At 42.2% G+C, this 115,343-nt stretch carries 100 protein-coding genes (1 of these 100 running past the window's edge); 50 read left to right on the top strand and 50 right to left on the bottom strand.

Annotation, left to right across the window (positions count from 1 at the left end):
* Positions 1-665, bottom strand: partial view of an efflux RND transporter permease subunit gene (locus JWG44_RS11670; protein ID WP_205275124.1) — the 5' end (the start) only. The gene continues 2,551 nt to the left of window position 1, outside the view; the window shows 665 of its 3,216 coding nt (coding positions 1-665); it begins with the start codon at positions 663-665; its stop codon lies beyond the left edge, outside the window.
* A gap of 594 nt (positions 666-1,259) precedes the next feature.
* On the opposite strand from JWG44_RS11670, the gene JWG44_RS11665 reads away from it, so the two are divergent.
* Positions 1,260-3,503 carry an ATP-binding protein gene (locus JWG44_RS11665; protein ID WP_205275123.1) on the top strand — a complete coding sequence of 748 codons (2,244 nt, stop codon included), beginning with the start codon at positions 1,260-1,262 and terminating at the stop codon, positions 3,501-3,503.
* Positions 3,504-3,557: 54 nt separating this feature from the next.
* On the opposite strand, the gene JWG44_RS11660 is transcribed toward JWG44_RS11665, so the two are convergent.
* From JWG44_RS11660 to JWG44_RS11650, 3 genes are all read right to left on the bottom strand, one after another.
* Positions 3,558-3,767, bottom strand: a complete 210-nt coding sequence (locus JWG44_RS11660) for a cysteine-rich CWC family protein (protein ID WP_205275286.1) — start codon at positions 3,765-3,767, stop codon at positions 3,558-3,560.
* Positions 3,768-3,832: 65 nt separating this feature from the next.
* Positions 3,833-4,282 carry a GNAT family N-acetyltransferase gene (locus JWG44_RS11655; RefSeq protein ID WP_205275122.1) on the bottom strand — a complete coding sequence of 150 codons (450 nt, stop codon included), beginning with the start codon at positions 4,280-4,282 and terminating at the stop codon, positions 3,833-3,835.
* Positions 4,283-4,560: 278 nt separating this feature from the next.
* Positions 4,561-5,211, bottom strand: coding sequence for a TetR/AcrR family transcriptional regulator (locus tag JWG44_RS11650; protein ID WP_205275121.1), 651 nt, complete (start codon positions 5,209-5,211; stop codon positions 4,561-4,563).
* A 102-nt stretch (positions 5,212-5,313) separates the two neighbouring features.
* Between JWG44_RS11650 and JWG44_RS11645 the strand changes: the two genes are divergently transcribed.
* A complete protein-coding gene (locus tag JWG44_RS11645; RefSeq protein WP_205275120.1) occupies positions 5,314-6,261 on the top strand; it encodes a hypothetical protein in 948 nt (315 codons plus the stop codon).
* A gap of 1 nt (position 6,262) precedes the next feature.
* A complete protein-coding gene (locus JWG44_RS11640) occupies positions 6,263-6,703 on the top strand; it encodes an ABA4-like family protein (protein WP_205275119.1) in 441 nt (146 codons plus the stop codon).
* Positions 6,704-7,079: 376 nt separating this feature from the next.
* Here JWG44_RS11640 and JWG44_RS11635 read toward each other — a convergent pair whose 3' ends face one another.
* Complete coding sequence (locus JWG44_RS11635; protein ID WP_205275118.1) at positions 7,080-7,559, bottom strand: GyrI-like domain-containing protein; 480 nt, start codon at positions 7,557-7,559, stop codon at positions 7,080-7,082.
* 230 nt (positions 7,560-7,789) lie between these two features.
* Positions 7,790-9,049, bottom strand: a complete 1,260-nt coding sequence (locus JWG44_RS11630) for an esterase/lipase family protein (protein ID WP_205275285.1) — start codon at positions 9,047-9,049, stop codon at positions 7,790-7,792.
* Positions 9,050-9,174: 125 nt separating this feature from the next.
* Here JWG44_RS11630 and JWG44_RS11625 point away from each other — a divergent pair, with 125 nt between their 5' ends.
* From JWG44_RS11625 to JWG44_RS11615, 3 genes are all read left to right on the top strand, one after another.
* Positions 9,175-10,878 (top strand): B12-binding domain-containing radical SAM protein, encoded by a 1,704-nt coding sequence (locus JWG44_RS11625; protein WP_205275117.1) that lies wholly within the window; start codon positions 9,175-9,177, stop codon positions 10,876-10,878.
* Positions 10,879-11,056: 178 nt separating this feature from the next.
* Entirely contained in the window at positions 11,057-12,148 is a 1,092-nt protein-coding gene (locus JWG44_RS11620) for a fatty acid desaturase (RefSeq protein WP_205275116.1), read from the top strand.
* A 21-nt stretch (positions 12,149-12,169) separates the two neighbouring features.
* Positions 12,170-13,501: a phthiocerol/phthiodiolone dimycocerosyl transferase family protein gene (locus JWG44_RS11615; protein ID WP_205275115.1), complete on the top strand. Its 1,332-nt coding sequence runs from the start codon at positions 12,170-12,172 to the stop codon at positions 13,499-13,501.
* A gap of 20 nt (positions 13,502-13,521) precedes the next feature.
* Here JWG44_RS11615 and JWG44_RS11610 read toward each other — a convergent pair whose 3' ends face one another.
* The 4 genes from JWG44_RS11610 to rsgA all read right to left on the bottom strand — a co-directional run bounded on the left by JWG44_RS11610 (position 13,522) and on the right by rsgA (position 18,563).
* Complete coding sequence (locus tag JWG44_RS11610) at positions 13,522-15,987, bottom strand: hybrid sensor histidine kinase/response regulator (protein WP_205275114.1); 2,466 nt, start codon at positions 15,985-15,987, stop codon at positions 13,522-13,524.
* 233 nt (positions 15,988-16,220) lie between these two features.
* A complete protein-coding gene (locus tag JWG44_RS11605; protein WP_205275113.1) occupies positions 16,221-16,787 on the bottom strand; it encodes a ClpP family protease in 567 nt (188 codons plus the stop codon).
* A 9-nt stretch (positions 16,788-16,796) separates the two neighbouring features.
* On the bottom strand, positions 16,797-17,375 hold the full coding sequence (locus tag JWG44_RS11600; protein WP_205275112.1) for an RNA polymerase sigma factor: 579 nt from the start codon (positions 17,373-17,375) through the stop codon (positions 16,797-16,799).
* A gap of 114 nt (positions 17,376-17,489) precedes the next feature.
* Positions 17,490-18,563, bottom strand: a complete 1,074-nt coding sequence (rsgA, locus tag JWG44_RS11595) for a ribosome small subunit-dependent GTPase A (protein WP_205275111.1) — start codon at positions 18,561-18,563, stop codon at positions 17,490-17,492.
* A 407-nt stretch (positions 18,564-18,970) separates the two neighbouring features.
* Between rsgA and JWG44_RS11590 the strand changes: the two genes are divergently transcribed.
* The 3 genes from JWG44_RS11590 (at position 18,971) to JWG44_RS11580 (ending at position 25,025) form a co-directional block, all read left to right on the top strand.
* On the top strand, positions 18,971-22,387 hold the full coding sequence (locus JWG44_RS11590; protein WP_205275110.1) for an alpha/beta fold hydrolase: 3,417 nt from the start codon (positions 18,971-18,973) through the stop codon (positions 22,385-22,387).
* A gap of 49 nt (positions 22,388-22,436) precedes the next feature.
* Positions 22,437-24,008, top strand: a complete 1,572-nt coding sequence (locus tag JWG44_RS11585; protein ID WP_205275109.1) for a GMC oxidoreductase — start codon at positions 22,437-22,439, stop codon at positions 24,006-24,008.
* Between the two features lie 306 nt (positions 24,009-24,314).
* The gene (locus JWG44_RS11580; protein ID WP_205275108.1) at positions 24,315-25,025 is read left to right on the top strand and encodes a class I SAM-dependent methyltransferase; all 711 of its coding nucleotides are present in this window, start codon (positions 24,315-24,317) and stop codon (positions 25,023-25,025) included.
* Between the two features lie 140 nt (positions 25,026-25,165).
* Here JWG44_RS11580 and JWG44_RS11575 read toward each other — a convergent pair whose 3' ends face one another.
* The 4 genes from JWG44_RS11575 to JWG44_RS11560 form a co-directional block, all read right to left on the bottom strand.
* A complete protein-coding gene (locus JWG44_RS11575) occupies positions 25,166-29,359 on the bottom strand; it encodes an adenylate/guanylate cyclase domain-containing protein (RefSeq protein ID WP_205275107.1) in 4,194 nt (1,397 codons plus the stop codon).
* A 116-nt stretch (positions 29,360-29,475) separates the two neighbouring features.
* Positions 29,476-31,200: a GMC oxidoreductase gene (locus JWG44_RS11570; RefSeq protein WP_205275106.1), complete on the bottom strand. Its 1,725-nt coding sequence runs from the start codon at positions 31,198-31,200 to the stop codon at positions 29,476-29,478.
* Positions 31,201-31,227: 27 nt separating this feature from the next.
* Complete coding sequence (locus JWG44_RS11565) at positions 31,228-31,662, bottom strand: hypothetical protein (RefSeq protein WP_205275105.1); 435 nt, start codon at positions 31,660-31,662, stop codon at positions 31,228-31,230.
* Complete coding sequence (locus JWG44_RS11560) at positions 31,656-32,660, bottom strand: hypothetical protein (protein WP_205275104.1); 1,005 nt, start codon at positions 32,658-32,660, stop codon at positions 31,656-31,658. Before JWG44_RS11560 ends, JWG44_RS11565 begins: the two co-directional genes overlap by 7 nt.
* A gap of 357 nt (positions 32,661-33,017) precedes the next feature.
* Between JWG44_RS11560 and JWG44_RS11555 the strand changes: the two genes are divergently transcribed.
* Positions 33,018-35,549 carry a SpoIIE family protein phosphatase gene (locus JWG44_RS11555; RefSeq protein WP_205275103.1) on the top strand — a complete coding sequence of 844 codons (2,532 nt, stop codon included), beginning with the start codon at positions 33,018-33,020 and terminating at the stop codon, positions 35,547-35,549.
* Between the two features lie 243 nt (positions 35,550-35,792).
* Positions 35,793-36,725, top strand: a complete 933-nt coding sequence (locus JWG44_RS11550; RefSeq protein WP_205275102.1) for a cation diffusion facilitator family transporter — start codon at positions 35,793-35,795, stop codon at positions 36,723-36,725.
* Positions 36,726-36,926: 201 nt separating this feature from the next.
* Here JWG44_RS11550 and JWG44_RS11545 read toward each other — a convergent pair whose 3' ends face one another.
* On the bottom strand, positions 36,927-37,430 hold the full coding sequence (locus JWG44_RS11545; protein ID WP_205275101.1) for a PaaI family thioesterase: 504 nt from the start codon (positions 37,428-37,430) through the stop codon (positions 36,927-36,929).
* A complete protein-coding gene (locus JWG44_RS11540; RefSeq protein WP_205275100.1) occupies positions 37,417-38,010 on the bottom strand; it encodes a TetR/AcrR family transcriptional regulator in 594 nt (197 codons plus the stop codon). The genes JWG44_RS11545 and JWG44_RS11540 overlap by 14 nt, the downstream gene beginning before the upstream one ends.
* Before the next feature lie 416 nt (positions 38,011-38,426).
* On the opposite strand from JWG44_RS11540, the gene JWG44_RS11535 reads away from it, so the two are divergent.
* From JWG44_RS11535 to amt, 3 genes are all read left to right on the top strand, one after another.
* Positions 38,427-40,040, top strand: coding sequence for a 7TM diverse intracellular signaling domain-containing protein (locus JWG44_RS11535; RefSeq protein WP_205275099.1), 1,614 nt, complete (start codon positions 38,427-38,429; stop codon positions 40,038-40,040).
* 2 nt (positions 40,041-40,042) lie between these two features.
* On the top strand, positions 40,043-41,137 hold the full coding sequence (locus JWG44_RS11530) for an MltA domain-containing protein (RefSeq protein ID WP_205275098.1): 1,095 nt from the start codon (positions 40,043-40,045) through the stop codon (positions 41,135-41,137).
* 381 nt (positions 41,138-41,518) lie between these two features.
* Entirely contained in the window at positions 41,519-43,624 is a 2,106-nt protein-coding gene (gene amt / locus JWG44_RS11525; RefSeq protein WP_205275097.1) for an ammonium transporter, read from the top strand.
* Here the strand turns inward: amt and JWG44_RS11520 are convergent.
* Entirely contained in the window at positions 43,621-44,652 is a 1,032-nt protein-coding gene (locus JWG44_RS11520) for a cyclic nucleotide-binding domain-containing protein (protein WP_205275096.1), read from the bottom strand. The two genes, amt and JWG44_RS11520, sit on opposite strands and share 4 nt — an antisense overlap.
* 219 nt (positions 44,653-44,871) lie before the next feature.
* Here JWG44_RS11520 and map point away from each other — a divergent pair, with 219 nt between their 5' ends.
* A complete protein-coding gene (map, locus tag JWG44_RS11515; protein WP_205275095.1) occupies positions 44,872-45,630 on the top strand; it encodes a type I methionyl aminopeptidase in 759 nt (252 codons plus the stop codon).
* Positions 45,631-45,647: 17 nt separating this feature from the next.
* Here the strand turns inward: map and JWG44_RS11510 are convergent, their stop codons facing one another.
* Positions 45,648-46,442, bottom strand: a complete 795-nt coding sequence (locus JWG44_RS11510; protein ID WP_205275094.1) for an SDR family NAD(P)-dependent oxidoreductase — start codon at positions 46,440-46,442, stop codon at positions 45,648-45,650.
* A gap of 208 nt (positions 46,443-46,650) precedes the next feature.
* Here JWG44_RS11510 and JWG44_RS11505 point away from each other — a divergent pair, with 208 nt between their 5' ends.
* Positions 46,651-47,109: a hypothetical protein gene (locus tag JWG44_RS11505; protein ID WP_205275294.1), complete on the top strand. Its 459-nt coding sequence runs from the start codon at positions 46,651-46,653 to the stop codon at positions 47,107-47,109.
* A 29-nt stretch (positions 47,110-47,138) separates the two neighbouring features.
* Here JWG44_RS11505 and JWG44_RS11500 read toward each other — a convergent pair whose 3' ends face one another.
* From JWG44_RS11500 to JWG44_RS11485, 4 genes are all read right to left on the bottom strand, one after another.
* Positions 47,139-47,795 carry a CatB-related O-acetyltransferase gene (locus JWG44_RS11500; RefSeq protein ID WP_205275093.1) on the bottom strand — a complete coding sequence of 219 codons (657 nt, stop codon included), beginning with the start codon at positions 47,793-47,795 and terminating at the stop codon, positions 47,139-47,141.
* A 263-nt stretch (positions 47,796-48,058) separates the two neighbouring features.
* Positions 48,059-49,771, bottom strand: a complete 1,713-nt coding sequence (locus JWG44_RS11495) for an acyl-CoA dehydrogenase family protein (protein ID WP_205275092.1) — start codon at positions 49,769-49,771, stop codon at positions 48,059-48,061.
* Positions 49,772-50,224: 453 nt separating this feature from the next.
* Positions 50,225-50,671 (bottom strand): SRPBCC family protein, encoded by a 447-nt coding sequence (locus tag JWG44_RS11490; RefSeq protein WP_205275091.1) that lies wholly within the window; start codon positions 50,669-50,671, stop codon positions 50,225-50,227.
* 99 nt (positions 50,672-50,770) lie between these two features.
* Entirely contained in the window at positions 50,771-54,151 is a 3,381-nt protein-coding gene (locus tag JWG44_RS11485) for a hypothetical protein (RefSeq protein ID WP_205275090.1), read from the bottom strand.
* Positions 54,152-54,351: 200 nt separating this feature from the next.
* Here JWG44_RS11485 and JWG44_RS11480 point away from each other — a divergent pair, with 200 nt between their 5' ends.
* Together JWG44_RS11480 and JWG44_RS11475 are read left to right on the top strand one after the other, a co-directional pair.
* Positions 54,352-54,759: a MerR family transcriptional regulator gene (locus JWG44_RS11480; RefSeq protein ID WP_205275089.1), complete on the top strand. Its 408-nt coding sequence runs from the start codon at positions 54,352-54,354 to the stop codon at positions 54,757-54,759.
* 1 nt (position 54,760) lies between these two features.
* The gene (locus tag JWG44_RS11475) at positions 54,761-55,690 is read left to right on the top strand and encodes a DMT family transporter (protein ID WP_205275088.1); all 930 of its coding nucleotides are present in this window, start codon (positions 54,761-54,763) and stop codon (positions 55,688-55,690) included.
* 17 nt (positions 55,691-55,707) lie between these two features.
* On the opposite strand, the gene JWG44_RS11470 is transcribed toward JWG44_RS11475, so the two are convergent.
* Positions 55,708-55,905 (bottom strand): hypothetical protein, encoded by a 198-nt coding sequence (locus JWG44_RS11470; RefSeq protein WP_205275087.1) that lies wholly within the window; start codon positions 55,903-55,905, stop codon positions 55,708-55,710.
* 201 nt (positions 55,906-56,106) lie between these two features.
* Here JWG44_RS11470 and JWG44_RS11465 point away from each other — a divergent pair, with 201 nt between their 5' ends.
* The 4 genes from JWG44_RS11465 to JWG44_RS11450 all read left to right on the top strand — a co-directional run bounded on the left by JWG44_RS11465 (position 56,107) and on the right by JWG44_RS11450 (position 60,292).
* Positions 56,107-57,438: a porin gene (locus JWG44_RS11465; protein ID WP_205275086.1), complete on the top strand. Its 1,332-nt coding sequence runs from the start codon at positions 56,107-56,109 to the stop codon at positions 57,436-57,438.
* Between the two features lie 100 nt (positions 57,439-57,538).
* Positions 57,539-58,060, top strand: a complete 522-nt coding sequence (msrA, locus tag JWG44_RS11460; protein ID WP_205275085.1) for a peptide-methionine (S)-S-oxide reductase MsrA — start codon at positions 57,539-57,541, stop codon at positions 58,058-58,060.
* A gap of 172 nt (positions 58,061-58,232) precedes the next feature.
* On the top strand, positions 58,233-59,306 hold the full coding sequence (locus JWG44_RS11455; RefSeq protein ID WP_205275084.1) for an alpha/beta hydrolase: 1,074 nt from the start codon (positions 58,233-58,235) through the stop codon (positions 59,304-59,306).
* A gap of 20 nt (positions 59,307-59,326) precedes the next feature.
* Positions 59,327-60,292 carry an alpha/beta hydrolase gene (locus tag JWG44_RS11450; protein ID WP_408611957.1) on the top strand — a complete coding sequence of 322 codons (966 nt, stop codon included), beginning with the start codon at positions 59,327-59,329 and terminating at the stop codon, positions 60,290-60,292.
* Here the strand turns inward: JWG44_RS11450 and JWG44_RS11445 are convergent.
* Positions 60,258-60,869 (bottom strand): uracil-DNA glycosylase, encoded by a 612-nt coding sequence (locus tag JWG44_RS11445; RefSeq protein WP_069608760.1) that lies wholly within the window; start codon positions 60,867-60,869, stop codon positions 60,258-60,260. The two genes, JWG44_RS11450 and JWG44_RS11445, sit on opposite strands and share 35 nt — an antisense overlap.
* A gap of 45 nt (positions 60,870-60,914) precedes the next feature.
* Between JWG44_RS11445 and JWG44_RS11440 the strand changes: the two genes are divergently transcribed.
* Positions 60,915-61,919, top strand: a complete 1,005-nt coding sequence (locus JWG44_RS11440; RefSeq protein WP_205275083.1) for a ligase-associated DNA damage response exonuclease — start codon at positions 60,915-60,917, stop codon at positions 61,917-61,919.
* 181 nt (positions 61,920-62,100) lie between these two features.
* The gene (locus tag JWG44_RS11435; protein WP_205275082.1) at positions 62,101-63,399 is read left to right on the top strand and encodes an ankyrin repeat domain-containing protein; all 1,299 of its coding nucleotides are present in this window, start codon (positions 62,101-62,103) and stop codon (positions 63,397-63,399) included.
* Between the two features lie 13 nt (positions 63,400-63,412).
* Here JWG44_RS11435 and JWG44_RS11430 read toward each other — a convergent pair whose 3' ends face one another.
* A complete protein-coding gene (locus JWG44_RS11430) occupies positions 63,413-65,935 on the bottom strand; it encodes a penicillin acylase family protein (RefSeq protein WP_205275081.1) in 2,523 nt (840 codons plus the stop codon).
* Between the two features lie 328 nt (positions 65,936-66,263).
* Between JWG44_RS11430 and JWG44_RS22675 the strand changes: the two genes are divergently transcribed.
* The 12 genes from JWG44_RS22675 (at position 66,264) to JWG44_RS11370 (ending at position 75,911) form a co-directional block, all read left to right on the top strand.
* Positions 66,264-66,476 (top strand): glutathione S-transferase N-terminal domain-containing protein, encoded by a 213-nt coding sequence (locus JWG44_RS22675; protein WP_205275080.1) that lies wholly within the window; start codon positions 66,264-66,266, stop codon positions 66,474-66,476.
* 76 nt (positions 66,477-66,552) lie between these two features.
* Positions 66,553-68,070 (top strand): DNA ligase-like domain-containing protein, encoded by a 1,518-nt coding sequence (locus JWG44_RS11420; protein WP_205275079.1) that lies wholly within the window; start codon positions 66,553-66,555, stop codon positions 68,068-68,070.
* A gap of 328 nt (positions 68,071-68,398) precedes the next feature.
* Positions 68,399-68,545 carry a hypothetical protein gene (locus JWG44_RS11415; protein WP_046690929.1) on the top strand — a complete coding sequence of 49 codons (147 nt, stop codon included), beginning with the start codon at positions 68,399-68,401 and terminating at the stop codon, positions 68,543-68,545.
* A gap of 85 nt (positions 68,546-68,630) precedes the next feature.
* Complete coding sequence (gene queD / locus JWG44_RS11410) at positions 68,631-69,011, top strand: 6-carboxytetrahydropterin synthase QueD (protein WP_205275078.1); 381 nt, start codon at positions 68,631-68,633, stop codon at positions 69,009-69,011.
* A 12-nt stretch (positions 69,012-69,023) separates the two neighbouring features.
* Entirely contained in the window at positions 69,024-69,743 is a 720-nt protein-coding gene (gene queC, locus JWG44_RS11405; protein ID WP_205275077.1) for a 7-cyano-7-deazaguanine synthase QueC, read from the top strand.
* 65 nt (positions 69,744-69,808) lie between these two features.
* Positions 69,809-70,093: an NAD(P) transhydrogenase subunit alpha gene (locus tag JWG44_RS11400; protein WP_069608768.1), complete on the top strand. Its 285-nt coding sequence runs from the start codon at positions 69,809-69,811 to the stop codon at positions 70,091-70,093.
* A gap of 4 nt (positions 70,094-70,097) precedes the next feature.
* Complete coding sequence (locus tag JWG44_RS11395; protein ID WP_205275076.1) at positions 70,098-71,498, top strand: NAD(P)(+) transhydrogenase (Re/Si-specific) subunit beta; 1,401 nt, start codon at positions 70,098-70,100, stop codon at positions 71,496-71,498.
* A 452-nt stretch (positions 71,499-71,950) separates the two neighbouring features.
* Positions 71,951-72,439, top strand: coding sequence for a hypothetical protein (locus tag JWG44_RS11390; protein WP_205275075.1), 489 nt, complete (start codon positions 71,951-71,953; stop codon positions 72,437-72,439).
* Between the two features lie 281 nt (positions 72,440-72,720).
* Positions 72,721-73,686, top strand: a complete 966-nt coding sequence (locus JWG44_RS11385) for a dienelactone hydrolase family protein (RefSeq protein WP_205275074.1) — start codon at positions 72,721-72,723, stop codon at positions 73,684-73,686.
* Positions 73,687-73,786: 100 nt separating this feature from the next.
* On the top strand, positions 73,787-74,752 hold the full coding sequence (locus JWG44_RS11380; protein ID WP_232371609.1) for a WGR domain-containing protein: 966 nt from the start codon (positions 73,787-73,789) through the stop codon (positions 74,750-74,752).
* A gap of 14 nt (positions 74,753-74,766) precedes the next feature.
* Positions 74,767-75,375 (top strand): hypothetical protein, encoded by a 609-nt coding sequence (locus JWG44_RS11375; RefSeq protein WP_205275073.1) that lies wholly within the window; start codon positions 74,767-74,769, stop codon positions 75,373-75,375.
* A 119-nt stretch (positions 75,376-75,494) separates the two neighbouring features.
* Positions 75,495-75,911, top strand: a complete 417-nt coding sequence (locus tag JWG44_RS11370) for a YbaN family protein (protein ID WP_205275072.1) — start codon at positions 75,495-75,497, stop codon at positions 75,909-75,911.
* Between the two features lie 613 nt (positions 75,912-76,524).
* Here JWG44_RS11370 and JWG44_RS11365 read toward each other — a convergent pair.
* From JWG44_RS11365 to JWG44_RS11355, 3 genes are all read right to left on the bottom strand, one after another.
* Positions 76,525-77,586 carry a tetratricopeptide repeat protein gene (locus JWG44_RS11365; RefSeq protein ID WP_205275071.1) on the bottom strand — a complete coding sequence of 354 codons (1,062 nt, stop codon included), beginning with the start codon at positions 77,584-77,586 and terminating at the stop codon, positions 76,525-76,527.
* 32 nt (positions 77,587-77,618) lie between these two features.
* Complete coding sequence (locus JWG44_RS11360) at positions 77,619-77,966, bottom strand: LIC10301 family lipoprotein (RefSeq protein WP_232371608.1); 348 nt, start codon at positions 77,964-77,966, stop codon at positions 77,619-77,621.
* 107 nt (positions 77,967-78,073) lie between these two features.
* Complete coding sequence (locus JWG44_RS11355; RefSeq protein ID WP_205275069.1) at positions 78,074-78,364, bottom strand: STAS domain-containing protein; 291 nt, start codon at positions 78,362-78,364, stop codon at positions 78,074-78,076.
* A 125-nt stretch (positions 78,365-78,489) separates the two neighbouring features.
* Between JWG44_RS11355 and flgB the strand changes: the two genes are divergently transcribed.
* The 3 genes from flgB to fliE all read left to right on the top strand — a co-directional run bounded on the left by flgB (position 78,490) and on the right by fliE (position 79,831).
* Complete coding sequence (gene flgB / locus JWG44_RS11350; RefSeq protein WP_100787055.1) at positions 78,490-78,921, top strand: flagellar basal body rod protein FlgB; 432 nt, start codon at positions 78,490-78,492, stop codon at positions 78,919-78,921.
* A 62-nt stretch (positions 78,922-78,983) separates the two neighbouring features.
* Entirely contained in the window at positions 78,984-79,445 is a 462-nt protein-coding gene (gene flgC / locus JWG44_RS11345) for a flagellar basal body rod protein FlgC (protein WP_069608778.1), read from the top strand.
* Between the two features lie 2 nt (positions 79,446-79,447).
* Positions 79,448-79,831: a flagellar hook-basal body complex protein FliE gene (fliE, locus tag JWG44_RS11340; protein WP_205275068.1), complete on the top strand. Its 384-nt coding sequence runs from the start codon at positions 79,448-79,450 to the stop codon at positions 79,829-79,831.
* 303 nt (positions 79,832-80,134) lie between these two features.
* Here the strand turns inward: fliE and JWG44_RS11335 are convergent, their stop codons facing one another.
* A complete protein-coding gene (locus JWG44_RS11335; protein ID WP_205275067.1) occupies positions 80,135-81,220 on the bottom strand; it encodes a serine hydrolase domain-containing protein in 1,086 nt (361 codons plus the stop codon).
* Between the two features lie 514 nt (positions 81,221-81,734).
* The gene (locus JWG44_RS11330; protein WP_205275066.1) at positions 81,735-83,408 is read right to left on the bottom strand and encodes a P83/100 family protein; all 1,674 of its coding nucleotides are present in this window, start codon (positions 83,406-83,408) and stop codon (positions 81,735-81,737) included.
* Positions 83,409-83,534: 126 nt separating this feature from the next.
* Here JWG44_RS11330 and serC point away from each other — a divergent pair, with 126 nt between their 5' ends.
* The 4 genes from serC to JWG44_RS11310 all read left to right on the top strand — a co-directional run bounded on the left by serC (position 83,535) and on the right by JWG44_RS11310 (position 87,577).
* Positions 83,535-84,668, top strand: coding sequence for a 3-phosphoserine/phosphohydroxythreonine transaminase (gene serC, locus JWG44_RS11325; protein WP_205275065.1), 1,134 nt, complete (start codon positions 83,535-83,537; stop codon positions 84,666-84,668).
* Positions 84,665-85,252: a hypothetical protein gene (locus JWG44_RS11320; protein ID WP_205275064.1), complete on the top strand. Its 588-nt coding sequence runs from the start codon at positions 84,665-84,667 to the stop codon at positions 85,250-85,252. Before serC ends, JWG44_RS11320 begins: the two co-directional genes overlap by 4 nt.
* Before the next feature lie 87 nt (positions 85,253-85,339).
* On the top strand, positions 85,340-85,777 hold the full coding sequence (gene rpiB / locus JWG44_RS11315) for a ribose 5-phosphate isomerase B (RefSeq protein ID WP_205275063.1): 438 nt from the start codon (positions 85,340-85,342) through the stop codon (positions 85,775-85,777).
* A gap of 12 nt (positions 85,778-85,789) precedes the next feature.
* A complete protein-coding gene (locus tag JWG44_RS11310) occupies positions 85,790-87,577 on the top strand; it encodes a glucanase (RefSeq protein WP_205275062.1) in 1,788 nt (595 codons plus the stop codon).
* On the opposite strand, the gene JWG44_RS11305 is transcribed toward JWG44_RS11310, so the two are convergent.
* Genes JWG44_RS11305 through JWG44_RS11285 form a run of 5 tightly spaced genes read right to left on the bottom strand, consistent with a single transcriptional unit; the run spans position 87,539 to position 91,814 of the window.
* On the bottom strand, positions 87,539-87,955 hold the full coding sequence (locus tag JWG44_RS11305; protein ID WP_205275061.1) for a hypothetical protein: 417 nt from the start codon (positions 87,953-87,955) through the stop codon (positions 87,539-87,541). The two genes, JWG44_RS11310 and JWG44_RS11305, sit on opposite strands and share 39 nt — an antisense overlap.
* Complete coding sequence (locus JWG44_RS11300; protein WP_205275060.1) at positions 87,952-88,146, bottom strand: CopG family transcriptional regulator; 195 nt, start codon at positions 88,144-88,146, stop codon at positions 87,952-87,954. The genes JWG44_RS11305 and JWG44_RS11300 overlap by 4 nt, the downstream gene beginning before the upstream one ends.
* Complete coding sequence (locus tag JWG44_RS11295) at positions 88,146-88,748, bottom strand: hypothetical protein (RefSeq protein WP_205275059.1); 603 nt, start codon at positions 88,746-88,748, stop codon at positions 88,146-88,148. The genes JWG44_RS11300 and JWG44_RS11295 overlap by 1 nt, the downstream gene beginning before the upstream one ends.
* A gap of 16 nt (positions 88,749-88,764) precedes the next feature.
* Complete coding sequence (locus JWG44_RS11290; RefSeq protein ID WP_205275058.1) at positions 88,765-90,885, bottom strand: hypothetical protein; 2,121 nt, start codon at positions 90,883-90,885, stop codon at positions 88,765-88,767.
* Positions 90,885-91,814, bottom strand: a complete 930-nt coding sequence (locus JWG44_RS11285) for a hypothetical protein (RefSeq protein ID WP_205275057.1) — start codon at positions 91,812-91,814, stop codon at positions 90,885-90,887. The genes JWG44_RS11290 and JWG44_RS11285 overlap by 1 nt, the downstream gene beginning before the upstream one ends.
* 58 nt (positions 91,815-91,872) lie before the next feature.
* On the opposite strand from JWG44_RS11285, the gene JWG44_RS11280 reads away from it, so the two are divergent.
* On the top strand, positions 91,873-92,844 hold the full coding sequence (locus tag JWG44_RS11280; protein WP_205275056.1) for a metalloenzyme: 972 nt from the start codon (positions 91,873-91,875) through the stop codon (positions 92,842-92,844).
* On the opposite strand, the gene JWG44_RS11275 is transcribed toward JWG44_RS11280, so the two are convergent.
* A complete protein-coding gene (locus JWG44_RS11275) occupies positions 92,841-93,977 on the bottom strand; it encodes a tetratricopeptide repeat protein (RefSeq protein ID WP_205275055.1) in 1,137 nt (378 codons plus the stop codon). The genes JWG44_RS11280 and JWG44_RS11275 overlap by 4 nt on opposite strands.
* Entirely contained in the window at positions 93,974-95,524 is a 1,551-nt protein-coding gene (locus JWG44_RS11270; RefSeq protein WP_205275054.1) for a fibronectin type III domain-containing protein, read from the bottom strand. Before JWG44_RS11270 ends, JWG44_RS11275 begins: the two co-directional genes overlap by 4 nt.
* A gap of 163 nt (positions 95,525-95,687) precedes the next feature.
* Between JWG44_RS11270 and JWG44_RS11265 the strand changes: the two genes are divergently transcribed.
* Both JWG44_RS11265 and JWG44_RS11260 read left to right on the top strand, forming a co-directional pair.
* Positions 95,688-96,350: a class I SAM-dependent methyltransferase gene (locus JWG44_RS11265; RefSeq protein ID WP_205275053.1), complete on the top strand. Its 663-nt coding sequence runs from the start codon at positions 95,688-95,690 to the stop codon at positions 96,348-96,350.
* A gap of 34 nt (positions 96,351-96,384) precedes the next feature.
* Positions 96,385-96,735, top strand: a complete 351-nt coding sequence (locus tag JWG44_RS11260) for a hypothetical protein (RefSeq protein ID WP_205275052.1) — start codon at positions 96,385-96,387, stop codon at positions 96,733-96,735.
* A gap of 26 nt (positions 96,736-96,761) precedes the next feature.
* Here JWG44_RS11260 and JWG44_RS11255 read toward each other — a convergent pair whose 3' ends face one another.
* Entirely contained in the window at positions 96,762-97,544 is a 783-nt protein-coding gene (locus JWG44_RS11255; protein ID WP_205275051.1) for a prohibitin family protein, read from the bottom strand.
* A gap of 154 nt (positions 97,545-97,698) precedes the next feature.
* Entirely contained in the window at positions 97,699-99,000 is a 1,302-nt protein-coding gene (locus JWG44_RS11250; protein ID WP_205275050.1) for a sugar transferase, read from the bottom strand.
* Positions 99,001-99,114: 114 nt separating this feature from the next.
* Between JWG44_RS11250 and JWG44_RS11245 the strand changes: the two genes are divergently transcribed.
* Both JWG44_RS11245 and JWG44_RS11240 read left to right on the top strand, forming a co-directional pair.
* The gene (locus JWG44_RS11245) at positions 99,115-99,876 is read left to right on the top strand and encodes a response regulator transcription factor (RefSeq protein ID WP_205275049.1); all 762 of its coding nucleotides are present in this window, start codon (positions 99,115-99,117) and stop codon (positions 99,874-99,876) included.
* The gene (locus tag JWG44_RS11240; protein WP_205275048.1) at positions 99,866-101,923 is read left to right on the top strand and encodes a sensor histidine kinase; all 2,058 of its coding nucleotides are present in this window, start codon (positions 99,866-99,868) and stop codon (positions 101,921-101,923) included. The genes JWG44_RS11245 and JWG44_RS11240 overlap by 11 nt, the downstream gene beginning before the upstream one ends.
* 560 nt (positions 101,924-102,483) lie before the next feature.
* Here the strand turns inward: JWG44_RS11240 and mtaB are convergent.
* The 7 genes from mtaB to JWG44_RS11205 form a co-directional block, all read right to left on the bottom strand.
* A complete protein-coding gene (gene mtaB / locus JWG44_RS11235; protein ID WP_205275047.1) occupies positions 102,484-103,797 on the bottom strand; it encodes a tRNA (N(6)-L-threonylcarbamoyladenosine(37)-C(2))-methylthiotransferase MtaB in 1,314 nt (437 codons plus the stop codon).
* A complete protein-coding gene (locus JWG44_RS11230; RefSeq protein ID WP_205275046.1) occupies positions 103,778-104,575 on the bottom strand; it encodes a tetratricopeptide repeat protein in 798 nt (265 codons plus the stop codon). Before JWG44_RS11230 ends, mtaB begins: the two co-directional genes overlap by 20 nt.
* A gap of 20 nt (positions 104,576-104,595) precedes the next feature.
* Positions 104,596-105,021 (bottom strand): hypothetical protein, encoded by a 426-nt coding sequence (locus JWG44_RS11225; protein ID WP_205275045.1) that lies wholly within the window; start codon positions 105,019-105,021, stop codon positions 104,596-104,598.
* A gap of 3 nt (positions 105,022-105,024) precedes the next feature.
* Entirely contained in the window at positions 105,025-107,574 is a 2,550-nt protein-coding gene (locus tag JWG44_RS11220; protein ID WP_205275044.1) for an ATP-dependent Clp protease ATP-binding subunit, read from the bottom strand.
* 139 nt (positions 107,575-107,713) lie between these two features.
* Positions 107,714-108,502, bottom strand: coding sequence for an ATP--guanido phosphotransferase (locus tag JWG44_RS11215; protein WP_205275282.1), 789 nt, complete (start codon positions 108,500-108,502; stop codon positions 107,714-107,716).
* A 242-nt stretch (positions 108,503-108,744) separates the two neighbouring features.
* Positions 108,745-109,422 carry an ABC transporter ATP-binding protein gene (locus JWG44_RS11210; RefSeq protein WP_205275043.1) on the bottom strand — a complete coding sequence of 226 codons (678 nt, stop codon included), beginning with the start codon at positions 109,420-109,422 and terminating at the stop codon, positions 108,745-108,747.
* Between the two features lies 1 nt (position 109,423).
* Positions 109,424-110,797 carry an ABC transporter permease gene (locus tag JWG44_RS11205; RefSeq protein WP_205275042.1) on the bottom strand — a complete coding sequence of 458 codons (1,374 nt, stop codon included), beginning with the start codon at positions 110,795-110,797 and terminating at the stop codon, positions 109,424-109,426.
* A 124-nt stretch (positions 110,798-110,921) separates the two neighbouring features.
* Between JWG44_RS11205 and JWG44_RS11200 the strand changes: the two genes are divergently transcribed.
* Positions 110,922-111,947: a hypothetical protein gene (locus tag JWG44_RS11200; protein WP_205275041.1), complete on the top strand. Its 1,026-nt coding sequence runs from the start codon at positions 110,922-110,924 to the stop codon at positions 111,945-111,947.
* 7 nt (positions 111,948-111,954) lie between these two features.
* The gene (locus tag JWG44_RS11195; protein ID WP_205275040.1) at positions 111,955-112,962 is read left to right on the top strand and encodes an LIC_10230 family protein; all 1,008 of its coding nucleotides are present in this window, start codon (positions 111,955-111,957) and stop codon (positions 112,960-112,962) included.
* A 127-nt stretch (positions 112,963-113,089) separates the two neighbouring features.
* Here JWG44_RS11195 and JWG44_RS11190 read toward each other — a convergent pair whose 3' ends face one another.
* The 4 genes from JWG44_RS11190 to JWG44_RS11175 form a co-directional block, all read right to left on the bottom strand.
* Positions 113,090-113,314 carry a hypothetical protein gene (locus tag JWG44_RS11190; protein ID WP_205275039.1) on the bottom strand — a complete coding sequence of 75 codons (225 nt, stop codon included), beginning with the start codon at positions 113,312-113,314 and terminating at the stop codon, positions 113,090-113,092.
* Positions 113,315-113,318: 4 nt separating this feature from the next.
* A complete protein-coding gene (locus JWG44_RS11185) occupies positions 113,319-114,038 on the bottom strand; it encodes a toxin-antitoxin system YwqK family antitoxin (RefSeq protein WP_408611964.1) in 720 nt (239 codons plus the stop codon).
* Between the two features lie 68 nt (positions 114,039-114,106).
* Positions 114,107-114,859 (bottom strand): hypothetical protein, encoded by a 753-nt coding sequence (locus tag JWG44_RS11180; protein WP_205275037.1) that lies wholly within the window; start codon positions 114,857-114,859, stop codon positions 114,107-114,109.
* On the bottom strand, positions 114,852-115,343 hold a 492-nt coding region (locus JWG44_RS11175; protein WP_205275036.1), incomplete at its 5' end, for a ParA family protein. The genes JWG44_RS11180 and JWG44_RS11175, both read right to left, overlap by 8 nt.

The raw sequence follows: 115,343 nt of genomic DNA, 5'->3' as shown, positions 1-115,343 counted from the left end.
GTTCTATTCTCCAGTTTACCGGATGGAACTTCTAAGTTTTGTTCTTTAAGAGTATTAACGATATCGTCGACTGCGATTTCATTGCGGGTAAGTTTAGCGGGATCCAGATATACGTTGATCGTACGATCGACATAACCTCCCAAAATGATTTCTCCTACCCCGGAGATTTTTTGAAATTTATCTTTCAAAAAATCCTTCACAAAGAGCATCTTCTCCTGTTCGGTTTTATCCACTGCGGTTAGAGAAACCCAGATGATCGGGATATCGTCGGGATTCGATTTTGTGATCACCGCCGGGTCCATATTTTCGGGGAGTTTATTCGAGACCTGAGCGAGTTTTGTCTGAATCTCCTGAACGGCGACGTCCACATTTCTACTGAGTTCGAGTTCGACCGTAATCGCAGCCGAGCCGTCGGACGATACGGAACGGACTTCCGTCACTCCTTCCACGGCCATCAAAACTTCTTCGATCGGATCCACAACGTCGGTTTCCATTACGGATGCATTTGCGCCGACAAGAGTAAGAGAAACGTTGACTACCGGAAAATCGACGTCGGGCATTTGGGACAAACCCATTCTTGAAAATCCGATCGATCCAAAAAGAATGATCGCGGCCATCATCATCCACGAGAAAATCGGGTTGCGTATCGATACTTCGGAAAGCAAGTAGAACCTCTTTTTTTAGTTCGTCTGAAGGAAAGGTCTCAAAACGAGCTTCAATTTAGAACTTTTGTTATACGCCGACTTCAAAGGGAGAATTCGACGTCTTCAGCAATTCGATTGAATCTTCGAATAGAATATTCATTCGACCGGATTTTTCAGACTCGGGTCCTAAATTTTAAACAATTCCAACGTATTTAGGGACTGAGTTCGCTCGTATTCAATCGATTCTTACATATATTCGAAATTAAGAATCCATATTTACTTTAAAATCGTTAAACCGTCACATTTGTAAGTTTCCTTCAAAACTCTTCTCCTGATTTACGAAACGATTTTCAGCGGATGTCGTCTTATAAGTTAAACACCGTTCGCGAAGCCTGAAAAATATTTCGTAAATAAATAGTAAACTTCTTTCAATTCAAAGATTTCGTCTAATAATTTGCAGCCGACGTCTTCGCCTGCCCTCAAAAAGGCGAACCAAGCTCGTCCCTTTTTATGAAAAAGAACGATATTCTTTTTAATGACCCGTTTGAAAACGAAAGAGAGGGAAATCCATCCTCTAGTTTTATTAAGAGGAACCTAATCGATAAAAAGCAAAAATTGGGTATAAGAACTCGAATTTCGATCATTCTTTCAGTCCTCCTTTTTTTCGGCGCGCTTTCTGTTACTACGATCAATTCCATTGTCGCTTATCAAAGATTAAAACAGGAAGCCGAAGCCGGGGCCAGACTGGCTTCCGAAAAATACACTCGCGAAATATCACAATTTCTGAATATAGGTTTGGGAGCGGTTCGAAGTTTTAAGGCGGTTTTGGAAGAAACCAGACCCGACCGTTCCATGTTTGTTTCAGCGCTCGGCAGATTCTTGCATATCCAGCCAGACTACTTCGGAGTCTGGGCCGTATTCGAACCTCAGACTTTCGACGGTTTGGATCAAAGATATAAATACACGAAAGGTCACGACGCCTCCGGAAGATTCGTTCCTTACGTAAATCGCGCTATCGACGAAGAAAAATTAGTCTATGAAAACTGCGTAAATTACGAAGACACCGGCCCAAAAGGACTCTATTATTCCGTCCCAAGGGAAACAAAAAAAGAATTTCTGACCGAGCCGACGAGTTACATCGTTTCGGGAAAACCGACGCTTATGGTTTCCATCGTCGCACCCGTATTCAGAAATTCTAAATTTGCCGGAGTGGTGGGAGTCGACGTAACCATCGAAAGAATGCAGACAAAAATCGGATCGATTCGACCGTTTCGAAATCAAGGATATCTCGCTTTTATCTCTCCCGACGGTTCCTACGCTGCAAACGGAAAAAATCCGGAAACCGTCGGAAAGTTAATTTCGGAGGATATCGAACGGAAAAGGATCACCGAAGAAATCGCTTCCGGAAAACCGTTTTTGGAATCAAAAGACGGATATACTCATTACTATTATCCGGTTTTATTAGGCGATTCCCCAAAACCTTGGGCAGTCAGAGCATCCATTCCGGATTCATTATATTATGGAGACCTAATTTATCTCTGGATAATATCCCTATTTTCAACGTTCGCCATTCTAAGTTTGATTCTTCTTGCCCTCCGTTTTTCATTTGACCGATATGTTCTAAGCGGCCTTTCAAAAGCGATCGCATATTCGGAACAGATCGCAAAAGGAAATCTTTCCGCAAGGGCTTATTATCCAAGGGAAGACGAGATCGGGGCTCTTTTGAGCGCTATGGATAAAATGCGCGAAGACCTTTCCATGTATCTCGAGGAAAAAATCGTAACACAAGCTGCGCTGAGGGAAAGTGATGAAATTAAAAAGAGAAACGAACTCATTGAAGCGCAGAAAACACATTTGGAAGAAGCTCTTGAAAATCTACGAAAGGCCCAAAATCAACTTTTACATTCGGTAAGAATGGCGACCCTAGGACAACTTTCTGCGGGAATCAGCCACGAACTCAATAACCCATTGGGCGCGATCAAAGCGTCCAATCAGACTCTTCTCGCATCCGTGCCAAAGATGAGATCCATGTTGCCGATGGTTCATTCCATTCTTTCTTCGGCCACACCGGAGGAAAGAATGCTCTATATTCAATTTATCGATATTTGTAGAAACGGAGACAACGGAGTCGCGGGTTTAGAAATCCGAAAAAGAAGAAAGAACATCGTTAAAACGTTAAACGAATGGGGAATTCCTAAACCGGAAGCTCTCGCGGACACGATAGCGGACATGGGAATCGAAAACGTAAACGAAACATTCAAACCGCTCTTTCAGATGACGGATCGGGAAACTCTTTTAGAATACGTCTACTTGGAAGAAATCTATTTTCGAAATTCTGATACGATCCAGGTCTCCGTCGACAGAGCTTCCAAAATTCTTTTCGAACTGAGAAATTATTCCGAAACAGGACAGGAAAGTTCTTCTAAAAAAGTTCACATAAAAGAAACGCTGGAAACGGTTTTTACCGTTTATCAACACTACATTCGAAGAGGAGTGGATCTTGTTTCCGAGATAAAAGAGACGCCGGCAGTATTTTGTGTAAGAGAAGAAATCGTGCAGATCTGGACGCATCTGATTTACAACGCTTTGCAGGCGATGGAGTTCAAAGGAAAACTTTCGGTAAGACTTTTTCAAAACGATCAAGAAGTGGTCGTAGAAATCGAAGACGACGGACCGGGAATTCCGGACGAGATCGGAGATAAAATTTTCGAACCGTTCTTTACGACAAAAGGAGCAGGTGAAGGAAGCGGACTCGGACTCGATCTGGTTCGCAAACTTCTTCTCAAAAATAAAGGAAGAATCGAATGGTCGAGCGTGCCCGGTCAAACGATCTTTCGAGTGTTTCTAAAAATAGATTAGAATTTTTGAATTTATTCCGAGTTAAATCGATTTCAGAGCGGGAATCCGTTTGTTTCATTCCGGATTTTGCGAACTCAACTCGAGCAAACAAGAGACACAAAGACAATCCCGATAATTTTCCCGAATGACTTCTTTTGCTTTCGAAGAAAGGACAACGGTAAAACAGGCGCACGCATGATTCGCCGCGCCGCATTCGAATCGACTTCCACAACGCGAACAGGTTTTAAAAACGATTTTCGATTTTTTAGAATCAATTTCAGACACAATTCTATAAAATTGGAGACTGATGTTTTGTCGATTCTCAAAAATTTCGTCCGGAAAAAGAAAGCTCAAACAATAAGAGAATAATGATAGAATTCCTCATCCTTGACAAAACCAAGGGATTCGTAGAGTTTCTGCGCATTCTTATTATCACGGGCAGTGGAAAGGGAAAGATACTTTGCGTCCATACTTCTCGCTAAAGAAGCCGCCTGTTCGATCAGAGCTTTGGCAACACCTTGTTTTCTAGATTCGGGTCTGACAAAAAGATCGTTCAAAATCCAAGTTCGTTTCATAGAAAGCGAAGTAAAAGAAGGGTATAATTGAGTAAACCCATAAAAACGTTTTTCTCCGTCGTCCACGGCGAGATAAATCCTGGATTCTCCCTTGAAAATTCTTTCCTCTAAAAATCGAGTAGCGCCGGAAAGATCCGATTCTTTTCCATAAAACCCGCGGTATTCGTCAAAAAGACGAGCCGCTTGATCCAAATCAGTAATTGCAGCTTCTCTAATATTCCACATTCTTAGTTCCTATATTTTCCGTTCTCAAAGTAAAAATCAGTCCATAAAAGAAAAGGTTTGTTTTCAAAAATCGATCATGACTTTCTTTGTTCGATTCTTGAATTCACAAGATTTCGAATCCTGAACGAAAGATCAATTCACAAACGTTTTTCCTTTCAGTGAGGAGTTCTTTTCGGATGAGATAATTCATCGGCTCGGAGATGATCTTTTCGTTTTGTGCAGGCTTGAATAAGAATAAACATTACTTACAAGTATTTTCTCGCAAAAATAAATCGTATTCAAAGAACAACTCCGTTTAGGATCGAAGAAAGCGAAGATTCTAAGATCGTATCCAGAGAACGTTCCTGAAAAACTTGAGGAGGAATCTGTTTCCCGTTTGTCAAAACCGCAAATCCGTGAACGAGACTCCAGAGCGTAAAAGAAAAACCGAGCGTATCTCCGTTTCTAAAAACGCCCCTATTCTGTCCGTCTTCGATGATTTTAAAAAGTCCCATAAAGGATTCCTTACTGATCGTCTGTAACTCGTCCGGCGCTTCCGGCTCGCAGGCAAGAGTTCCGCCAAACATGAGTTCGGTTCGTCGAGGATGTTTTAAAGCCAGTTTCACATAACGTGTTCCGGAAGAACGAAGTCTTTCGACCGGATCCTCGCTGCTTTCCCAGGCAAGTCGCATCTCTTCCGCTAAGTCGCTAAAACCGCGAATTGCGAGGGTAAAAAGCAGATCGACCTTTCTCGGAAAATGTCTATACGGAGCCGCGTGACTGACTCCGAGATCCGCGGCGATATCGCGAAGACTCAGACCTTCGATCCCGTTTTTTTCCAGAATCTCTTCGGATTTAAGGATAATAGCCTTTTTGAGGTCTCCGTGATGGTAGGAGTCGGGAATCTGTTTTTCCAAAACTTTCTTTTTAGACGGAATCTTTTTTTTCATAAAATGTTGTCAGTGACTACTTTTTGATGTTGACAGAATCAACATCAATGTTTACAGTGATAACATCCAAATTAAAGAGGTCAAGGCTCTTTTAGAGGTTTTATGAGAATCGTAGACAAACTTTTTCAACAATCCAAAACGAATCCTTCCCTGTTTTGGAACGGGCTGATAGTAGCGCTCAGTCTTTTTTTCCTCCTTCCGGCTCTTTTTATCGATCAGCGTCTGGTAACAAACTCGCCGATCTGGCTAAAACCGATCAAGTTTGCGCTCTCTACTTCCGTCTATTCTTTTACGCTTGTATGGATTTTACAATACATACAAGGAAATGAAAAAACGATTCGAAAACTTTCCTGGGTGATAACGACCATGTTGATCATAGAAAACGTCGCGATTTACGGACAGGCGTTCCGAGGGGAACCGAGTCATTTCAATATAACGTCTCCGTTAAACGGAATCATCTTCAGCGTGATGGGAACCGCGATAACTATTTTATGGTTTGCTCATATAGGAATCGCATTCTATCTCATACGTCAGAAATTGGAAAATAAACCCCTGTTGGAATCGTTTCGTTGGGGAATGGGAATCGCCGCACTCGGAATGATTCTCGGATTTTTTATGACTGTTCCGAGACCCGAACAGATCGAAGCGATGAAATTGGGAATTTTAAAGGCAAACGGAGGTCATACTTTCGGCGCCGAAGACGGAGGCCCCGGCCTTCCGATTCTGGGTTGGAGTACGATCGCGGGCGATATGAGAATCCCTCACTTTATCGGAATCCACGCGATGCAGACGATACCGATGCTCGCTTTGATTCTTGGAAGTTTTAACGTCTTCGAAACGAATATCGTAAGATCGATCCGAAGTTTTTCCGTTTTCCTCACCGGGTTGATTCTGATTCTAACCTTGCAGGCGTTAAGCGGAGAAAGCGTAGTGTACCCGACTTTTCAGATTCAAATCGGATTGTATGTATGCGGAATCGGAATGTTAGGAAGTATCATTCTACCGTTTTTATCCAAAAAAAATATCAAAACGTCTATAAAAGGAGCTTAACATGGAACTATCGTTGCTATTTCAAATCGTAAACAACACAGCGGTGGCAGGATGGATTCTTTTGATCGTTCTGCCGGGCTGGAAATACACAAGATTGATAACGACCGGAATTCTCGGGACACTTTTGTTCGGCGGGATATATTCCATTTTATTAATATCCAGTTTCGGAAAAACGGAGGGAAACTTCGGATCCTTGGAAGGAGTTACCCTTCTTTTCCAAAACCCGACCGTGTTGGTGGCGGGTTGGATCCATTATCTCGCATTCGATCTTTTTGTGGGAACCTGGGAAAGCGCCAACTCACAAAAGTTGGGGATTTCACGCTGGCTCGTGATTCCTTGTCAGATCGCTACTTTTATGTTCGGGCCCTTCGGACTTCTCAGTTATCTGTTATTAAGAGCGATTCTGAGAAAACCGGTCTTGTTGGATCAACCTTTCGAATAAAAATTGGCCGCGTCCCCGCGCTCATTTCATAAAAAACACGTTATCCGAAATTGAGCGGGGTCGCGCTCTCCGCTTCAGTCAACAAATTGGCTCGGAGACAAGAAACTGGATTTCACAAATCCAATTTGTTGACTCCGCGTCGATCGCTCGCGGGTTGAGAAAAACGATCACTTGATTCTGAAACTTCGAATTGTTGGGGACTTATCCCAAAACCTCAGAATGTAGGAACTCCAATAAAAATTTATCGGCTATCGATCCTTTAGAAGGCTCTTAAACCGTTTACTGACATAATATGTTGGAACTCCATCGTTTTTCTTCTGCGCTAAAGGGTTTTCCTTACGGTCAATTTTGAGACTTTTTGGGACAGGTTCTAAATCTATTTCACGCCGATAAAAACTTCGATTTGAGCGGCTTCCGGATTCGAAGACCTTTGGTCGTAGAGTTCGTAATCCGCCAGAAAGGCTCTTTTTGATTTTAGTTCGGCGTTCGCCCAAATTTTTTGCCAGACGGCGACAACGACCGCAGTAACGGGACCGGTCTCGCTCGTGAACTTCGAATAACTTCCTTTTGGAATTTTTCTCAAAATCATTCCTTCCGGAATGGAGCTTGCATCCTCGACCTCGGCTCCGATCAAAATTCTGTATTTTCCCGTTTCATCCGATTCGTAATCCGTATAAACCGCAAAGAGGTTTGCCGGATCTTTTTTATGAGGAATTTTATCCAAAATTCCTTCCGCAAAAAAACGATTCCAAAGTCCGCCAATCTTCCCGTTACCGGAAATTTCATCCTGATTTTTTGTTACTTCCGAAATCCCGACGATTTGTATTTCTTCCTGAGAAACGATCTCTAAACTCATTTATTTTCCTGATTCTTTACAACGCGTCCCAAAACTCGATTTTACTTTATCAGAAAAATCAAGCGCCAAGGTTCTGTTCCGGTTTTGAGACGCGGACTGATTATATTTTCATAAAGAACTAAAACTCGGAATGAACACAACTCATTCTTAAAAAAGAAAAAAAGAATTATTAGCAGTGAAAACGTCGAACTAACTTTCCCTTTTTCAAACCGCAAAAAGGAAAAGTAATTTCAACGTTTTTTCAAAACATTCTTCAAGATTTCTTTAGTTTGCGGATGTGTAATCACTTGATAGTGGGAAGTTTCCAAAAGACAAAATACCCTGGATTCCGGATTCGATTTTTTACGATAGACCTTGTCGCTTAACAAAGTAAGACTCGGTTTTTCTACGATTCCGTCTCCGATCCAAGAGGACCATTTGGATTCTTCAACCGTAACAAGACTGTAGATCTGAGTGGCGTCTATCTCGTCCAATTCTCCGAAATAAGAATCGTTTACGTATCTCTGGATCTGTTTGTTTTGAGCCCAGTCCTCGTCGCGAATGATTCCGTGAGAAAGATCTTTGATCGCGTCGCTTCTCTGGTTTCCGATAAACCCGACGATGCTCACCGGAAGAATGGGAAGAGATTCCGCGCCCAAGCCCAGCCAAAAACCGATCTTTTCGATATAAGAACCTCCGTCGGGAGAATTGATTACAAGAGCGTGTCTAATTTTTTTTCCAAAATTGTTATTCTTTTGTTTTGCCTGATAAAGCGCGCTTCTAAAAATCAAACCGCCTTGGCTGTAGGCAACGACGTCTAATGTTCTATCGGAAAGTTCCGGAGAACTCAACAATTGTTCGGTAAGTTCCAACATAACCTTTGCGTTTGTGGAAAGATGAATCCCCGGATTGAATCGAAGATAAATCGGATAGTATCCGGATTCTTTCATCGTTTCTGAAATGGGAATTTCTCCTTTCGCGTTCCAGAGTCCTTCGTCGCAGAATAAACCGGGTATACAAAGGATCAGATGAGGAAGTTTGGATTCTTTCCAATCGTTTATAACGTCTTGATAGCCGACGTCAACCCCGTTAATACGAAAGGAAGCTTTGATATGCGAAGTCGTAACCACTCCCGCAAAAGATTCTCCAACGATACTCGAAACCGGAATGTTTTCAAAAAGGGTTCGTTTAACGACTACGTCGGCCATTTCAAGCGCGTCTAACGCTTGATGCATCGCTTGGGCCGTGGAAGTAAGCGCTTGTGAAAGTCCTTGTTCGGTTTTATCGCCGGCGTTTTTGAGGGATTCTCCCGACTTGGAAAGAAATTCCGCAAAACTCGTGTCCTGTATCAAGGGAATGTCCGAAAGTTGAGAAAGCTGCTTCGAAGACCAATCAAAGGATTCCGTCAGAATCGAACGAACTCCTTCCAAAGTTCCCACCGATGTGTCTTTTGCGAGCTTCACCAAAAGTTTACTCAGATCCATTGCAGGCTTCGTAGGTTTGTAAGGCATTTCAGCTTCTCCTTTCATAGCCCGCGCAGTATAACCCGAAAATCCGCTTCGGTCAATGGATAAAATTCGGGAATCGGGCGGCCGAAGTCGCTTGCTCTTGAAGTTGTTTCACTTTCCATGGTGTCATGCGGCTTTTGCTCATTCAACCGCCGGTGGAAGATTTTTATGATACGGATATCCGGTTACAACCGATCGGACTTTGTTATCTGAAAGGTGCAGTTCAAAAATTCTTACCTGATGTTGAAGTGATCCTTCGTGATTTTCACAGAGGCAACGGAAAAAAACTCGCGGGAAGAAGAACTCTTCCCATTCCGAAGGAACTCAAGTACTTAAAGGAATACTATCCGGTTGCTGACAAAAGTCCCTTCTCCACTTTTTTCGAATACTTTCGTTTTGGAGCATCTTACGAAGACATAACGAAAGAAGTACGATCGATTCAACCGGATCTTATCGGAATCTCTTCTTTGTTTTCTCCTTACTACAGAGAAGCGTTAAAAACCGCGGCGGCAATCAAAGAAACGATGAACGTTCCGATCCTGATGGGCGGTTCTCACGTTTCGGCTTGTCCGGAGTTGATGTTATCCGATCCGAATGTGGACTTTATTATTCGAGGAGAAGGCGAAAAACCGATCTGCGATTTTTTGAAAGAATTTAAAAACGGAAAACGTTATGCTACCGTTGCTTCTCTCGGCTGGAAGGAAAACGGAAAAATGATCCTCAACGAAATCGGGGAAAATTTTTCGATACCGGACCTTCCGCCTCCCGATCTTTCGTCGCTTTCCAAGCAACACTATTTATTCGAAGGAAAGCCGATGCGCTTTATCATCACTTCGAGAAGTTGCCCGCATCGTTGTAGCTTTTGTTCGGTCCACACCACGTTCGGCACCAAGTATAGAAGGAATACCGTCGAAAACGTGTTAAACGAAATCAAAGAATCCTATAAACTCGGTTATAGAGTTTTCGACTTTGAAGACGACAATCTTACCTTTTTCAAACCGGAGATGAAACAACTCTGCGAAGAATTGATTCGGGCCTTCCCCCGGAAAGACGTTCAATTTGTGGCAATGAACGGAATTTCCTATATCAGCCTGGACTCCGAACTTTTGGTTCTTATGAAGGAAGCGGGTTTTACTAACTTAAATCTTGCGTTAGTCAGCTCGGACAAACTCGTAAGGGAAACCACCAAAAGACCGCATACGATCGAAAAATATCTTCAGATTGTGCAGGAAGGTTTTGAACTCGGTTTTCAAATCACTTCCTATCAAATCCTCGGGCTTCCGATGGAAACACTGGATTCCATGATTCAAACGCTTCAATTCAACGCGGAACAACCCGTATTGATGGGCGCTTCTCTTTTTTATCTGACTCCCAAATCTCCGATCGCCGCGGGTTTTCCTGAAAGAAACGAATCGGACGTCTTTTTATCCAGATTGACTTCGATGGCGATTCCTTCCGAACATTTTGAAAGAGAAGATATCTATTCTCTTTTTATCGTAACTCGGATTCTTAACTTTCTCAAAGGTGCGCCGATTCCAAAAGACGAAAGTATTTCCCTTTCGGATACGCTTTCGATTTTAGAAAAATCGGGAGTTCGATCGTTGATCGGAGTAAAACTGTTTCAAAAACTCCTCGAAGAAAAAAAACTCTACGCATCGACAAGTCGAGGAGAAGTTCTTTTAGGAAAATTCCGCTATCCCATTTTCGAAAGAGTGTTTAACGGGATAAAAACCGTCACGGCGCTTTCCGGAGGAACCATTGTTCTTCCGAATCGGAAAAAGACCGAATCTTCGTTTTATGAGGATTCGAGTCGTCGCTCGAGTTCGTTTTAAAAAGAATCGAACCTCCTCCTTCGGATTATCGCGGACAAAATACAAAAAAGGGTTTTTAATTTTAGAATCCAGGTTAGAATTTTCAGAGGACGAGGCGCGGTTTATAAACTAAGACGACGAGATTTAAGAAACGAGTTAGCATGAGACCGAAATCTCAAAACTGGAGACAAAACGTATCATGAATACTCCTCTGAAAGCATTAAGAAAGCCTAACGAGATTCTTTCCGAAAAAGAGAGAACGGTAAAAATCATACGCTGGATCCGTTTTTGGGACGCCAAAATCCGCGATCGTTTTCCATTTTTAACACGATACCAAGACGGGATCGGTTTGGGAATCACACTCGGTTCCGCTTCTATGATGATTCTTTTTGCAGGACTTTACATCGCAGGTCAAATTCCATTTTGGCTTTGTATCGTGTCTAACGCGATTTTTGCTTCCTTCTTGCACGAGATCGAACACGATCTGATCCACAATCTCTACTACAAAGGGAATTCTAAAATTCAAAACTTTATGTTCTGGGTAGTTTGGCTCTTTCGCGCGAATACGGTAAACCCTTGGTTTCGAAAGGAAATTCATCTTTTGCATCATAAGGTTTCCGGAAATAAAGAAGACGTCGAAGAAAGAATGATCGGAAACGGAATGCCCTTCGGTTTGCGGAGATTGTTTACGATGATCGACGGAAATATGGCGCTGATTCTCCAAGGAAGAAGCGTCGGGAAGGACGCCTACTCCCATCTGCGAAAGATTAAGGCTCCGAGAATCATCGGTCCTTACCGGGAGATTTTCTTTTTGCTCTGGTATCTTTTTCTAATTCTTAATACATTCTATTTTTTTAATGTTTTTACGGGACATCCGTTTGGTCGACTTTCGTTTTTAAACCTTATTTTTCCGATTCTCAACACGATCGCGGTGGTATATCTCATTCCGAATTGGATTCGTCAGACTTCGATTCAGATAATCTCTTCGAATATGCATTATTACGGCGACATCCCGAACGTTTACAATCAAACCCAGGTTCTAAATTCCTGGTTCGTATTACCCTTTCATCTTTTTTGTTTTAATTTCGGTGCAACACACGGAATCCATCACTTCGTGGTCAATCAGCCGTTCTATTTAAGACAAATGACTTCGTATTTCGTTCTTCCCGCAATGAAACGTTACGGAATTCGATTTAACGATTTCAGAAGTATGTTCAGAGGGAATTCTAAGAATCAAACCGAAAATCTCTCTGAATTTTCCAAATCGGTGAATTTCAAACCACAAACATAAAACATAAAACATAGACGATCGATGCAAACACAGAACAACTTAAATTCTCAGGAAAAGATACACGAACGGCTTCTCGACAAAGCCGAATCTACTTTTTGGCTCTTAGACCGGATTTCCTCCATGAACTTCGCGGTGATTGCGGAGGGTGACGGCGATCTGAGCCCGGATAGGATTCGAAAAGCGCTCTTTGAAGTTCAAAAAAAACATCCTCTGGCAAACGTCAAAGTGGAAGTCGGAAACGAATTTGATCTTAAGTTCAAAACTGTATTAGAAAAACGGATTTCTCTTAAAATTCTCAACTTGGAAAACGAAGTCTGGAAAAAAGTATTGGCCGAAGAAATCATACTTCCGTTCTCGGAAGAGGAATCTCCTTTGATCCGAGCCTTGCTCTTTTGTTCGAAATCCGGAGATTGGGTATTCAGTATCGTTTTTCATCATTGCATCGCCGACGGCAGATCCGGATCTTCGTTTCTGACGGAAGTATTAAAAGAAGCCGGAAGTGATTTAGATAATTCGAATATTATAAAGTATCAAGGATTACCGAATTCGGTCCTTTCCATGTTGAAAATCGAAAAGGAAAATTCCGATAAACCGATAAATACTTCAGTTTTGGAAGAAACTCCGATTCGAACCGCTTCCTTGCCTTCGTTTTCCAAAAAGGACCGGGAAACAAATCCGGTTTTGACAAACTTTCGACTGACCGAATCCGAATTGCAGAATCTTCTTTCTCTTTGTAAACAAAAAGAAACCACGCTTCACGGGATCATAGGAGCCGCCCAACTGATCGCATCGTATTCTTTGTTCGATACAACGGAACCGATTCTTCTAAACCTGTCCAATCCTGCGGATCTAAAACCGAATCTAATCGAAAAAGTTCCCGGTGAAACATTAGGACTTTATATTACTCTTCTTACGCTTGGAATCGTAGTCCGAAAAGATTCGAATCCGTGGAACATCGCAAAGGAAATTTCAAACCGGCTCAAGGCTCAGATCCGAAACGGAAACGATGATCTGTCCTTTTACGAGCTCATCCCACCCGTCAATCAGATTTTGAGCAGACCGAACGGCATCAAAGCTTTATCCGCCCTTTTACAAAGATTTCCGCAATCGAGCGTTTTGAGTAACGTAGGAATTATACCCGATCTACCGAAGTTTCGAAATTTCAGCGTGTCGAATCTTTCGTTTACGGTGCATCCTTCCTTGTCTCAATCCGTATTTGTTTCGGCGTCCACTTACCGGGGAAAACTTACGATTCTTCTAAACTATGATTCAAATCGATGGGCTCCGGGATTGTTCGAAATTTTTAAGGAGAATTTTATGGGAATTCTTAGAAAAGAAATAAATTTAGAATAAAATTAGAATATTCTACTTTTTTAAAGTCTCCATTGGAATGCTTCGACTCGTTCGGACCAATAATCCAAAGTGGACTTTAGGCCGACCAAATCCAGAGGTTTAACCAAACAATCGTTCAAGCCCAATGCGACGTATTTTTCCTTGCTGCTATCGATTGCGTCCGCGGTCAGCGCAATGATGATCGGCAGTTCGGCATTTTCTTTTCGAGAACGGATCCAACCCGTCGCCTCGATCCCGTCCACCTCCGGCATATGAATGTCCATCAAAACGAGATCAAAAACGTCCAACTGCATTCTTTCGATGACTTCGCGCCCGTTGTGAACGACGACCGGATCGTAACCGAGTTTTTTTAAGGCCCTTTCAATCAGAAGACAATTGGTTTCATTGTCTTCCGCCACGAGAATTCGCATTTTTTGCGGAACTACATTTGCATAAACTTCGTCCAACTCTCTCGTCTTTTCCGGTTCCAAAATCGTATCCACATCGGACTGCGAAGCGTTGTCATATACGATGGAGAACGTAAACTTAGAACCTTTTCCTTCCTTACTTTCCAAAGATAAGGTTCCACCTTGGAGTTCGATCAATTGTTTAGTAATACTCAATCCCAAACCGGAACCGCCGAACTTTCTTGCAGTAGAAGAATCACTCTGGGAAAATGCGTCAAAAACTTGTTTCTGTTTATCTTGAGGAATTCCGATACCGGTGTCGGATACCGAAAATTCGATGGAAACTTTTTCGGCTGAAATTTTCTTTTCAGAGACTTTTAGAACCACACTTCCCTGATTCGTAAATTTGATTCCGTTACCCGCTAAATTCCATAAAATTTGTCTGAGCCTCAACTGGTCTCCGGAAACAAATTCTTGAATATCGTATTTACCTTCCAAATTGAATTCGATCCGTTTTCGTTTCGCCAAAGGACGTAAGAGATCGTGAATTTCATCCAGAACGGATCGAATCGAAAAAACTTCCTTATCGAGGACGATCTTACCCGCTTCGATCTTCGAAAAATCAAGAATGTCGTTGATGATTTGTAAGAGTGATTTCGCGGACCTGGAAAGAATCTTCGTGTATTCTTTTTGTTCCTCGTTCAGCTTTGTGGTTCCCAACAACTGAACCATACCGAGTACGCCGTTCATAGGAGTCCGGATTTCGTGACTCATATTTGCAAGAAAGCTGCTCTTTACCTTGGAAGCCTTCTCCGCCATTTCCTTTGCTTGGATCAATTCCCATTCGGTCTCTCGTCTTTGTTGAATCTCTTTTTTAAGAAGAACTATGTTCTTATGAATTTCGCTCTGAAGACCTTCTTTGAGTCTAAATTCCAAATCCTTAATTCTTTGAACGAGCATAATCGAAAATAGAATCGACTGAGAAATAAAAGCCAATTTCAAAACATGAAGAGATACGAAGTTGATCGTAAGAATTCCGGTCGCGCTTAGATTCATTAGGATTGCGGCCGTGGGAAAGATCAGATGGATAAACAGAAGAATTTTTGCCGATTTAAAACCTTCTCGGGTTCTTAAAAAACAAAAATAAACGATGATTAAATTATTTATAAGAATCCAATAATACGAAAATTGATTCAACTGAATCGGAAAGACGATCGAAGCGGGAATCAAAGTCAAATTGACGATCGAATAGATGATAATGACTAATTTCGCCTTTCTACTCTTTTGTTCCGGATATAAAAACTCCAACGAAAATAAAAACAGAAATAGACTGGCCGTATAAACGAGAATGAGAGTGGCCGTAAGATAATATTTCCCGTATTCGGGTTTAAACAGATTGAGAAACAATCCGTCCCAAGAAGTCAGATATACCGTAAAAAAAGTTATCATCAAAAAATAATACAGATAGGATCTGGTTCTAAAGAAAAAATAAAGAGAAAGATTATACAGACTCATCGCGATTCCGAAACCGAGAGTCAACCCGACTACGACCAACCGAAACTGTTTTGTAAAACCGAACTTTTTTTCGGATTCCAGAAGAAGGGGAATTCTAAGAGGAGTTCCGCTTTTAATACGAACGACGATTTGGATCGATTCTCCCGGTCTCAGATAAAAATCAAGAGATGGGAAATTCCCTTCATAAACACGATTGGCTCCGGTAAAAATTTCACGCGTTATCCGCTCATGTCCGTATTTATAGTGGATATCGACTTCTTCCAGATAGGGATTATAAACTTCGAATTCTCCGTTGAATTCATTTTTGGTGTCGTTCTCCAAGGGGACGTAAAACCAAACCGTATCTTTTGAAAATCCGAGAGAGAAAATCTCGGAAGGAATGTTTTGAAAATCCAATCCGGGAGCTTTAGAAAAAATTTTTTCTCTAAAGTCCTCCGCGTTTGCATCCTTAAGGTAATGCACAAAGGTCCGAAAGTTACCTGTATTTTGGAGTCGAGATACTTTTCCGTTCTCCGGAGCCGCAGACTCTGCGAACAAAGAATAATTGAGCAGCAGAGCCGCGCCGAAGAGTAAGAAAAATCTCATTTTAAAGACAAAAGACCTGTCGGAAACCGGTAGTTTTGATATATATTCTCGTATCCGTTTTAACAGTAAAAAGGTTTTTTCGTTAGAAATTCTTTTTACGCATTCTATAAAAGGAGACGATCGAATTTAGGAAATTACCGCGATTTGAACTCCCTTTCGTTTCCAAAATAAGCGTCCGATAAGAGACAGGGTTTTTAAGAAAAATTTCTTAAATTTAAGAATCGGATTGAATTTTAGAATTCAACTCCGATGATCTTATCGATCATACCGTATTCCAGCGCTTCCTTTGCTGAAAACCACGAATCTCGATCCGTATCCTTTACCATCCGATCCAAAGGTTGTCCGGTTGCCTTCGCCATAATTTCGTTTAACAAATCCTTTTCCCTCTTTACGGATTCCGCAAAAATTCGAATGTCCTCCGCCGGACCTTTGAACTCTCCCATAACGTGCGGTTGATGAATCAAAATTTTACTGTGAGGATACGCCGCTCGGTTTCCCTTATCTCCGGAAAGAAGTAAAACCGCACCGAACGACATCGCCATTCCCAAACAGACGGTGTACACCGGATTTCGAACGTTTTTCATCACATCCAAAATCGCCAAACCGGCGTAAGTCGATCCACCGGGAGAATGAATAAAAAGTGTAACGGGCCTTGTCGGATCCACCGCTTCCAAATACAAAAATCGATCGATCAGATATCTTGCGGAGTTATCGTTTACTTCACCCCAGAGAAAAACCTTTCTTTGTTCCAGATATACGTTTTCGATCTGTCCGTTCGGATAAAATTGAGTAGCTTCCAAATTTTTCTCCTAAGCCGCTAACAGAAGCTGCAAGCGGGCTTCCGGTCTAAACGTCTCTCCGATTCCGTCTCTCAGAATATTCTTCAAATGAAGATGTCTTTTTTTGATAAAAGAAAGCGTCTTTCCTTCGGACTTAGAAATTTCGTCTAACGTGAAATTTTTGTAATAATACAATTCGATCAGTTTTTGATCGGCGGGATCCAATTTTTTAAGATTTTTAAGAATGGTTTCGTAACATTCTTTTTCCAAAAACGTGGAATGTAATTCTTTCGAATTCCGATCCATCCGATTCGGATCCACAAAAACCAAAGCCCGATTTTCTTTTTTTCGCAGAATACGATCCCCGTGTTTGATCAAAACCCTTTTGAGCAGTGACGGAAACGCCGCAGGAGTAGTGATCTTTTCGAGATTTCGAAAGAGATCCCAAAAGGATTCCTGAACCACATCCTGGGAAAGATCCTCGTCTTTGAGAATTTTTACGGCGAATTGGGTTGCAAATCGAGAAAACCGTTTTTGCAAAACGGCCCAGGCCCGTAAATCTCCCGATTTTGCTTTGTCCAAAAGTTCGATATAGGATTTGTCATTCATACGATTTAAAGTCCCTGTTAATGCCGATTCGGTTCCTAAAAAACGATCTTTCTCCGAGGATTTTTTAAAAAAAGGTTTTTTCTTCGGAACAAAACCCTCGGAGAAATCGGAATTCTACATTCTTCCCTTATCTTTGAGCCTATTTCTCAAAGCCTTGGCCATTTCTTTGTCCTTTTGTTTCCGTTTTCTAGCCTCGATCGGATCCGTAAGAACCTTGTGAGCCTGCAATTCTTTCAGAAGTTTTCGATAAGACGCATAACGTTCTTCCTGGATTGCTCCCGCTTCGATCGCGGCTTGGACCGCACAACCGGGCTCCTCCCGATGAGTACAATCTCGGAAACGACAATCCAAGGCGGCGGTTGCGATCTCCGGAAAGATGAGCTCGATCTCGTTCTCATCTCCTCCTGAAAAAAGACCCACTTCTCGAATACCGGGGTTGTCCATCAAAATTCCGCCCTGAGGCAAAAGAAAGAGTTCCCTGTGAGTCGTTGTGTGTCTTCCGGTTCCGTCGCTGGCCTTGAGAGTATTCGTTTTTTGAATCTCCGCGCCTAACAAAGAATTGATGATCGTAGACTTTCCGGCTCCCGACGAACCTAAAAACGCGATCGTTTTTCCGGGTCGAACGAATTCCATCAGACTTTCAGTTTGTAAAGGATCCAAAGCCGAAATCAGAATCACTGGAATTTCCCCCGCGATTTTTTTAATTTCCGCGAATTTTGTCTCCGGATCCTCGCAAAGATCTCGTTTGTTCAAGACGATCGCGACTTCGGCGCCGCTGATCCGGGCCAAGAAGAGATAACGTTCGATTCTTCTCGGGCTGTAGTCGTTGTCGAGACCCATGATCACGAGCAACAAATCGATATTCGAAGCGATCGCTTGTGATTGATTTCGTTTTCCGGGACTCGATCTTTTTAACAGGGTCTTCCTCGGAAGAATTCGTTCTACGATACAAAGATCGTCCCCTTCGATTTCTCGGACAAGAATCCAATCTCCCGTAACAAGTGTGTCTCCGGAGGATAACAATACCCCGGACGGGACTCCGCGACGTTCCCCGGAATCCGTTAGAATTTTAGAATATTCTCCATAAACTGAAATGACCCGTGCAGGGATAAGATCGACCAAGGGTTCCGAAAGAAATAATTCCGGTTCCCAGCCGTATGAGGTGAGCAGTGAATTTGATTGTGACATTTGATTCCTTCTGATTTTGAAATGGATACAAAACTCCCTTCCCTTTTTCAGGATTGTGAGGAGTTAGAATTTCAGAATGGAATCAAACAATCATATTCAGTTTTCTGAATTTCACTATCGGCGATCCGGTCCAAAACGTCAATCAAAGAATGAATTCGTATCAAAGAGACGAATTAGAAAAACTTAAATTTCCAAACCCCTTCCCGAGGAAGTTTTGATTCGATTGTAGTTTTCCCATAAATTCCTTTTTCGTTGTAAAATCAGGGAACGGAGCTAATCGCCATTTTTCGCGAGTATCCTTCCGGTTTGTCAAAATATTATCGATTCTCAGCCTGTTTGTTCACTATTTTTCTTGCAATATTTTCCTTTTTTGGAAATATTTTGCCAATTTAACCCAGGCAAAAACATTGATTAAAAAAATATCCCAATCCATAGAAAAAATCAAAGGTCAATACGATACGATCGTTATCGGTTCCGGTTACGGCGGCGCCATCGCAGCATCCCGCCTTTCCAGAGCGGGAATTGAAGTCTGTCTTTTAGAAAGGGGGAAAGAAATTCGACCTGGAGAATTTCCGAATAAGGAACTCGATGCTTTTGAAGAAGTTCAAGCCAACTACGAAGACAAACATATCGGCCGTCAAAACGGACTTTACGATTTTCATTTTAACAAAGACATCAACGTTCTCGTCGGTTGCGGTCTAGGCGGCACTTCGCTTATCAACGCGAACGTGAGCCTCCGCGCAGTCCCCGAAGTTTTTCAAGATGTTTGCTGGCCGGCAAACATCCGCAAAGAAGCGAAGGATCACGGATTGGATCCTTACTATTCCAGAGCCGAAGAAATGCTTCGTCCGAATGCCATTCCGAAAAAATACTCCAATCTTCCGAAACACGAAGCTCTTAAAAGGTCCGCGGCCTTTATGGGAAAGGATTTTTATCCGACCCCGATCAATGTCACCTTCGAATCCAAAGTCAATCACGTAGGAGTTCAACAAGACGCTTGTACGAACTGCGGAGATTGTGTCACGGGCTGTAACGTCTCCTCCAAAAACACGACCTTGATGAATTATCTTCCCGATGCGGTCAACTTCGGAGCTCAGATCTTTACGGAAGTCAAAGTCAATTATCTTGAAAAGAAGGAAGGTTATTGGCTGGTTCACTTCATTCCTCTCGGAGTGGATCGGGAAAAATTCAGTAAGGACGAACTTTTTATTCGAGCGAATACGATCGTTCTCGCCGCCGGGGCCTTGGGTTCCACGGAAATTCTTCTTCGATCCAAGGAAAAAGGACTCAGCCTCTCCGACGGAGTCGGAGTTCGGTTTAGCGGAAACGGAGATATGTTGGGTTTTTCTTACAATGGAACCGCCAAAATCAACGGGATCGGTTTTGGAAGTAAGAAACAGAATGGAAACGGCCCGGTCGGTCCTTGTATCACCGGCGTGATCGATACTCGAAAAGGAGCTTCAAAACTCGAAGACGGAATGATCATTGAAGAAGGATCGATTCCGGGTGCGATCCGAGGTCAATTGCCTGCGGTTTTCGCGTTGGGTTCCAAACTCACCGGCGTTAAAACAAAAAGAGGTTTTGTAACTTGGATCCTTGAGAAGATTAGAATTTTCTTAAGTTTTATCCTCGGTCCTTTTCACGGAGCCGTTCGAAACACCCAGACTTATCTTGTCATGGCTCACGACGGTAACGACGGAACTATGTTTTTAAAGGACGATCGTCTTCGTATCTCCTGGCCTAACGTCGGCAAAAAGCCGATCTTTGAAAAGATCAGTAATATTTTAAAAGAATCCACGATTCCTCTTAAAGGAACCTATATTAAGAATCCTGTATGGAACAAGTTGACGGATCAGGATTTGATCTCCGTCCATCCTCTCGGCGGATGTCCGATGGGAGAAGACGCGGCGACTTCGGTAGTCAACGAAAACTGTCAGGTTTTTTCCGGAAAAAGCGGAACCGCGACCCACAACGGGCTCTTTGTAATGGACGGGTCGGTGATCCCTCGATCCTTAGGAGTCAATCCGCTTCTTACGATCTGCGCGATTTCGGAAAGGGCCTGCGAAAAACTAGTTTCGGCAAAAGGTCGTAAGATCGACTACAGCCTTCCTTCCCATCCGAAAAACGCGGACGTCGCAGACGAATCCACTCTGGGAATCGAATTCACCGAATGTATGAAAGGATTCTATTCCACACAATCGAAAGAGGATTACGAAAAAGGATTTCAGATCGGCCAAGACGAAAAAAGTTCTTTCGAATTTTTGCTCACGATTCGTAGCAACAACTTGGAAGAGATGATCGCCAACCCGGAACACAAGGCCACGTTATTCGGAACCGTAAGAGCTCCTATGATTTCGAAAGACGTAATCACCGTTACCAACGGAGATTTTCTGCTTTTTGTCAACAGAGAAGATAGGATCGAAACCAGAAATATGGTTTATAAGATGATTCTCCAAACCGAAGAATCGAAACGTTATCTTTTTGTGGGCGCTAAATGGGTCCAGAACGACGGACTTACGAATATCTGGAGAGACACGAGTACACTTTTTGTTACCATCTACGACGGTGAAACGGAAACGTCTCCCGTTTTTGCAAAGGGAATTCTCCACATTCTTCCCGAAGACTTTGCAAAACAGATGACCACGATGAAAGTGATCAACTCCAAATCCATCGCGGATTCGATCAAGGGAATGGCTAAATTCGGCGCCTTCTTCACGGGGGCGCTTTACGACGTCTATGGAGGAGTTGCAAGCGCGATCGTTCCTTGGGACAAGGACGCAAGACCAAGAACCAAAAGACCTCTTCGTGTTTCCACTCCGGAAACTTATTTTTTCAAGGCAGACGACGGCGCCGACCTCCGGCTTTTGAGATACAAGGGCGGAAACAAAGGACCTTTGCTTTTATCTCCGGGTCTTGGAGTTTCCAGTTTGATCTTCAGCATCGATACGATCGAAACCAATCTGCTCGAATATCTTTTCGAAAACAAATACGATATCTGGATGTTCGATTACAGAACTTCGATCGCACTTCCTTCGGCTCCTCTTCCGAACACGGGCGACGTGATCGCTACAAAAGATTATCCTGCTGCGGTGAAAAAAGTCCGTGAACTTACCGGTGCGGACAAGATCCAAGTGGTGGCTCATTGTTTCGGCGCGACTACGTTTACGATGGCTTTGCTAGCGGGATTGGAAGGAGTTCGTTCCGTCGTACTTTCTCAAATTTCGGCCAACGTCGAAGTTCCGACCGCGATGGATATCAAAGTGGGTCTTCACACTGCGGAATTGATGGACTTGGTGGGAATCAAAGATCTGACTGCGTATACGACGGACGACGCGAATTGGCTGGATAAATTTTTCAACTCGGCTCTTGCGCTTCAACCTCAGTCTTTCTTTTCGCACGACGTAAATCCGGTCAGCAGAAGAATCTCGTTTCTCTATGGAAGTTTATATAAATTAGACAATTTGAATGAAGAAACCTACAGATACGGCCTCGGAGAAATGTTCGGAGTTGCGAACATCAAAGCGTTCGAGCATCTTTCCAAGATGATTCGAGCTCATAAGGTAGTCAGCGCGGAAGGAGAAGACGTTTATGTTCCTCACATGGAACGGTTGAATCTTCCGATCACGTTTATTCACGGCGCTGAGAATCAGTGTTATCTTCCGGAAAGTACAGAGAAAACCTATCAAACCCTGATCAATCGTTTCAACCCTTCCCAATACGCGCGTCACGTGATCCCTGGTTACGGACATATCGATTGTATTTTCGGGAAAAACGCCCACAAAGACGTATATCCGCTCATACTTCAGGCCTTGAAAAAATACTGAACAGAGCGGAAATATTAGAATTTCTTAAATCTCTCTTACGGAAGGAAGAATGTCAAACAGCAACGTGCAACAATACGACGCGGTCGTGATCGGATCCGGATTCGGCGGTTCGATCAGCGCCCTACGTCTTTCGGAAAAAGGCCAGAAAGTTTTAGTCCTGGAACGTGGTAAAAAATATACTCCGGGAATGTTTCCCCGGGACGTGCAGAACGTTAACAATCTTCTTTGGCGTTATCCCAAAAAGAAAAAATCCCTAGGGCTTTACGAACTGAATTTTTTCAGCGGACTCGGAACGGTTACCGCTTCTGGTCTCGGCGGCGGATCATTGATCTATGCGAACATTCACATTCGCCCGGACGACGCCGTATTTCAAGATCCAAGATGGCCGGCCCCTTTCAATCGAAAATATTTGGATCCCTACTACGATAAGGTCGCTTCTAAACTCGACGTAAAACCCGTTCCGCCGGAATGGGATCTTCCGAAAAGAAACAAGTTCAAGGCGGCTGCGGATTTAAATCGTTATTCTCACTTTGATCCGGACGAAGCGGTGAGTTGGTTAAAAGCGGCGAGACCAGGACAATCCGCTTGTCAACGTTGTGCGGAATGTGAATTCGGATGCAACCACGGCGCTAAAAATACATTAGATTTTAATTATATTGCCGACGCTCAAAAAAACGGAGCCGTGTTTCAAACGGATTCTTTGGCCTCGCATATCGCACCCGATCCCAAGGGAGGTTATATCGTATATTATGAAAATACGGTAACGGGAGAAAAACATTCAGTTTACGGAAAACGTGTAGTTCTTTCAGCCGGAACCCTCGGAACCAATCGAATTCTTTTTAACAGCCGGGATCATTACAGAACTTTGCCGAATCTAAGCAAACAGCTCGGAAACGGATATTCCGGAAACGGAGATTTTTTGGGAGGAATCGAATCCAGCAAAACGGATCTCAAACCCTGGGACGGACCGGACGTAACAACCGTGATCAATTATTTTCCGAACGGATTTCAATATACGATGGCTGCGCCTACTTTTAACGAACCGGTGATGGCGGTTCTTGCTTCCTTAGGAATCGCAAAACCGAATTGGTTTTTAAGAATGATCGGCCCTCTTTTTTGGAAAAGTTTGAAATGGATTCTTCCTTTGATATTTAAAAAGGGGTGGATTTCCAAACCTTTACCTCCCGGCGCTCCCGGTGCGGGCGATCCAAAATACATGACGAACCTTTTCGCAATCGGAAGAGACAATGCAAACGGAAGAATCGTTCGTTGTGGAAAAGACATCGACGTAAAATGGAAGTATTCAAAGGAGAATCAGACTCTCATTCAAAACATGACCGCTTCCATGCAGCAAGTCGGAGACGCCTACGGCGGACAGTTCGGTCCTCTCGCGACCTTTCTCTTGTTCAATCGAATTCTTTCCGTACATTCGATGGGCGGTTGTCATCTCGGAGCCAATCCCGACAAAGGTGTTGTTTCCGAAACCGGAGAAGTTTTCGGATATAAGAATCTATTCGTTGCCGACGGATCCGTGATTCCTTCCTCCATCGGATTTCACCCCGTCATGACGATTTCCGCGGTGGCCGAACATACGGCGGCTTCGATCTGCGCCAATCTATAAGAATTCCGAAAGGGAAAATAATCATGGAATTTCGCGCGACGGGAACGATAGAATTCGCCAAAAGTCCTTTATAAAAATTGACACGGGAAAGACGCATTCTAAAATTCTAATTTAGAAAAATCGATATCGATTCTTGATAAGACAAAAACCGAAAAGGATAAAAAAACTTTTCGGTTTTTGTTTAAAACGCAGACGAACACAACACAAAAAAAGAAAGTCGGTTTAAAATAAAGAGAAAACGGCTTTTGAGTTTTCAACCTACCATCTTGTTCAACATACAAAAGAAAAAAAGGAACTCGCGTAAAAATGCAACAAAATCAGCTTTATATCGATCTCGGATTGTCTGAAGACAAATACAGCCAAGAAGTGATCGAAGGACAACAGGTCTATACTAACAGTTTTTTAAGAGTCTACGACTTAGTGGTCTTACATATCATCAGCCGGTGGTTCTGGCGTTGCCCTCCTCAAAATATGGTGCAGCTCTACAATAAATATCTCAGCGCCAATCATTTGGACATCGGCGTCGGAACGGGTTATCTTTTACAAAAGGCAAAGTTCCCGGTCGAAAAACCGGCAATTTCAGTGATGGATCTAAACGCAAACAGCCTCATCGAAGCAAGGAGGCGTTTATCCCATCTCGCAGGCACATTCAACGCATATCGAGCCAATATCCTGGAACCGATCAACACCGAGGAAAAATTCGATTCCATCGGTTTGAGTTTTTTGTTTCATTGTGTTCCGGGCGCGATCCGCGAAAAGGCTTCGACGGCTTTTAAAAATCTTCTCAAAATTCGAAATCCTGATGGAGTGATTTTCGGATCTACCGCCTTACACGATCTGGGTCAGACCCATCACCTTTCCCGCAGAGGAATGAAAAATCTGAATCGAAGAGGAGTTTTTCACAATACACAAGACACTTTTTCCGATTTAGAAGCGGCTCTCAAAGAAAACTTTAAGGATTATGAACTGTATGTCATAGGAGCGATCGCATTCTTTGCTGGCAAAAAAGCCAAATAAAAGAAGAATCCGATTTTATTCTTTCGAAAAACGTTCTCCCGGAACTCCCTTGAAATCGGACTTGAAGTCCGATTTCAAGTTTTATCGCGGCAAAATTTGCATATTCTGAAAATAGAATATTCTTATCATTTAAAAAAGTTTCAATAGATCGGATTGGCTTCCAATCTTTGTAGATCCCTTTTCGCATTCAGTTCCAGAAAAATTCCTTTTGCGGTCGATATACGTTCCTGATCCTTTAGGAGTTGGCCGATTTCATACAACGCAGTCGCATATTCCCAACGATTCATCGTATTGGAAAGAAACAGTTCCGCTTCTTTAAAAATCGCCTCAGCCTTTTTAACGTTTCCGGAGTAGAATTTTAATTTTCCTTTCAGGACTAAAGCGGGGCCGTAAAGATACGGTAAGGACTTTCCTAATTTCAATCCGTTCTTTAAACCGTATTGAATGATTTTGTTCAAACTCTTATCGCCGGTTTCCCTTTGGGCAAAAAGCGCGGCTTCCGCAAGATAAACGTTCCCGATTTGAAGTTGCGGGAATTTTACTTCGCATCTCAAAAATCCTTCATAACTTCTTTTCGACCAATACGCGGCTTTTTCCGTCCAACCTTCGTAGATCGTGAGTTTGAGGAGTTTATTGATCGTAGAAAGCTCGTTCATCACGTCGTTCTCGGAGGCGGCCCTTTCGGCTTCCACCATCAGTCTTTTTTCCAAATCCAAAGGATCAACTTCTCCGAGAAGATATCCGAAATAGGGTGACCAAATTCGAGTCCATCGTAGCTGAAGCTGAGCTCCAAGATCGCTCGCCAACTCACCGATATCGTCAAAGTATTTTTTCGCGGTTCTAAAATCGGATTGGAAATAATAGAGAAATCCGCCGGAAGAAAGCGCGGAAAGCAGATCCCACTTCTCGCCGACTTGTCTATAAATCGCAACCGAATCGTGAAGATACGGAAGACCCAAGTCGGGACGATTCTGCATCATATAATAGATTCCGTGGACGAGAAACCCGATCGCTCGGGCGTAAGGATCTCCGGTTTTTTCGGCGAGCTCCATTCCCTTGCTCAGAAAGTGTTTGGAAGGACCGAAAAGATTTAATCCGAAGAATACCTGACCTAACGCGCATTCGGCGAGAGACTGTCTAACGGGATCGTCGAAACGTTGAGTCGCGTTGTATTGGGTAAACACGGACCAGCCGAATTTCTTGATGTCCTTCATGATGTATAACTTTGCAAGAGTTACCAAAATGATACATCTCAAACGCAATCGTTCGGCTTTGTTTGCGGAAGTGTAGGACGGTCCCAAAAGAGAAAATCTAAGAACAAAAGGAATTTGTAATACGATTTTGAATATCGTATCCGGTCGACTTCCGGGCGCGCGGATTCCCGTAAAACGAAGCGCCGTTTCCAACGCTTCCATCGCGCGGGGAATATCATCCTGTTCTTGATAAACCTGACCCAAACCGGTGTAGGAACGAATCAAATTAAAAGCGGCCTTATTTTCCAAACAATCCCTAAAAAGGGCTTCCGCTTTGGAATATTCGCCCAGTTGCCGATGAACGTGCGCTAATTCCTGTGTGATTTCGTAGTAAAGATCACTTTTACTTTTTCCAGCTTGAGCGATCATTTCCAGAACTTGACCGTAGTGATAGATCGCATCCCGGTTTGCGTATCGACTTCTCGCCTTACGAGCGGCCATCAAAGAATATTTGGAAGCCTTTTCGTAATCGGCGCACTGTTGATAGTGAAACGCAAGAATGTCCGCCATCTCCACGATATTGTTTTCGTTTTCCTCTTCGATAAAGGACGCGATTCGTTTGTGTAAATCCTCCCGCGTAGAATGAAGAAGCGTATTGTACACGATGTCTCTGATTACTATATGTTTGAAAATATACGTGAGGGGATCGGTGATCTCCAAAGGGGTCAGATCCAAACCTTCCAAACTCTGTAGAATGTTTTGAATTTCGGAGCGAAATTCCACGGGAAGAAGATGATTGAGTGTTTGAACATTGATCAAACGTCCGATCACGGACGCCGTTTTTAAAACGATCTTTTCGCGTTCCTGCAAACGATCCACACGAGCGAGTAAAACGTCGTTGAGCGTGTTCGGAATTTGAATGTCTCTCGTGGTTTCCGAAGGAGAAAGGGTTCCATTCTCCAATTTTTTCAAAGTTCCTTCTTCGATCAAATTGTGAACGATCGATTCCAAGAAGAACGGGTTTCCGCTGGATCGGTTCAGAATTTGATCCAAAAAATCCTCCTGACTCGTATCCATCTTGAATTTATGAACTAAAAAGTCCCTGGCTTCTTCCGGCTTGAATTCTTTCAGACGAATGAGTTCCTCGTTCGGAGCAACTGATTCTTCCGCAAACTGCCCTTCGGGTCTGGAAACCAAAATCAACATGGCTTTCATAGATGGAAGTCTCGCCGCTAATTTCTCCAAAAGTCGGCTGGAAAGTTCGTCGATCCAGTGAACGTCTTCGAAAATCAATAAAAGAGGTTTTCGTTCCGCGCGTTCTTGAAGTAAGGAAATGATGATTTCAAAAAGTCTTTCGTTCTTTTGTTTTCTGTCAATCTCGCGGGTCAAAGGATCCTCTTCAACGGGGACTCCCATCAGCGCAACGAGCGCCTTTGCCCAGGCGATATCAAACGAATTCAATTTTACTAATGCGTTTTCAGCCTTGGAAACCCTGGTTTCGATAGAGTCGTCTTCGAAAATACCAAGAAACAAACTGAGCAATTCTTTCCAAGGATAGAATGGGGTGAACTTTTCGTAAGGATAACAATATCCGATAAGAATTTCGACTTCTCGATCGTAAGCCTGATCGATAAAAGTATTGGTCAGCCTCGACTTCCCCAACCCGGCGTCGGCGATAACTCTACAAACAACTCCGCCTTTTTCCATAGAAATATCGAGCATCTTGTGAAGACGATTGATCTCGTCCTTTCTGCCGATCATCGGATCTCTGTACTGAATGAGCAGACCCGGAATGTTTTTTTGTTCGCCGGTGAGCTGAAAAACTTTTTTTACGCCGCTCACACCTTTGAGTTCGATGTCTCCGACTTCATGAAACGTAAAATTCTTTCCCAACTTACTTTTAGTTTGGGAGTCGATTAGAATTCCGGTTTGTCCGGCTAACGTGGACAGACGAGCCGCGATATTCATCATCTCTCCGATCGCGGTAAAGTCCTTTCTAAACGGAGCGCCTAAATCCCCGCAATAAGCCATTCCTGTGGAGATTCCGGTCTGTAGATTTTTTGCCGCGGGAAAAGCCGAAGCCCCTTCCGTAAGCCGTAACGCAAAACGAGCGGCCAATGCTTCCTTATTCTCCAGAGCCGCGGGCGCGCCGAAAAGAATCAAAAAAAGCGCCCCCTTGTCGGACAAATCCGTAAGAACAAACGTTCCCGAACATGCCGCCACAATACCTTGGATATAAACAAAAAATTCGTTAAAATTTTTGGAATCCGAACTCGATTCCAACGGAGAATCGATGTGAACAAATGCCGCCGCGACTTCCCGGTAATCTCCGGAGAATGCCCTGTGAACGTTCGTGATTCTCTGATACAACTCCGGAACGATAAAACGTTTACAACGTTTGAAAAAACGCTCCGAAGAAATTCTTTCAGTATTTTCGGAACGGGACGGTGGAACGTAGTTATTGTCGATTCTTTCACAATCGATCAAACGTACGAAGTTGGAATTGATACTTTCTCCGGTTTTTGAATCCGGAAGAAGATCCCAAAGTTTCGCGCTGAGAATGATTTCTCCGCCTAACGCTAATTTTTCGGCGGAAATAGAATCGTCGACCGGAGTTCCCGCGATGACCGCTCTTAAAAAACGATCCGGATCTCCCAAAATAAATTCATGATATTCTCCATAACCCAGACCTACTCTCGCCGGAAGATTGACGTTTTCACCCAGAAGTTGATTGGAGCTGTATTCCGAAATCGAATTAAAAATTCCTAATGCACAATTTGCGACGCGTAAAGCCGCGTCGGTATCGGTTTCGTCTTCTTTTTTTTCGAAACTTACAAGGACCGAATCCCCCGCAAATTGATAAACCGCGCCGCCCCATTGATTCATATGATCCAGAAGTGCCGTGTAATAATTGGAAAGAACGGTTTGAAGGGCGTCGATTCCTCTTGTACCCTTTGCGGCAAGAGCTAAGGTAGTAGGAGTAAAACCGACGACGTCAAAAAAAAGAACCGCTCCCTCAAACGACTGGGAACGCTGGAGTTTCGACTCGTTGGAATCTGCCAATTTTCGGACAACCGCAGACGGTAGATATGGTCTGATCAGTTCGAGTGTGTCTTTGATGGATTCCGTTGCACTATTCATAATAATCCTAAAACCAATGTTATTTTTGTTTCAACAATTCTGCAAGGCAGTTAGACGAAGAAATTTGACCAATTATTCGCGGTATTGTCCTTTAACTTGCAGAATTGTTATTTTTATTAAAGTTTTGGCGTCGGTTTAATGCCCGTAATTCCTTCCGCTACCCGTTCGGAAAGAGCCGCGATCGTCATCGAAGGGTTGGCCCCAATCGCGGTCGGAGAAAGACTTCCGTCAGCCACATACAGTCCCGTGTACGAAAAAACCTGCCCGAAAGTCTTCGGCTCTGCGGAAGTCACCGCGGTCACTTTGGAATTCCCCAGAATACAACCACCTAACGGGTGTACGGAGACGTTATTACGGATCGGCCAAGCCCAGGTGGGCATCGCAAAATGAGCCTTCGCTTTTACGTACGAGGCAAAATTCTTAGTTACGTCCAAAATCGCTTCGTAAAGAGGCATACTGTTCTTCTGAGGCCACTGCAGCTGAATCCCCCGTTTCCGATCCAATACCATTCTTCCATCCGAATGATCCACTCCCATACAAAGAAGAACCAAGGACGTGTAAGAAACGTCCCCTTTCATCACTTCGCTCATAAGATAACCGATTTTTCCGAATATCTTTCCGCTCAAAAAACGTTTGAAAAGTTCTCCGATCATGTGAAAGAAAAATCCGATTCTGAAAATAAACGGGATCGCCGCTTCGGCGAAATACGCCGCAAAAACCGGATAACTTGCGTCCTCTAAAACAAAAGCCTTCTTCGGATCGAAATTTTTGAAAAGATTGTAATCGGTATATTGAGTAATGACCGGTCCGTAGTTCGGATCGGCGGGTTGTGTTCCTTTGGTCGCAAACGATAGAAAATCTCCGTTCCCGGAAAATTGTTTCCCTATATGCTCCGAAATATCGGGAAGAGTTTTGTATTCTTCCTTACACTTGAGAAGAAGTTCGGTGGTGCCTAACGTTCCAGCGGAGACAACTACTCTTTTTGTAAGAACGGAATCAAGTCCCCGATTGGTCGACGATAAATCGAGAAAATAAATTCTATATCCGTGTTCACCGTGCGCGGACGGATCGTCGTTTCCATCCGAAGAAACCGGCACGATCTTTTGGACTAGGTGTTCCGTTCTTACATCGGCCTTGTATTTATTCTCGGCGACGAAAAGATAATTCAGATCCAACGTGTTTTTAGAATGGGAATTACATCCTATATCACATTCGGCACAGTATGTACACGAAGTTTGGACGGCTCCGTAACGGTTCTTTTCCTGAAGTCCGATCTCGGTCGGTTTTTTAAAATCGTTCCCGAAAAATACGTTGATATCGGCGAGTTTCGATTCTCTTCCCTGCGACTTCGCAAACTTCTGATAGAGTTCGGTGCGGACGATTCTTCTTCTCGGATCGTTATTGATTGGAATCGGTCGAGACCCAAGGACTTCCTTTACAATTTTGTAATATGATGTGAGACTTTTCTTTTTTACGGTTTCAGGCCATCTGTCATCGAAGATATGATCCGGCGGTTCCAAAAATACGTTGGCGTAAATCAAAGATCCGCCTCCGAGTCCCGCCGATAAAACTACGTCCATATTCGGGTAGTTTCGAATATCGAAGAGTCCCGTTTGGTTTAACTTTGATAGTTTCCCCGGTCTCAGTTTTGTCTTGTTTTCTTCGGGAACATTCCAGAAGTTTTTGGCCATATCGTGAGGAGAACGCGGGAAAGAACCCTTTGGATACCGTTTTCCCCGTTCCAGGATCAGAACCTGGCCGGGCCATTTTTTACTCAATCTACAACCGTTTACGGCTCCGCCGAAACCGGTGCCTATCACAACCGCTTCGTATTTTTTCATTACAACCCCGATAATTATATTGATATATTAAAATAAACTAAATTCAAATCGATGCAAAAGATAAATTCCGATGATCAGAGCCCCCAAAAAAGAGACAAAGGAGAATACTAAATGGAACTTTTCCCAGCCGTCCAAAGAGCGAAATCCTTTATAACTTCGTTTCCAAGCCCATTTCGGCAGTTCTTCCAATTCGTCCCCGAGCTTATGAAGATCAAAGATCGTAATCACTAAAAGGGCGAGAGTTGAAATCAAAAGAATCGGTTTTATAAACCCGGATACTCTGCAAAAAAGTTCACCGAAAAAGCCGAGGTTCCCCCAGCAAACAAACGTGCGTAACGTGACCCAAACGATCAAAATCGGCAGACCGGCGAAAACGATGAGGATTTCTCCCCAGATCGAATTGCGTTTTACTTTACGTTTTCTTTTTTTTCGAGGGCTCTCCTCGTTTACCGCTTCTACCATAAGTCATCTCCGTTATAGAGTTCGATTTGTTTTCGGGAATCTTCGTTCTGAAAGTAACCGAGAGCTTTCCAGACTTCCAAAGAAACGGTTTTATATGCCTTCCAGGATTTTTCACAGTTTGGAGTAATCGGAATATCTCTCAACTCCACAACCTTCTGAACGTATTCCTGACAGTTGTTAGCTTGATATCTTTCCTTTTGCAAAGGATCATATTTAGGAAAGGAGTTCGATATTTTCAAACGATTCAATAAGATCTTTCTCATATTATCTTCGCACTTCGTTCCGAAAATACAATGCCAAGGATTGTCGTTCCCGGTAAGTTCCCTTACTTTTGGAAAATCGTCTTTTACGATAATTTCTTTTAGTTGAGAACGGAAAAGATTCGGAATTCCTTTTGCATAGTTTTCCCATTCCGTCACCCTGTTGTCGCTGTGAACCGGATGATCCGGAAGAGTCATATCGGAGGCGTGTCCCCTTCCCGTCGGATACATCTTATTAGAATTATATAATTTACGATGTGCGAATGAATCCCCTAAAAGATGAAAGGCAAATCCTAAAGCGCAGAGTTTTTCGGGTTGTTTTTCTTTTTTAGAAGTAAGTTCGTTTCTCAGCCGATCGAGAACTACAAGTGCGACATTTCTGAGGTGTTCGCTGTTCCCGCCGGTTAAGCCGTGCAGAAGTTGCTGGACTTCGGCCATTCGACCGAGCGTATAACGAGAACCCCGATCGGTAAAAACCCAAAGTAGATATTGAAACGGATAATCGATCGCCAACTTTCTATAAACGCCGATCGCGTCCAACTCCGGAACTTCGTCCGGAAGTTGCGCGCAGAAAGCGACGAGAGCCGTCTCATCCCTGGTGAGCGGAGAAGGAGTATGAAAATTATTTAATACGGTTTGAACCGTATAAAAATGACCATCCTCCTGATACGCACCGAGGTTGTGACATAACAATAAAAGAACGATAAAGATCGATTTAGTCAATTTCTTCCCAAACATAAATCGACAATAAATGCATCTTTTGACAACAATTGCAACAATAGTTTACTCCATTGACCTCTTTCCTGACATTTTTTAAAAAAATAGACTACCGCCGGGACTTTGAAAATGAAGAATCAAAGGAATTCAGTAATCGGGCCAAAAAGCGGAAACGCCGTTTATCTCAAAAGTAAGCGGAATGTTTTCCGGTAAAAAATATGCTTGTAAATGCGAAGTTCCATTTCATTCTCCCCAGGGTCTTTATCGGTTTCCATCCAGGATTGAAAACCGAAACAATTCCGATAACAAAACGTTAGAACCGTTGATCCAAAGTTTCGGTTTTAGCGGCTCCAACGGAAGAATCTTCTCGATAAAAAAATGAATCATCAATTTAGAATTTTCGCATATATCCTCGTCCTGATCCTTTCCTTTCAAACAACCCTGTTTTCGCAAAATTCGATTCCTCTCGTAAAGGATTGCGACGCGGAAGAACATTGTGTGGCGAAGGACTGGAAAATAATAGATCGATTTGAAGATCGTTTTTTGAATGAAAACGTAGTTCCGTCCTCCGAATGGAAGAATGTTCAAACGTTTCCGATCTGGGTAAACAAATTCTATTCTCACAATTCCTCTCTTCGTACGTTTACCTTTTATACGGAGTTCGATCTACCGAGTCGATTTTTAGAAAGTCCTTTGGAACCGGGAATTCGATTCGGAGAAATCGGAGAAACCTTCGAAATTTACATCAACGGAAAAATTATAGCAAAGGAAGGCGAAATTTCCGATCGGAAGGTGATCTTCCATAGAACCGTACGAGGCCAGGTTTATGAAATTGACCGGGAAATTCTTAAACAAAAAGGAAACCGTTTACTCGTAAAAATCTCCGGAGATCCGAAATACGATCATACCGGATTTTATCTGACGTCCGGATACGAAATCGGATATTATAAAGAATTAATATACAAGGAACAGGACCGAATCGCACTGATTCTGATCGGAATTTATATCACCACCGGACTCTATCATTTTTTTCTCTTTCTCAAACGGAAAAAAGAAAGGCATAATTTTTCGTTCGGCCTTTTCGCACTTTCACTCGGATTGTATATTTATACGAGGTCGTCCGCGGTCTTTGAAAACCAAATCGATTCTACGCTGATACAAAGGATCGAATTGATCGGCTTGTATATTTGTATCTCGAGTTATTTTACGTTTATGAGTCAGCTTTTTTATGGAAAGACGATTTCTCTCATCCGTTATTATTCGATCTTCAACGCCATTCTCGTAATTCCTACCCTTTTTACTCCGATGTATATCTCCGAATATTTGCTGAGGGTTTGGCAAATGGGCGCAATTTTTTACGCAGTCCCGGTAAACTTTTACGTTCTGATCAAGGGTGTAAGACTTAAACTTCCGGCGGCAAAAAGATTGTTCTTAGGCACCGTAATCATTACGTTTACGGCGATTTTCGACGTTTTGGATTCTTTGTTTTTCAACACTGGTTTTGCTTTTAGTAAATACGGATTCTTCTTTTATGTGATGGGAATCGCTACCGTTCTCGCTGAAAGATTTAGCGAACTTCATGCAAAGACCGAAGAACTCAACACAAATCTGGAACAAAGAGTGGAGGAAAGAACTCGGGAACTCACGGAAACTCTGGATAAAATGAGCAAGCTCAAAGATCAACAGGACGGAGATTACTTTCTCACTTCCTTGCTCATCAATCCTCTCGGACAAAACAACGCGGAAAGCGAAAATGTTAAGATAGAATTTTTTATCAAACAGAAGAAACAGTTTCAATTTAAGAATCTCCGAAACGAAATCGGAGGAGATCTTTGTAAGACCGAAAGTATAGTTCTCAAGGGAAGAAAACTCACCGTATTTTTCAACGCGGACGCGATGGGAAAATCGATGCAAGGCGCCGGCGGGGCTTTAGTCTTGGGCGCCGTATTCAAATCGATTATCGAAAGGACCCGCTTTAGCGCGTTTATGAAAGATCTTTATCCGGAAAGATGGTTAAAAAACGCATTCATAGAATTGCATAGAGTTTTCGAAAGTTTCGAGGGTTCCATGTTGGTTTCTATCGTTTTAGGAGTCATCGAGGACGACACGGGTTTTACATACTACATGAACGCCGAACATCCGTATTCCATTCTCTATCGCGACGGAATCGCTTCTTTTTTGGGTGAGAATATTTTTTACAGAAAACTCGGATCACAACTCGTGGAAGGAACACTTTCGGTTCAAACGTTTCAATTCCTACCGGGGGACGTCCTTTTTAACGGATCCGATGGAAGAGACGATATTCTTTTGGAGAACATCGACGGAAAAAAAAATATGAACTACGATGAGACAAGAATTCTTCGCATCGTAGAAGAATCCAAAGGAGATCTGAAAAGAATCGATTCACAACTCGAAAGAGAAGGTGTTCTTACCGACGATCTCTCCATCATGAGAATCGAATGGAACGGAACCGTTCCCAAACGAGTAAAAATCAAATTCGCCAAAAAAGATAAGAAGTCGTTGGATAAATTTTTTACCGAAATCAGAGAAGGAAGACAGGCTCATCCGGCGGCGCTAAAAGAACTTAGCATCGCTTACTTTCGTATAAGAGAATACGACAAAGCCTCTTACTGTGCTCACGAGTATTTGAAAGCGACACCTTCAGACGATCTAATGTTAGGATATACGTCGCGGATGTTGAGAAAAGCGGGGGAGATCCATCAGTCCGTGGACGTCGGAGAACGTTTGCGAATCCGAGATCCAAAAAACGTTCGAAATCTGAGAAACCTGATTCGCGCTTACAAGGGCCTGAACAACGCGGAAAGAATTTTTAAGCTGGAAGAAATCCTCGGCGCCGCGAGTTTCAAAAGGAAAAGCCGAAAATCCACCCCCTTTGAATCGCCTATTTGAAAACTTAAATCCGAAATAGAATCCAACGATTTCATAAAATACGATTCTTTCGATAATAGGAAATCAATTTCAAACATCCAAAATCTCTTTTAGAAAAGTCTAATAAAAACAACCTTCAAGGAAAAACGTCCTCATAGAATTCCATTAGAGAATCCATTCTCAACAACAGAATATTTTTTCTATTTACATACCGGTGGAACCTCTAATCTGGGAACAGAACTCTAACTCAACTTGGAAATAAACATGGGTCATCATCACTCGCATAATCATTCTCACGATCACTCGCATAATCATGGTGATCATCATCAAAACTCGAGCAGAGCGCTGATGATCGCGATGACCTTCAATCTTTTATACGCCGCGGTCGAAGCAGGAATCGGGTTGTGGTCCGGCTCCCTTGCTTTGTTGTCGGACGCGGGACACAACTTGATGGACGTGAGTTCTCTTTTTCTCGCGTGGATTGCGATCAAACTTCAGCAAAGGGCGCCTTCTCCCGGTTTTACTTATGGTTTGAAAAAGTCTTCGATCTTAGTCAGCCTTCTCAACTCGATTCTTCTTTTTGGAACCTTTGCTTTTATCGTCTACGAATCGATTGAAAAACTTTCCAATCCGAGTCCGGTCTCCGGCGGTATGATCGCAATCGTTGCTCTCGTCGGGGTTGTCGTAAACTTTTCCACTTCGTTTTTATTTCACAAAAGTAAGGACGGCGACTTAAATCTAAAAGGCGCGTATCTTCATTTGCTCGCGGATGGAATGGTTTCCTTGGGGGTGATCGTCTCGGGTTTGTTGATTCAGTGGAAGGGAATTTATTGGATCGATCCAGTTGCCGGTCTCCTCGTCGCTTTGTTTATTTTGTATGGAAACATTCCGCTTTTTAAGGAAAGCCTTCGTTTGAGTTTGGATTCGACGCCGGACACGATTCATTCCGAAACGGTAGAGAAACAACTCAAATCGATCGACGGAGTATTAAATATTCATCATGTTCATATTTGGTCTTTGAGCACTACGGAAAACGCGCTGACCGCACATCTCGTTTTGAAAAACGATCTTTCTTCGGAACGACGAAGAATCATCAAAACCGAAGCAAGAACCATTTTAAAAGGACTTCAAATCGCACACGTAACCTTGGAAACCGAGGAAGAAAGGGATAATTGCGGTCAAATCGATTGCAACTAACGTTTGAACGCGGCTTTTGAAACTTGCATTTTCGAGAAACAAAATCGAAATTCATTTTTTCCTTTGTTTATCAGTCTTCCAGACGGGAAATAAAAAGGATTCGACGGATGGAAATTTAATGAGAAGAATCTTTTATCTCTTCCCCGATTTAACCGCGACGGCAAAAAAAACGGGGAAAAGATTTTTCGATAAGGAAAAATTCTATTCTTCCTGGCCTTGTCTACCGCTCATTCTTTTTAGCATAGAATCCTGTAAAATCAACATACTCGTAGTGGAAGTCGCGATGAGTTTATTTTTCGGATTACGGACTTCGGCGAGCATAGTCAACATCGCTGGCGACTTCGCGACAACTCTCGCTTCAATTTCGATATATTCGTCTTGAGGTGCGAACGACCGGAAGAATTGAGTCGAAAGATCAGTGGTAACGCAGGGTTTTTTCGCGGTGATATACGAAAGCGGCCCGAACGTGTTGTCTAAAGCCGTACAAAGCATTCCGCCCTGAAACATTCCGATTGGATTCGCAAAACGAGCGTCATACGGAAAACGAACTAAAATTCTTTTCGATTCTATTTCTAAAAATTCTCCCTTCATTTCTTTAAAAGATTTCGGCGGAACCTCGAGGCTAATACCGTATTCTTTTGCCATTTTTTCAGACATTCTATTGAGTTCTTCGCTAACTTTTGAAATCGTATCAGTGGCCGGCATTTTTATGCTCCTTAATTTGAATCATCGATTTGAGACTTTTGATTATTTTAGGGAAGTAATCCTTATCTTTTCGAATCCTTGCAATTTGCATCGCACCTTGGATCGCAGACATAAATAGATCGGCGGTTTCCTTAGAATGTAACGGAAGCACAAAGGATCCGTCCTTAACGCCGTCGTTTAAAGTTTGAATTAGAAAATCGCGATGTTGATTGTGTAAGACCAGAGACTTATCCCTGATCGGTTGTGTAAGAACGTGATATTCGCTTCCTACAACGCCGAAAGGACAGATCTTATCATTCTCTCCGGTATAAGCTTCGTAGAGTTTAAACAATCCGAACAAACGGACTCTCGGAGGTCTTTCCTTAAGATTTTCAGTATATTCTTCAAAATCCTTGAAAAAGATTTCAAGAAGTTCCAAACCCAACTCTTCCTTCGAAGAGTAATGATAGTGAATACTAGACTTCTTAATCCCCAAATCATCAGCTATGTTTTGAAAGCTGAAGGACTGAAATCCAACACTCTGAAAATAATCCCTGGCGAGATTGACTATCTTTTCGCTTGTGTCTCCGGCGGGTTTCATCTTAAAACAAACCTACCTACCAGTAGGTAGATAGTCAAGAGTTTTATACTTAAGGACGATAAAATTTTCGTCCGGCGGAAGCGCCGAATTCGTTGTGGAAATCAGTTTTTTTTTCAGTCTAAAAAAGGGCCGAAGGCTCGACAAATTGAACACTTCGCTTAATCGAAATCGGATTAACGAAAATTATGATTCTTTCGTGTTTTGTGTTAGGTCTTTTCCATTTTGAATTTTGATTTTCAGGAAGGTAGAAAAAGTCGGGGAAATTATTTGGAACTCTTGACTGAAATTCAAGCTCTTGATAATATAAGACCGCTTAGGTTCTCGGCTTAGACGAATGTATAGAAAACGCGGACTAACCTCGGTTTTTAAACGTTTCCAATCTTCTTAGAACTTTAAATAAATACAAATTTATTAGAATGTTCTGCCGTTTAACAAAATCAAAAAACATGATGGAAACTCGTTTAGTTTTCCTTTTTATATTTTTAAGTCTCGTTTCGCCTAACCTTCTTTATTCGAATCCTCAAACTGAAATCTGTGAATTCGGGAAAATCGAGTTTGCCACGGATCCGAATCCTTCCAACTCGGTTCCTACAAAACCCAAAACCGATCTCCCGTATTCGGAACTTAAAAAGCCGTTTATAAAATTCGGATTTGTCAAAGAAGCCGTTTGGGTTCGATTCAACATCAAAGAATATCCCAGATCGAGATGTTTTCTAAGAGTTCCCCAAGTTACTTTGGATGCCGCGGCGGTCTTTTCCAAATCCTCGGTTCAAATTTCCGGAGACCGATTCCCTTACTCGGAAAGAGCCGTCGACGATTACTATCCGGTCTTTCACTTAGAACCTTTGGAGGATAAAAATGCGGAGAATATTTATTATCTCTGGATTCAAACTTCCTCGATTATCAATTTTCCATTAATTTTGGAATCCGGATTGGAATACGAAAAAGGAAGTTATTATAGAAATCTTATCATACTTTTTATGTTGGTTCTTAGTCTTTTTATTTCCTTGCTCACGGTATTCGTTTATCGTCAGACTTTGGATTCGATCTATTTGAATACCGTCGGGTTTCTGATTTTTGTATCTCTCGAGGGTTGGGCCTGTTTTGCAAGCGGATATAAATATCTCTGGCCTATGTTCCCGGAGTTTCAAAATATCACTCCGCCTCTTTTCGCGTTACTCGCTCTTGCATGTTCCGTACATTTTATGTATCAATTTCTTTTACCCTCTTCTCTTCCGAGATTCTTCCAAAGAATGTTATTTGTAGGATCTTTTGCCGTTTTGTTTTTAGCGGTTTATACTTCCTTTCTTCCTTATCGTCCGCTTGCGGTTAGGATATTCGCATGGACTTATATCGTTGCGTGCAGTTTAATCATCGTTAGCACCGTTTTGGTTTTTCGTTCCTTTAAGCCGGCGAGAAAAATCACACTCTGTATGATCCCGATCGTAGGAAGTGTGATGGTTACGTTGCTCTACTACCTCGATGTGTTTCAATACAACGAATATACCGTTCACGCGTATGTTCTTGCACTTCCGACGATTTATATCGTGGTAATGATCAGCTTATCGGATCGAGAAAAGTTCGTAAGAAGAAAAACTCTGAGTCGAGCCTATGATATCCAACAGCTGCAGGAAAAATTAAGAAAACCAGATCGTCTAACGAATCCGGAATCGAAAAACAAAACCCCTTCCCTTCAGTTCAGCATCGATCATTTATTCAAAGTAGAAAGAATTTTTAAGAATCCGGAACTGACCAAGGACGACTTGGCGAGCATTTTAAGAATAACACCTCTTGACCTCGAACAGTTTATTCAAGAATCTTCTAAACTGCAGTCTTTTGAAAGTTATACGAACCAATATCGAGTAGAAGAAGCTAAACATCTTTTAAAAACGAGAAAGGATCTAAAACCTTTGGACATCGCCAGAAGATCGGGTTTTATTTCCGCAAGAGAGATGGAAAAATCCTTTAAATTATTTACCGGGATGACGCCGTCGGAGTACAGGCTGATGCTCTTTCCGGAATCTATTTAAAGATGCGAGTACTTCTCTTTTTCTGCATATTCTTTCTAACAAATTTTACGGGATTTTATGCAAAGGAATTGGAAGAATCCGGATTTATACGCGTAAAAAAAACGCCGACTATCCGCGAAGCCGAGGACTTAGAAAACTTAGAACGCGCCTTTCGAGAATCAAAGTCATACTTTGAAAGATTGCCCGTGGAATGGAAAACGAAGCTCTACAAAAATTCTTACGATAGAAAAGAGTTTTTGACCGCTTTGGAAAAACTAAGAAATATTCTAAAACAAAAAGATTCGGAAAAAAGAAGAATCGAATTTCAAAAATCGTTTTTTCTTCTGGAAACTTCCGATCCCAACAAAGGAAAGATTACCGGATATTACGAAGTTATCATAGAAGGAAGAGAACGAGCTGAAGGAGACTTTGTTCATCCGATCTTACAAACGCCTTCCGACTTAGTCGTAAAAAAACAAAACGCGGAAAGGGTCGTTGGAAAAATTATCGACGGAAAATTCAGCCCTTATGAGAGCAGAACCCAAATGGAAGATCCTTCTTTTTGGAAATCCAAAACCAAACCGATCGTATACGTCAAAATCGTCGACCTCCATCTCGCACAACTGGAAGGTTCCGCAGTCGTTCAAATTCCGAATCGAAATCCATTTCGTATAACGTATTCTTCCGATAACGGACATAGATATATCAGCCCCGCCGAATCGCTGAACGGTGTTTGTCAAAGTTTGATCCCATCGGATCTCAGAGAATGTATTGTCGACCATCCGCAAGAAGTCAAGGCGGCGATCTTAAAAAATCCTCGTTATGTATTCTTTCAAAAAGAATCCTCCGCTCCGAGGGGAAGCGGAGGGATCGAACTCATTCCCAAAAGATCGGTCGCGATGGACCCGAACATCCCGTTAGGTATACCCGCGTTGATTTCTTTTGAGTCTTCCGTCGTCAACGAGGAGAATCGACTCGTTTTCGTTCACGACCGTGGATCGAAGATAACGGGACACGGACGACTGGATTACTTTTTAGGAACCGGAAAAAAGGCGGAAGAACAATCCGGAAGAATTCAAACCGCCGGAAGAATCTTCTTAATTCTGCCGAAGAAGTAGACATTTTATTCAAAGAATCTGCAAATTGTATCAATTACGGTCTTCGCATTAAAAAGTGTATTCAATTTTGATCATAGTCGTTCTCCCTCAAACGGGTGACTATGATTCTCGAAAGAATTCTAATAAATCGTTTTACAACGTTATGATGATCCGTTTCTTATTCCAAGGGAAGAATCATTTTGTTCCATATAAGGATTAATCTTAGAAATGGAAACATAACGGACCGATTATAAAAATAAAAAGACTGTCCCCTAAGTTATCTTTTCGATATTTCAAAACGCTCGATCGAATCAGGTTCGTTTTTATATATCTTAGAGACGACGAACTCGGGAAAAATCTGATGTAGTAGAAATTTGGGATTCAATTTTACAGGAAATATGCATGCATTTAATGTTTATGGGCTCGACTGAAAAATCTCTAACCGACGTTTTGTGGATCTTACTCTGTTCCGGACTTGTCCTTTTGATGCAAGGCGGATTCTTAATTTTAGAATCCGGTCTGACAAGAGCAAAAAATTCCATCAACGTCGCGATCAAAAACATAGCGGACTTCGGAATCGCCACCGTTCTTTTTTGGTTTCTCGGCTTCGGTCTGATGTTCGGTCAGTCTTGGAAAGGAATTTTCGGAACTTCCTGGTTCCTTCCCGTATTTCCTCCGGACGATATATGGAGCCCAGCGTTCTTTCTCTTTCAATTGGTATTCTGCGGAACTGCGGCCACCATAGTTTCAGGCGCCATTGCAGAAAGACTCAAGTTCGTTTCTTATATCATTTCAACTATTCTAATATCGGGTTTTATCTATCCTATCGCGGGACATTGGGTTTGGGCCGGACTCTACCAATCCGAAACACACGGTTGGCTTTCGGTTTTAGGATTTAGGGATTTTGCGGGATCATCCGTAGTTCATAGCGTCGGCGGTTGGGTCGCACTCGCATTTTTGCTCGTAGTCGGTCCAAGAACCGGAAGATTCGTGGATGGGGAACCTCCGCGTAAAGTTACGGGAAGCAATCTCCCCTTAGCAATGTTAGGCGGAATCATTCTTTGGGTTGGATGGTTCGGCTTTAACGGAGGAAGTACTCTTGCCTTTGATAAACACGTTCCAACCGTACTTTTAAATACGGTTCTCGCATCCGGCGCCGCGATGTTTTCGGGTTTGTTCGTAGGTTGGTTTCGAAAAGGTTATCCGGATGCGGTTCTTCCTTTAAACGGATCGTTAGGAGGTCTCGTAGCTATCACGGCCTGTGCAAACGTCGTCAACGCGATGGAAGCCGGATTGATCGGAATTCTTGCGGGAATTCTCGTATCCCCAATCGAAGATACATTAGAAAAATTTAAAATTGACGACGCCGTCGGCGCGGTTCCGGTCCATCTTGGAATGGGAATTTTCGGAACGCTCTGTGTGGGAATTTTCGGAAATCTTCAGATTCTAAATTCCGGTTTAACCCGATGGCAGCAGATCCAAATTCAACTTTTGGGAATCGTTACGATCGGCGCCTTTGTTTTCGGAACTTCCTATCTGTTTTTTTATACGATCAATCGCTTTTTCAAATTGAGAGTCGATCCTGAGGAAGAATACCAAGGATTGAATATTTCAGAACACCGCGCTACTACGGAATTGATCGATCTATTTCTTGTCATGGAACATCAGAAAAAAACGGGTGATCTTAGTTATAATGTTCCTGTAGAACCCTTTACCGAAGTAGGACAAATCGCTGATCGATACAATCAAGTCCTTGGCACCGTTAGAATCACTTTGAACGAAAATGAAAAGGCGAGAAAGGAACTCGCAAAGGCTTATGCCAAAGTCCAAAAGGAGCAGGAAAGGGCTGAAAAACTATTATTAAACGTCCTTCCAAAGTCCATCGCCGATAAACTCAAAAAAGACAGTTCCGTCATTGCTCAAAGTTTTAGCGAAGCGAGCATCCTATTCGCCGACATCGTGGGTTTTACCGAAATCGCCGGAAAGTTTCATCCGGAAAAAGTGGTCCGTATCCTGAACAAGGTATTCTCCGCGTTCGATCTTATGGCCGAAAAATACGGCCTTGAAAAGATCAAAACGATAGGTGACGCCTATATGGTAGTAGGCGGTCTTCCACAACCGAGAAAAGATCATACATTAGCAATCGCTCATATGGCTTGGGAAATGATGGATATGCTCAAACGATTTAGAATTAAGGAAGGCAATATAAAACTTGATATGAGGATCGGGATCAATACCGGACCTGTCGTGGCCGGTGTGATCGGAACCAAAAAGTTTATCTATGATATTTGGGGCGATGCGGTGAACATAGCGAGTAGAATGGAGTCTCACGGTTTGAGCGGCCAAATCCAAGTGACTCATTCTACCGCAAATTTGATTTCGGAAGAATTTGCGATGGAAAAAAGAGAGGACGTAGAGATCAAAGGAAAGGGAAAAATCAATACCTTCATTTTAACGGAGCGCAAAACTCTTCCTTCCGAAGAACTCTTTTTCGGATTTAGACCTTAAGAGTTTTCTTTGTTCCGAGCTCCGGCAGTTTCCGGTTGGGAGTTTGATTCAGGGGACGCGGCCGCGTCTTCGCATACTGCGGTTGAAGCTTGTTCTGCAAGGTGATCGAGCCCTTCCCCGTTCTCGCCTCCGACTTCTTCAGTTTCCGGAACGTGGACAACTCCATTGGAAATACTTGTCTCTCCAATTCTACTCATCTTAAAACAATGATTTAGAATTGTAAAATCGTAAACGATCGTCTTAAACACGTTGAAGAATAATTTTGGATTCAAGGTTAGAACTCGATACAATAAATTTCGATCGATCGAAGTTACCACGGCGGTATCATCCACCGCTTTTACCGCAAATACTCTCGGTTTAGAACCGATGAGCGAAGACAAATCCAATAAATCTCCGGGATGATAGTCTCGAACTTCCGATTCAGAACCGTCCTTGGCCACTTTACAAAGTACTAATTTTCCCTGAAGAACAAACCAAAGTTTTTCGGAAGCCGGCTCGCCGGAGCGAAACAGAAACTTACCGGGTGGAAAATAACTGCTCAGATGTCCGTAAATTCTGCTGATCACTCCAAGATTATGAATTCTACAATTCTCATAATCGTCCGCAAACTCTAAATTGGAAGGATCGATTTTAACAAGATATTCCAATTTTGAAAAGTTCAATTCTTCCCTATAATGTCGACTAGCGGCCGTTAGGAGCATTCGAAACATAAACTTCGGATTTTTTTGAATCATGTTTTCGATAATGCTACTGTCCAAGGAAATCAAACGTACACCGTCCACCGCGGAGATCGCCGAAGCGGTTCTTTTTCCGCCGGTTAGCAAAGCCATTTCTCCGAAAAAATTATTTTCGTTAATGCGACAAATGGCGCGCTCTTTGCCGTCAACGGTTTCGGATAAAACGACGGAACCCTTAGAAATAAAAAACATCTGATTTTTGGAAGGATCTCCCTGACGGAAAATAACCTTACCCTTGTCGTATTCGATCGGCTGAATGTGGTTCAATATGTTAGGTGATTCAGGAGGCATTTGCTTCTATTCTTTTATAATTTAGAATTAAGTGACGAAAGGTTTGGAATGATTCTTAAATGTAGGAAAAAAAAAGGACGAATCCGAATCGGACTAACCCGAAAGAATTACAATTTTTCAAATGATAATCTGCAAAGGATCCCTTTTCCTATGACAGGCACATGAGTAATCCATTGACTTCCAAATTCGAGTAAAAAAAATAGAATCGGAGAAAGTTATATGTCCATTGAAACAGAAAATGACCTGATCGGTCTGAAAAGGATCGGAAAAATCGTTGGACTCGTCCTAAAAGAGATGAAAGCTTTCGCGAAATCGGGCATGTCCACCAAAGAGCTGGACGATTTCGGGCTAAATCTTCTGAAAAGTTACGGAGCCAGATCGGCTCCAGCAATCACATACAATTTCCCCGGCGCTACCTGTATCAGCGTGAATCGTGAAATCGCGCACGGAATTCCTTCGTCCAAAAAGATTTTAAAAGACGGAGATTTGATCAACATCGACGTCTCGGCGGAGTTAGGAGGATACTTCGGCGACAACGGAAGTTCTTTTATCTTAGGACAGGCTCATCCGATTCTAAGCTCCTTGGTGGATTGTTCTCGAACCTCCCTTTATAAAGGAGTTTCACAGGCTAAGGCGGGAAATCGAATCAGCGACATCGGAAGAGCGATTCACGAAGAAGCAAAGTCTTACGGATTTACCGTCATCAAAAATTTAATGGGACATGGAACCGGTGGAAGCCTTCACGAGGCGCCGAAATATATTCCTTGTTATGAAGACAAAAGATATTCTCAAAAATTAAAATCCGGAATGGTCCTCGCAATAGAAACTTTTATTTCGACAAAATCGGAAATTGCGATGGAAACCTCGGACGGATGGACGCTCGTCACGAGGGACGGAAGTTACGTCGCTCAACAGGAACATACAATCGTAGTCACAGACCGGGAACCGATCCTTCTCACTGCGAGCAACGGAGTTTAGAAGAATATTCTAAAATTCTAATTTTCTCTTTTTTTTCCTATGGAGAAAACGATCGATCCGATCCAAGCCGCCATTCTCCGAGGTAAAATGGAAGTCAAAATCTGTTGAATCCGATTGACCCAACCGACCACGATGATCGTTTTTCCGCGGTCCATTCCGGCAAGCGCGGTCGTTACAACCTTTGTCGGAGTCAGCCAAAATAAATCCGGCGATTTAAAACCTTTGGGAAATGCTTTCCCAAAAAAAGGAGTTCGAATCGGCCCCGGAGAAACGGCGTGTACGCTCACTCCGGTTCCTTTGAGTTCGTAACTCAATCCGTCCGTAAAATACAAAACGAAAACCTTACTCGCGGCATAGATCGTAAAATAAGGAACCGGTTGAAACGAAGCGGTAGAGGCTAAGTTAAGAATTCTTCCCTTACCGTTTGTTATCATGATCGGAAGAAGTTTTCGAGTCATAGCGCTTAACGCTTCGACGTTGACCCTAATCGTAGTGAGAAAACTGGATTCCGGTTCATTCGCAAAGTCGCCTATATAACCGAGTCCCGCGTTATTGATCAATAGATCCGGTTTTAATTTCTTTTTCATTAAGTAAGAAACGATTTTTTCACGACCTTCCGAAACTGATAGATCCGCAGGAATCGTATGAACTTCGATCCCGTATTTTTTCTCCAATTCATTTTGGAGACTCTTGAGCGAACCCGAAGATAAATCGGTAAGAACTAAATTACTTCCGTTTGCCGCAAGCTGGTTGCAAAATTCCGTCCCCAAGCCGCCGGACGCGCCCGTTATCAAAGCTAAATCGTATTTCATATTCAATTTCCCTTATTTCTTGAATTTGGAAGAACATCTTCCCCCAATTTACGTTCTACCTTGAGGGATATTCTCCGTAAGAGAAGATCTTCAAAATCCAAGTGGGGACAATTTTACAAAAACGTGAATTATTTTTCGATCCGAATAATAAGAATTAAAATTTAATTTTGGTTTTCGATTTTCCATCGTATCGTTTATGATTTCCAATATGAATCTCAAATTTAGAATTTTTAAAATTACCGCGACGACGGCGATCTTTCTTTCCTTCGGATCTTTACTTGCACACAAGGGAAAGGCAACCTTCGTTTTGGAGGAATTTTCTAAACTTACGGATCGGATCGAACTGGAAAAAGACGGCGAAGTTGTTACGGAAGCATTGGAAATTCTTCTCGAAAAAGGCGGTGAAAAAGAAAAAGATTCCGAAATTTTCAAGAAGGCGCTTCCGATCGTGAGAGAACTGGGGAAAACGAGAGATTCTAAAATCAAACGAGAGTTCTATTCGGAACTCGTAATTCTCTTTCAACAAGTCATCGGGTATCACGATCGATCCGGAGCGGTTCTTTATTACTGTTCCAAGACCGGAAAACAATGGATCACAAATTCGGAGATTGTTAAGAATCCCTTTGATAAAAAGAACAAGTCTTGTATTCAGAAAAAGGGAGAATAGAAATTCTCCCTTAAAAAGAACTTTTTTTGTTAAGCGAAGTCCTCCAGCTTTTCAAAATCGAGAGTTGTAAGAAACCCAAGGGAATTCGTAATTTTCTCGGGACTCCAGCCCCACCATTTTAACTTCAGAAGCGTTTCCGTTTGGTCTTTCGAAAATCGTTCTCGAATAACTGCCGCAGGATTTCCGGCGACGATCGAATACGGAGGAACGTCTCGAGCCACGATGGAATACGCGCCCACGATAACCCCGTCTCCGATTTTTACGCCGGGAAGAATCACCGAATTTGTTCCGATCCAAACGTCGTTTCCAACGATCGTATCTCCTTTGTTAGTAAGATCTTCCATCTTTGGCAGCGAGACTTCCCATCCGTTTCCAAAAATCGCAAACGGGTAAGTGGAGAACGCGTTCATCTTATGATTGGCGCCGTTCATGATAAATTTTACGCCGGTTGCAAGCGCGCAGAACTTTCCGATGATCAGTCGATCTCCACGGAAGTCGTAATGGTAGAGAACATTTTCCGTTTCGAAATTTTCAACTCCATTTGGATCGTCATAATACGTGTAGTCGCCCACTTTGATCGACGGGGATCGGATGAAGTTTTTTAGAAAACCGATCCTCGGATATTGAGGAAAGGGATGAAGAGTCGAAGGGTCCGGTCCGAAAGAATTCGGATTTGATTTTGTCATAGAAAAACCTCCGCTAAATGCGGCTATTCGTGTTGTCTTGTTTGAAATGAAATTAGAATATTCGAGAATCGGAATATTCTATGATTTGAGGCGGAATCAAAAGCTCATAATAAATCCAATTTTTCCAAAATTGAACTTTTGTCAATCATTTAGAACGCAAGAAGAATTGAATTGAACATTTTAGAACCCAAGAAAGATTCTTAGATTTAAGACCGCTCTCGGATTCTTTCTTTTGAACCCGGAAAGCGGTTTTTTATTTTTGTTTAGGCTGGGACGCCGCTGACTTCCTTTAACTTCGCGAGATTTCCTTCTAAAATGGAAAGGGTATCCAAATGATAATCCCGTGCGTGTTTAAGACGTATTTGTTTTCTTTCTTCCGGAATTCTACGACAGGAAAGTTCCAGAAGAATTCCGGCAAGAAGACGAGAACAAGTCATTACTACCTCTTCCGCGTAAGTGTCTTTGTCTTCTCTTCCGGGAAGATCCTTGTAGAGAGAAACTAGCTCCTGAAATCCGTGAAACAATTTATGTACCAGAGACGAATCGAGCTGGTTGACGAGTTCGGTTAGATATTCGCCGAACGTATGAGTAAGACCGGAGGTGATTCCACCGATACTCGCGTTGATCTGTATCTGGGAAGTCCCGTCGTAAATCGTAGTGATTCTTGCATCTCGATAGATTCTCGCGATGTCGTAGTCTTCCGTATAACCTGCTCCACCGTGAACCTGAAGCGCGTCGCTCACGACTTTTAGACAAGACTCGGAACAGTAGAACTTGCTGATCGGCGTAAGAACGTTCGCGATCTTTTCCCAATAACGGACCACGGTATCGTTCTTGGCTTCTTTTTCGGAGGCTCCCTTTTTTTCCAATCGAAGCGCGCGCCAGTAATAACGATCCATCACCCTCGATCCTTCCAAAGTCAGACAACGCATCGCTAACGTTTCTCTTTCCAGGCGATCGATTATTTTTTTGACTGCGGGAATTTCAATCAAGGGTTTTCCGAATTGAATTCTTTCCTTGGAGTATTTTAGAGCCTCGTAATATGCCGCGGTGGCAAGTCCTGTGGATTGTTGTGCGATTCCCATTCTCGCTCCGTTCAACATCCCCATCGTATACTTTATGAGACCGTATCCCTCTTCTCCAATGAGAAGTCCGGGAGAATTCTCAAAAACAACTTCACAAGTCGGAGAACAGTGGAGTCCGAGTTTGTTTTCGATTCCTGCGATTTGAACGTCCGTGCTCTGGACGAGAAAAAAAGAAAGTCCTCGTGCGCCGGAACCTACTTCTCCCGATCGAGCCAATGTAAGAAGAATCGCGGGTGTTTCTCCAAATCCGCAACCATGTGTGATAAAACGTTTGGTTCCGTTCAAGACCCAATTGCCGTTCTGATCCTTTGTGGCTTTGGTACGAAGGTTGGGAAGATCGGATCCGTGATCGGGTTCGGTAAGTCCCATCGCGCAGACAAATTCTCCAGCGGCCAAACGTGGAATCCATTCGTCTTTCATTTCCTTCGAGGCGTGACGTTCCAAAATTTCCGCGAGGTTCACACATCCGATCGCAATGGCGAGTGACGCGTCTACCCGATAAAAAATTTCGGAAATAAATGATTTCACAGTCCAGGGAATTCCGAGTCCTCCGTATTTTCTGGAAAATCCGTAGGCTTGAACCCCGGCGTCGACCACTTTCGCGACCAATTCCAACATCTTCGGAGGAAATTCTACCTTTCCGTCTTTGAATCCCAATCCTTCTCGATCCAATTCTGCGACGTGTGGTGAAAGAATGTTTCCGGCAAGATCGCCCACCGTTTGTAAAACCGTTTTATAATATTCTTTCGCTTCCGAAGGGTTGGTCGGACCTCCGTCTGAAATGTCGGAAAATTCATTTTCGTAATCGAGGATGATTTCGGTCCAGGGAAGAATGTGTTCAAAGTGATCCTGGATATCTTGAGTGTCCGAAAAATAGTTGTTCTGAATCATGGAACCTCCGGGGATTCCACCAGTGTAAGAGATTAGAAAGGCCGAGAAAAGGAAAAATGTGTGAGTTCCTACTTTTGAGGGGTTTTTTCAAGAGTTTCGGATCCGACTGTGGATTTTTGGGTCGGAACTCCGGAGTTTTTCGCCTCTTCCGCGAGAATCGCCCCGCTGAACCAGCCTTTGAAAGTAGGAACTCCCTCTTTTCAAAGGTGTTTTCTCGAAAAATCCGGCTTTTTCCAATGTGAGGTCGGAACTCCGAGCCCAAAAACTCTCGGAGTCGCCTAACGACACAGGTTTCTCGACGTTTGCGGTTCTGGAGCGCGCCAAACACGCGGAAGGATTTTAACGAGGCTTGAGTGAGCCTTAGCGAACGTCCCGCAAACCGAGTGACAAAGCAAATGTGCCGAAGGCCGACCTTACGTTGGAAGCAATCGAAACTTGGGCATTATTTGTTATTTACGGATGTTCAACGGCTGACTTGATATCATTGAGATCTTGCATAATCGCCTTCTTGATTGTAGTCTTGAATAAGACCAATGGCAACGCTTTCAGCCGCGCAGCAAATCCTTGCGGTAGAGTCTGATGAATACCTTTCAATGTGATACCAGCGCTGCCCATTGAGATGAGATGTGTAGTAAGGAACACGAAACCACCATCTTCTGCCCGCGTCGTGTAAAACACATTTTCCTTTGCCTCCGTGATCCACTTTTCTATCGTGGCCGGTTTCCCAAAAAGCATACGTGTCTCTCGCCACTTAAAGCCTACGAGTCCGCCTGCGGGTCGTTCAACCACCTCGATCCTCTGGATCCCACTGATGATCCCAGCCGTGTTCTCGATATTAGTCATTGTGGCCCAGACTTTTGTAATAGGGGCGTTGATTGTTACCTGTACTTCTACGATCATCTGTTGTTCTCCAAAGGGTTCGATTAAGGTTATAGTTTGCCCGCCGTAATGCGTGACCCAATGCAGAATGCCACAGCGGTTATGGCGCCTAACTCCGTTTCAGCGCTTTTTCTTAACTTTTTTCTTTGCGACCTTATATCCCAAAATCTGAGCCATCTTCCAAATTCCGGAGAGAGTTTTTTGAGAATCTTTTTTGAGTAAGGAAGAATCCAATTTCGACTCTGCTTTCGAATTTTCCAAAATACTATGGAGGTGAAAATCTTCGATCCCGAATTTAACTTCCTTGGAACCCAAATGAATCCAAAATCTCGGACCGTATTCTCCTCCGTTGATTCTTTGTTCGAGTTCGATTCCTTCCTCGCCCAATTCCGGAAGTTCGCTTAGAACGATCTCGGGATTTTTTTTCGCCGCCGAATCTAAAATGTATCGGGCTTCGGATTCTTTTTTAGACTCTTTCCATAAACTCTCAAGAGCATTGTCACCTTCTCTTCCAAACCAGGGAAGAATCGAGGGCAGTCTCGAAGCAAGCGCTTCTTCCGTGGACGAAGAAGTGTAACTGTGAGGATCCGCGTAACTCAATCTTTTTTTGATCAATTTTAGGATCGTCTCGAAAGAATTCTTTTCTTTCAGAAGAAACAATTTTGCGGCCAGCAGATCGCCCCAAGCCGCCCATTCGGCCGAATTCGAATTTACGATCGTTAGAATGGACTCTTCGTTCATCTCTAAAACTTGAGCCCATTTTTTTGCCTCTTTCTCGATAAACCTCATAAATTGAAGACAGTATAGTTTCCAATCCGATCCAGCATAAGGAAGATCTAATATTCTTGCATAAACCGGAACCGCGGATTCTCCCTGGATAAAAAGCGCCTTCATGGCTTCCCAGCGATCATAGTTTCCGCCGTATCTGTATTCGTCTCCGGAATATCGGAGCGATTCTTCCAACCAAGGTCCGCCGATTTTGACGACGCTCGGATCCACGTATTTCTTTTCTCTAATATTTTGAAACACATGTTGAATACTGTATCGTTCAGGTTTTAAAATCGCGGCGGGTAGTTCTTTCGGATTTTTAGCGAGACGATTTGCGTATTCATCGTCGTCGTCAAATTCCGGAAGCTCTTTGTCTCCGATTTGAATCCAAGAGTGTCTTGCTGCCTGTTCCAAGTAGGTCCAAGTGTAGTCGACCATCGGATTCGGATCCGCGTAAACGTGGTAATAGAGATGGTTTTTTAATTCCTGAATCTTAGCCTTTCCCGCTGCGCGGATCGGACCGTAAGCTCTGTATTCTTCTCCACGATTTCCTAATATTCTATGAGCCACTTGAATCCATTCTTCCCGGTTCGGTTCCAACATCAATAGACCGGAGAGATAACAAGCGATCAGATCGATCGAAATACCAGGACTAGGATTTTTTTCAGCTTTTTCAAAAAGATCTTTTAACCCGGGTTTTGCGCTTTCGGGATCCAAAACCGCCCAAGCGATCGAACCTTCGGAAAGATTTACGATTTGATTAAACTCGAGATAGGCGTCTCTTCCGCTTCCCTTTATCTGGGATCCCATCTCTAAATAGATCCGGATATATTCCAAATTCTCCTTAAATCCCAGTTTTGCGGAAACTGCGAACGCATATCCGAGAGCGATTCCAAAAATACTCAGGTTTTTTCTGTAAGTAAGCACCTTATTGGCCAACTTACCGGATTCTTCGTCTCCGACTAACAGACGTTCGTTCAATGCTTGTTGCAGATAACTGAATACCGTAAAAATATTATTTAGATTCGGGCCTTCGTCCTGCACCTTTTTCTTTTTCTCCAAAGCCCCATCCAGGGTTTCAAAGAATTTCCAGGCGGCCTCCGTCCAGATTGAAAGTGCCTCCTCGTGTTCGCTTTCCAACAAACAACCTACGACTTCCTCCAGACGTTTATCGTCTTGTTTTAATTTTCGAACCGCGTCTCGAAACGCGTTCATCGCGTTCTGATCGTCAAACTTGCCTAACGTTTTTATGATTCCGGCATAGGCTTTTTTGTTTTCAACGTCGTAATTCAATCCTTGTCGAAACGCCGCGGAAACAGGAAGGGAAAGACGCAAATCCAGATCTTCCTTTTTATAAGGCCACTCGTTATAAGTGGAATCCGTTCTTTCCTTAAAATACTGTTCCACCGTTTTCGAAAATTTCGGATCTTTTTTTCCGATTTCTTTTAAAAGAAAATCGTGAGTCTCCACGTCTTCCGGAAATTCTTCCATCAAAGAGAGCGGATCTTCTCCGTTCTGGATTCTTTTTTTCAAATCTCCGGTCGCGATTTTTTTCTTTCCGGATAAACCCGTAACTTCTTCCAAAAGTTTTTTGTTCTCGGGCTCGATTTGTGAAATATCACAGTTTTTGAATGTTTGTTCTCTTAGTTCCTGTAATTTTTTCCCTTTCACACGTCCCAGAGAATCCGATTTGCCGTCTAACAACAATAAGACGGCTTTCGCGATTCCAGGAAGAATTTTACCGGGAAGTTTTTTAGCGATCGTACAGGCTTCTCTACAAGCCTTCTCGTTTTTCATAAAGTAATGAGCGAGAATCCAATAGGCTGCGAGAGAATGGGACTTTTCTAAAAATTTCTTTTCAGCTTCCCAGTCCTTGAACTTCGGCGCAGAAGCCATTTTTTGGGCGAAAGCATAAGCAGGATCTCCGTAGGAATGCCCTAAAAGCCAAGACGATCTTTCAAAAAGATCCAAGGATTTTGTGTAAAAAGGCCGTTTATCATACTTCTTCTGCGCTTCCGTCTCGTATTGTTTGAAAACTTTCTCGTCCAAAACGGATTCGATTCTTTCTTCCGGAGAATCTTCTTCTTCGTCCTCATCATAGTCGTCGTAATCGTCTTCCTCCGAAGACCAATTGGAGGCGATAAAATGACTGATGGAAAAAAAAGGTTCACCTTCCAATTCTCCGACTTCATGATTGTATCGATGTACTTCTGCGGAACCTTCCGTATGTGGAAATAAATTCACCCAACAACTATCTCCACCTCCGTCCGATCCGAAGTCCGCAACACCGGTCAATAAAAACATCAGCCCTTGGTAAGATCCAAGAATAGAATTCACTTGTTCTTCAACGCTCTGTGATTTTTTTAAAAGGAATTTCTGAAAGGAAACGGCGCGATAATCAGGATCGTAGTCTTCTTCTTCGGATTCTTCGTCGATCTGAAGGCCACCTTCGTGATCGATCATATTCCAAATATCGCTCACGTTGTACATAATCTGCTCGTATGCAAACCGCAGATTCTCCCATTCTAAAACTTCCGCCGGCGGCTGGAAACCGTAGAGTTTTTCAAATTGATCCAAAAAGTTTGCAGGAGCTTTTTTCTTTTTTGATTCAAACGTTTTCCAGAAAAGATCTCGATCGGATTGTTTTGACAACATCCGATCGGCCATGATTTCGGCTAACTTCCCGGAGGAAAGATCGGATTTTTTGAAGGAAGGGAGAGATTTCTGTTTCATGGAAAAATAACAAAAAACCGCTCCTCTTTTTGATTCTTTTTTAACTTCATTTTTGCAAACTTCAAACTTAGAGCTAACTCTAAGTGAGTCAAAAACATAGATTCAAAACGTATCCCGTCTTTCTAAAAATTTGCTTTTTTACAACGGTGTCTTGACTTAGAGTTAAGTCTAAGCGGTATGATTTGAATCAGGAGAATCCGATGAGCGAAACCCTTAGTATTTCTCAAATTTCTAAAATGACGAACTTTAGTCCGCATACGCTTCGCTATTACGAAAAAATGGGACTCTTACCTCATCCTGAAAGAAGTCATGGAAAAGATCGTAAGTATTCGGAAAAAGAAATTCGACATTTGAAAGTCATTCGAACGTTAAAGGAACTGAATATGCCTTTGGAGGGAATCAAGGAATTTATCAAAGAAGGTTGTATCTTGGATAAAATTTCCAAGGGTGAGAATCTAAAACCCCCCTTAAATAAAAGAATACGAATTCTTAACTCACATCTTTCCACCTTGGAACAAAAGAAAAAAGATCTGGAAGTTACGATCAAACTCACCAAGGCAAAACTCAAAGAGTATGAAACTCTTCTTGCAAACGAAGAAAGGATTTAGAATGAACTCGATCAAACCGTATCTTTGTCTTGTCCTTTTCGCATTTATCACAGGAACCACGTTCCAGGTTGCAAAACAGGCGCTTCTTTATTTTTCTCCCGCACAAACCGGAGCTCTTCGTTTCGTATTAGCTTCGATTCTTCTTTTTGTTTTCGTTTTTTTAAACGATCGAAAACTTCTGAAAGTAAATCGTGAAAATCTCAAAAGTTTTATCTTTCTCGGAATCGTCGGAGTGTTCGGATTCAATTTCTTTTTTTTCTTAGGAATGAAGAAGGCGTCGCCGATCAACGCCGCTATCATCGTCGCGCTCAGTCCGGCGATCACCATCTTTCTTTCCTATCTTCTTCTGAAGACAAAGATCACCATTCTTCAATACGTAGGAACCGCAGTTTCTTTTTTCGGAGTCATTGTCGTTATCTCGGACGGAAACTTGAGCTCGATAAGATCCGTCTTGGAAGGGGAAGGAATTCTTTTTATATTCTTAGCAGCCGCTTGTTGGGCTTTCTATTCGGTAGGAATGAAAAAATATCTCAAAGGAGTTTCCACGGTTCAAATCACGACGTTTACTTCTTTTTTTGGAACGATCTGTTTGCTTTTTCTAATCGTTCTCAGCGGTGACTATCGTATCGATTGGAGTAAAACTCCGAATTCTGCCTGGTTTGCGATCTTGTATATGTCCGCGTTTACTACATTCTTCGGTTATCTCTTTTGGAATTACGGGATTCAAAAAGTGGGTCCGGACAAAGCCGCGATTTTCGGTAACTTGATTCCGGTGGTTGCCATGCTGACGACCTGGTTTTTAGGAGAATCTTTGAATTTTTTCGATATCATAGGAGCATTACTGGTTATCGCGGGAATTTTTATCGTAAACTCAAAGATCAATCGGGTCGTCGCGGCTCAGGACATAAAAACTTCTGCGGCGGGTTCATAAGAATATTCTGATAAACTTTATGATACGTCTCTTTTAATTTTGATTCTTGTATATTCGGTTTCCTCACGAGACGAACAATCTCCGGTCATTCGATCCGGAATTCCGGAAGACAATCCGAAAAATCTTCCGAAGACGACGGATAAAAAACGGAGTTCGAATATAACCGAACAACCGTACAAGGACGGACTTTTTTCAGAAAGCGTAACAAATTGCAAAACATCGCTTCGTGATCAATCTCGTTTGTTTGAGTAAACTTTCGTATGTTTTTCGAATTCGCGAAAACGGGCCTTCTTTTTGGCTGGATTTTTATCAAGATGCATAAAATCTTAATTCTTTCTTAACTCAAAGAATCGAATCCTAATTCCGAATTGATTCGGCCCTCTTGAATTTTGAAAATGATCTTATAAGATTCGATTATGATATATAAAGAATTTTTTTTTCAGTTAGAATCTCTTAAAAAACGAAAGCGAAGTCCGCAACACAGGATTTCTATAACTCAAGGAATTGTTTCCGGTTTTATTTTTCGGTTCGGCTCCCCCATTCTTACGGGCTGGATTTTATTCTTCTTGTTTTCCTTTTTTTCAGTTTCAATTCATTCTCAAGAGAAAAAAGAGGAAAAAAAAGAAAACGTTCCTATTGAAAGTTTAGATTCTTCTAATAAACCCGAATCGGAAATTCAAACCGAAACAAAAAAAGAATCTCAGAAAAAAGAGGAACCGAAAATCGACCCGAAAGCTCCTAAGTTCGGTTTTTTTGTCGATTCTTATTACTCCCACAACCCGTACGCCTCAGCCTCGAGAGAGAATAAATATCTCACACAACCCGCTCGCTGGGACGAGATCAATATCAATTTAGCTTATATCGACGGAAAGGTTGAAACCGATCGATATCGAGGAAGGGCGGCGTTTCAATACGGAAACTCCGTTAACTCCAATTACAAAAACGAAGTCACTTCCGAAAAAAATTCCAATCAATTCTCAGTTCGAAACATTCAGGAAGCGTATGCGGGAATCAAACTCGCAAAAAACCTCTGGCTCGATGCGGGAATTTTTTTCGGAAACATCGGTTTGGAAAGTTGGATTTCTCATTCCAATTGGAATTATTCCCGAGCCCTTGCACTCGACTATGTTCCTTATTATTCGAGCGGTTTTCGGCTTTCGTATCAGCATTCTCAAAAACTTTCCTTTCAACTTCATCTGATGAACGGGTGGTCCAATATCACGGAGACCAATCGGGACAAAGCGATCGGAACTCAGATCGATTTTCAAATCACCGATAAGTTTAGAATCACACACAACACCTTTATCGGCAACGAAGCTCCCGATAATCAAAGACGTCAGACAAGGTATTATAATAATTTAATACTTCAGTATCACTTTACCAAATTTTTTATCGTAGCCGCTTCCGGAGACGTCGGAATCCAAAGAGTTCCCGATCCGGGTGTGAACGCTTATCGACAGTGGTATGTCGGAACGTTTTGGATCACCTGGAGGCCGATCGAAGAGTTTAGAACGTCCGTTCGAATCGAAAGAATGTACGACCCCGAACAGACGATCATTCAATCGGGAACCAAAAACGGTTTTTTAACTTCCGGCGGAACCTTAACCTTGGACTATATTCCGAACGAACAAGCGATGATAAGACTCGAAGGACGATACTTTCGCTCTTACGATCCGGTTTTCGACTATCACAGATCGAATTCCAAAGAAGAAAAGTTTATAGTCTTTGCCGTGACGCTTAAGATCTAATCTTTGATGGGCATCGGCTATTCAAAACGGATCCTCCTATTTACGTAAAAAGGGGCTTGCCCCAAGTGATTTGTGCAAGCAAACTGTATCGAGGGCAAGTATGGAATTAGCAACACTGGGCGGCGGATGTTTTTGGTGTCTGGAAGCGGTTTATCAAATGGTGGAAGGAGTCGGCTCGATCGTCTCCGGTTATTCGGGCGGACAGACAAAGAATCCGGATTACCGTTCGGTATGTTCGGGAACGACCGGACACGCCGAAGTCGTTCAGATTTCTTTTGATCCGAATGTCATAACCTATCCCGAAATTTTGGAAATTTTCTGGATCTGTCACGATCCGACCACGTTAAACCGACAAGGAAACGATATTGGAACCCAGTATCGTTCGATCATCTTCTGTCACTCACCCGAACAAAAAAGACAAGCGGAAGAAGCGATTCAAAAAGCTGCTTCCCATTTTTCAAGTCCGATCGTTACGCAGGTGGAAGAACTAAAGGAATTTTATCCCGCTGAAATGTATCACCAAAATTACTTCCGATCCAATCCGGAACAAACATATTGTCACTATGTGGTAAAACCGAAGATCGATAAGTTTCTGAAAGTCGGATTCAAAGTCAAAAAATGAATTCGAATGCTCCGAATTTTCCTTTAAAAATTTTGAAACTGATTTTGATCTAACTTAAAAATCAAACATAAGAAAACGATCGTAATTCTTCCTAATACGATATTGAAGACCGAGCTTCGTTTATTAAATTCTACTTGATCCTCTCTGTAACAGTCGATAGACTGATTTATCAATGAACTCGAATATCCAAAGAACGTTTTTGATTCTGATTCTGGGATTTTTCTTTTCCCAATGCAAAGCGAGCATACAACTCCAAGGCGAAATCCATCACCCTAAAACTGAGGACGGTTGGGATCTGACTCTTGAACACTTTCCTCCGCTTTCCGGAAACGCCTCAAAAAAATATCCGGTGATCCTGTGTCATGGATTGATCGCGAACAGAACTTATCTGAAGATCAACGAAAAAAGTTCCATCGTGGGAAGACTTCAAAAAGAAGGTTATGACGTTTGGCTCTTGGATCTAAGAGGAAGAAGAGACGCGGGTTATCCATCTCTCTTTTTCGGAGATAAAACTTTTTCTTACAGCATGGACGACTATATCAAGTACGACGTGGACGCCGCCATCAAACACGTGTTAAATTCTACCGGAAAGGACAAGGTCAATTGGATCGGTCATAGTATGGGTGGAATGGTGATCTACGGAAGAGTCGGAAGTCTCGGCGAAAAAAGAATCGCAAACTTTGTAGCGATCGGTTCTCCCGCAATTATGGATCCTCCGAGTTCTGCGATCCGACGCTGGGGTTCTTTGACCTGGCTCATGAATCTTTGGCCCGTGGTTCCTACCGAGACCTGGGCGGGGATCCAAGGCGGAACGGGAATTCCGTTTCTTCCTCAAAAATCCTTTGAAGAACTTTTTTGGCATAAGGCAAATATCGATTCTTCCATTCTTTCAGGAGTAAAGACGACTTCGATCAATCCGGGCGCTAAAAATGAAATCTTACAGTTCGAAGATCTTTCCGAAAGCGGCGAAATACGAAGTTTAGACAAGAAGATATCGTATTCGGATAATCTGAAGAATATCAAAATTCCCACTCTTTTTGTAGTGGGAAGAAGAGACAAACTCGGAACTTCGTATTCTCTTCGTTATGCGTATGACACGATCGCCTCGGAAGATAAATCGATCTTTATCGCTTCCCGATCCAACGGACATTCGGACGATTACGGTCATACGGACTTGATCGTAGGAAAACACGCAGACAAGGATATATTCGGGCCGATCGTTTCCTGGTTGGACAAAAGAAACTAAAACCTTTTTGGATTTTAAGAATGAAATATATAAAAATTAAACTTTTAACGATCGCAGTCGTTTCCGTCCTATCGATGACCGGGTGTACACGTTATGTGGTCATTACCGATCAGAAATTCGTTTCACAGACGGCGAACATCGCACCGAACGTTTATCTGACCACGTTCTCTTATGAGAATTCCTCCTATCCTCCGATTTTGATCGTGGATCCGGTTTTGATCAACAAGAAGGCCCTTTATCTCGGAGATAAATCCGGACTGATCGGAGTTTTAAACGGAAACGGATTTTCGGTTTGGCTTCTTCATTTCGAAGATCATAAAAACTTAAATCTAAAGGATATCGGAGAAAATCTGGTTCCGGAAGCGATCGGAAGAATCCAAAAAGTCACCGGCAAAAAAGAATACATCCTCGGTGGAGTTTCGTTAGGCGGACAATCGCTTCTTCATTCTTTCAAAGCCAAAAAAATTCCGGACATAGCAAAGGTATTTTTTCTTGGAACCGGAATGGATTATAAATACAACGACAGTTTTATCGAACAGATGAAGGCTGAAAAACGACTAGGCTCCGATATCAGCTCTTCCTGCAAAAACAAGGACAGCTTCTGCAAACGTTTTATCTCTTTCGACGCGGACGATCCTACTACCCTCTTCGTTTATCAAAATCTCTTTAACTACCTTCCAGCTATAGAAGAAAATCCGAAAACTTGGGAATCTTTTGAAAACACGAACTTCCCTTCTCTTTTTATCGGAGGAAGAATCGATAACATATCTCCGACGGAAAGTATTCATCCCGTTTACAAAAGAAAAAAAGGAAAGAAGGAATATTTTGAGGCGGGAAGGGACAACGGAATGTCGATCGACTATGATCACCTCGGTCTTTTCGCTTACGAAGACGCGCCTTCCGATATCTATCAAAGAATCGCAAACTGGTTAAAAGAAACCGAAGCTGAACCTAAGAAGGTTTCTTCCACCCCAACAAATCCATAACTTTTTTTATGTCCTCCCAGACGTCTCGTTTGAGAGGACTGTTCTCTCCTCCGTTTCGAATCACAAAACTAGGATGATACGTCGGCATCACGGGGATTCCGTAAAAGGAACCCCAATTTCCTCTGAGTTTCGTGATTCCTTCCTTTGTGTTTAAGATAAAACGGGTGGAAGGATTTCCTAGCGTAATGATCGCCTTGGGTTGAATGATTTCCAATTGTCTGAGAAGATAAGGAGCGCAGGCCCTTGTTTCTTCGTCTTCAGGCGGACGATCCTTTTCAAATTTCATGTCGAGGGTCGGTCTACACTTTACGATGTTTGCGATAAAGACGGATTCTCTCGGAACCCCCATTCCCTTTTCGATAATTCTTGTTAAGAGTTCGCCGGCGCGGCCCACAAAGGGACGACCGGTCAGGTCCTCTTGTTTGCCCGGACCTTCTCCGATAAAAACGACCTCGGCTTCCGGATTTCCTTCTCCAAAAACCGTTTGGGTTCGAGTTGTGTGAAGTTTACAAAGCTTACAATCGGTGACCTCGGATTGGACGAGACCTAATCTTCTGATTTTTTCTTCTCTGCTCATGAAAATACGTTCGATCCAGACTGAAAAAGAAATTCTCTGGAGTCAATGGAAATGATCGTCTTAACGCCCGCAGGATTGTATATTCCTCAGGCCGATGTTTATGTCGATCCTTGGAAGGGCGTGCCGAGGGCGATTTTGACACACGCGCACTCCGATCATACGAGAAAGGGCTCCGCTCATTATCTCTGCGCTGAATCCGGTTTTTATCTCACGCAAGAGCGACTCGGAAAAAAAGCGCCGATCGAAACCCTTCCTTATGGAAGAGCCGTGTATGCCAACGGGGTAAGAATCAGTCTTCACTCTGCGGGTCATATCCTCGGTTCGTCTCAGGTAAGAATCGAATACAAGGGGAAAGTTACCGTGATCAGCGGTGACTACAAAACGGTTCCGGATCCCACCTGCGAGTCCTTTGAAATTCTTAAATGCGATACGTTTCTTTCGGAAGCTACTTTTGCAAAACCGTATTATATTTGGGAGAATCATATATTCGTATTTCAGAATATTCTTAACTTTATTTTGGAAAATCAAAAACATGATTTTATCTCTTTACTCTACGGATATTCGCTCGGAAAGGCGCAGAGAATCCTAAAAGGATTGTCGATCACGGCGGAGGAACGCGGAATCGACTTGGATTTTTTTGTACACAATTCCATTCTTTCGATGAACCAAAGATATGAAGAATCGGGGATTCGTCTTCCGAATGCGAAATCTTTGGATCTATGGAATCCGAATTCTAAAAATCCATTTGTTTTTCTCGCTCCTCCGGGTTCTCCGATTCCTAATCCGGAATCGAAAAAAATCCGAAGCGCGTTTTGTTCCGGCTGGATGCAACTTTCAAAAAATAGAAAAAACGGAAGTTTCAGCAAAGGGTTTACGCTTTCCGATCACGCGGACTGGAACGAATTGATCCACACGATTTCCTCCACGGAAGCGGACGAAATTCTTCTCACACACGGAGACACGGATGATATCGTTCGTTATCTTCAAGAAAAAGGAAAGAATGCAAAAGCTCTCAAAACAAAATTTCATTCGGAAGAATCGGAATTTTAATTCAGGATATCGAATATTCAAGGCGCCTTGAATATTCAAAACAAAAGAAGAGAAATATTCGAATTATAATCCAAGAAGAATTAAAAAGAAAACCCGACTACAATGAAAATCGAAAGCTTCCGTAAGAATGGAAGTTGAGATTCTATCCTTTGCAACAAAGATCAAGGAAAACAAAGTGTCAATGACCGAAAAAAATCAACCAATGTACAAAAAAGCGAGAACGGAAGATCGATATAGGATGATTCAATGGATTGAAAAAGGAAATATCGAAAGAATCAAAGAAGAAATCGAAAACCGGGGAAAAGAATTCTATGGAGCCACTCCTTTGTTTTTTGCCGCGAGCGAAAACAGCGTGCCCGCATTGGAATACTTTGAGAGCATCGGCTTTTCTTTAGACACGAGAGACTCCGACAATGTATCTCTTCACTTCTATGCCTGCAGGGATCAAGGCAAAAGCGAAGTTGTGAAGTTTCTTCTCGATCGAAATATCAAACCGGACCCGCAGGACATTCTGGAAGCCGCCAACAAGGGTAAAATCGAAATTCTAAAATTATATCAAACCGCCGGGATCGATCTTAAAGACACAAATCTTAAAGATGAGAACTACACGCTCTTGGAAATCGCAACATTCTCCAATTTAGAATGTGTGAAGTTTCTTTTCGAACAAGGCCTCTCTCTGGAACCGAGTCTTTTGCCAAGAGCGGCTAACTTAGGAAAATTCGACATGGTCCGTTATCTTGTCTTAGAACAGAAAGCCGACCCGAACGTAAAAATTCACGAAAGAAATGCGATCCACGAAGCCTGTCTTGGTCCTTCCAATCATGATCCATACGAACATCTAAATATTCTAAAATTCTTACATGAGAACGGAGGAGATTTAAATATACCCTCGAATTGGAGAGCGCCCGAAATTTACACGCCCCTTCACTTTGCTTGCCTTCCCGGACCTCAGGATAAAATGCCTTTTATCAAATATCTTTTGGAAAATGGAGTCGATCCCGATCTGCAAAATCCAAAATCCGCACTGAGTGTAGCCGATTCTAAAACGAGAAAAGAAGTATTAAAATTCTTAGAAACAAAAGGAATCAAAATAGAAAAAGATCCGTTCCAAAGATCGTTTCAAGTGGAGAAACTGATTGCCTTTGCGGAAGAATCGATTCGAAAATTTGCAAAACAAAACCCGAACGCGATCATCTTTCAATTTGTGATCGAAGGCGAGACGATGAGCATGAGCGATCTTTTGGATCCGGAATACTATGTAGGAGACTGGAAATACGAAGGTTTTGCGAATTTTCGCGTAGAAGATGGATTCGATTTTGTATTGTGGCAAGAACACTACAATTCCATGGGAGAAGACGAAAACTCCCCCTATGCCTTAGCGATGTCCAAGGTCATAGAGGGTTTGCACGAAAGAAAGGCCTTTGATCGTCTCAAACGTTCCAAAAATTTCGAAGCGCGGATGATCGATCACATGTATTAAACATTTGGAATGTTCATTCCGGAATGAATTTTAATACGTATTTAGAATCTCGTTCGATCTGAGATTGTGTAAAACGAATCGATCGAAATTCTCCGTTGAGAAACATTTTAATCTGATCGCCGTAAAACGGAGAACCTTGATTTCCGGAATTTCCGGTCGGCAAAACCGACCAGGAATTTTCAGGATGGGTCAAATCGATGATTCTTCTTTTGGACGGACCGACTTTCGGAGTCATTTCCGGATTGATATCTTGATGCATCATGATGTTTACGATGGCTTCTCCCGAATTTACGGAGAACGGACCTTGGTTAAAAATCAAACCCAGAACCGGAACTTTTCCGATCGGATGTTCGAAGGTGATCTTGTGAGCCTTTCCCCATTTCCAAGAGGACACGGCCCCTCCGTGTTTTTGAGAAAGATAACGAACCGTTTGTTCAAAGGCCCGGATCAAAATGTCCCTTCTTGTTTCTACGATGGTCGGCGTCGAAAGATCATCCCAAAACGTAGAATTCGGATCGGAAAGAATCGTCTTATAAGCGTTCCAGTGTTCCGCACTGTGACCGTAGATCTCAAGTTCTCTCGGATCCAATTCATCGGATAAAAGATTGAGCATCACGAATTGATTGATGGTTTGAAAAACCGTGGCGCCAACGGAGTCTAACGTGTGTTCTCCGTCAAAAGTTTTATAAACGTCCAGAGCTTCACGAAAAACGCCGTTCCATTCTTTTTCTTTTTCCAACTCTCCCGCGATCAAAGGAATGATACTTCTCGCCGAATGAGCGTGAACGTCAGTTTGAAGTTTTTTCATATCGTCCACGGACCACTGTCGTCTTTCGGAAAGAACTTCGTAGATTCTTCTCGCGCGATCGGATTCTTGCCAATAACCTTCGGGTTTTCCGTACCCTTTCAACTCATAGACCGGAAGATGATTCGCGGTAAGAATGATACCTTCCGGTGGATTGATTAATTTCGGATTTTGAGAAAAAGGATAATAGCCGATCACGTCGTCTTCTCCCGATGCTCCGTCCAAAATTTTCCGCGGATTGCTATTTTTACCTCGGATCGGAAATCTTCCCACGGCCCACCACGCGATGTTTCCTTTTGCATCCGCGTAGGAAACGCTCAATCCGGGAGCGGGAAGAGAAGGCACGATAAAAGAACACTCTTCCAAAGAAGAACAACGACCCAGGCTGTAAACCGTATCCAACATTGGAACCGAAAGTTGATGAAAGATCCAGTGAACCGAAATTGCAGGACCGTTGTAACCTTCGATCGGTTTAGAAAGGATCGGGCCGTGAGAGGTCACTTGAATCTCGATCTCCCTTGCCTCTTCCCCTTTTACCGGAATTTTTTCTTTGAGAACCTGAACCGGAACCCAGTTTCCTTTTTCCTTCACGACGTTCGGTCGTGTGGGATGAAAAGTTTCCCTGTAAAAATCCATATCGTCATTTTCCAGCATCGTTAAGGCCCAGGCCCTTTTCGCGTTATGCGCGATCAAAGGAAACGGAAGAATCGGAAAATGATAACCGTAAGTTTCGTGTTCGCCGACCTTCATATGAACTTCATACCAAGTCCCGGGATTACTAAAGGCGATATGAGGGTCGTTGGCCAAAATAGCTCCGCCGGTTGCGGATCTGGAAGGAGCGATCACCCAAGAGTTGCTCCCCGTAAAAAGAGGAAGATCTCGCAGAATCGAATCTACTTTCCGAAACGTTTTGGAAACGTCCGAAAAATCATCGGAATCTTTTTTTTGGGAATAAGCGGAAACTCCCTTTGTAAGCGTATTGGATGGACCTTGGGTCATAGCTTTCGGAGAATACGCAGGTTGATTTTCCAGGATGGAGAATGGATCTTCTTTATCGTGTCTTGGAAAAAGTTCGGCGACATTTCGATCCGGAAGTTTTTTCTCCAAGATCGAATAAAGAGGATCCAAACGAAGCGCTTCCGCAAAGGAAAAAGATAACAAAGATAAGGCGCTCAAAACATCCAAACGATCGAACGGTTTCGGTTTGTAACCAAGAACGGCAAACTCGATCGGTAAAGCCTCGTTTTTTAAAAAGAAATTGATTCCTTCCAAAAAAGAATCCAATTCTTTCCAAGCCTGAGGATTTCCTTTAGACGACTCTTGAAGCATTCTTTCGGCGGTTCTTCTTAAAAGCATTTGTCGCAAAAACGTATCCGCGGGAACCAAGTCCGCGCCCAACACTTCGGACAATTCTCCTCTTCCGGCTCTTCGAAGAATTTCCATCTGAAACAAACGGTCGCTCGCGGTCACATAACCTAACGCGAAGTAGGCGGAATGAGAATCCTCGGATCGGATATGGGGAACTCCGTAAGAATCCCTGATCACAGAAACGGGTTTTGAAATCCCTGCAACTTTCAATTCCCCGCTCAAACGAGGGGATTTTAAAAATAACAAAAGGGAGAATCCGATCTTTGCAAAAAGTAGAATTGCAAGGACAGACCAAAAAGAACGGCGTACCCAAATAGGAATCCGATTCCAGAAGTTTAGAAATTGTTCACTCAAGTTTCTCATACACTACCGAATATTTATTTTTTTAAAGGGAGTTAACTTTTATAAAATCGGATTCTTTGAGCAAGAAAAGTTTTAAGTAGAATTCATTTTTATGAAACTTTCTTATCAAATAGGAATGTGAATTGCGGGAAATACCGGATAGGAGTTCAAATTCGGGCCCGGACGATTTTGTATTTTTTTTCCAAACTTATAGAAAGTGTAAAAGAATCGAATCCGGTGAAACAGGAACGGAAAAGTCAAAAATGAAAGAAGATTCTTTTCGAGGCGGATCCAATGCTTTTGAAATAATGTTGACAATGATCCGATAAAAGGGGTCCGTAAAATCAGGATGATACAACTGACAGGTATGCTCGATTCTCCATATGTTCGTCGAGTTGCGATTTCTTTACGATTACTGGAAATTCCGTTTGAGTGCCATGCGATATCGGTGTTTAGTACATTCGAACAATTTCGTCGGATCAATCCCGTCGTAAAAGCACCATCGCTTATATGCGATGACGGAGAAGTTTTATATGAATCGATCGGCAAGAATGATTCATAGATGAATAAAAAGATCTTATGCGGATTTTTTCCTATACAAAGAATCATAGAGGCCGTTTTGAAAACTTCAACAATCCATGTTATCTTTTTCTAAACTGATCGAAGAATACAAAGAAGAATTGGATCCGATACGGAAACGAGGACTTCTTATATCGTATTTTTGTTTTTGCGATACGAAAGAAATCGATCCAGCGTTTCAATTTTTGAGCGGTAGAAAAGAGAAGGCGATCTCAAACGAGAACGATTTGATTCTTTTTGTTTCCGAATATTTGGATCAACCGCTCTGGATGATTCGATCGGCGATCGAAGAGGTCGGTAACGTTGCAGAGGCGATCTCCCTTCTGACCGGAAATCCTTCTTCCCATTCCAAAATAGGAATCGATGTAATTTTAGAAAACGCAAATCAAATTATCAATTCGAATGACCAAGGTCGAAAAATCTTGTTTTCAATTTGGGAAATTTTTCCGGTTCCGGAAAAAACATTCTTTCATAAACTTCTTCTCGGAAAACAAAATCTTAAAATTCAAGACACGATCTTAACCGAAATCTTAGCCGGCCTTTTCGATTTGGAAGTAGGAGTTCTTTTAAACAAATTTCAGAAATCGAAAATCAATTTCAAAACGATTTCGATCCTAGAAATTCTCTCTTCTTGGTTTCCCGATCGAGAACTCAAAAGACTCGACGAAGTCGCAATTTCAGAAAGAATCGATCCTTCTTTGCCAAAACGATGGCTCTTGCCATCTCCGTTTTTAGAAGATCAAATTTCCGTTGGAACTCATTTTCTAATATGTCATGATGGAATTCCGGCGGAAGCGGTTCTTCATTCTTCCGAAGTTTTTATCTGGACAAAAAGCGGTTTCCTTTTTAAGAACGAAGCGCCTTCTATCTTTCTGGAATTTTCCAAGATAAAAAAGAATGCGCGCATTCTCGGATGGATCTCCGGAAACAAAAATAACAATATAGATTTTGTATATTATGATATACTTGAATATGAAGGACAAAATACATCTTTGAATTCCATAAAAGAAAGAAAAAGAATTTTGGATTCTTTTTTTACTCCCGAGTTTGGATCCATTCGTGAAGCGAAATGGAATATCGTTTCTGAAAAAATCGATTCCGGAGAATTCCAAAGAAAGTTTCTGAAAGGAAGCCGAAACGCTTTTCTTTTCGACCCGGATGAGAATGAGTTTTTGGAATTCAAAACTCCTTTGCGGACGATCAAAGCCGTTTTACTCTATGGAAGAAAATCGATGAACAACGAAGGGAGCGCTTTTTGGGAATTGAGTTTCGGAGTTCCGTCCAAAATTGAGGAGAACGAGTTCCATACGATCGCGAGAATTGCGATTCAGTCGAACCATTCTTTGTTTTTGGAAATCGATTCGTTCTTTAAGGAGAATACGATCGAAAAAAAGGGGCCGATCCGGGGAGTTCCTACAATTTGGAAAGCGGAGTTATCGTTTCAAAATATTCTCGCTTCCAAGAGACATAAGATGGGATTTGTTTTGGAAGATGTGAAAATCCTTGGGAAAATTTCTTCCGAAGAATCGATCGATACTCTATATTTGCTCCTCGGATCTACTTTCGATGAAAAGTAGGAACTCCTATTTTCAGAAAAATCTTCAGTGTATGGAATCTCAAAGAAGTCTCCATCGAAAAAAATCGTAATGAGACTTCCAAAAAAAAACAATTTCGCTCCAAAAACCCTTCTGTTTCAAGAAGCTTCAAAGATCGGAAACCCGAAAACGGGAATTGGACGGAACTCCGGAGAAAAACTTTGACTACGGCAATCCTAACCGCTTTGCTCCAAAGGAACGCCTCTACAACCTTTCCAAAAAGTAGGAACTCCTCCACGAAATTTCTCTTCGAGAGCGTTTCCGTTTGGAGTTACTTGACAGAGACTCGGTTTCCAGTTTTTTGGTCGATATGAACCAGAAAACTGCAAAACTTCTCAACAAATACGCAGAACTTAAGGGCGTAAGCTCAAAACAAATCAAAAGAGAATGGTTGGTTTTGAACGAACATCAGAAAGATCAAAAAAGACAAGAAATTCTGAAAGAGCTGGTTAAATAAAACCGGCTTTTTCAAAGCATTCTTCTCCTGATCCCGTATAACTCTTAGATCTTCCGAACGTATTCTTCAACTCGGGCAGGACCTCATGGAAGAAATCGAACTTACTAAAGAATTCCGCTTCGACGCCGCTCACCTTCTTCCCAACGTACCCGACGGCCATAAATGCAAGCGACTTCACGGTCATAGCTTTCGCTTTAAACTTCATCTCAAAGGAAGAATCGATCCTCACACCGGTTGGTTGATCGATTATGCGGAAGTCAGTAAGATCGTAAAACCTCTCATCGAAAATCACCTCGATCATTATTATCTCAACGAAGTTCCAGGCTTGGAGAATCCGACTTCGGAAAATATTTCCATCTGGCTCTGGAATCATCTCAAACCGCTTCTTCCTCTTTTGTATAAGATCACTCTCAACGAAACCTGTACGAGCGCATGTATCTACGAAGGTCCGAAAAATTCTCACTAAAAGAGGCGAGTTTTGAATTCAGAGAAAAGTAAGAATCCGAATCGAAAGAAGTCAGATTCAAAAATTAAAACTTCCAACAACAAGGCGATCGTACTTTTATCCGGAGGATTGGATTCTACAACCTGTCTTTATCAAGCAATCGCGGACGGTAAAGAGGTCCAAGCCCTTTCTTTTGATTACGGACAAAGACATAGAATCGAATTGTCTTACGCAAAAAAAATCACTCGCAAATTAGGAATCCCACATACGATTCAAAAGTTAAAACCGGAATTGTTCTTAGGATCTTCTCTCACTCAAAAGTCGATCAAGGTTCCGAAGAATTCTTTAGGAAAGGATGAAATTCCGAATACGTATGTTCCCGGAAGAAACATTCTCTTTCTTTCTTTTGCCACTTCTCTCGCGGAAGGAACCGGATCGGATTCGATCTACATCGGAGTCAATGCGATGGATTATTCAGGTTATCCGGATTGCAGACCCGAGTTTATCAAAATGTTCGAGATGGCGATTCAACTCGGAACCAAAAAGGGAAGTCAAGGTTCTCCGCTCAAAATCATAACCCCTCTTCAAAATCTTTCTAAGAAGGAAATTGTTCTTCTGGGAAGTAAATTGAACGTTCCGTTTCATCTCACATTCTCCTGCTACGACCCGCAAAACGGTAAAGCCTGTGGAAGATGCGACGCCTGTCTCTTGAGAAAAAAAGGTTTTCAGGAGACTGGAGTTTCTGAAAAGTGATCCCATCGGTAAACCCGGCCTTTCCATGCTCTTTGGGAAGGAATCTCTGATTAGGAAAAGTTATAATGGAACAGTTCGTAGGTTACCTGACGATCTTCTTATTAGCCGTATTCGTAGGTTTTGAGGTCATCACAAGAATTCCTCCTCTTTTACATACCCCTCTTATGTCAGGTTCCAATGCTATTTCCGGAATCACGATCATTGGGGCGATTTTATCTCTTCATTCGGTGAACGGCCCTTTGATCAACATTATCGGATTTGTCGCGATGGTTGCGGCAACGATCAACGTGATCGGCGGATTCTTAGTCACCCACAGAATGTTAGGAATGTTCAAGAAGAAAGAAAAGTAAGAATATGGAAAAATCGATCATCAATTTAATTTATCTTCTCTCCTCGATTCTTTTTATCGTAGGTTTGAAACTTCTTTCTCACCCGAAGACCGCCGTTCGCGGAAACTTCTTAGGCGCCGTGGGAATGTTCTTCGCGGTCGCAGCTGCGCTCGTTGAAAAAGGTCTTGCGTACGAATACATCTTAGCGGGATTTATCGTCGGAACCGCAATCGGAGTATATCTCTCGGTAAAAGTAGAAATGACTTCAATGCCTCAGCTCGTTGCGGCTCTGAACGGTTTCGGAGGTCTTGCTTCCTTTCTCGTTGCGGGCGCTGCGGTGATGGAAGTGATTCACCAAGGAACAAACCTTGAAGTTTTAAAATCTTATCAATTCACGGTTTCCACAGCGGCGTCCGGAATCATCGGCGCTGTGACTTTAACGGGAAGTTTTGTCGCTTATGGAAAACTCCAAGGACTTCTTTCTGAAAAAGCGGTTCGTTATCCGGGCGACCAACTCGTTAAAATTATTTTCTTTCTCGGATCCATTGCACTCAGCTACTTCGTAGTCGTCGAACCTACAAAGGTAGAATGGTATTGGTATGTTGTAGCGGTCGGTTCCGTTTTAGGAATTCTTCTCGTAATGCCGATCGGTGGAGCGGACATGCCCGTCGTGATCGCGCTCTTGAACTCTTATTCAGGGATCGCGGCGTCTGCTACCGGATTTGTTCTCGGAAACAACGTTCTCATCATCGCGGGATCTCTCGTAGGAGCTTCGGGAATTATCCTAACGCAGATTATGTGTAAGGCGATGAACCGTTCTCTTGCAAACGTTCTTTTCGGAGGACTCGGTGCGGCCGTTGATACTTCCAAAGGTGGAGAAGACATCTACGCAGGAAAAACCAAAAGTACTTCCGCGGAAGAAGTCGCGATGTTATTGGATATGGCTCAGAGGGTCGTAATCGTTCCAGGATACGGAATGGCGGTGGCACAAGCTCAGCACGCAGTTAGAGATCTTTATAATCTTCTTACGGAAAGAGGAATCGATGTAGAATTTGCGATTCACCCCGTCGCAGGAAGAATGCCAGGTCACATGAACGTTCTTCTCGCGGAAGCCGATATCCCGTACGACAAGATGAAAGAAATGGATGAAATCAATCCTACTTTCGAACAAGTCGACGTGGTAATCGTCAACGGCGCAAACGACGTGGTCAACCCTCTTGCAAAAACGGATCCGACCAGCCCGATCGCGGGAATGCCGATTTTGGACGTGGACAAAGCAAAGACCGTAATCGTAATCAAACGAAGTCTGAGTCCGGGATTCGCTGGAGTTCCTAACCCGCTCTTTATCCAGGATAATACTTTAATGTATTTCCAAGACGGAAAAAAAGCGACTCAGGAAATCGTTGCTGCCTTAAAAGAAACCTAAGACTTTTATCTTTACATTCTTTCTGAGAATGTTTCAAAGCCGGACCTTAAAACAGTCCGGCTTTTTTATTTTTTTTTCACGGAAACAAAAGTCCTTTTGCCGGAACTAAAGACGTTCTTTGAACGGCCCCTGATTCTGATAAGAATGGTTACGACAAAATTCCACGAATGACAAATAACGTTATTTTTGAGAAAAATTAAACCGAATTCGGATTAAAATTCAACGCAGACAAGGCGAGCAACGTGTCAATACTTTGTCATTTTCAATGTCGCTTAATAAAATAAATCCAAAAAAGATAACGAATTGCCAGCGCGTCATACTTGTCGGATTTAAGAAAAAGCTTCTTAATAAGATCGGCGTATCGGAAGAATTTTTCCAATACTCCCGTCTATTAATAAGTAAGATAATCAGGATGGTTTTTGTTTTGAGAGTTTTACGGGCTTTAAGCTCCCTTGTCTCATCGCAAACAATCCAATCCTGAAAACGAGAGAGTATCGGCTTTGTACGACAATAACAACAAAGAGGAATCCTTAGATTCCATTTCGGCAAAAAAGTCCAATTATTATCCGAATCATCCCCTCAACGAGGAAATAGAAAAAAAAGTGGAAGAGCTTAAAATTTCCTGTTCATTGCTCCCGGAACTAAAACCGTTTTTAGAACAGTTGTCCTTGCTTCCTTGGGAAGAATATGAAAAAAAACTTTCCATAGATTATCTCAAGAAATTTACCTTTGTTAAAGAAGAATTGGACGAAACATACAAAGCTTTGATAAAAGAAGATCCCGGTTTCTTCATTCAGGAACCGAATCAAATTCTAAAAAATGCACATGACATACTCGGTATAGAAAACAAAGCCTATTCATTGTTAAACAATTACATTTCGAATCTTATCGCCTTAACGATGCAAAGAGCCGTCTCTTCAGCATTAAAGCAGAATCTCTAATATTCGATTCCTCAGATTTTTACTTTTGAATCTTCAAACCAAGATTCACAAAACAAAAACCAAACTTGCAAAAACGAATCCGAAAAAAATAGATTTGTTAATCGATATTTTTTTTCGTTAAAAATGAAATCTTTCGCTTTTAAGATCTCTACTACGAAAGTAGACTGATAAAACGTTAGACGTTTGGAACGGGAATCACCCCCTGTTTTCTCATTCTATAACCCGATAGAAATAACCGAATTAAAACCGAAATATTCCCGGACTTCACTGTTATTCATCGCATGAGTCTATATCCCATTCGGACATTTCTAACCCTGAGCCTTCTCTTCGTTAGTTGCAAACATTCCAAGGATGAAATTCCTTTCCTTCTTTTACTGGGCGCGGTGCAGGCAAGCGAGTTTCAAAATATAATTTCCGGTCCGGTTCCAATCGATCAGGAATCAGAACTCACGAATTACAAAATTCAAATATTCAACCCAACGCAAAATATCGTAGGAATCGGGTATTTTTCAAAGCCGGCCGGTCTAGGAAAATTTCCACTGATCGTAATGATGCACGGCTGCGGCGGCGCCTATTCTTATAACGATCCTACAAAAGGTGTAGCGTCTCTTTTTACCGAGTGGGCTGGACGAGGTAAGAATCTTGGATATGCCACTTTGCTTCTCGATAGTTTCACACCGAGAAATGCGGCCCAAAATCAGTGTGGAAACGGATCCGGTGTAGGAACTTCTGAAGTTACGGATCGACCGACGGACGCCTATGCGGCGTTAGACTATGTAAGGAGATCAGCGATCATTCAAAACGAGAGAATCGTTTTATTAGGATGGTCTCACGGCGGAAGCAGCGTAATCTCCACCGTGGATACGAATTCTACGCTTCAATATCGTCAGAAATATCCAAGACCGTTCAAAGCCGTAATTTCGTATTATCCGGGTTGCGGATTGAACAGCGCCTTCGGAGGAATTTCCACAAGCACGTATTTGCCCTATACACATCTCAAAATTCTAGCCGCGGGATTAGATCCGCTTTATACCGGAGGTTTTTGCGATGATCGGGTCAATCGCGCACAAACTTTAGGCGCCAGCGTTGGAACGGGCAACTCGATCGCGATGACGGTTTTTCCAAATACTCATCACAGTTTCGATCAGGCAAAGGTAGTAAACGATCAATTCGATATCAACGATGTGAACGCAAAACCTCTTGCAAACCAGGAAGCAGTCGACTTCTTCCAATCGTTTAATCCATGAGGATCTGGAAAACTATCAAACGATAAGCGCAAAGAAAATTAATGATTCGAGCGTAGACCACATTCTGCAATTCGAGGATATAAATTTTCAAGAGGGCAACATGATAAAACGTGAGCTAACGTATCAAGATGAAACATCGGATAAATTTTGTAACATAGAGTCCTCCGGACTTTCCATTGCGGTAACTTTCGGAAAAACGGATACTGCGGGACAAACGCAGACAAAAACTTTCGATTCGGAAAACAAATGTATCAAAGAAGCCGAAAAACTTATAAACGAAAAGATTAAGAAGGGATATAAGAACCTATCCCAAAACTGGGACAGGTTCTTGCAGCTTGATCTTTCTGATAAAGTAAAATTGAGTTTTGGGACACGCTGTAAAGATAATTCTTCAGTAGATTTTTTTTCGGAATGGAAGTCTACGCTCGATTCGAATTCGCAAGAGGAAGCGTTTATCAAACACTTTTCGTTTCTAACGGAAAACGAAGAAGACAGAGACATTCTTAAAAAACCGTCCGAAAACTTGATCTACTTTTCTTTAAATGAAAAAGAAAAAACTTTAAATGCTGAAATCAAAATTAAGAATCTTGGCGATGAAAACGCCGAACTGATCTGCCGTCCTCCGTTTACAAAAATTCCGGAGAAAGGTATTCCTAAAAGTTATATAAAAACGAATCAAATTCACAATGGAATTTATTACGAAGATTTAGGAGGAGGTTCGATCGGCTTTTTTGGATTGGACGGAAAAGGAAAAATCAATGCCGGACGATGGGAACCGGAAGCAATCGAGGAAGGCAATCATGAAGAATTCTTAGAAGCTTTAGAAAATAAAGAACTATCATTGGAAGACGATCCTTGTATTATCGAGTTTGGTCAGAACTGGATTTTAAACGATCCTTTAAAAAAGACAATCCGCAAGGAGCCCGCGTATTTGTTTGTATCTCACGAGGATTGTGAAATCGTGAGAATCCAAGAAGCGAATCAATTTCTTTTAGGGCAAATTCTTTTGAGGGTTCTCGCGCAGAGAATTCTCAATATCGAATTTTTCGCGGAATTCTATTCGTAGGGAGCAAATACATTATGAAAACTGAATTTATGATACGTATCGTCGAAATGGATCCCGAGGCAGGATTTACGGGTCATCTTGTATTGGTTCCATTGAAAGATCTAACATCGGTTTCGATCAGAAACGCGATTGATACTTGGACGAGAATTCTTAAAAACGCGGAAGACCTAGTTTTATCCGATCCCATTTTCGAGGACTCGGATCCGTGGTTCGGTTTCGGCGTAAGAATCGATGATCATACGTTCGACGAACAAGCGCTCTTTTCTGAAATTCCGGCCTCAGATTCTTTGATTGAAATTTCAGTTTCGGAATATTTGGAAACCTTGATCGAATTCAATGAAGAGAACAATGACGAAGGACTTTCCACACACGAAGAACTGGAAACGGGAACGTATGCGATGCTTTGGCTACTTCAGAAAAATCTAAAATATCTGCCCCTTTATATTCGATACTTAAATTCTTTGGACCTGGACCATACGGTGGCTCAGTTAGACGTTCTCTTCCAGCTTGCAAGACAATATTCTCCCGTTGAATTGGAGCCGCTCAAAGAGTTCGCGAAGAAAAAAGACGCGCAAATCTTAAACGATTGGCTGGATACAAATCGTGCCTGGACCGAACGATGAAAAATTTCCGATCTCGTCGGCATCGAATCTAAGAACTTAATCCGATCGAAACCGGAGTCGCTTCATTGCCGATTTAGAAAAGAATTGAATTGTCCAAAGCCGGTTTCATTCTATAGAATATGGAACAGAAAGATTACAGCGACGAGGTTCGACTTCATAGATCCAAGTTCATTCGTTTTTTCCTATTTGTCGCGGGTTCTATTTCCTTAGCCTTAGGGATCATAGGAATTTTTACGCCGGTTCTTCCAACAACGCCTTTTTTACTCTTGTCTGCGGCTTGTTATGCGAGAACCTCCCATCGATTTTACAATTGGCTTATGAACAACCGGTATTTCGGATCCTACATCCGCGACTGGAGAATTCACAAGATGATTCCTCTTCGGGCAAAGATCCTAGCAATTTCGATGATCTTTATAACGATCGGAACTACCGTTTTCTTTTTTATTCCGATTTTAGCTGTAAAGATTCTGGTTTCTCTGATCGGAATTCTTGTTGTAATTTATTTGATTCGAATTCCGACCAAAACAAGAAACTGAAGTTTTAGAATATAAATTGTCGGAGTTCCGACGGATCGATGAGAGGTCTTCGATCCTTGCTTAAATTGTAAATTTATGGTAAAGGGAAATCTTCGGTTTTTTCCCGCGAGCCCGCCTCCTCCACCCAACGAGGGCATTTCCTTACCCACAAGTTAGAAAAGCGATTTTGAATGAAGAAGGATCCCCGTAAGATTTTTTTTTTGTAGGAGTTCCTACAAAAGCTCTGAAAGAGAATATTCCTTGCAAAATTATAATTCTGTGATATAGGAAAATCTCCCGGAGTTTTCCACCACCCGCCCCGCCACCCAAAATTTCAGGGCGGGGCTTTCGTTTAACGGAGGACTGTAGTTGTTACGACAAATTTTTCTTAAGATTCAAACAACTTTGTGGGTAAGGTTATGACCCAACGAGGGTGGGAGCGCGCGCGTTTTACGGTAGAATTGTCGGAGTTCCGACGGAGCGATGAGAGGTCTTTTATTCTTGCTTAAACTGTAAATTTATGGTAAAGGAAAATCTTCCGTTTTTTCCCGCCAGCCCGCCTCCTCCAACCCAACGAGGGCGGGGCGCGCGATTTTCACGGTAGAACTGTCGGAGTTCCAACGAAAGTCCCCTTTCAATAGGGTGATCTTGAAGGGAACATGTGAAAAGTTTTCGAGTCGTTGTCTTTGAGGAGTTCTGCGATGTCCAAAGCTTCCTGGACCTTTCTTCTTTTGTCAGGCTCTTCCTGCAACCAAGAGGTCACAAAAGATTCTAATCTCCTGTAATCTTTGATAAAGGAAAGAGAACGTATATATTCGATCTTATCTTCTTCCTCGGCGATTCTAAACTGAATCACTTGTTGATAAGTCGCGGCCGCCGCGCGATAATTCCCGGTATTGTAATAAGCGTGAGCCAAAAACCTTTTTTCCTGAAAAGGAAGCTCGCCGTAAAGATTGTAGATCTTAATCGCCTTTCTGAAATTCTGATGAATGTCCATTACAAGTCTTGCATGGATTAACATGTATTCTCTGGATTGAAAACCGTCTTTTACAAATTCCACACACTGAGAGTAAGCGTCCGCCTTGTTTCCCAAAAGAAAATTTGATTTTAAGAGAAGAAGTTTAGCCGCCCTAAAATTAGGTTTCAGCTCGATCGCCCTCTCCGCTTCCGCTTTTGCACGAAGATAATTTCCGGTCTCAAAATAAGCGAGAGCAAGATTGATTCTATAGAATGGATTATAGTTGGATAATTCTACCGCTTTCTGAAAGTATTCCAAGGATCTCGGCCATTTGTTTCTCTGAACAAAAATCATCCCAAGTTGATAATAAGAAGGGTCGTGTCCCGGCTGAATCTGAATGGCTCTGAGAAGCGAATTCTTTGCTTGCGGATAACGCCCCTGCGCATAAAGATAAGAACCCTTCAGATAGTGATATTCCACCGTGTTCTCGTCCAACTTCTTGATTCTTTCAATATTAACGGAAGCTCTCGCAAGATTGTTAGCACGGATGAGATTGACCGTTTCTGTATTGAGAGCCGTGATCTGAACCCTTCTTCTCGCCGCGTCTGCGGGCGAACCGGAATTTTCCAAGTTCGGAGTCGGAGAACCATTACCCGGAAGATTTTCCTCTTCGTCGTCCGCAAAAAGAAATCCGGAGAAACAAAAAGTTAAGAGGAGAAAAATTAGAATTCGTTTCATACTTTTTTTAACGGAAAGAACGTCGATTCGATTCAGTTCTTCTCAAAGAATTCTACGTTGTCTTCTTTTTTGTTCAGCAGTTGAAGTTCCTTTTCATTTACTTTCAGAATTCTATATTCCAAATCAAAGGCGAGATCCGCGAGATTAAAATGAATATCATCGTCTTTCATTTTATAAGTAAGGTGAAAGGTATCGTATTTTGCGAGACCGTCCGGAAGAATCAGGAGATGACTTCCCTTCCCTTTATCCGGATCTTTACATTCACCCTTTTCAGGACAATTTTTAACCTTTACCCAATCCCCTAAAATCAGCTCTTCCTTCTTTTTACAGGAGGAGAGAAAAATGAGAACGAGAGTTAGAATGAGAACGATTTTTTTCATAGATTCAAACATAGAGATCCGTCCTTGCTTGTCCAATGAAAATCGGAGCCGAAGAACCGGAAGAAATCGCAGTTTCTAATATGAGAAAGGAACCAGAAAGGGAAGAATCACTGGTGATCGATGTATTCTTTTAAGTTTAGAACCTCAAAGGTGTTTAGAAGGTCGGGATGAATAGCGCTGATCGTACAGGAAATCCCTTCCGATCTTGCATTTTTTAAAAACCAAACGAGAGAGCTTATGGAGATCGAATTCATCACGGGAATATCCCCCAGATTGAGAATGATCGACTTAGGCTTTTTAGCGATAGCGTCCATAAGCATCGTTCGAAATGCGTAATAGTCGTTAAAGAGGATCGTTAGATCCGGGGTTATTTCGACTGTTTCTGAATTATCTGACATTTTAAGATTCGCTTTCGAGTTCTTCGGCGTCCTCATATACTTTCGGACGAAAAAACTTTCCTAAGTAAAAAAAATCTCTCTTGGAAAACTCAAATTCAACCGATTTTTTTGAGGGGAGAGAAATAATGTTTGAGAAGACCCATTTCATGAAAACCCAGGATTTGCTGGAAAGAGGAATGAATAGTTCCGTTTTGAAGAGAAAAGTAATTTCAGACAATATCGCGAACGCGGATGTGCCTCATTTTAAGAGATCCGAAGTAATATTCGAGTCGATGATCAAAAGAGCGATCGAATCCGAAAAGATCGAGGCCGTAAAAGAGGTTCCGACACAAATTTCCGACGATCGCCACATTTCCTTCTTCAAACCCCTGGATTATCGCGAAGTTCAACCAAAGGCAAATATCGATTACCTGACTACGATGCGAGCCGATGGCAACAACGTGGACGTTGAAAAAGAGGTCGTAGAGGCTTCCAATTCCCAGATGCAATATATGATGATGTCCGAGAGAATCAATCAGAACTACAGAGACCTAAAACAAGTCATGAGAATGGCTTAAGATACGAAATATTTTCCTTGAATTCAATATAATGAGACATAATTTTAGTTTAGGAAGTAGCCATGGGACTTTTTTCATCGATCAACATTTCCGCAACAGGCTTATCCGCGCAGAGATTGCGAATGGATGTGATTTCAAACAACATCGCAAACTCGACCACGACAAGAAATACGAATGGAGACGGTCCTTTTCGAAGAGATCGGGTCGTGATGACTCCGGTCAACTTGAGAACCAGATGGAATAGTCCCGTTTATCCGTTCGGAGTCTCTCCGGGGGAAGGAAAAGGTGTAAAGGTGATGAAGATCGAAAAGGATATGACCCCTCTTCGTCTGGTCTACGACCCGACTCACCCGGACTCGATTCAGATCGGACCGAAAAAAGGATATGTGGAAATGCCGAACGTCAATATCGTCACCGAGATGACGGATATGATTTCGGCCTCCAGATCCTATGAAGCAAACGTACAGATGATCAACGGATCCAAAGCGATGTTTAACAAAGCGTTGGAAATAGGTAGGGCATAATCATGGAAATCAATTCTAATTCTTCACTCTGGTATACTTATAATTCCGGTTACAACGGCGGAAAAGCGCATCCCTTAACTCCGAAAGGAGATAATGTGAACGTCTTCACAACGGAAGAGAGACATTACAAAGACGTAAAACAACCCGTGTCGCCCGATTACGTCGCCGAAAGTTTTTCGGAAGCGATGAAGAATGCTATGACTTCCGTAAACGATCTTCAAGTGGAAGCGGATGAGCTTACGCAGAAGATGGTCTTCGATCCGAATTCGGTCGACGCGCACGAGGTGATGATAGCTTCTGAAAAAGCAAGAGTCGCTCTCACGTTCACAAAGACGATCGCCGACGGTGTCGTTCGCGCTTACAGAGAATTGACTTCTCTGAGATAAAAATACTTTTTTTGAATTTTAGAATCGTAAACTTTTAGAAAACCCGTTCCGAAAGGAACGGACCAATTGAATCCTTCTTCTCCTCTCCAAAATTGAAATCCGAAATAGATTCGATTTTTTTAATCTTTCCTTTTAAAAATTAAATCCTTTCCTTTCGATCAAAAATCGGAAACTCAGAATCGTTTCAATCAAAGATTTTTCCAAATCCCGCTTTTTGGAGATTGCAAAGGATAAAAAACTCAGTTTCAGTCGAGATCGATCTTTAAAAACGAGTCCACCTTTAAGTTTTGGAAACGGAGAAAATCATTTCAAGAACGCGCTGTCCAATCTATCAAGCAATGAGTCGACGTTAGATGCGCCGTTGTTTACGATAAGAACGGTCGCGATTTTTTCCTTAGGATAAATACGCATTTCACAATGAAATCCGGCACCGCCTCCTTCCTTAAAGAAAAAATTCTTCCCGTTTACGGATCCGATATGCAAACCCAAGGTCATTTCGATCGGTTCGCTCTTCGAATTTTTCTGGCGTTCAAAAAGGAGATGTTTTTCCTTCTTTCCTAAAAGTTTCGAGTTTTCCTTTAACAAATCTTGGAGGATTTTCGAAACCGCCTGAGCCGAAGCGATCATACCGCCAAAAGAAGATCCGTTCATATAATGGTCGTGAATCGCCAACCATCCGTTTTCATATCCACCGATGAATTTTTTATCCACCAAAAACGATTTTATAAAATCGAATAGAGACCATTGTCTTAAATAACCCTTCGCGTGATTCAAAGAATCCGGTATGATAAAATCCGCCTCCTTTTCTTTTAGACCCAACCGTTTCAAAATATGATTCCGAACGTATTCTTCAAAAGAGGTTCCCGAAACCTTCTCTACAATTCTTCCTAAAAGCCAATAGGAAATATTAGAATAACGGTATTTAAAGCCAGGCGGAAATTCTAATTTCGGATGTTCTGCTAAAATGGAAGCGAGGTCTGCTTGTTCGTCAAAACGATCATGCTCTTCTCGAAGATGAACCCATTTCAAGGGAATCGGATTCGGAATGCCGGAAGTTTGCGACAAAAGATGACTTACCTTTACCTCCTTGCCATAAGGAATTTCAGGTAAATACCGAACGACCGGATCCTCGAGAAAAATTTTTTCTTCTCCGACCAACTGAAGGATCGAAATCGCAGTGATCGCTTTTGTCATCGAGTAAATCATCATCGTCGTTCGATTAGTGATTTTAGAATTCTTCGCGATGTCGGAGAGGCCTTCGCTGAAGTTAAAGAGTTCCGATTCAGGTCCGACGACTACGTATTGAAAAGCCGGAAATTTTCCGCTTTGGATTTGTCTTTCTAAAAATTCCCTGACTTGTTCACGTTCGCGCAAGGGCTGTTCTTTCATATATCTTCCGCAGTGACAAAGTAAGAATAGAATGACAGAATATAAAATAACTCGCATACGATTTGCCTCATTCAATCAGCTCAAAGTATGAAATCGAGAAAGGATAAATCGAGTTGAAAACACCGCAAAAATAGCCCGATCAATCAGCATTATTCTTATCTTTTAAATGATTTCCACGGACTTTTCGCATAACCTAATTCTTACCCACGAGTGGTCTGATTCTTTAAAAAAAATGTCGGAACTCCGACAATCTCCTGTAAAAATCGCGCGCCCCACCCTGATCTTGGGTGGTGGGGCGGGGGGTGGAAAATTCGCGAGGATTTTTCTCTATCAGAAAATCATACTTTTTGCAAGTAAAAAGTCTCGATGTAGGAACTCCTGCAAAATTCTAATTGGAACCTTTGTTGATACTAAATAGTTTTTCCAACTCATTGGCTACGGTTAGCTGCTGTTCCGCTTGTAGGCTACGACAATCGTAGCCTACAAATGATTCAACAGTTCCTTGTATAAGAAGTTACGGCTTAATCTTCTTGATCAGCTTCAGATCGGCCTTATTAAAAACGGTAATCTGAATACTTCCCGAACCTTCTTCCTTTCCGGTAACGTAAATCTTTTCTCCGTAAAAAGTCACGTTCGAGTTCGGGCTGATTTCTTCCGACGACTTCGCTTGTTTTTTGAGATCCTTTCCAAAACGAGAAAGATAGTATTTTTCCTGAACTTCTTCGAATGCGTAGATCTCGTCTCCTTTTACGATCATCGGAGAACGCCAGAAGATATTGTCTTCCGCGGAAATGGTGGGTTTCAAAGTTTCCTGATCGATCAGGATCAGTTTGTGATTGGAAGAGTGACCGTCCTCGAATCCGATCACCAGCGCCTTTCCGTCTACGATCTCGAAGGTTCTTCCGCAGATCTTATTAAAATCTCCTCGGAAAATCGTGTCGTCCTTGGTAGGATCCAAAACCTGAAGTTCGTTGTTATAATGACCTTTGTCCAAATACTTCAAAGTTTTTAAGAAAAGGATTTTACCTCCGACCACGTTTTTGTCGAATTCTTCCTTTTTCTTTTCTTCTTCTTTTTTGGTTTCTAATTCCTTTTTGGTATCAGCCAATTCTTTTTTAAGTTCAGCCTCGGACTTCTTGTCATCGGAAGAAGATTTACTATCGCTACCGGACTTACTTCCGGAATCACTTTTAGAATCGCTGGATTTGGAAGAACTGGAAGAGCTCGAGGAACTGGAAGTATTATTGCTTTTTCTTTCTTCGTCCTTTTTGACGACTTCCTTTTCTTTCTCTTTGAGCTTCTGCTCTTCTTTTTTAACGACTTCTTTTTCTTTTTGAACCTGTTCTTTTACTTTTTTCTTTTCTACGATTTCTTGTTTATTTTTAACGGGATCTTTATTGAGTTCTTGAAGTTCTTTATCGGTTCTTACTTCTTTATCGTTCAGCTCTTTTTGCTTATCTTGATTCTCTTCTTTTCTTCTTTTGATTTCTTCTAATTCTTTTTTATTTTTCTCTCTTTGAAGATCATCGAACTTATCCTTTTCGGATTGTCCTTCTTTCTTTTTATCAAGATCCTTATTGACCTCGTCTTCCAACTCGTCGGTATGAACGTCTTTTCCAAGAATATCTTCCACTAAGGGAACTAGGATTTCGGTTTTTCCAGGCCATTCCGAATAACGTTTTGAAATACCGATCGACGCCGGTTTCAAAACCTTAATTACGGAATTGGAATATTTCTTTCCAATATAGGTTTTATCCTTTCTATGAATTGCGTTGTAATAAAGAATGTAAGTTGCGAGAATGTCGGCATTCTTATCGTCATAACCGAAATTCGATTTTACGAATCCGGCCAAAATTCTTTGAATCGAATTGATATGTCCGTAATCCGAATCTTCGGAAAGAGTGAAAATATCTGCTCCGAATTTTTTATCTTCGGGAGCGATCCGGGTCACGCTCATTCCACCTTGAGTATGACTTTTATTAGGTTCTTTTTTTAAGATCTCGGCCAAACCCGCTCCGACCTTCTCGTTGGTTCCTTTGACCTCTTCTCCGGCTCTCGCCGATGAACGGTTGATAAACTGAACCTTTCCGGAAGAACGAATTTCTTTTTCTCCGAGTTTAGAATTTTCCTGGGAAAATAAAGAGAAAGAAAAACCAACGCACACAAGTGTTATCAAGATTCTGAACATTCTAAAATACTCCTTTTCATCTCCGGAAGAGAAAGCAGTCGTTTTGACCAGGGGATATGCTATCATCAAGCATTCTATCGCGACAAGGATTTTTCCCGATCCGGAGACTTCTTTCCGAGAAGAAAGTTGATCCCCAAACTCCCCTTTGCAACCTTATCCTATATGTATCAATTCCAGGAAAGAATTTACAATTTCGGCGCGGGACCGGCCATGCTTCCCAACGAAGTCATGGAAATCGCGGCGGCTGAGTTCTTAAATTACAAGGGCTCCGGAATGTCCATTATGGAAGTGAGTCACAGAGAACCTCTTTTTGAAGACGTCCTAAAAGAAGCTGAATCTCTTTTGCGCACTCTCTTAAACATAGGAGACGATTATTCGGTCGCGTTCTTTTCTGGAGGAGCCACGCTTCATTTTTCAGCTCTTCCGCTCAATCTTCTCAAAGACGGGGAAAGTTTCGACATCGCACATACCGGAATCTGGACAAAAAGAGCCTGGGAAGAAGGCCTCAAGTTCAACGGCGTCAACGTACTCTATGACGCAACGGAAAACAAATTTACTGACGTTCCCGTTTTACTCGACGATAGTAAACTTTCCGGAAAAGGAAAATATCTTCATATCACCTCCAACAATACGATCTATGGAACTCAATATTCCGAGATTCCAAAGATCAAACGGATTCCCCTTGTAGCCGATATGACGAGCGAACTTCTTTCCCGTACGATCGATGTAAAAGATTTCGGCGTTATCTTTGCGGGTGCGCAAAAGAATATCGGACCTTCCGGTTTGAGCGTTTTGATCATCCGCAACGATCTGATCGGAATTTCCGGAAGAAAGATCCCCGTCCTTCTCGACTACGAGGTGATGACCAAAAACAAATCCCTCTACAACACACCCGCGACGTATTCCATTTACATCGCGAAGTTAGTATTCGAGTGGTTGTTAAAACTCGGCGGAGTCGAGGCCATCCAAAAAGTGAACGAAGAAAAATCTCGATTGTTATACGACTTCATCGACGCTTCTTCACTTTATACCTGCCCTGTTCAGAAAAGGGCCCGCTCTCAAATGAATGCCGTTTTTTTATTAAAGGATAAAAACCTCGACTCAAAATTTTTGGACGAAGCTGAAAAGAACGGTCTTCACGGTTTGGCAGGACATAGATTGGTCGGCGGTTTTCGCGCATCGATCTACAATTCCATGCCTCTTGCGGGAGTTCAAAAACTCATTTCCTTTATGAAAGAATTTGAATCTTCAGCGAAATGAAAAATCTCCAATTCAGAAGAATATTTTACACCCTTTTTTTTCTGGGAATCGCCACCGGAAGCCTGAAGGCTTCCGGTTTAAACTTTCTCACACAACTTCCGATTCAGGATTGTTTTACGAATGAAGCCGCGTCTTCGGAGCTCTCCAATCTTTTCAAATCCACGATCTCCTTGGAGGAAAAAAAAAGAATCGCGGAAACGATCGCATACAAAGAAGGACGATCCCGTTTTCAATCGGTGAACTGTATTCAAAACAAAAAGCTGACCGAAGAAGAATATTCGATTCTATTTTCGGATTGGAATCGCCATCTTGCGACCTACAACGAATTGAATTCTTATTACGAAAACTATATCCTTTCCGATGAAAAAACAAGATCTCTCAATTCCATAGAATGGGAACTTCTCACAACACATCTCAAACAAAAACGGGAACTTCTTACAAGACTGAACGACGCGACGACATATTCCCTCAAAGGAGAAATACTCTCCGAAGAAAACTTCTCAATGATCTATCTTTCCCTATTTTTACTCCAGGTTGAATTTTGGGACGCAATGCCCAAGACATACAAAGAATCAGTTTTGTAGAATCCTTCGAATCCCCTTTTTGACGGTAAAACTAGGAATTATTTGCTTGAATCCTGAGTTCGGTCGGGACATAAACAAATATAGGTCATGAAAAAAATCGGAATCGCCTCGGATCACGGAGGCTTTGAGCTCAAGGAATTTCTCCGCACTGCGCTTGGTGGAGAATTGGAAATCGTAGACTACGGAACCAAGGACGAAACCTCAGTCGACTACCCAATCGTCATCGCGGACGCTTGTAAAAAAGTTCTTTCCAAAGAAGTGGAAGGTTTGATCGCACTTTGTGGAACTGGGATCGGCGCTTCGATAGCCGCCAATCGTTTGAGCGGAATCAGGGCGGCCCTTTGTCACGATCAGCTCACTGCGGAATTATCCAAACGGCACAACAACGCAAACGTTCTCGTTTTGGGCGGAAGAATTCTCGGAAAAGAATTGGCTCTTAATATCGTTCGTACCTGGGTTGCAACTCCTTTCGAAGGCGGACGCCACGAAAGAAGAGTCAATCAGCTCGAAACGTTAAACTCATAATCAAAAAACCGGATGGGATGGATTACAAATTCTAAGATCTCGTTAGTCGCCCTTCCGGGTTTTGTATTATTCCTTTTTCCTTTCTTTTTCCTTTTTTCGGAAACCAAAGTCCTTTCTCTATCGGATCTGCAAAGAAGCGGATTGGAACTTGCCGGAAAGAATGGGGAACAAAAAACTCTCAGACTACAAACCAAGGACCGAAGTTTCGGATCGGATCTCTATCTCAACTTTGATTCCGGAGAACCAGCCAATCTCAAAGATATATCAGGAAATTATAAAGTTATTTCCTCTTCTTTCCTTCCGGATTCTGAAAACGTCCTTCACGCAAAAAGGAGCGCTCGATTTTCCGGAAAAAGAACGGGAATTCGAATCGCCCATTCCAACACGGGAGTTCTCACTTCCAAAGATCTTACACAGGAGTTTTACATCGCGTTCAGCATTCTTCCCGGAACCGTTGAAAAAGACGCTACCTTAATTTCAAAACTTTATGAAACATCGGGAAGCACGTTCGGTTGGGATCTCAAAATCGCGGACGATAAACTCAAAGCGGGTTTTCATTCCTTTTTTGAAACCGAAGAAAAAAGATTTCTTTCTCTTCAACTTGTTTCGAACACAATTCTGAAAAAAAATCAGTGGAATCGGATTCTCCTCTATTTTAATCCTTCCGAAAGGGAAATCGTTCTATATCTGAACGGAAAGGAATCCGCAAGAGGATCCATTCCTTCCAATAAAAATTTGATAAGAATGGGGTTTCATCCCGAAGATACGACCTCCTTTCGAATCGCGAGTTCTTATTACGGATGGATGGAAAACTTCGCGGTCTTCCGAGGAAAGCCGAATCCGAACGCGGAAGACGTATCTTTTCCGGGACAAGATTTTGACCCGGAAACTCACACGACTCAATCCAAATTTGGAACCGCGATTTCACCGGTTTACAAAAGCAAATATTCCAGCGCGTTCTTGGAAGAAATCGAACTCAAGGCGAGTATTCCCAAGTCTTCGGCCATGGAACTTTACTTCCGAGTATCACCCACGGTCTTTCATCCCGCTTCGGAAGGGCCCGCTTGGATCGCAGTAGACTTAAGAAAATTAGAATCTTTTAAACTAGATTCTTTGGATCCGGATTTATATCGAATCTCTCTTAAAAATTCCCTGAAGAAGTTTTTAGGAATTTCGGAAAACAAGGAAGACCTTCTTCCGTTTCGTTACTATCAATGGAGAATCAAGTTCAAGGCCGATTCGACCGGAAACGAAACTCCCGAATTGAAAAATCTAACTCTCATGTATCGGGAAACGATGCCTCCCGTTCGTCCTCTGGGCCTTAAAGTCGTGGAGAATTCGATCGATGATGGCGGACCGAGCGTTTGCTTAAGCTGGAAATCCAATCCGGAAAGGGACGTCATCAACGGAGGCGGATATTTTATCCACTATGGAATTCATCCGGATAGAATGGTGGGAATCATTCGAGGAACCTATTCTGCGACGAACGAGGTTCCTGATAAAAAAACAAGATCCAAACATCCCGCCTCCGACTATCTGGATCCGATTACGGGTTTACCGGAAGGAAAGAATTCGAACAACATTCAAGAATATTATAATAAACTCAACACTTGCGTGGACAATCGGATCATTTCCCTGAACGCGGAGATTCTTCTGGAAAAAAATCAACTCTTTCTAAAAAAGGGAACTACCTATTATTTTAGAATCAGCGCATACAACAAGGCTTATCATTTCCAAACCGGAAAGGACCAAGTATCGCCCCTAAGCGATCCCGTTGAAGTTTATTTCCTGAGCGAGTAGCACCTTGATCATCCTTTGATTCGGAAGATTTTTATCGACGGTGATAAAACCGTCCAAATCTTTTTCGATCGCAACCGCCATTTCGTTCCAGACCCAATCCGCGCTTCCGAACTCTTTGGATAATTTCTGAGCCAGAGAAAGATTTTCGGATTTAAAATCCAAAATTTCCAGACAAAGGCGTTTCACCTGAGTCCAGACGATATCCTTTTGTATCGGATCGTTTTGTTTTTCCAAAATCGGAAGAATGGAAATCGTTCCCGTATAAAATAGATGTTGTTCTTTGATCAGATTCCCTATGGATTCAAGGAGAACCGTTTTTTGATCGGGAGCGCCTTCGATCAAAGATTCAAGCAAAGATTTTGAAAGATAGTATCTCATTCTTCTTTTATGCTCGCGAGAATGTTTAACGCTTCCAGACGTTCGTAAGAATCGGAACGATAGACTTCGTTTCTCAAAGATAACCTCAGCATTTCTCCTGCGGAAAGATTTCTTTTGTCGGCTTCGTTTTTTAAGAGGTCGAGTTCTTCTTCCGTCATGAGTAGCTGAAATCGTTTGTCCACTCTCGCCATCAGTTTTCCTCTCTCATTTCTTTATCATTCTTGAGATACATTCTAAAATAAATATCCGCGTCCTTCAACTGACCTAGGGCTTGAAAGATACACGCGATATTGTAGTTCGCCTCGTTCAGTCGAAAATCATATTTAAAGGACTTCTTAAAAATCTGAATCGCCCTGTCGTCTCGTCCCGCGTACCATTCCGCCATCGCCCATAAAAAATGCCATTTCCCTAGATCGGGATCTCGCGGAGTCGCTTGTGTTAGATATTCCAAAACTTCTTCGAAAATCTTTGCGGAATGAAGATAGTTTTCGCGGATCTTTTTTAGTTTTTCCATTCTCGAAAAAACATCCTCAGCGTGTCCAGGTAATTCCAAATCCTTACGATAAAATAGGGCTCTTGCATACCAGAGTTTGAAGGTGAGATCCGATGGATTTTTTTCCACATATTTCTCAAGATAAGGAATCGATTCCGTCTCTTCTTCCTTCTCGTTCATCTTGAGAATTTTTTCTTTAGCGGCGCGATTCCATTCTTTTCGATTCTCCTCGTCGGAAACGATAGTTTGAAAAGATGATAAGAATAGAATCAGTAGAATCGCAAAACGTAAGACGTTCATTTTAGCGGAACAAATCTTAGAGATATGTGAAAAGATTTTTTCCGTTCGCAGGATAAACATCGACCGTAAGATCGTAAGTATGACCGGTCTGATCCAAAAACGAGCGAACCTGTTCTTCTAAATCCTTTCTTGTATAAATTCCGAAAGCGCCGACCCCGATCCCGAAACACATATCTTCCGGTCCGATAATTTCGGAAATCTCCGACATTACTTTCTTTCGATCGGACTCTAATTTTTTAAAATCCTTTCCATGAAACTCCACTTTAAAGGATTTTGTAACGCCCCTTTCTCCGTCGGTCGCGATTCTCATCAAATGAATTCGAGAGGAGACGATGTCTCGTTTATCGCGAAACAATTCCCCAAGTATTTTACGATCGTAATCTTCAAACGCTTTGATCACCGGTTCCAAAGAATGAAAGATCAGGTTCTCGATCTCCTGCGCGCTTTCTTCTGTCGGAGGATCTTTATAAAATAGGAAAAACCGGAATGGAATTCCGAAATTGGAAAGTGGAATGGTTAGAATGGAAATGCAGGATTCCAAATCGGCAGGATCGAATTTTTTTCGGAAAAATCGATCATTCTTTCTTTCTTCGGTGATTCCGATCAGAGAATAATTCCCGGATTCTTTTCCGATGTATTGATCGTCGTAAAGAAAGATCATGTTTTCCGCGGTTTTTTCTCTCAAACCGTAGGTTACAAAAGGAGTGTAACTTCCGTTTCTTCGATCGTAATAGTTGATCGCAAAACCTGTCAGTTTGAGATACGAGAACACTGAAATATAGTATTTTAGAATAAATGAATATTCTGATTCTAATCCGTAACCGAGTTCGTCCAAAACCTCCAGAATTTTTCTTCTATCTCGGATCGGAAGCGAAGACAACCATTTCATATAACCCGGTCCCAAATCCAAGTGTTTACCTTGAACGGGTTCTTCCAAAGGATGCTGCTCTTGCGGAATCACTTTCGGCTCCGCCGGTTTTTCCGGAATTTCCGCAGAAGGTTCGTTTACTTTTGAAATCAGAGTCTCCAGTTCGGAGTTAAAAATTTCAGACCTTTTCTTTTCGATTTCCGGTGAAATAACCGGATGAATTTTGAATTTTTCGGGATCACGAAGATAAGCCGGGGAAATATAACCTTCTCCTTTGAGTTCAAACGGAAGGACAAAGATCGATGTCCCTCCTTCCTTTTTAACTTCCTGGAGACTAATTGGAAGGGTTCTCAGATCCGAATCCACCTCTTCGGAAGACAAGGTTTTGATTTCATCGTGTTTGTCCTTATCTACCAACTCCAACGCCTTTTGTTTTGCGAGCTGAAGTCCGTTGACTCCCTTTGAAATCTGACCTACTAAATCCTGAATTTCCTTTCCTTCTTTAACCGAGAACAGATCCTTCTTCATTCTCAAAATCCGAATCATTAGATCGATCAGAAAAAGAAGTGCGAGAAAACCGGATAAGAATAAAAACGGAAGACCTTCGTTTCCGGGTTTAATAATCAAAATACCTTTTAGAAATCCGTTTGTCCTTTCCGGTGTCGCATAATAATATCCGATAAAAGGAGCGGTTCCGATCTGAATTCGATTCACCGCATTTTCCGAATGATTCAAACCTCCGATCAGCAAAGAAGAAATCTGATCCCCGCTTAAACCGTAATATTTTTTCCCAGGTTCGATATAACCGCCGAATTTTAGATCCGGAATTAGAATGGATTCCATTCCCGAAAAAGAAACCCTCAGACTGTCTTCTCTCAATTCGGCGAGAATCAATTTTTTTTCCGCAGTGACAGGAAGACAAAGAACCAAAAAAGGTTTTAGAAAAAACAATCGACTCGCGCCTTCCTTTAACGTCTCGGCTAATAGTTTTCCATCCGGGTCTTTTCTAGTAGATAATTCGGCTTCGGTGATCAACTTCAATCCGGAAACCATGGGAAATTCCAATTGGAGATTTTCCAAATCGGAAGTTGATTTCACGTCGCTCAGACCCGACTCCAATCGATTGAGTTCTTGGTTGAAATTTACAAAGATGGAATTAATTCTATTTTTGTAATATACGCCTTCCGGAAAATACGGAACCAACAAATAATAGAAAAATGAAAATACCGAAAGAAATAGAAGGGAAATTCTAAGTTTTAATCCGGCCATCAACTCTCCCTCCGTAACAACAGCAAAATTCTTAAAAAGACGTCTCTGAGTCTGAGAATTTTTTCCTTATTATCGAACTCTTTTTCCACGGTGATGGAATGTACCAACGTGGAGGAAATGATTCCTAATCCGCACAAACCGAGTAAAAAGGAAACAAAAACGAATATTTGGAAAAGTTGTCTGAATCTCGATCCCTTATCATACGAAAGAAAAATCGTATTGTTTCCGATTTTATTTTTTTCCCAGAGAGGACGGTCCTTCCACTCCACGGTCGGTTTATTAAATTCAGCTAATATTTCTTCGATGTTATCCGGGTAATCCAAAGATCGAATATCGTTCGATCCGAGTAACGAATCGGTTCCGTTTTTGCCCGATTCAAAAATCCAGTACACTTGTTTTTCTCGGATATTAAACGGTAAGGACAGGTGTTTTCCCAGAGCGAAACCTTTCATCCAGAGAAACCATTCTCCGTTCTGACTTCGATAGATCGGAACGCCGGAACGGTCGAAATTGATTCCGGAAGGTTCTATTCTTAAATCGCCTAACCTCAGATCGCCGTTAAAGATTTCTTTGGTTTCTTCGTTTGAATAGATCAAACGATAGGAAGAATCGTAAATTTTGATCGACTTGAGTTCCAAATTTTTCAAAAGACTTTCGCCGAGTTCCTTTGCGTTTTTTGGAAGGGGATCGTTTCTGAGTCCGTATTCTATCTTTGAACCGGCCTCAAAAAGAGGGGCCTTTCTCGCTTCCATCCAGACTTTTAAAAAATTCTGACGTTTTAAAAAATTCTCATTTCCAACCGGATTGAGAGGAAACGACATAGAAGACTCTTTCCATTCTTCGGTTAAAAAAGGGATGGAAAGAGGAATCAGCCCTAATAGAATGAGTGTCAGGGCAAAGACGATTTTTCTGTAAAAGTTCGACGTCACTGTTCTTAGTATCGGACCTTTTGGTCTAACCTGAAAGAAGAAAACCAGACGGAAAACTATGATCTTTTATATGTTCATCGACGGAATCGGCTTCGGGCCCAATGATCCGGAAACCAATCCCTTTGCTCGTTATGCAAAATCCTTCTTTTTGCCCCTTGCGAGTAAACCGATTCCGGAAGAATCTTCCGAAATTCTTAAAAATACCGTTTTTATCAAAACCGACGCTTCTTTAGGAATCAAAGGCCTTCCTCAGAGCGCGACCGGTCAGACTTCTCTTTGGACGGGAATCAACGCTTGTAACGTGCTTCAAAGACATTTGAGCGGTTTTCCGACCTTCACTCTCAAGAAGATCATCAGTAAATATTCCATCATTCGTGTTTTGGACGAACACGGTTTTAAAGCCGACCTCCTCAACTGCTATTCTCCCGCGTTTGCGGAACATATCAAAAAAAATCCCCGTCACGTTTCGGCTTCGACCCTCATCCAGATGGCGAGTGATCGTCCGCTCAAATCCATGGAAGATCTGAGAGAAGGCAAAGGCCTTTATATGGACATAACTCACGAATATTTAAGAGAGTTTTCGCAAGGGTTTTTAGAAGAATCGGACGATCTCTTTCGAGTTCGTGATCCTTACGAAACCGGAAAGTCGATCGTTCAAAATTGCAAAAACGACGATTACACCCTTTGTATCTATGAATTTTTTCTGACCGATAAGGTCGGACATAAGATGAACTGGGAAGCGGCCGAAAAATACATCGGAGAATTAGAATCTTTTCTAAAAGGTGTTACCGAAGTTTTGGATCCGGAAAAGGATCAACTGATCATAACCTCGGATCACGGAAACTTGGAAGATCTCACGGTGGACGTACATACCGTCAATCGGGTGCCCACCATTCTTTACGGAAAATATACTCCGATCTTAAAGGATAAGATCCAAGCGATCGTGGATATCCCGAACGCGATCTACGATATTCTCGGGATTAAGATCGAACTCAAGGACGAAGAATTTATTAAGACGGAAGTTTCTTAGTCGAATCTTTCAGTTTCCAAGTCATCTTTACTTTTCGCCTTGTCCGATTCCTTATAGTGAAGATTATCTTCCACTTGATCCAAGGATTCTTTTTTCCAAGCGCTCGCCTTTCTTCCTACCGGAGAATCCGGATATTTATCCGTAGCTTCTTGGAAAAGAGCGGCCGCCTTTTCATACTTTCCATTCTTAAAATAAACCGTACCTTTTCGAAAAAGCGCGTTTTGATCCAAAGAACCGTCTTGGTTTCCAAGAACTCGATTTAGATATTGGAGCGCAGAATCCGATTTTCCGATCGCTTCGTAACTTTCAGCGATGTAGAATAACGCCTGTTCTTCGGCTTTCGGGCTGATTCCCATTTCTAAAGCTTTCTTAAACGTTTCGATCGCGCCGTAGTATTGTTTGCGAACATAGAGTTGTCTCGCCTTTTCCAAAATTCCGCTTCGGAACTCGGAGCTTACTTTTTCTTTTTCAGGATCAAAGTAGAATCCGGCTTGTGCGTAATCGTCATAGACGTCGTATGAGGACCAATCTTTTCCCATTCTTCGTAAAGATTTTCCCCAACGAACTCTCGCTTTCACGTTTTCAGGATCTTCTTGTAATGCGAGAACATAGTTTTTGCGGGAAAGATCGTAATTTCCCTTTTTCATGTAATAGTCGGCAATGGCGGATAACGCGTTGGAACGGAGTTTCGGTTCAGCGGAAATTCTTAGAACTTCTTCGAGATGTCCCTTTCCCTCCTCGTCCCGATTGAGTTGGAGAAGAAGATTTCCCATCGAGTAGGCGACTTTGGATCTTTCGTCCCTGGACAATCCTTCTTTCTGATTCAATTCTCTGTAAATTCCTAAGGCGAGAAGACTGTCCTGATTTCTTTCCAAGGCTCTTCCCATATCGTATTTTACACGAAAGGAATGTTCGTCCGGAATCTCTCGGGCTGAGAGTTCGGAAAATATATCCACGGCTTTTTCCGCGGATTTTGCGTTGGATTGTTTTAGATATTCTTCGCCTTCTTTGATTCTTTCCAAAACGTTTTTACGTTTAGAATCTTCGTCTTGAATCGTGGTTTGATAAACCCCGGTCAATAAACCGGCGCAAATAAACAAAAAACCCGTAATTAATATAATAGAACGATTCATGGATTTCCTCCGGAGATCCGAGACAGACAGCGCTTCGACCAAAATTCCGAGCGTTCTGAATTGTAAAATTTACTATCTTTGTTGATCAAAAACTTAAGCGCTTCCTTATAATTGCCTTTTCTATAGTGAGAGAGTCCAGTGAAAAATTTTGCCTTACCTCTTACTTCGGCCGAATTTCCGTTTCCGGTAAAAGGTTTTAAATCTTGTACGGCATCGGTATAGGCTCGTTTCCAATAAGTTTTTCTGAGAACGGCATCGACTTCGTCGTCCGTTCCCGAAAAGTCTTCCTCTTGTCCCGCAGGTCGACTTTTGTTCTCGTCTTGAACTTTCGGATTTTCGTCCTTTTGTACATTCTCTTGATTCTCGGTGCCGATCACGTTCGGATCGGCGTTGATAACCGCAAAGGATTCGTTTTCAACAAGATTGAATTCTTCCTTATTCTGACGTTTTACCGTGACTCCGAAATAGATTTGAGTGCTTCTCGATTTTAATCGAATTTGAGCGGCGGTTTCGGGATGGGCAACCTCTCCCAATTTCCGGACGTTTCCACCGAGAAAAGTAGCGGTTCCTCCGCTCAACGGTTTAAGAGCCTGGTAGATCGTATAAGTAGTATTCTCATCCGCCTTTTCGGGGGCCTTCCATTCCAGCTTGACGTTCAGTTCCTCAGGAGTCGCCGTTAGATCTTTGACGTGCATTTCATCGTAAGGATATTCTGAATTTGTAATATTATCCGGATTATCCTTATTCGGAGTTCCTATATAAAAGAAACGAGTAAACGACTGGCCGTTTACCAAAGGAAGAATTTCCTTAGCTCCGGAACGAACGCTGACTCCGTAATACCAAGTCTGCGATTTTCCGAGATCTTGATCCAAGAACGTCGTTTCAGGATGACTCAATTCGGTGATTTTTTCAGCTTTTCTCATCAACGATAAAGAAGACATAGGTTCTAAAGAACGATAAACCGTATAAACGGTCGCATTTGAAATCGCCTTCTCGTATGGAGACCAATTCAATCTTAAATACTTACCTTCTTTTTTAACCGTTAAATCCGTAATTCTTGCATCATCGGGAAGTTCCGGGGTTTTATTTTCAGTGTTTGTATTTCCCGGAACGAGCGCTTGTTCCACGATCACCGGAATCGTAGTGAAGTTTTTTCCCGGTATCAGTTTGATCGTATTTTTTTTAACGTGATGCGCTAGGATCACTGCGTAGTAATAAGTGCCGGGCTTTAGATTATAATCGAATATCTGGGTTACTCCGCCGGCAATTCCGCTCGGATACTTTCCCAAAGAATCCGCGACCATACATTTTTCAGGAGTATCGATCATGCTCGAAGAACGAGCGATGATTATTTCTCCAGTCTCTCTGGGAGCTTCCCAAGAAATACGAATCGAGTTTTCATCCTTTTTTAGAATTTCCGCGTGTATCAAATTCGCAACGCTGTAGTTTTCCACCTGCGTATTATTTAGAACCGTATCCTGAGCTCCCGGAAAGGAAACTAACGCCAAGAATGAAAATAATAGTATGATCCGGGTTATAATTTTCATAAAAGGAATGTCTTGGTTATTATATCGTCAGCTGAAACCGCTTAATTTAATAAAGAATCCCAATTGAACGCCTTTTGAAAGAAAGCGTCGATCCGGACAAAATAGATTTCGGGTTTGACTTTTCCTATCAAATCGATTAGACATAATCCTGAGTGAGAAACCGATGAGCGACCTCGATTACTACGAAAATCCCGAATATCAGAATTTTCTGATTTCCAGTAAACGACGCGAACTTACTCCCCCGGAAACGGTTTTCAAACATTTTAACTTTAAAGACGTCGCTCACCTCGTAGACTTCGGGATGGGTCTTGGTTTTTTTACCTTAGAATTAAAAAAGCAGCTTCCAAAAGAAGCCTGGATTTGGGGCGGAGAATGTCAGCAAGAGTTGATCGATGAAATTCTTCATTGGAAAAATAGAGACGAGATCACCAACTTCACTCCTTTTTTCATAGAAAAATCCGATCACCCGCTTTTACCGGAATGGGTGCCGACTCCGGACGCCGTTTTTGCTTCTTTAGTATTGTCCACATTCCCCGATCCGGGTCTTGCCATGGACGGACTCATTCGTTCGATGAGAAAGGGTGGAAAACTCGTAGTTTTAGATTGGGTTAAAAATGAATTTTCGGTGGGACCAAAGATCAACGATAAGATTTCTTTGGATAAGATGAAATTTTTAGCCGCGATGTATCATCTTGATATCGTTAAGAATGTAAGAATTTCCGAACACGTCTACGGCTTGGAAGTAGTAGCGGGCAAAGATTTCGAGTACGGTTTTTACGATCTCAAGGAGGAAGAAGATACGACGGACGAGTTTATCCGTTCTTAAAAATAAACCCGATTCGAACTGAGATTTTTTATTTATGAGTTCAAAATCCAAATTCTTAGATTTCAAACGAAGTATAACGTTCCTTCTTACCGCGTTTTTTCCCGTTGGATGCAGCTTGATATACGATCGAGGGCCTTACTTGCTGCCTCCGATCGCGGTAGAATATTATGGATGTCATAAATGTAATAGTTATATCGGCGGAATTTTTGGGAAAGGTCCTCTTCTAAAATACAAATCTGAAAACGCGAAACTATGTATTCATCACTGGGAAAAGACAACATCTTCGAAATTCGAAGAAGAAGTCCGTTCCCATTTTCAAATCGATCTTCAAAAAGACGAATGGTTCCAAAGAATCAAAAGTTCGACTCTTTCGGAAGAAAGGTAAACTGACGTTTTCAAACTCGGATCGAATTATTTAATTTGAAACAGCGTATTCGCGCCTCCGCCAAGATAAGTATCAGGATATTTGCCGTCCCATTTTTTGATTCTTTCCATCTCGACCATCATAGGCGTAATTTGTTGCGACTTCAACCTGAGCGTTTCAGCTTCCGCTCTTGCGTTTACGATTTGTTGTTCGGCTTCTATCTTAACCCGTTCCAATTCGTTTTTTGCGCGAAGCGCGTCTTGTTCCGCTTTTTGTTTTAACTCGATCGATTCCGAAAACGTTTTAGAAAATTCGAAATCCTTCATAGACACTTCGTCGACAAGAATATAAAATTTACCGAGTTTGGTGTGAAGAAGATCGTGAATTTTCAAAGAAACCGTCTCCCTTTTGATAACGAGATCCGAAGCGGTAAATTGAGCCGTTACGTGTTTCATAGTTTCGAGAATCGCCGGAACTATGATCGTTTCTTCATAGTCCATTCCAATTTCCTGATATAGTTTATTTACCTGGTTCGGAGAAAGATGATAAGTGAGAGTGATCATAGTATGAATTTCCTGCAAATCGCTGGAAGGGGCCGTTGAATTCGCCTCCACTTTTTGAATCCTTACGTCGATACTTTTTACCGACTGAAGGATCGGCGCCACAAAATTGATTCCTTCCCCGAGAATTCGATCCGATACGGATCCGAGGTTTGTGACGACGCCTCGATGACCGGGTCCGATACAAACGATCGGATTTACAATCAGGAGCAAAATCAGACCGAATCCTTTTAACCAATGTTTTTTAAAAAGTGCAATCCACTGTTCCATAATACGTTCTCCTTTTTCTTATTTCACAGGATTGTTCTCAAAACGTATATTTAACAGCAATCGAAAAAGAAGACCTTTAGAAATCCATTGAGATGATTTTTCATTTCATTCGATCGAATGAGAGGAAATAAATCGATTCTCTGAAATCAAATTCCTATTTATCTAAGATTGACCAACGATTTCCAATCAACTTCCAATTCAAACCTTCAAGAATAAAAACCTCGGTTGACCTTGCTATCTCCTGGAATTTCTGAAAGGTTTTCCAATTTGAAATTCCTAAAACTTTAAACGTCTTTCTATGATCTAAAATCACCGTTACACAAGCGGCGAACGAGATCAATCTCCAGAGAATCCGAAAAAGAATCTTGGTGAAAAAATTTCGAACTCGAATTCTAAAAAAGTCGCTGTGAAATTTCAGATGTTTTTCTTCATCCTTCACCACTTCCAGTAAGGCCGCTTTAACAAAACCGTTCGGAATTTTATCAGTGAGCCTTTTATAAAAACAGATTCCGATCACCTCGGCTGCGAGCAATACCATCAACTTTAAACGAACTCCAAGAAGTCTCCTGCCAAAGTGAAACAACCTTTCCGTCCAGTTGGATTCGATCAATTCTCCTTTGAGTGCGCGAACACATTCTCCCAAAATTCTCGCGTGCCTTCCCTCTTCCTTAACGAAAAGTTTTAGCGCTTCTCTGTAAAAATCGTCGATACCGAAAAGGATCGTCTTATCGATTTGTTTCGCGATTCGTCCCTCGCCGGCTTCGCCGAGCTGAAAGACGGCGAGAGAATAGGCGATAGAACTCATTTCATTCGGGTTTAATTCTAAAACTTGGGAATCGATTTTCGGCAGAGGACGGCTTTCATTTTTTTTAAAATGTTCTCTCCAAGGTTTCCAACGAATCGATCGTTTTCGCAGCGTAAGGGAGTTTTTGAGTTTCTCACTGATTCTTCTTTTACCGAATACGTTTATCAAAAATGTTAAGAGAACAATGCGAATATCCAATCTTATATTTCGATTTTTTAGATAGGAACGATCGAAACAAAAGGAGACCCGAGAACCCATTCCTGCGTATAATTGCGACAAACCCGTGATTCCGGGAAGTATCGCCCAGCGGATATCGTAGAATTTTCGGTTCCAACCCAATCGATCGATATCAAATTGAGTCAGAGGTCTCGGGCCGACGATTCCCATATCACCTTTGAAAATATTCCAGATCTGGGGCAACTCGTCTATACCCATGATTCTGAGCCAACGACCGAGGTTTGTGATTTCGCCGTTCCGCATCGTTCTAAATTTGAGAATTCGAAACGGTCTTCTTGAAAAACCGACTCTCTGCTGTAAAAAAAAGATCGGTCGACCATCTACGATCAAAACTAACAAACTCACTGCAATGAGAAGCGGCGAGAAAACAGTGAGGGCAAAGAAGGATAATACAACTTCAAAGATTCTTTTCATGACGATAACTATACAAGGTTTGAAAAAACAATTCATCCCTCCGTGTGCTCGAATCAAGGCACTCAAGTGCTTGACAAAGACGGTTAAAAAAACTTAGAATCTGGTCGTCGGTCCATGAATAAGAATCCACTCCAACTATTTATAGTAGAAGATAACGAGAAGCTGAGAAAGGCCCTTGTCGCAGGTTTAAAAGAAACCGGTAAATTCAAAATCATCCACGAAGGTGCAAGCGGCGAGGAGGCGATCGAAATTTCTTTAAAAAAAGAATTCGACGTGATTCTCATCGACGTTCGCTTATCAGGAACGTTAAACGGCATCGAAACCGTTGTGGCGCTTCGAAAAGAGTTTCCTAGAAAACCGGTAGTCATTTACTCCATTCAAGACAGCGACGAATACTTTCGCACCTTTCGAAAATCGGGGATCTTGAGCCATTACGCCTACGTCCGTAAGTCCAATTATCTCCTACCGCAGATGATCGTTCCCTTGATTCAGCTCGCGTATGAAGGAAAAAGTTTTATCGACCCTGAAATCGAATCGAGAATCGAAGAAGTCAAAGATCAGGATGACAACTCCCCCATGGCAATCTTAGAGCCGAACGAAAGAACCGTAGCACGGATGTTAGCCGAAGGACAAAACAACGAACAGATCGCAACAAGGCTCGGTTTTAAAGATAAACGTACGATCAGCAGAATCAACGGGCAAATCTATGCGGCGTGGGACTTAAACGAATCAAACTCCGATGAAAAGGTCGCGCGGACAAGAGCAGCTTTGATCGTGCGAGAAAATCGCTTCCTTCAGTGGGAGGAAGACGGAAGCGCTTATTATAGAAACGGATCGGGAGAATGGATCCGATGGGAAACAAACATTGAATCTTGATCCGGAAATTTTCATCTGTTCTATTTTTCTTTTTTTATCTTCCGTTCTGCTTTGGCTCGCTTCCACAACTTACGTAAACCTGGAAAAAAGGGATCGATCCGCCACCTTCACAATTTCAATTTTAATCTCGGCTTCCATTCTTTTCGGTTTTTTTTCCTGGATCGGAGAATTCGGATTATTCGAAGTTTCGGGTTATCCCGCATTCTATTTTTTTCCCGGAATCTTCGGATTGATACTGATTCCATTCGGTTGGTTTTTTATCATCATCTGGTTTGTGGGTTTTCTAAAACAAAATGGATTCTACCGATTTATTTTTCGGATCTTGATCCTAACTCAAATTTTTGCCTATATCTTTTTTATTTTTTGGGTTCGAAAATTCGATTCTAATTTATCTTTATTCAATTTTTGGAATATAGTTCCTTTTTCGTTCCGTTTGTCGTATTTGATCTATATTTTTGTTTGTATTTTAGTTCCGATCGTGGCGCTAAAATCCTTTCGAATTTCGAAACAGATTCTTCCTGAAATCGCCAGAGAAAAAGCGGTTCCTTATTTGTATACGACCTCGCTCCTACTCCTTGGAGTTTGGATTCTTGTTTTCTTTTTATTCTTGGGAAAGGGTCTCGAAATATCTGAAGATCCGGTTCTACAATCGCAAAGAAGTCCTATGTTGTTTTACGGATTTCTAATCGGAATTCAATTGTTTGTCGCGGTTGCCATTTTGGTTTTAGGAAGGGCATTGATTTCCTATGAAATTTTTACCGGAAGAATTTTGCCGAAAATCAGCTTACGGCGAGAATGGAGAAACGCGGTTCTCGGATTTGTTACCCTTTCCGGAATCTATTTGGTGCTTGGCATTTTCAAATTTCAGAAAATCGAACTTTTCCTCTGCATCTCCTACGTTTATATCGTTTCCAGAACGTTCCTTTTAAAAAAGAACAAGGATCTGAGACTGGAGGAAAATTCGATTCTACGATCGATTATGATCCCGGAAGAATTTTCCAGGAACCGGTTTTCCGAAGAAAAGGAAATTCAAACTCGATTTCAGATTTCATTCGAAATTTTATGTTCGAAAATTTTGGAAACTTCGAAGGGATTTTTTTTAAACGAGAATAAAATCCCGTTTATTCCGGATCTACTTTTGCAATATCCCTCTTCTACCGAATTTTCCGATAAAATCGAATTCAAATATTCTAATCTGATTTTCGAAAAAGACGGACTCGCCTATTTGAATGACGAGAATTCTTTCGGTTACGTGCTTTGTATAAGAGTGGAGAACGATCATTCCGGAACGGGATTCTTATTTTTAGGGCAAAAAATCGACGGCGGTCTTTATGCGGAAGAAGAAGTCGAAATCGCTAAAGCGGCGGTCGCTTGGATGTTAAATTCTCTTTTTGTGGAAAGTAACGCACAGACTTTAAGTTCACTGCAAAGAAAACATATAGAAGAACAAAGGATCGCCGATTATAAAACCCGGCAAATTCTTCACGATGAAATCCTCCCGGATATCCATTCTTCCATATTAGAATTATCGCAAATACCACCCGTCCCGGTCATCGGAGAACAGATTCAACTTTTGACGGATCTCCACAAAAAGGTTTCAGGTTTTTTGAGAGAATTACCGGATACAAGTTTGGAAATTCAGAGACTCGGTTTGATCGACGCTCTGAGTCGACGGATGGGTTCAGAATTTGAATTCTCTTGGTTTGAGTGGAAATACGACTCCAAACTCAAGGAAAATTTTCCGATCACAAAACCCGAGATTTTAGAAATCCTTTTTTACGCGTGCCGAGAATCCATCCGAAACGCGGTTCGTCATTCGGGGGAAGGGAACAAAGAGAAAGTTTTTATTTCCTTTCAAGAAAAAGAAGGAATTCTCATTCGAATCAAAAACAGAGTTGCAAAAAAAGAATTCGAACTCGTTGAAACCGCCGGACAGGGTCTTACGATTCATAGCGCCCTTTTGAAAGTATTCGGGGGTTATCTTACTTTAGAATTTTTGAATACATCGGAAGCAACCGTTGAAATTTTTCTTCCCTCGAAAAAATGAGGAGTTCCCACAAAAAAATTAAATGGATCTTACCCTTTACTTCGTTTTAAGAATTGTGATTTAGAGGTTTTTCCAAAATCGTAAACGAAAAAGCTATATAGACCAATTCAACTATTCACAATAAAATGCTGGAGTTCCTACAGATTACGTCTCTTAATCAGTTTTCGCTTTTTCTAACGAACGTATTGGGTGCAAAATTTTTATTGGAGTTCCTACATTCCGAGGTTTTGGGAAAAGCTTTTATCCTTTAAATCAACTCCAACCCAAAAGGATAAATTCCTGAAATTAATTTTCTATAAAACGGTGAGAATCTTGACTTCTTCAAAATCGGATTTTGTCGAGACTTTAAGTCCCATAAAAAAGCAAAGATCTTGATTTTTCTAAAATCGGATCGGATTTTGTCGAAACTCTAAGTCCATTGAAACGGAATTAGAAAGTAGAGGCCGCTTCTAAAATCTCAATTCAAAGTTTAATTTTCGAGTTATTAGGAGTTAAAGATCCAACGCCGCGACTGGAACATTAGAAAAACTTTAAATTTTCCGGCAAAGAATATGGAATTCTTATCTAAAAACTCTGCCGGAAAATATTCCCTCTTTATCGTCTTCCTCTCGGTATTCCGAAAGTTCCACATTTAGAAATTGGCCCGTTTTCAGATTTTTCAACTCTTCCTCGGAAATTCTCACTTTGAGATAATTATCGGTGACCGCCGTCCCGCCTTGTTCCAGAATCGCTTCCCGGACCTTTCCAGTTTCAACGACCGCATAATTCTTATGCAACTTTCTCGAAAGAGAATTGAGAACATGAACTCTTTCCTTTTTTATTTCCTTCGTAACGGAATCCGGGAACGTTTCGGCTAACGTGTTTCTTCTAACCGAAAATGGAAACGCATGAATTTTTGCAAAACCGAGTTCTTGAACCATTTTCACGCTGTCATGAAACATTTCTTCAGTTTCACCCGGAAATCCCACGATCACGTCGGTTCCTAGGAAAAGTCCGGGGATTTTTTCCTTTGCGGTTTCCACCCTTTTACGAAAAGTTTCCGGAGTGTAAGTTCGTTTCATTCTTTTTAAGATTTCCGCGCTTCCGCTCTGAAGGGGAATATGAAGAAAGGGAGTAAATCGAGGATGAGACATCAATTCAGCGAGTTCATTCCCGACATCGGGAGGTTCGATAGAAGAAATTCGAAGTCTAGAATATTCTAATATACTTAAGATATCTTTCAAAATGCGGTTGAATGCTTTTTTATTTTCGGAGTCCCGATACCATCCGAGATTTACTCCCGTTAAAGTAATTTCACCGACTCCGTGATCTTGTAAGAATCGGACCTGGTCCAAAACGTCTTCGTAGTTTCTGCTAACTCCCAAACCGCGCGCTTGTGGAATCTTACAATAAGAACATTTCCGGTTGCACCCGTCTTGAATTTTCAAGTAAGCGCGGGTATGTCCGTTCGGCAATACGTCCGAGTAAGAAAAACGATCGTAAACGACTCCGAACAAATCATCCGAACCGATCAGTCCCTTTTTTTTAAGAATCATCGAAGGAAGTTTTGATTTTTCCGTATTCCCGACAACGCCCGCAACACCGGGGATAGCTTCGATCGATTCACGATCGGTTTCCGCGTAACAACCCGTTACCCAAATCTGGGAACCCGGAAATTTTTTGATCGCGTTACGGATCGTGTTCCGGTTTCGGGAATCGGCCTTATTGGTCACCGTACAAGTATTGATGATGACTACCTCGGGATGTTCTTCCCCTTCCGCAGAACGATATCCGTGTTTTGTAAGAGAGGAAAACAAACCGTCAGACTCAAAAAAATTGAGCCTGCAACCGAGAGTGTTAAAGAGGACGGTTTGTTCAGCTATTGGAGAGGGCATTGAGTTTTGCTTCGATTCTTCTGAGATTACCTTTGAAGTGAGGATTTTCCGGTTCAATCTTCAAAGCGGATTCGATCTGTTCCTTCGCGGAGTTTAGATAATTCTTCGCATTTGCAAACTTTCCCTTTTTGTTTTCTTGATTGGATGCCTTTTCGTAGACGAGAGCTAAGTTGTTCAAAACGTTTGCGTTATTGGGAACTAAAGAGTTTGCCCATTTCAAACTCACTTCCGCTTTTTCTATACTTCCCAGATAATAATAAATCTGACCTTCCAGAACAAGAGGACGATAATCGTTCGAGTCTTCCGCTTTTAATTTTTCGGTGATGTTCAGCGCATCCTTCGCCTTTCCATTATAAAGAAGCGCGGTTCCAAAAAGAAGTCGAACGTCTTTGTTTCGAGGATTGAGCTCGTATGCGCGGGCGATGATATCCAGTCCGTCGTCTTCCCTTCCGTTGTTCAAAAGATATCTAGCAAAGTCCAGACTGACGACGGGATCTCCCGGTTTGATAGTAAGGGCTTCGGACCAATGGGTGCCCGCAGATTTGGTTCTTCCCGCTGAAAAATGGCAATGCCCCGCGAGGTAATGAGATTCGTAGGATCTCCCCCCTTTTTCATGAAGGGCACGGATGATTTCCAAACATTTTTCGTAATTCTTACCTTCGAATTCTTTCAGAGCGGAAGTATATTCTTCGGTGGGTTGTGCATATATTAAAGAAGAATGAAATACTGCAAGGATACTCAAAACGAGAAAAATGGAACGAAATTTTCGAATCAGCATATTGATACTCTCTTGAATCTTTAGGCGGTCATTCTCATCGACTTTGCATTGATACAATCAATGAGAGAATGAAACGGTTCTACGGGATCTATATAAACGATGATACTCGGATACTTTTGCATTAGAAAATGCTCGATCTGTTCTTCGGAAAGAACGACTTGATCTTCCATTTCGAGAACCGGAAGTCCGTCCGTATTTCGATAGATTGAGTATTCTTCCTGGCCGAGAAAATCGGTCAAAAGCATATAACCCGAGCCGTAGTAAACTCCGCCCTGAAAGTAATACTTGTAAAAGACCCTTACCTCGGGAAGAAATAAATCGGGGTGAAAAACGCAGAGAGAGATTTTCTCAATCCCTGCAATGGTTCTGATTTTCCTCAGATGGAACCAGATCTTCCGAATCAGAAGATAAGAAACCAGAATCAATACAGGGATGAGAATCGGCATCCTTTAGACTAAGGCAATTTCTTCCGACCTTTCGGGATTACCGGAAGAATTGTCGTCTCCTCCGGCTTTCGCGTCAGCCGGTTTGTAGTCGGTCCACGGAGTTTCCACAAAGTCAAGTTTTCCTTCTTTGAAATCGATTTCGATTTTAGTAGGTTCCTTGTAAGCGCCTTTGAGAGTCTGAACGGCCATGTGATCTTCAAGTTCTCTTTGGAAAACTCTGCGAAGCGGTCTCGCACCGAACTTCTCATCGTAACCGATATCCATGATATGATCTTTAGCCGCTCCGGTAATCGAAACTTGGATCGCCTTTTCGCGGAATCTTTTGTTCGTATCAATCACCATAATATCGATGATAGCCATGATATTTTCTTTGGTCAGAGATCCGAAGTAGATGACTTCGTCCACACGGTTTAAGAATTCCGGATTGAAGTATTTTTTCAACTGATCGCGGGTCTGATCGGACTTGTATTTCGCAGCTTCGTCCTTACGATCTTCAAAACCGAGTCTTCCTCCGGATTGAATTTCCTTCGCTCCGATATTGGAAGTCATGATGATAATCGTATCTCTAAAGTTGACTTTGCGCCCTTTCGTATCGGTCAAGTTTCCTTCTTCCATGATCTGAAGAAGAATATTGAAAATGTCGTGGTGCGCCTTTTCAATCTCATCCAGAAGAATGATGGAATACGGTCTTTTTCTGACAAACTCGGTCAACTGGCCTCCGTCATCGTAACCTACATAACCGGGAGGAGCTCCGATCAAACGGCTGACGGCGTGAGGTTCCATATATTCGGACATATCCACACGAAGCATTGCATCGTCGTTACCAAAGAGAAAGTTCGCGAGAGCTTTTGCAAGTTCGGTCTTACCGACTCCGGTTGGTCCGAGGAAGATAAAAGATCCAGTCGGTCGTCTTTCACTTTTGAATCCGGTTCTCGCACGGCGCACCGCTTTCGCGATTTTTTCGATCGCATCGGTCTGACCGACGATCCTTTTTTTGAGTTCGTCTTCGAGTCTGAGAAGTTTATCGGATTCCGATTCTTCCATTTTTTCCAAAGGAATTCCGGTCCATAAGGAGATCACGGAAAGAATATCGTCTTCCTCGATGTTGACCGCGAAGTCTTCCATCTTCTCCTGCCAAGAACGGATCTTTTCTTCCATCGCCTGTTTTTTCCGGTTCACTTCGTCGCGAACGCCGGCGGCCTTTTCGTATTCTTGAGCGCGGACCAATTCTTCTTTTTTGGTCGCAAGAGATTTGATTTCTTCTTCCAGATCCTTGATCGTTTGAGGACGAGCGCAATTCGCCAAACGGGCTTTTGCTCCGGCCTCGTCGATGATATCGATCGCCTTGTCAGGTAAATAACGATCGTTGATATATCTGTGAGAAAGTTTTACGGATTGTTCCAAAGCCTTATCGGAATATCTCACTTTATGGTGAGCTTCGTACGCTTTTTTCAATCCTTGCAGAATCTGAATCGCGTCGTCCACGGATGGTTCCGCCACTTTTACGACTTGGAATCTTCTTTCCAAAGCGGAATCTTTTTCGATGTATTTCCGATATTCCGCGCTCGTAGTCGCACCGATACACTGGAGTTCTCCTCTCGCTAACGCAGGTTTGAGAATGTTCGCGGCATCAACGGCTCCTTCCGCAGCCCCCGCTCCGATCAGAGTGTGAAGCTCGTCGATAAAGATGATGATGTTTGTGGAAGTTGTTATTTCCTTCATGATCTTTTTCAGACGTTCTTCAAATTCTCCTCTGTATTTGGTTCCGGCAATCAAAGACGCAAGATCCAAAGAAAGAACTCTCTTCTCGAATAAAAGATCCGGAACACTTTTTTCAACGATCGCAAGAGCAAGACCTTCTACAATTGCGGTTTTACCCACTCCGGATTCTCCTACAAGAACCGGGTTGTTTTTTGTTTTCCGAGATAGAATTTGAATGACCCTTTGAATTTCAACGGCTCTTCCCACAACCGGATCCAACTTCTTATCCTTTGCAAGTTGTGTGAGATCGCGTGCAAACTCGTCCAAGATCGGAGTTTTTGTTTTCTCCTGACGAGGTTGAGTTCCTTGAGGACCGGATTGTGCCGCGGAACTCACTCCTACGGAACTTGTCGGTGGAGCTCCGAGTAAACGAAGAATTTCGCTCTTTATAACATTATAATTTACGCTGAAAGAATAGAGTGCGCCACCAGCGATATTATTGTTATCTCTCAAGAGAGCGAGAAGGATATGCTCCGTCCCGACGTAATTATGTTTGAGACGTTTTGCTTCTTCTTTGGAAAGTTCGATAATTTTTTGATATCGATCCTGACCACCGGCGACGTCCATAAGCAAGGCTCCGGACGCTTCACGTGTTCTTCTTTCCACCTCTTTACGCAACTCGTTGAGGTTAATGTTGAGGTTGTTCAGGATTTTGATAGCGACCGAATCCTCTTCCTTGAGGAGACCGAGAAGGATGTGCTCCGGCCCGATATAATCGCTACCAAGACGCTTCGCCTCATCCTGAGCAATCTCGTTGATGACTCTTTTGGCTCTTTTTGTAAATTCCAGCATAACAGCGCCTTTGTGTTTTATTTGTAATGATTAGACTGAATTCGCATCCAATTTCCCACCCGAGAGTGAGGTTCTGCTTTTAATTTCAATATCGGAACGTTTTCAAAAAAGGAACGGAAGTTAGAGTAAAAATTCCGGGCTAAAACCCCGGTTCCACCTGTAAGGCTAAATAATAAACTAAATTTAAAAAGGAATTTTTTTGAGAATAGGCAAAATTTTTCAGATAAAAAACGGCGAATTCTGAAGAATTTTCAAGGTAAAACTCTAAAAAGCCGGGGACCTTAAAAGTAGGAACTCCTTCTTTTTTCCAGATCTTTGTGGAGAATTTTAGACTGATTTTAGTTCCCAAACCCGCGTTGGTCGGACAAGAGGTGACATAACCTAATTCTTCGTCGAAATCAAAAAAAATTCGATTCTCCATTTTTTCCAAAGGAGAATTTTCGATTCTTCGAAACAATTCTCCCAAAGAAGAAGAGAGAATTTCCCAACGAAGATGGTCTTCGTCGCCGGAAAATAGATTTCCTTCTCCCCAAGGGATTCTTGTTGGGAGGTCTTTTGTTCGAAGATGGGCCGGATCGACCTCCATTCTTTCTAATAAGAATGGTTTTAAAATTTGGGTCGGAACTCCGGAGGTTGCCGGATAAATTCTCCCGGAGAGATTTCGGCTGATTCTAAAACGAAAGGTAAAAGGGGGGGCGATTTGATCCAACTCCCGAATTTTCTCCGGCTCGGAGAGCGACTCAAATCGGGCAAACTTATCGAACTCGGGGCCTTTTAGATAACGAGAGGAAAAATCGATGTTTTCGCTCCGCAGATGAGTCCGATATTCCTTTCGAAAGAGCTTCAGACAATGAATACAACCTATCTTTCCGCGTTCGTTCCAGATCGAACGATCGGTTCCACAGTGCAGACAGGTTTCCAACGACATTCGGCTGATCATTCTCCGTAACTTCTTTTCAAAAGTATAACCTCGCTTCCCGTTTACTTTCGAATCTTCTTTTGTCAAATTCGGAGATTATCGATAACGAACGGAAAGAATCGGTTTTATTTTGAAGTTTCGTTTTACCGATTTTACTTGGGAATGGACTTTAAGTCGCTTTCAAGCTTTTTTTCAGCAAAGTTTTTCTTTCGGAACAAAGGACAAAAATTCCTCGTTTCCGATTTTGAAACTTAGGAAATCGGCTGCAACTTTCCGCCCGCCATCTGATTTCTTTTGTGAGCCAGCGCGGCGAGTTCCATGTCGTGCGTTACGATCACCATGGAAAAACGAAATTCCTTCTGAAGTTCCAGAATCAAAGCCATGAGATTTCGAGAATTTTCACGATCCAAATTTCCAGTCGGTTCATCGGCAAGTACGAGTTTCTTCCCTGCGACGAGCGCCCTTGCTACGCCGACTCTCGCACTTTCCCCTCCCGATAATTGAGAAGGAAAGTTATCGTGCCGATCTTTCAATCCGACTCGATCCAACATTTCGATCGAAAGTTGTCTCGCCTTTCCCGGCTGAACCCCGTTGATCAAAAGAGGAATGCTCACGTTCTCCAACGCGGTAAAGTCGGGAAGAAGAAGATGATGTTGAAAGATAAAAGAAACTTTCTCCGCTCTAAACTTTTCCTTTCCTACTTCGGAAATTTGATCCAAAGAAACTCCGCAAACGTTCACTTCCCCGGAATCATAAGTATCCATCGATCCTAAAATGTTGAGAAGTGTCGATTTTCCGATTCCGGATTTTCCTTCTACGGAAACGATCTCTCCTTCCTCTACGTCGAGATCCAGATGATCCAGAATCTTAAATTCCTTATCTAAGATATGATAATTTTTTACTAAATTTCTTACTTGTATCAGACTCACGTTAGTCGTTCCTTATTGTGTCCACAGGATTGAGTCCGGCGGCCCATCTCGCCGGGAAATAACCCGCGATTCCGGAAAGAATCGTCGCCGCGGTCGTTACCATAAAGATAAACGAAATGTCTATGTCGACGGGGATATGATCGAAGTAGTAGACGTCTTTCGGAACCAATTCCACGTTAGTCCACTCGGAATGATAAAAATAGAATCCGACCATGTTGATCAGTTCGGAAAGCGCGTTTACGATCGTTTCCAAGTTGCTCGCGATAAAAATTCCGGAAACGCCGCCGACGATAGAAGCTAAAATTCCGACCACCATCGCGTTTAACGTAAAGATAAGCAGAATGCCGGATGAAGGCAATCCAAGAGCTTTTAAGACCCCGATCGATTTTCTTTTAGCTCTCACCAAACTATAAACGCTGGCTACCATTCCGAGCGCGGCAAGAATGATAAATAAGAAAACTATAATAGAGATGATCGTCTTTTCCAGCTTTAACGCCGTAAAAAAGTTTTCCTGTTCTTCCGCGATCGTTCTTACGCCGAAAGACGCCGAGTAACCGATCTCATTTTCGAATTCAGGATCTCTAAATTCTTTTAAAATTTCTCTTTTGCAGTTTTGCAGATCGTCCAAAGACTTCACCTTGATCGCAATCTGATTTACGGAATCCTTTAAACTGAAAAATCTTTGTGCAACGGGAAGCGAAAGAAAAACATAGTGAGTGTCATAGTTATAGTAACCGGTTTTAAAAAATCCGACGGTGCGAAACGTTTTGATAGAAACGTCGACACCCTTCCCGAGAGAAAATCTTCCGCCAGGTACGGCCATCGTAAGATTCGCGCCTAAATCAAAGTTATAAAGCCCGGCCATTTCCTTACCGATGAGAACTTGATTTTCTGAATTATAATTCATGATCTCTTCACGGTTGTGATGGACGATCCTTGGAAAGTTCGGAAGACGATTTCCGATTAATTCCTGAATGTTCTCAACCGGAAGCGCACGAACCATGATGGGAATAAAAGAATTGCTGTTTTGAATCAATCCATGACTGGTAATACTTCCACCGATGGAAACGATCCTATCTTTTAAGTAAGGATTCTTACTGATCCAAGCGACTACCTTTTCGTAATTCTTGATATCGCCGGAATCAAAATTATTTTCGATGGTGATGTGCGGGCCGCCTTGCCAAAGAGATTCTTTTACCTGTCTTTGAAATCCGTTGAAGATGGATAAGACAACGATCAACAGTGAAACACCCACTGCCATCACGATAAACGAAAGTCTAGACTTTAACGATAGGAGACCTGCGACCCGGGACCCCCGTATATAGCGGGAGGTTACCAGAAATATCAAAGAACCCCGGAACAAATTTGACTTCATCAAAAAACTCTTAAATTTAGAAGGTTAAAACCTTCCTTAGTTTGACAATTCTCTGAATCCGAACCAGAATGTCAAAAATAAAGAAGAAAGTTTCCAAAACGGAGCCTTCTTAAGTTGAAAATACATGAGCTCCAATCAGGTCTATTCGTTTCAATTCATCTCTCGTGATGCCGCTTCTTCGATACACATTCTTTTTACATGCGTCATTGACATTCAGAACGCAAAGATCGATAAGCTGGAAGTCGTCGCGGTAGGCCAGTCGGATAACATCGCATCCATACAACTTTCGGTTTCCTCTCACAAAGACGTCGCAAACCTTTGCCAAAAATTGAAATACGAAGGAAAACAACTTAAGAATCTCACGAACAAATTAAACGAGCTCTTTCAAACCAACGGCAAATCGGATGATTTCATGGAACAGCTCATGCATTATTTCAAGGGCAAAGACAACGAAAAGATTTCCTATCTTCTCAATCAGGTCATCAATCAAGCTGCCGGAAATTCTAAACCCGATATACAAATTTTTTATATGATTGCTGATAGAGCGAAGCTCGACGAAGAGAACAACCCAAGTATCTCGGCGGAAATTTCTTCGGATATATCCGGTGGAACCGACGAAGATCTTCCTTCTTTTGAATCTTCTTCTCCAGCCGTTGAATTTGGAAAACCGGCGGAATCGGTAGAACAATACATTCCATCCGGAGCAAGAGTGGTTCCGATGAAATTTGTTCTTTCTCCCGTTTCGGGAGTTCAGATCAATTCGTTAAAAACCGGCGACAAGGTGATGATTCAACTTTTAAAAGCCGATACTTCTTCGCAGGTCATTATCGAATCGATGAAGTTGGAAACCCCGGAAGGACAAATCCGTCCCGTACCGGGAACTATCATCACATCCAAAAACAACGGGGTCGAAAACGAAACCGTGGTTCAGATCGGCGCCGATATATTTGGAAAAATCTACGAAGAAGAAAACTCGATCAAAGTAAAACCATACACTGGAGAAAAAACGATTCAGACGGCAAAACAGCCTTCCAAGGCGACGTCCCAAAATTCTCAAACGAACGAAGATTCAGGATTGTTGATAACGATTCTGGTTGCTCTCGGCGTTTTAGGAATTGCAATGACCGCAATCTTTGTATTCCTCCTCTAACTAAATTATGAAAACACAACTTTCTAAAATACTCCCCTTTATCATTTTATTATTCTGTCTGATTAATATCTCCTTCGAACCCGTATTCTACGATCCGAGAGATATGGATTCAATGGAGGCTCTTTTGGAAGGTTCCGGAAGGGAGCTCGCACCGCAATGGGGAATCGAAAGAGGATTGATCTCAAAGATCGTGCTTACCTCCAAAGTGATGGAAGAATTGAACGAGAAGACTATTCCCGCCGACGCGCAGTTGGACGCTACTGTGGATCGATTGAACAGAATTCTTCTCGGACAGAAGATTATGCTGTTTATTTACGGATTTCTAATATTCCTCTCGGTCACTTCGTTTTTGAGTCTTTACTACCGAGCTTGGTTCTATACTTTTTTAAATAGAAGCCTTTATTTGATTTCGATTCTTCCCGTTCTGATGTCCCTTCAACATCCGATGAGGAGCATTCCGCAAACTCCGATCATAGGGACGATTTCTTCCTTAGCCTTATTCACTTTGACCGGGTTTTTAGTTTATATGTGTTTTGCGATTCCTAAAGTTTACGGAAAAAAAATCGCGGATCGTTTTGGAGTTTTGGAAACGGCTCAAAACGGAGAAGAAGGGGAATTTCAGTCCAACTCAAATTCCAAAATCTCGTGGATTCCGATTCTTTTTCATTTCGTAATCATCATGGTTGCCGGAATCGTTTTGGGAAATCTCGTCTATATACCGATCTTCCTTCTTCAAAAACATTATTCTTTTGAATTCGGAATACTTCTTCTGGTTCTTATCTTTTTTCTGATGCTTTTCTACATTCGTAATTATTTTAGAATGGGAAAAAGCGACGAGCTGACCCCCGCGGGAAATATCACACTTTCGATCAGTTATCTTCAGTTTAGAATCATCAGAAACACGATTTTTATCAGCTTTTCGATCTTGGGAATTATTCTTTTTGTAGTATTTTTATTCACGGTCCTATCGATGAATACCTGGATTCTGGATTTCACGTCCGGAAAGTCGGTTTAACGAAAAAGCATTCGCCCATAGGTTAGAATTTTAGAATATTCTTCTATGTTCAAAATCGGATTGTTCGTGGCTTACAAATCGATCCTGAAAAAATTTCGAGCCAACTTCGTTTAATTTTAGAAAACTTTTACGTTTGTCGAAAGTAAAAATTCATCAGAAGGATACTCAAAAGATGAACGATCGAACAGAGAAGATAAAATTTTAGGTTCAGATTTTCTCGATATGCTTGAAAAAGACCGATGTGAACTACCGAAAATGTGGAAAGAAGAATCCAGAGATTGGAAATCGTAAGCGAAAAATAAACGCTTAGATAAACTACGAGAAGAAATAAAATTCCGAAAGTAAACTTCACGAATTTATTTTTTGGAAGAAGCTAACGTTTCACAGGCCGTCCGGGAACCTTTTAACATCTCGCAATTCTTAGTTCCATCGGGGAGGAAAGTCGTTCTCGAAAGAAAACTTCCATTCTCGTCAAAAACTTCGATCGCCTCGGTTTTGTGAGTTGGATAATAATAAAACCAGGTTCTTATCTTTCTTCCATTTTTATAATAACCTGTGTATTCCAATTCACCGTCCGGATAAAATTTCTGCCAGAGATTGTTTCTGTAACCGTCCGAATAACTTCCCTTTAATTCCACCTGACCGCTTACATAAAATCTTTCGTAGGAACCTTCTTCGTTCCCTTCGTCCCCGCTCATCAAAACTTCGGGTTTTCTATTTCCTTTTCCGAAGTTTTGTCGAATGTAAGGATTCCCATTGTCGAAATTCCAAATCCATTCTCCTCGGCGAACCGAATTCTCAAAGCGCCCGGTGGACAACATACGATCGTCATATTTCGAATAAAATTTACAAATGCCGTTTTCTAAACCCAGTTCGTTGATTTCACAATCTTGATAGATCTTACCGTTGTCGTAGTAGATTCTTCTTCTTCCGGGTTCCGTAAAAACGTAAGCGTTGAATTGTTTTTCAAACTTCGCTCCTGCGGGAATATTCGAAGGGATCGGTTCTTTCGCGCAGTCCGTAAAAAGAAAAAGGAATATGAAGAATACGAACGCCTTAAAAACAAAAAAAGACATTCCGTTGGAAAAGGATTTAGATTCTGAGTTCATTCAATTTATATTATATACGGAATCGTTTGAAAAGCTCAATCGATCGTGAACTTTTTGTTTACGAGGAGTTCTCCGTCTTCGTCTCGAATCTCTACTTCGTAGGATCCTTGCTGATCAAAGAACGTATCATCGTAATAAGTTTGGAACTTCTCGAAACTCTTTCGAAAATCCTTTTCCTGAACCGAAAATTCTTCCTTTCCTCCGTCCGTCTTGTAGATCGAAAGACGAACTCTTTTCGGAGTGGACCAACCCTTCTTATAATAGATAAAGAAGTCTTGTCCATGAGAGAAATGATATTCTTTTTGAGAGCTCATTCCCGAAACCTTCTCCGGTGTCATCTTATCGATGTCCATATAGATCTCGTGTTTTGCGGGCCAAAAAAACCAAATCGCAAGCGCGAGTAGAATCACTCCGGCAATCTTTAAAAAACGTGAGGACCCTTCTCTTTCAGGGGATTCCGGTTTCGTATAATCTTCCAATCTCATGACACTGCTTATCCTGTGGAGGTGGTTCTTTTTGGGCAAATGTTTTTCCTCTCTTGCCTCGAAAGAGGATGAATTCTGAATCGGCGGATTTTCAGTTTTATCCGATTCTTCTTTAGAAACGTTCTCTCCCGAACGAATCTCGGAAGAAGATAAAAGGACGTTTTGGGAAGAATCCGTTGGGACCGATTTTTCCGGAACAACCGAACTCGTTTTCTGGAGCGGGGTTTCGGAGGAATTTTCGCCACCCAGAGTTTTACGAACGTGAGCACCCGCGGCTTGTTTGAGAAGATCTTTTTTAGCCAAGAGAAAGAACCTCTTCCACCAAACCCTGGTAACATTTGGAAGCCTTTCCCTTTGGTTGATATTCAAAAAGAGTCTGCTTTAACATGTGAGCTTCTTCCACGCTCACGGATGGAGGAATTCTCGAGGAAAATAATTTCAGATAAGGTTCGATCATCGGTTCCAAGGTTTGCGAAAGAGTGGTCCTCGGATTGAACATCGTTAGAACCGCGCCTAAAACTTTCAGAGAAGGATTAAAACGTTTCACCGTATTCTTATGAGCCTCCAAGATCGCTTCGATCCCATCCAAGGAGAATTTGGAAACCTGGAGAGGAACCAAAAGCCCCGTCGATGCGACAAACGCATTCAAGGTAATCATAGAAAGACTCGGAGGACAATCGATGATGACATAATCAAAGTTGTCCTTGATCGTTTCCAAAGAATCTCGAAGCTGGAAGAATCCGTCGATCTTTCCGGAAAGCATCACGTCCACTTCTGCGAGCGACGG

Source organism: Leptospira ainazelensis (assembly GCF_016918785.1).
Classification (GTDB): domain Bacteria; phylum Spirochaetota; class Leptospiria; order Leptospirales; family Leptospiraceae; genus Leptospira; species Leptospira ainazelensis.
Note: the sequence above shows the minus strand (reverse complement) of the source record. Positions and strands in the feature narration are given on the sequence as shown.

Coding starts and splice junctions, on each gene's coding strand:
- JWG44_RS11655 (WP_205275122.1), bottom strand. CDS start 4,282: ATGTGGAATATTAGAGAAGCTGCAATTACTGATTTGGATCAAGCGGCT.
- JWG44_RS11650 (WP_205275121.1), bottom strand. CDS start 5,211: ATGAAAAAAAAGATTCCGTCTAAAAAGAAAGTTTTGGAAAAACAGATT.
- JWG44_RS11645 (WP_205275120.1), top strand. CDS start 5,314: ATGAGAATCGTAGACAAACTTTTTCAACAATCCAAAACGAATCCTTCC.
- JWG44_RS11640 (WP_205275119.1), top strand. CDS start 6,263: ATGGAACTATCGTTGCTATTTCAAATCGTAAACAACACAGCGGTGGCA.
- JWG44_RS11635 (WP_205275118.1), bottom strand. CDS start 7,559: ATGAGTTTAGAGATCGTTTCTCAGGAAGAAATACAAATCGTCGGGATT.
- JWG44_RS11630 (WP_205275285.1), bottom strand. CDS start 9,049: ATGCCTTACAAACCTACGAAGCCTGCAATGGATCTGAGTAAACTTTTG.
- JWG44_RS11625 (WP_205275117.1), top strand. CDS start 9,175: ATGCGGCTTTTGCTCATTCAACCGCCGGTGGAAGATTTTTATGATACG.
- JWG44_RS11620 (WP_205275116.1), top strand. CDS start 11,057: ATGAATACTCCTCTGAAAGCATTAAGAAAGCCTAACGAGATTCTTTCC.
- JWG44_RS11615 (WP_205275115.1), top strand. CDS start 12,170: ATGCAAACACAGAACAACTTAAATTCTCAGGAAAAGATACACGAACGG.
- JWG44_RS11610 (WP_205275114.1), bottom strand. CDS start 15,987: ATGAGATTTTTCTTACTCTTCGGCGCGGCTCTGCTGCTCAATTATTCT.
- JWG44_RS11600 (WP_205275112.1), bottom strand. CDS start 17,375: ATGAATGACAAATCCTATATCGAACTTTTGGACAAAGCAAAATCGGGA.
- rsgA (WP_205275111.1), bottom strand. CDS start 18,563: ATGTCACAATCAAATTCACTGCTCACCTCATACGGCTGGGAACCGGAA.
- JWG44_RS11585 (WP_205275109.1), top strand. CDS start 22,437: ATGTCAAACAGCAACGTGCAACAATACGACGCGGTCGTGATCGGATCC.
- JWG44_RS11580 (WP_205275108.1), top strand. CDS start 24,315: ATGCAACAAAATCAGCTTTATATCGATCTCGGATTGTCTGAAGACAAA.
- JWG44_RS11575 (WP_205275107.1), bottom strand. CDS start 29,359: ATGAATAGTGCAACGGAATCCATCAAAGACACACTCGAACTGATCAGA.
- JWG44_RS11570 (WP_205275106.1), bottom strand. CDS start 31,200: ATGAAAAAATACGAAGCGGTTGTGATAGGCACCGGTTTCGGCGGAGCC.
- JWG44_RS11565 (WP_205275105.1), bottom strand. CDS start 31,662: ATGGTAGAAGCGGTAAACGAGGAGAGCCCTCGAAAAAAAAGAAAACGT.
- JWG44_RS11560 (WP_205275104.1), bottom strand. CDS start 32,660: ATGTTTGGGAAGAAATTGACTAAATCGATCTTTATCGTTCTTTTATTG.
- JWG44_RS11555 (WP_205275103.1), top strand. CDS start 33,018: ATGAATCATCAATTTAGAATTTTCGCATATATCCTCGTCCTGATCCTT.
- JWG44_RS11550 (WP_205275102.1), top strand. CDS start 35,793: ATGGGTCATCATCACTCGCATAATCATTCTCACGATCACTCGCATAAT.
- JWG44_RS11545 (WP_205275101.1), bottom strand. CDS start 37,430: ATGCCGGCCACTGATACGATTTCAAAAGTTAGCGAAGAACTCAATAGA.
- JWG44_RS11540 (WP_205275100.1), bottom strand. CDS start 38,010: ATGAAACCCGCCGGAGACACAAGCGAAAAGATAGTCAATCTCGCCAGG.
- JWG44_RS11535 (WP_205275099.1), top strand. CDS start 38,427: ATGTTCTGCCGTTTAACAAAATCAAAAAACATGATGGAAACTCGTTTA.
- JWG44_RS11530 (WP_205275098.1), top strand. CDS start 40,043: ATGCGAGTACTTCTCTTTTTCTGCATATTCTTTCTAACAAATTTTACG.
- amt (WP_205275097.1), top strand. CDS start 41,519: ATGCATTTAATGTTTATGGGCTCGACTGAAAAATCTCTAACCGACGTT.
- JWG44_RS11520 (WP_205275096.1), bottom strand. CDS start 44,652: ATGCCTCCTGAATCACCTAACATATTGAACCACATTCAGCCGATCGAA.
- map (WP_205275095.1), top strand. CDS start 44,872: ATGTCCATTGAAACAGAAAATGACCTGATCGGTCTGAAAAGGATCGGA.
- JWG44_RS11510 (WP_205275094.1), bottom strand. CDS start 46,442: ATGAAATACGATTTAGCTTTGATAACGGGCGCGTCCGGCGGCTTGGGG.
- JWG44_RS11505 (WP_205275294.1), top strand. CDS start 46,651: ATGAATCTCAAATTTAGAATTTTTAAAATTACCGCGACGACGGCGATC.
- JWG44_RS11500 (WP_205275093.1), bottom strand. CDS start 47,795: ATGACAAAATCAAATCCGAATTCTTTCGGACCGGACCCTTCGACTCTT.
- JWG44_RS11495 (WP_205275092.1), bottom strand. CDS start 49,771: ATGATTCAGAACAACTATTTTTCGGACACTCAAGATATCCAGGATCAC.
- JWG44_RS11490 (WP_205275091.1), bottom strand. CDS start 50,671: ATGATCGTAGAAGTACAGGTAACAATCAACGCCCCTATTACAAAAGTC.
- JWG44_RS11485 (WP_205275090.1), bottom strand. CDS start 54,151: ATGAAACAGAAATCTCTCCCTTCCTTCAAAAAATCCGATCTTTCCTCC.
- JWG44_RS11480 (WP_205275089.1), top strand. CDS start 54,352: ATGAGCGAAACCCTTAGTATTTCTCAAATTTCTAAAATGACGAACTTT.
- JWG44_RS11475 (WP_205275088.1), top strand. CDS start 54,761: ATGAACTCGATCAAACCGTATCTTTGTCTTGTCCTTTTCGCATTTATC.
- JWG44_RS11465 (WP_205275086.1), top strand. CDS start 56,107: ATGATATATAAAGAATTTTTTTTTCAGTTAGAATCTCTTAAAAAACGA.
- msrA (WP_205275085.1), top strand. CDS start 57,539: ATGGAATTAGCAACACTGGGCGGCGGATGTTTTTGGTGTCTGGAAGCG.
- JWG44_RS11455 (WP_205275084.1), top strand. CDS start 58,233: ATGAACTCGAATATCCAAAGAACGTTTTTGATTCTGATTCTGGGATTT.
- JWG44_RS11450 (WP_408611957.1), top strand. CDS start 59,327: ATGAAATATATAAAAATTAAACTTTTAACGATCGCAGTCGTTTCCGTC.
- JWG44_RS11445 (WP_069608760.1), bottom strand. CDS start 60,869: ATGAGCAGAGAAGAAAAAATCAGAAGATTAGGTCTCGTCCAATCCGAG.
- JWG44_RS11440 (WP_205275083.1), top strand. CDS start 60,915: ATGGAAATGATCGTCTTAACGCCCGCAGGATTGTATATTCCTCAGGCC.
- JWG44_RS11435 (WP_205275082.1), top strand. CDS start 62,101: ATGACCGAAAAAAATCAACCAATGTACAAAAAAGCGAGAACGGAAGAT.
- JWG44_RS11430 (WP_205275081.1), bottom strand. CDS start 65,935: ATGAGAAACTTGAGTGAACAATTTCTAAACTTCTGGAATCGGATTCCT.
- JWG44_RS22675 (WP_205275080.1), top strand. CDS start 66,264: ATGATACAACTGACAGGTATGCTCGATTCTCCATATGTTCGTCGAGTT.
- JWG44_RS11420 (WP_205275079.1), top strand. CDS start 66,553: ATGTTATCTTTTTCTAAACTGATCGAAGAATACAAAGAAGAATTGGAT.
- JWG44_RS11415 (WP_046690929.1), top strand. CDS start 68,399: ATGAACCAGAAAACTGCAAAACTTCTCAACAAATACGCAGAACTTAAG.
- queD (WP_205275078.1), top strand. CDS start 68,631: ATGGAAGAAATCGAACTTACTAAAGAATTCCGCTTCGACGCCGCTCAC.
- JWG44_RS11400 (WP_069608768.1), top strand. CDS start 69,809: ATGGAACAGTTCGTAGGTTACCTGACGATCTTCTTATTAGCCGTATTC.
- JWG44_RS11395 (WP_205275076.1), top strand. CDS start 70,098: ATGGAAAAATCGATCATCAATTTAATTTATCTTCTCTCCTCGATTCTT.
- JWG44_RS11385 (WP_205275074.1), top strand. CDS start 72,721: ATGAGTCTATATCCCATTCGGACATTTCTAACCCTGAGCCTTCTCTTC.
- JWG44_RS11380 (WP_232371609.1), top strand. CDS start 73,787: ATGATAAAACGTGAGCTAACGTATCAAGATGAAACATCGGATAAATTT.
- JWG44_RS11375 (WP_205275073.1), top strand. CDS start 74,767: ATGAAAACTGAATTTATGATACGTATCGTCGAAATGGATCCCGAGGCA.
- JWG44_RS11370 (WP_205275072.1), top strand. CDS start 75,495: ATGGAACAGAAAGATTACAGCGACGAGGTTCGACTTCATAGATCCAAG.
- JWG44_RS11365 (WP_205275071.1), bottom strand. CDS start 77,586: ATGAAACGAATTCTAATTTTTCTCCTCTTAACTTTTTGTTTCTCCGGA.
- JWG44_RS11360 (WP_232371608.1), bottom strand. CDS start 77,966: ATGAAAAAAATCGTTCTCATTCTAACTCTCGTTCTCATTTTTCTCTCC.
- JWG44_RS11355 (WP_205275069.1), bottom strand. CDS start 78,364: ATGTCAGATAATTCAGAAACAGTCGAAATAACCCCGGATCTAACGATC.
- flgB (WP_100787055.1), top strand. CDS start 78,490: ATGTTTGAGAAGACCCATTTCATGAAAACCCAGGATTTGCTGGAAAGA.
- flgC (WP_069608778.1), top strand. CDS start 78,984: ATGGGACTTTTTTCATCGATCAACATTTCCGCAACAGGCTTATCCGCG.
- fliE (WP_205275068.1), top strand. CDS start 79,448: ATGGAAATCAATTCTAATTCTTCACTCTGGTATACTTATAATTCCGGT.
- JWG44_RS11335 (WP_205275067.1), bottom strand. CDS start 81,220: ATGAAAGAACAGCCCTTGCGCGAACGTGAACAAGTCAGGGAATTTTTA.
- JWG44_RS11330 (WP_205275066.1), bottom strand. CDS start 83,408: ATGTTCAGAATCTTGATAACACTTGTGTGCGTTGGTTTTTCTTTCTCT.
- JWG44_RS11320 (WP_205275064.1), top strand. CDS start 84,665: ATGAAAAATCTCCAATTCAGAAGAATATTTTACACCCTTTTTTTTCTG.
- rpiB (WP_205275063.1), top strand. CDS start 85,340: ATGAAAAAAATCGGAATCGCCTCGGATCACGGAGGCTTTGAGCTCAAG.
- JWG44_RS11310 (WP_205275062.1), top strand. CDS start 85,790: ATGGGATGGATTACAAATTCTAAGATCTCGTTAGTCGCCCTTCCGGGT.
- JWG44_RS11305 (WP_205275061.1), bottom strand. CDS start 87,955: ATGAGATACTATCTTTCAAAATCTTTGCTTGAATCTTTGATCGAAGGC.
- JWG44_RS11300 (WP_205275060.1), bottom strand. CDS start 88,146: ATGGCGAGAGTGGACAAACGATTTCAGCTACTCATGACGGAAGAAGAA.
- JWG44_RS11295 (WP_205275059.1), bottom strand. CDS start 88,748: ATGAACGTCTTACGTTTTGCGATTCTACTGATTCTATTCTTATCATCT.
- JWG44_RS11290 (WP_205275058.1), bottom strand. CDS start 90,885: ATGGCCGGATTAAAACTTAGAATTTCCCTTCTATTTCTTTCGGTATTT.
- JWG44_RS11280 (WP_205275056.1), top strand. CDS start 91,873: ATGATCTTTTATATGTTCATCGACGGAATCGGCTTCGGGCCCAATGAT.
- JWG44_RS11275 (WP_205275055.1), bottom strand. CDS start 93,977: ATGAATCGTTCTATTATATTAATTACGGGTTTTTTGTTTATTTGCGCC.
- JWG44_RS11270 (WP_205275054.1), bottom strand. CDS start 95,524: ATGAAAATTATAACCCGGATCATACTATTATTTTCATTCTTGGCGTTA.
- JWG44_RS11265 (WP_205275053.1), top strand. CDS start 95,688: ATGAGCGACCTCGATTACTACGAAAATCCCGAATATCAGAATTTTCTG.
- JWG44_RS11260 (WP_205275052.1), top strand. CDS start 96,385: ATGAGTTCAAAATCCAAATTCTTAGATTTCAAACGAAGTATAACGTTC.
- JWG44_RS11255 (WP_205275051.1), bottom strand. CDS start 97,544: ATGGAACAGTGGATTGCACTTTTTAAAAAACATTGGTTAAAAGGATTC.
- JWG44_RS11250 (WP_205275050.1), bottom strand. CDS start 99,000: ATGAAAAGAATCTTTGAAGTTGTATTATCCTTCTTTGCCCTCACTGTT.
- JWG44_RS11245 (WP_205275049.1), top strand. CDS start 99,115: ATGAATAAGAATCCACTCCAACTATTTATAGTAGAAGATAACGAGAAG.
- mtaB (WP_205275047.1), bottom strand. CDS start 103,797: ATGCCCTCTCCAATAGCTGAACAAACCGTCCTCTTTAACACTCTCGGT.
- JWG44_RS11230 (WP_205275046.1), bottom strand. CDS start 104,575: ATGCTGATTCGAAAATTTCGTTCCATTTTTCTCGTTTTGAGTATCCTT.
- JWG44_RS11225 (WP_205275045.1), bottom strand. CDS start 105,021: ATGCCGATTCTCATCCCTGTATTGATTCTGGTTTCTTATCTTCTGATT.
- JWG44_RS11220 (WP_205275044.1), bottom strand. CDS start 107,574: ATGCTGGAATTTACAAAAAGAGCCAAAAGAGTCATCAACGAGATTGCT.
- JWG44_RS11215 (WP_205275282.1), bottom strand. CDS start 108,502: ATGTCGTTGGAAACCTGTCTGCACTGTGGAACCGATCGTTCGATCTGG.
- JWG44_RS11205 (WP_205275042.1), bottom strand. CDS start 110,797: ATGAAGTCAAATTTGTTCCGGGGTTCTTTGATATTTCTGGTAACCTCC.
- JWG44_RS11200 (WP_205275041.1), top strand. CDS start 110,922: ATGAGCTCCAATCAGGTCTATTCGTTTCAATTCATCTCTCGTGATGCC.
- JWG44_RS11195 (WP_205275040.1), top strand. CDS start 111,955: ATGAAAACACAACTTTCTAAAATACTCCCCTTTATCATTTTATTATTC.
- JWG44_RS11185 (WP_408611964.1), bottom strand. CDS start 114,038: ATGTCTTTTTTTGTTTTTAAGGCGTTCGTATTCTTCATATTCCTTTTT.